The organism is Zoogloea sp. GDB6 (assembly GCF_056724105.1).
Genome location: NZ_CM161497.1, coordinates 3,457,644 through 3,570,176, shown reverse-complemented (window position 1 = coordinate 3,570,176; position 112,533 = coordinate 3,457,644). Strand labels below are relative to the sequence as shown.

The 112,533-nt window shown below is 66.5% G+C and carries 104 protein-coding genes, 1 tRNA gene, 1 other RNA gene, 1 pseudogene and 1 riboswitch (2 of these 108 running past the window's edge); of the genes and pseudogenes, 79 read left to right on the top strand and 28 right to left on the bottom strand.

Annotated elements, in window-relative coordinates; genetic code table 11:
* Nucleotides 1–611, top strand: partial view of an ABC transporter permease gene (locus AC1PQG_RS16265; RefSeq protein ID WP_481118859.1) — the 3' portion only. 136 nt of this gene lie to the left of the window's left edge; 611 of the gene's 747 nt are visible here — the last part of the coding sequence; the start codon falls outside the window, past its left edge; it ends in the stop codon at nt 609–611.
* 104 nt (nt 612–715) lie between these two features.
* On the opposite strand, the gene AC1PQG_RS16260 is transcribed toward AC1PQG_RS16265, so the two are convergent.
* From AC1PQG_RS16260 to AC1PQG_RS16225, 8 genes are all read right to left on the bottom strand, one after another.
* Entirely contained in the window at nt 716–1,540 is an 825-nt protein-coding gene (locus tag AC1PQG_RS16260; RefSeq protein ID WP_481118858.1) for an EAL domain-containing protein, read from the bottom strand.
* A 144-nt stretch (nt 1,541–1,684) separates the two neighbouring features.
* Entirely contained in the window at nt 1,685–3,775 is a 2,091-nt protein-coding gene (locus tag AC1PQG_RS16255) for a flagellar biosynthesis protein FlhA (RefSeq protein ID WP_481118857.1), read from the bottom strand.
* 54 nt (nt 3,776–3,829) lie between these two features.
* The gene (locus AC1PQG_RS16250; protein WP_481118856.1) at nt 3,830–4,972 is read right to left on the bottom strand and encodes an EscU/YscU/HrcU family type III secretion system export apparatus switch protein; all 1,143 of its coding nucleotides are present in this window, start codon (nt 4,970–4,972) and stop codon (nt 3,830–3,832) included.
* A 3-nt stretch (nt 4,973–4,975) separates the two neighbouring features.
* Nucleotides 4,976–5,746 (bottom strand): flagellar biosynthetic protein FliR, encoded by a 771-nt coding sequence (gene fliR, locus AC1PQG_RS16245; RefSeq protein WP_481118855.1) that lies wholly within the window; start codon nt 5,744–5,746, stop codon nt 4,976–4,978.
* Nucleotides 5,747–5,762: 16 nt separating this feature from the next.
* Nucleotides 5,763–6,035, bottom strand: coding sequence for a flagellar biosynthesis protein FliQ (gene fliQ, locus AC1PQG_RS16240; protein WP_481118854.1), 273 nt, complete (start codon nt 6,033–6,035; stop codon nt 5,763–5,765).
* A gap of 13 nt (nt 6,036–6,048) precedes the next feature.
* Nucleotides 6,049–6,816: a flagellar type III secretion system pore protein FliP gene (fliP, locus tag AC1PQG_RS16235; protein ID WP_481118853.1), complete on the bottom strand. Its 768-nt coding sequence runs from the start codon at nt 6,814–6,816 to the stop codon at nt 6,049–6,051.
* 10 nt (nt 6,817–6,826) lie between these two features.
* Complete coding sequence (locus AC1PQG_RS16230; protein ID WP_481118852.1) at nt 6,827–7,189, bottom strand: FliM/FliN family flagellar motor switch protein; 363 nt, start codon at nt 7,187–7,189, stop codon at nt 6,827–6,829.
* Between the two features lie 5 nt (nt 7,190–7,194).
* Nucleotides 7,195–8,049, bottom strand: a complete 855-nt coding sequence (locus tag AC1PQG_RS16225) for a FliM/FliN family flagellar motor switch protein (protein ID WP_481118851.1) — start codon at nt 8,047–8,049, stop codon at nt 7,195–7,197.
* A gap of 261 nt (nt 8,050–8,310) precedes the next feature.
* Nucleotides 8,311–8,398: riboswitch (cyclic di-GMP riboswitch) on the top strand.
* 504 nt (nt 8,399–8,902) lie between these two features.
* Between AC1PQG_RS16225 and fliE the strand changes: the two genes are divergently transcribed.
* The 17 genes from fliE (at nt 8,903) to AC1PQG_RS16140 (ending at nt 22,850) form a co-directional block, all read left to right on the top strand.
* Nucleotides 8,903–9,229, top strand: coding sequence for a flagellar hook-basal body complex protein FliE (gene fliE, locus AC1PQG_RS16220; protein WP_481123023.1), 327 nt, complete (start codon nt 8,903–8,905; stop codon nt 9,227–9,229).
* 21 nt (nt 9,230–9,250) lie between these two features.
* Entirely contained in the window at nt 9,251–10,906 is a 1,656-nt protein-coding gene (gene fliF / locus AC1PQG_RS16215; RefSeq protein ID WP_481118850.1) for a flagellar basal-body MS-ring/collar protein FliF, read from the top strand.
* Nucleotides 10,890–11,921, top strand: a complete 1,032-nt coding sequence (locus AC1PQG_RS16210; protein WP_481118849.1) for a flagellar motor switch protein FliG — start codon at nt 10,890–10,892, stop codon at nt 11,919–11,921. Before fliF ends, AC1PQG_RS16210 begins: the two co-directional genes overlap by 17 nt.
* A complete protein-coding gene (fliH, locus tag AC1PQG_RS16205; RefSeq protein ID WP_481118848.1) occupies nt 11,918–12,592 on the top strand; it encodes a flagellar assembly protein FliH in 675 nt (224 codons plus the stop codon). Before AC1PQG_RS16210 ends, fliH begins: the two co-directional genes overlap by 4 nt.
* Nucleotides 12,589–13,899 carry a flagellar protein export ATPase FliI gene (gene fliI, locus AC1PQG_RS16200; protein ID WP_481118847.1) on the top strand — a complete coding sequence of 437 codons (1,311 nt, stop codon included), beginning with the start codon at nt 12,589–12,591 and terminating at the stop codon, nt 13,897–13,899. The genes fliH and fliI overlap by 4 nt, the downstream gene beginning before the upstream one ends.
* Nucleotides 13,896–14,345, top strand: coding sequence for a flagellar FliJ family protein (locus tag AC1PQG_RS16195; protein WP_481118846.1), 450 nt, complete (start codon nt 13,896–13,898; stop codon nt 14,343–14,345). Before fliI ends, AC1PQG_RS16195 begins: the two co-directional genes overlap by 4 nt.
* A 96-nt stretch (nt 14,346–14,441) precedes the next feature.
* The gene (fliD, locus tag AC1PQG_RS16190) at nt 14,442–15,836 is read left to right on the top strand and encodes a flagellar filament capping protein FliD (RefSeq protein ID WP_481118845.1); all 1,395 of its coding nucleotides are present in this window, start codon (nt 14,442–14,444) and stop codon (nt 15,834–15,836) included.
* A gap of 31 nt (nt 15,837–15,867) precedes the next feature.
* Nucleotides 15,868–16,254, top strand: coding sequence for a flagellar export chaperone FliS (fliS, locus tag AC1PQG_RS16185; RefSeq protein WP_481118844.1), 387 nt, complete (start codon nt 15,868–15,870; stop codon nt 16,252–16,254).
* Complete coding sequence (locus tag AC1PQG_RS16180; RefSeq protein WP_481118843.1) at nt 16,247–16,564, top strand: hypothetical protein; 318 nt, start codon at nt 16,247–16,249, stop codon at nt 16,562–16,564. Before fliS ends, AC1PQG_RS16180 begins: the two co-directional genes overlap by 8 nt.
* Complete coding sequence (locus AC1PQG_RS16175; RefSeq protein WP_481118842.1) at nt 16,561–18,261, top strand: flagellar hook-length control protein FliK; 1,701 nt, start codon at nt 16,561–16,563, stop codon at nt 18,259–18,261. The genes AC1PQG_RS16180 and AC1PQG_RS16175 overlap by 4 nt, the downstream gene beginning before the upstream one ends.
* Before the next feature lie 5 nt (nt 18,262–18,266).
* Nucleotides 18,267–18,725: a flagellar basal body-associated FliL family protein gene (locus tag AC1PQG_RS16170; protein WP_481118841.1), complete on the top strand. Its 459-nt coding sequence runs from the start codon at nt 18,267–18,269 to the stop codon at nt 18,723–18,725.
* 6 nt (nt 18,726–18,731) lie between these two features.
* On the top strand, nt 18,732–19,427 hold the full coding sequence (gene fliA, locus AC1PQG_RS16165) for an RNA polymerase sigma factor FliA (RefSeq protein ID WP_481118840.1): 696 nt from the start codon (nt 18,732–18,734) through the stop codon (nt 19,425–19,427).
* A 25-nt stretch (nt 19,428–19,452) separates the two neighbouring features.
* The gene (motA, locus tag AC1PQG_RS16160; RefSeq protein WP_481118839.1) at nt 19,453–20,361 is read left to right on the top strand and encodes a flagellar motor stator protein MotA; all 909 of its coding nucleotides are present in this window, start codon (nt 19,453–19,455) and stop codon (nt 20,359–20,361) included.
* Nucleotides 20,354–21,349, top strand: a complete 996-nt coding sequence (locus AC1PQG_RS16155) for a flagellar motor protein MotB (protein WP_481118838.1) — start codon at nt 20,354–20,356, stop codon at nt 21,347–21,349. Before motA ends, AC1PQG_RS16155 begins: the two co-directional genes overlap by 8 nt.
* A 31-nt stretch (nt 21,350–21,380) precedes the next feature.
* The gene (flgM, locus tag AC1PQG_RS16150) at nt 21,381–21,665 is read left to right on the top strand and encodes a flagellar biosynthesis anti-sigma factor FlgM (RefSeq protein ID WP_481118837.1); all 285 of its coding nucleotides are present in this window, start codon (nt 21,381–21,383) and stop codon (nt 21,663–21,665) included.
* Nucleotides 21,662–22,120 carry a flagellar export chaperone FlgN gene (gene flgN, locus AC1PQG_RS16145; protein ID WP_481118836.1) on the top strand — a complete coding sequence of 153 codons (459 nt, stop codon included), beginning with the start codon at nt 21,662–21,664 and terminating at the stop codon, nt 22,118–22,120. Before flgM ends, flgN begins: the two co-directional genes overlap by 4 nt.
* On the top strand, nt 22,107–22,850 hold the full coding sequence (locus AC1PQG_RS16140; RefSeq protein ID WP_481118835.1) for a glycoside hydrolase family 73 protein: 744 nt from the start codon (nt 22,107–22,109) through the stop codon (nt 22,848–22,850). Before flgN ends, AC1PQG_RS16140 begins: the two co-directional genes overlap by 14 nt.
* Here AC1PQG_RS16140 and flgA read toward each other — a convergent pair.
* Nucleotides 22,835–23,557 (bottom strand): flagellar basal body P-ring formation chaperone FlgA, encoded by a 723-nt coding sequence (gene flgA, locus AC1PQG_RS16135; protein ID WP_481118834.1) that lies wholly within the window; start codon nt 23,555–23,557, stop codon nt 22,835–22,837. The genes AC1PQG_RS16140 and flgA overlap by 16 nt on opposite strands.
* On the opposite strand from flgA, the gene AC1PQG_RS16130 reads away from it, so the two are divergent.
* The 14 genes from AC1PQG_RS16130 to AC1PQG_RS16065 all read left to right on the top strand — a co-directional run bounded on the left by AC1PQG_RS16130 (nt 23,556) and on the right by AC1PQG_RS16065 (nt 34,994).
* Entirely contained in the window at nt 23,556–23,915 is a 360-nt protein-coding gene (locus AC1PQG_RS16130) for a flagellar basal body protein (protein ID WP_481118833.1), read from the top strand. The two genes, flgA and AC1PQG_RS16130, sit on opposite strands and share 2 nt — an antisense overlap.
* A 3-nt stretch (nt 23,916–23,918) precedes the next feature.
* Entirely contained in the window at nt 23,919–24,338 is a 420-nt protein-coding gene (gene flgC / locus AC1PQG_RS16125; protein ID WP_481118832.1) for a flagellar basal body rod protein FlgC, read from the top strand.
* A gap of 1 nt (nt 24,339) precedes the next feature.
* Nucleotides 24,340–24,999 carry a flagellar hook capping FlgD N-terminal domain-containing protein gene (locus AC1PQG_RS16120; RefSeq protein ID WP_481118831.1) on the top strand — a complete coding sequence of 220 codons (660 nt, stop codon included), beginning with the start codon at nt 24,340–24,342 and terminating at the stop codon, nt 24,997–24,999.
* Between the two features lie 47 nt (nt 25,000–25,046).
* Complete coding sequence (locus tag AC1PQG_RS16115; protein ID WP_481118830.1) at nt 25,047–26,237, top strand: flagellar hook protein FlgE; 1,191 nt, start codon at nt 25,047–25,049, stop codon at nt 26,235–26,237.
* Nucleotides 26,238–26,240: 3 nt separating this feature from the next.
* Nucleotides 26,241–26,966, top strand: a complete 726-nt coding sequence (locus AC1PQG_RS16110; protein ID WP_481118829.1) for a flagellar basal body rod protein FlgF — start codon at nt 26,241–26,243, stop codon at nt 26,964–26,966.
* A 12-nt stretch (nt 26,967–26,978) separates the two neighbouring features.
* Nucleotides 26,979–27,770, top strand: coding sequence for a flagellar basal-body rod protein FlgG (flgG, locus tag AC1PQG_RS16105; protein WP_481118828.1), 792 nt, complete (start codon nt 26,979–26,981; stop codon nt 27,768–27,770).
* Between the two features lies 1 nt (nt 27,771).
* Complete coding sequence (flgH, locus tag AC1PQG_RS16100) at nt 27,772–28,461, top strand: flagellar basal body L-ring protein FlgH (protein WP_481118827.1); 690 nt, start codon at nt 27,772–27,774, stop codon at nt 28,459–28,461.
* Between the two features lie 10 nt (nt 28,462–28,471).
* Nucleotides 28,472–29,578, top strand: a complete 1,107-nt coding sequence (locus AC1PQG_RS16095) for a flagellar basal body P-ring protein FlgI (RefSeq protein ID WP_481118826.1) — start codon at nt 28,472–28,474, stop codon at nt 29,576–29,578.
* Nucleotides 29,579–29,587: 9 nt separating this feature from the next.
* Complete coding sequence (locus AC1PQG_RS16090) at nt 29,588–30,001, top strand: hypothetical protein (protein WP_481118825.1); 414 nt, start codon at nt 29,588–29,590, stop codon at nt 29,999–30,001.
* A gap of 67 nt (nt 30,002–30,068) precedes the next feature.
* Nucleotides 30,069–31,445: a flagellar hook-associated protein FlgK gene (gene flgK / locus AC1PQG_RS16085; RefSeq protein ID WP_481118824.1), complete on the top strand. Its 1,377-nt coding sequence runs from the start codon at nt 30,069–30,071 to the stop codon at nt 31,443–31,445.
* 21 nt (nt 31,446–31,466) lie between these two features.
* Nucleotides 31,467–31,919 (top strand): PilZ domain-containing protein, encoded by a 453-nt coding sequence (locus tag AC1PQG_RS16080; RefSeq protein WP_481118823.1) that lies wholly within the window; start codon nt 31,467–31,469, stop codon nt 31,917–31,919.
* Nucleotides 31,920–31,927: 8 nt separating this feature from the next.
* Nucleotides 31,928–32,839 carry a flagellar hook-associated protein FlgL gene (gene flgL / locus AC1PQG_RS16075; protein WP_481118822.1) on the top strand — a complete coding sequence of 304 codons (912 nt, stop codon included), beginning with the start codon at nt 31,928–31,930 and terminating at the stop codon, nt 32,837–32,839.
* Nucleotides 32,840–32,854: 15 nt separating this feature from the next.
* Entirely contained in the window at nt 32,855–33,871 is a 1,017-nt protein-coding gene (locus AC1PQG_RS16070) for a hypothetical protein (RefSeq protein ID WP_481118821.1), read from the top strand.
* A gap of 262 nt (nt 33,872–34,133) precedes the next feature.
* Nucleotides 34,134–34,994, top strand: coding sequence for a flagellin N-terminal helical domain-containing protein (locus AC1PQG_RS16065; RefSeq protein WP_481118820.1), 861 nt, complete (start codon nt 34,134–34,136; stop codon nt 34,992–34,994).
* A 102-nt stretch (nt 34,995–35,096) separates the two neighbouring features.
* Here the strand turns inward: AC1PQG_RS16065 and AC1PQG_RS16060 are convergent, their stop codons facing one another.
* Nucleotides 35,097–35,591 carry a hypothetical protein gene (locus tag AC1PQG_RS16060; protein WP_481118819.1) on the bottom strand — a complete coding sequence of 165 codons (495 nt, stop codon included), beginning with the start codon at nt 35,589–35,591 and terminating at the stop codon, nt 35,097–35,099.
* A 174-nt stretch (nt 35,592–35,765) separates the two neighbouring features.
* Between AC1PQG_RS16060 and AC1PQG_RS16055 the strand changes: the two genes are divergently transcribed.
* Nucleotides 35,766–36,179 (top strand): hypothetical protein, encoded by a 414-nt coding sequence (locus AC1PQG_RS16055; RefSeq protein ID WP_481118818.1) that lies wholly within the window; start codon nt 35,766–35,768, stop codon nt 36,177–36,179.
* Nucleotides 36,180–36,284: 105 nt separating this feature from the next.
* On the opposite strand, the gene AC1PQG_RS16050 is transcribed toward AC1PQG_RS16055, so the two are convergent.
* From AC1PQG_RS16050 to AC1PQG_RS16025, 6 genes are all read right to left on the bottom strand, one after another.
* On the bottom strand, nt 36,285–36,926 hold the full coding sequence (locus AC1PQG_RS16050; protein WP_481118817.1) for a redoxin domain-containing protein: 642 nt from the start codon (nt 36,924–36,926) through the stop codon (nt 36,285–36,287).
* Between the two features lie 5 nt (nt 36,927–36,931).
* Complete coding sequence (locus AC1PQG_RS16045; RefSeq protein ID WP_481118816.1) at nt 36,932–39,112, bottom strand: protein-disulfide reductase DsbD family protein; 2,181 nt, start codon at nt 39,110–39,112, stop codon at nt 36,932–36,934.
* Nucleotides 39,113–39,174: 62 nt separating this feature from the next.
* Nucleotides 39,175–39,861: a lectin gene (locus tag AC1PQG_RS16040; RefSeq protein ID WP_481118815.1), complete on the bottom strand. Its 687-nt coding sequence runs from the start codon at nt 39,859–39,861 to the stop codon at nt 39,175–39,177.
* Nucleotides 39,862–39,895: 34 nt separating this feature from the next.
* Nucleotides 39,896–41,476 carry a PepSY domain-containing protein gene (locus AC1PQG_RS16035; protein ID WP_481118814.1) on the bottom strand — a complete coding sequence of 527 codons (1,581 nt, stop codon included), beginning with the start codon at nt 41,474–41,476 and terminating at the stop codon, nt 39,896–39,898.
* Between the two features lie 261 nt (nt 41,477–41,737).
* Entirely contained in the window at nt 41,738–44,518 is a 2,781-nt protein-coding gene (locus tag AC1PQG_RS16030; protein WP_481118813.1) for a TonB-dependent receptor, read from the bottom strand.
* Nucleotides 44,519–44,827: 309 nt separating this feature from the next.
* Nucleotides 44,828–47,692: a TonB-dependent receptor gene (locus AC1PQG_RS16025; protein ID WP_481118812.1), complete on the bottom strand. Its 2,865-nt coding sequence runs from the start codon at nt 47,690–47,692 to the stop codon at nt 44,828–44,830.
* A gap of 672 nt (nt 47,693–48,364) precedes the next feature.
* Here AC1PQG_RS16025 and AC1PQG_RS16020 point away from each other — a divergent pair.
* The 14 genes from AC1PQG_RS16020 to AC1PQG_RS15955 all read left to right on the top strand — a co-directional run bounded on the left by AC1PQG_RS16020 (nt 48,365) and on the right by AC1PQG_RS15955 (nt 63,291).
* The gene (locus AC1PQG_RS16020; RefSeq protein ID WP_481118811.1) at nt 48,365–50,713 is read left to right on the top strand and encodes a DUF1549 and DUF1553 domain-containing protein; all 2,349 of its coding nucleotides are present in this window, start codon (nt 48,365–48,367) and stop codon (nt 50,711–50,713) included.
* Nucleotides 50,714–50,747: 34 nt separating this feature from the next.
* Complete coding sequence (locus AC1PQG_RS16015) at nt 50,748–52,199, top strand: DUF1501 domain-containing protein (RefSeq protein WP_481118810.1); 1,452 nt, start codon at nt 50,748–50,750, stop codon at nt 52,197–52,199.
* Between the two features lie 107 nt (nt 52,200–52,306).
* Nucleotides 52,307–52,891 carry a peroxiredoxin gene (locus tag AC1PQG_RS16010; protein ID WP_481118809.1) on the top strand — a complete coding sequence of 195 codons (585 nt, stop codon included), beginning with the start codon at nt 52,307–52,309 and terminating at the stop codon, nt 52,889–52,891.
* Between the two features lie 16 nt (nt 52,892–52,907).
* Entirely contained in the window at nt 52,908–53,639 is a 732-nt protein-coding gene (locus tag AC1PQG_RS16005) for a c-type cytochrome (protein WP_481123022.1), read from the top strand.
* 214 nt (nt 53,640–53,853) lie between these two features.
* Nucleotides 53,854–54,033: a hypothetical protein gene (locus AC1PQG_RS16000; protein WP_481118808.1), complete on the top strand. Its 180-nt coding sequence runs from the start codon at nt 53,854–53,856 to the stop codon at nt 54,031–54,033.
* Nucleotides 54,034–54,064: 31 nt separating this feature from the next.
* Nucleotides 54,065–56,542 (top strand): DUF1549 and DUF1553 domain-containing protein, encoded by a 2,478-nt coding sequence (locus tag AC1PQG_RS15995; RefSeq protein ID WP_481118807.1) that lies wholly within the window; start codon nt 54,065–54,067, stop codon nt 56,540–56,542.
* A gap of 36 nt (nt 56,543–56,578) precedes the next feature.
* Entirely contained in the window at nt 56,579–58,024 is a 1,446-nt protein-coding gene (locus AC1PQG_RS15990) for a DUF1501 domain-containing protein (protein WP_481118806.1), read from the top strand.
* 67 nt (nt 58,025–58,091) lie between these two features.
* Nucleotides 58,092–58,475, top strand: a complete 384-nt coding sequence (locus AC1PQG_RS15985) for a hypothetical protein (RefSeq protein ID WP_481118805.1) — start codon at nt 58,092–58,094, stop codon at nt 58,473–58,475.
* Nucleotides 58,476–58,479: 4 nt separating this feature from the next.
* Complete coding sequence (locus AC1PQG_RS15980) at nt 58,480–59,061, top strand: peroxiredoxin (RefSeq protein ID WP_481118804.1); 582 nt, start codon at nt 58,480–58,482, stop codon at nt 59,059–59,061.
* Nucleotides 59,058–59,468, top strand: coding sequence for a hypothetical protein (locus AC1PQG_RS15975; protein WP_481118803.1), 411 nt, complete (start codon nt 59,058–59,060; stop codon nt 59,466–59,468). The genes AC1PQG_RS15980 and AC1PQG_RS15975 overlap by 4 nt, the downstream gene beginning before the upstream one ends.
* 14 nt (nt 59,469–59,482) lie before the next feature.
* Nucleotides 59,483–60,100, top strand: coding sequence for a c-type cytochrome (locus AC1PQG_RS15970; protein WP_481118802.1), 618 nt, complete (start codon nt 59,483–59,485; stop codon nt 60,098–60,100).
* A 34-nt stretch (nt 60,101–60,134) separates the two neighbouring features.
* Nucleotides 60,135–60,617 (top strand): (2Fe-2S)-binding protein, encoded by a 483-nt coding sequence (locus AC1PQG_RS15965; protein WP_481118801.1) that lies wholly within the window; start codon nt 60,135–60,137, stop codon nt 60,615–60,617.
* Nucleotides 60,618–60,625: 8 nt separating this feature from the next.
* The gene (locus AC1PQG_RS15960) at nt 60,626–62,872 is read left to right on the top strand and encodes a xanthine dehydrogenase family protein molybdopterin-binding subunit (protein ID WP_481118800.1); all 2,247 of its coding nucleotides are present in this window, start codon (nt 60,626–60,628) and stop codon (nt 62,870–62,872) included.
* A 35-nt stretch (nt 62,873–62,907) separates the two neighbouring features.
* Nucleotides 62,908–63,291 carry a DUF6491 family protein gene (locus tag AC1PQG_RS15955; RefSeq protein ID WP_481118799.1) on the top strand — a complete coding sequence of 128 codons (384 nt, stop codon included), beginning with the start codon at nt 62,908–62,910 and terminating at the stop codon, nt 63,289–63,291.
* Between the two features lie 69 nt (nt 63,292–63,360).
* On the opposite strand, the gene AC1PQG_RS15950 is transcribed toward AC1PQG_RS15955, so the two are convergent.
* Together AC1PQG_RS15950 and AC1PQG_RS15945 are read right to left on the bottom strand one after the other, a co-directional pair.
* Entirely contained in the window at nt 63,361–64,062 is a 702-nt protein-coding gene (locus tag AC1PQG_RS15950) for a hypothetical protein (protein WP_481118798.1), read from the bottom strand.
* 12 nt (nt 64,063–64,074) lie between these two features.
* Complete coding sequence (locus AC1PQG_RS15945) at nt 64,075–67,125, bottom strand: ExeM/NucH family extracellular endonuclease (RefSeq protein ID WP_481118797.1); 3,051 nt, start codon at nt 67,123–67,125, stop codon at nt 64,075–64,077.
* Between the two features lie 221 nt (nt 67,126–67,346).
* On the opposite strand from AC1PQG_RS15945, the gene gspG reads away from it, so the two are divergent.
* The 12 genes from gspG to AC1PQG_RS15885 are packed head-to-tail and all read left to right on the top strand — an operon-like array spanning nt 67,347 to nt 77,084.
* Entirely contained in the window at nt 67,347–67,793 is a 447-nt protein-coding gene (gene gspG / locus AC1PQG_RS15940; RefSeq protein ID WP_481118796.1) for a type II secretion system major pseudopilin GspG, read from the top strand.
* A gap of 3 nt (nt 67,794–67,796) precedes the next feature.
* Nucleotides 67,797–68,972 (top strand): type II secretion system F family protein, encoded by a 1,176-nt coding sequence (locus AC1PQG_RS15935; protein WP_481118795.1) that lies wholly within the window; start codon nt 67,797–67,799, stop codon nt 68,970–68,972.
* Nucleotides 68,969–70,495: a GspE/PulE family protein gene (locus tag AC1PQG_RS15930; RefSeq protein ID WP_481118794.1), complete on the top strand. Its 1,527-nt coding sequence runs from the start codon at nt 68,969–68,971 to the stop codon at nt 70,493–70,495. The genes AC1PQG_RS15935 and AC1PQG_RS15930 overlap by 4 nt, the downstream gene beginning before the upstream one ends.
* Nucleotides 70,476–71,183: a hypothetical protein gene (locus tag AC1PQG_RS15925; RefSeq protein ID WP_481118793.1), complete on the top strand. Its 708-nt coding sequence runs from the start codon at nt 70,476–70,478 to the stop codon at nt 71,181–71,183. The genes AC1PQG_RS15930 and AC1PQG_RS15925 overlap by 20 nt, the downstream gene beginning before the upstream one ends.
* A complete protein-coding gene (locus AC1PQG_RS15920; protein WP_481118792.1) occupies nt 71,180–71,725 on the top strand; it encodes a PilN domain-containing protein in 546 nt (181 codons plus the stop codon). The genes AC1PQG_RS15925 and AC1PQG_RS15920 overlap by 4 nt, the downstream gene beginning before the upstream one ends.
* Nucleotides 71,722–72,288, top strand: a complete 567-nt coding sequence (locus AC1PQG_RS15915; RefSeq protein ID WP_481118791.1) for a hypothetical protein — start codon at nt 71,722–71,724, stop codon at nt 72,286–72,288. The genes AC1PQG_RS15920 and AC1PQG_RS15915 overlap by 4 nt, the downstream gene beginning before the upstream one ends.
* The gene (locus AC1PQG_RS15910) at nt 72,285–72,758 is read left to right on the top strand and encodes a hypothetical protein (RefSeq protein ID WP_481118790.1); all 474 of its coding nucleotides are present in this window, start codon (nt 72,285–72,287) and stop codon (nt 72,756–72,758) included. Before AC1PQG_RS15915 ends, AC1PQG_RS15910 begins: the two co-directional genes overlap by 4 nt.
* Nucleotides 72,755–74,992: a secretin N-terminal domain-containing protein gene (locus AC1PQG_RS15905; protein ID WP_481118789.1), complete on the top strand. Its 2,238-nt coding sequence runs from the start codon at nt 72,755–72,757 to the stop codon at nt 74,990–74,992. Before AC1PQG_RS15910 ends, AC1PQG_RS15905 begins: the two co-directional genes overlap by 4 nt.
* An 11-nt stretch (nt 74,993–75,003) precedes the next feature.
* Nucleotides 75,004–75,471, top strand: a complete 468-nt coding sequence (locus AC1PQG_RS15900; RefSeq protein ID WP_481118788.1) for a prepilin-type N-terminal cleavage/methylation domain-containing protein — start codon at nt 75,004–75,006, stop codon at nt 75,469–75,471.
* A gap of 5 nt (nt 75,472–75,476) precedes the next feature.
* Complete coding sequence (locus AC1PQG_RS15895) at nt 75,477–75,851, top strand: type II secretion system protein (protein WP_481118787.1); 375 nt, start codon at nt 75,477–75,479, stop codon at nt 75,849–75,851.
* A complete protein-coding gene (locus tag AC1PQG_RS15890; RefSeq protein ID WP_481118786.1) occupies nt 75,848–76,357 on the top strand; it encodes a type II secretion system protein in 510 nt (169 codons plus the stop codon). The genes AC1PQG_RS15895 and AC1PQG_RS15890 overlap by 4 nt, the downstream gene beginning before the upstream one ends.
* 10 nt (nt 76,358–76,367) lie before the next feature.
* The gene (locus AC1PQG_RS15885; protein WP_481118785.1) at nt 76,368–77,084 is read left to right on the top strand and encodes a LuxR C-terminal-related transcriptional regulator; all 717 of its coding nucleotides are present in this window, start codon (nt 76,368–76,370) and stop codon (nt 77,082–77,084) included.
* Nucleotides 77,085–77,104: 20 nt separating this feature from the next.
* Here the strand turns inward: AC1PQG_RS15885 and AC1PQG_RS15880 are convergent, their stop codons facing one another.
* The 10 genes from AC1PQG_RS15880 to AC1PQG_RS15835 all read right to left on the bottom strand — a co-directional run bounded on the left by AC1PQG_RS15880 (nt 77,105) and on the right by AC1PQG_RS15835 (nt 90,144).
* Nucleotides 77,105–78,289, bottom strand: a complete 1,185-nt coding sequence (locus AC1PQG_RS15880; protein ID WP_481118784.1) for a DUF3322 domain-containing protein — start codon at nt 78,287–78,289, stop codon at nt 77,105–77,107.
* Nucleotides 78,286–81,663, bottom strand: coding sequence for an ATP-binding protein (locus tag AC1PQG_RS15875; RefSeq protein ID WP_481118783.1), 3,378 nt, complete (start codon nt 81,661–81,663; stop codon nt 78,286–78,288). The genes AC1PQG_RS15880 and AC1PQG_RS15875 overlap by 4 nt, the downstream gene beginning before the upstream one ends.
* Nucleotides 81,656–82,348, bottom strand: coding sequence for a DUF4194 domain-containing protein (locus tag AC1PQG_RS15870; protein ID WP_481118782.1), 693 nt, complete (start codon nt 82,346–82,348; stop codon nt 81,656–81,658). Before AC1PQG_RS15870 ends, AC1PQG_RS15875 begins: the two co-directional genes overlap by 8 nt.
* 22 nt (nt 82,349–82,370) lie before the next feature.
* Entirely contained in the window at nt 82,371–83,843 is a 1,473-nt protein-coding gene (locus AC1PQG_RS15865; RefSeq protein WP_481118781.1) for a DUF3375 domain-containing protein, read from the bottom strand.
* 30 nt (nt 83,844–83,873) lie between these two features.
* Nucleotides 83,874–85,625, bottom strand: coding sequence for an SWIM zinc finger family protein (locus tag AC1PQG_RS15860; protein ID WP_481118780.1), 1,752 nt, complete (start codon nt 85,623–85,625; stop codon nt 83,874–83,876).
* A gap of 473 nt (nt 85,626–86,098) precedes the next feature.
* Nucleotides 86,099–86,462, bottom strand: a transfer-messenger RNA (tmRNA) gene (gene ssrA / locus AC1PQG_RS15855).
* A gap of 60 nt (nt 86,463–86,522) precedes the next feature.
* Nucleotides 86,523–87,179 (bottom strand): HAD-IA family hydrolase, encoded by a 657-nt coding sequence (locus tag AC1PQG_RS15850; RefSeq protein WP_481118779.1) that lies wholly within the window; start codon nt 87,177–87,179, stop codon nt 86,523–86,525.
* The gene (gene ubiG / locus AC1PQG_RS15845) at nt 87,172–87,879 is read right to left on the bottom strand and encodes a bifunctional 2-polyprenyl-6-hydroxyphenol methylase/3-demethylubiquinol 3-O-methyltransferase UbiG (RefSeq protein ID WP_481118778.1); all 708 of its coding nucleotides are present in this window, start codon (nt 87,877–87,879) and stop codon (nt 87,172–87,174) included. The genes AC1PQG_RS15850 and ubiG overlap by 8 nt, the downstream gene beginning before the upstream one ends.
* Before the next feature lie 117 nt (nt 87,880–87,996).
* Nucleotides 87,997–88,731, bottom strand: coding sequence for an OmpA family protein (locus AC1PQG_RS15840; protein WP_481118777.1), 735 nt, complete (start codon nt 88,729–88,731; stop codon nt 87,997–87,999).
* Between the two features lie 93 nt (nt 88,732–88,824).
* The gene (locus tag AC1PQG_RS15835) at nt 88,825–90,144 is read right to left on the bottom strand and encodes a TRZ/ATZ family hydrolase (protein WP_481118776.1); all 1,320 of its coding nucleotides are present in this window, start codon (nt 90,142–90,144) and stop codon (nt 88,825–88,827) included.
* 205 nt (nt 90,145–90,349) lie between these two features.
* Here AC1PQG_RS15835 and gyrA point away from each other — a divergent pair, with 205 nt between their 5' ends.
* The 20 genes and pseudogenes from gyrA to pheT form a co-directional block, all read left to right on the top strand.
* Nucleotides 90,350–92,941 (top strand): DNA gyrase subunit A, encoded by a 2,592-nt coding sequence (gyrA, locus tag AC1PQG_RS15830; RefSeq protein WP_481118775.1) that lies wholly within the window; start codon nt 90,350–90,352, stop codon nt 92,939–92,941.
* Nucleotides 92,942–92,965: 24 nt separating this feature from the next.
* Nucleotides 92,966–94,048, top strand: coding sequence for a 3-phosphoserine/phosphohydroxythreonine transaminase (serC, locus tag AC1PQG_RS15825; protein ID WP_481118774.1), 1,083 nt, complete (start codon nt 92,966–92,968; stop codon nt 94,046–94,048).
* A gap of 22 nt (nt 94,049–94,070) precedes the next feature.
* Complete coding sequence (pheA, locus tag AC1PQG_RS15820; protein WP_481118773.1) at nt 94,071–95,162, top strand: prephenate dehydratase; 1,092 nt, start codon at nt 94,071–94,073, stop codon at nt 95,160–95,162.
* Nucleotides 95,163–95,178: 16 nt separating this feature from the next.
* Nucleotides 95,179–96,276, top strand: coding sequence for a histidinol-phosphate transaminase (hisC, locus tag AC1PQG_RS15815; RefSeq protein WP_481118772.1), 1,098 nt, complete (start codon nt 95,179–95,181; stop codon nt 96,274–96,276).
* A gap of 12 nt (nt 96,277–96,288) precedes the next feature.
* Entirely contained in the window at nt 96,289–97,182 is an 894-nt protein-coding gene (locus AC1PQG_RS15810) for a prephenate dehydrogenase (protein WP_481118771.1), read from the top strand.
* Between the two features lie 15 nt (nt 97,183–97,197).
* Complete coding sequence (locus AC1PQG_RS15805) at nt 97,198–99,156, top strand: bifunctional 3-phosphoshikimate 1-carboxyvinyltransferase/cytidylate kinase (RefSeq protein ID WP_481118770.1); 1,959 nt, start codon at nt 97,198–97,200, stop codon at nt 99,154–99,156.
* A gap of 98 nt (nt 99,157–99,254) precedes the next feature.
* Nucleotides 99,255–100,961 carry a 30S ribosomal protein S1 gene (rpsA, locus tag AC1PQG_RS15800; protein WP_481118769.1) on the top strand — a complete coding sequence of 569 codons (1,707 nt, stop codon included), beginning with the start codon at nt 99,255–99,257 and terminating at the stop codon, nt 100,959–100,961.
* A gap of 11 nt (nt 100,962–100,972) precedes the next feature.
* The gene (locus AC1PQG_RS15795; RefSeq protein ID WP_079434022.1) at nt 100,973–101,257 is read left to right on the top strand and encodes an integration host factor subunit beta; all 285 of its coding nucleotides are present in this window, start codon (nt 100,973–100,975) and stop codon (nt 101,255–101,257) included.
* Between the two features lie 100 nt (nt 101,258–101,357).
* A pseudogene (locus AC1PQG_RS15790) lies at nt 101,358–101,573 on the top strand (lipopolysaccharide assembly protein LapA domain-containing protein); the annotation flags it as partial.
* Nucleotides 101,574–101,667: 94 nt separating this feature from the next.
* Nucleotides 101,668–102,843 (top strand): lipopolysaccharide assembly protein LapB, encoded by a 1,176-nt coding sequence (gene lapB / locus AC1PQG_RS15785; protein ID WP_481118768.1) that lies wholly within the window; start codon nt 101,668–101,670, stop codon nt 102,841–102,843.
* Between the two features lie 57 nt (nt 102,844–102,900).
* Nucleotides 102,901–104,223 carry a UDP-glucose dehydrogenase family protein gene (locus AC1PQG_RS15780; RefSeq protein WP_481118767.1) on the top strand — a complete coding sequence of 441 codons (1,323 nt, stop codon included), beginning with the start codon at nt 102,901–102,903 and terminating at the stop codon, nt 104,221–104,223.
* A 169-nt stretch (nt 104,224–104,392) separates the two neighbouring features.
* A complete protein-coding gene (gene cysM, locus AC1PQG_RS15775; protein ID WP_481118766.1) occupies nt 104,393–105,283 on the top strand; it encodes a cysteine synthase CysM in 891 nt (296 codons plus the stop codon).
* Between the two features lie 8 nt (nt 105,284–105,291).
* Nucleotides 105,292–106,095, top strand: a complete 804-nt coding sequence (locus tag AC1PQG_RS15770) for a 3'-5' exonuclease (protein ID WP_481118765.1) — start codon at nt 105,292–105,294, stop codon at nt 106,093–106,095.
* A gap of 47 nt (nt 106,096–106,142) precedes the next feature.
* Nucleotides 106,143–106,219: transfer RNA gene (locus AC1PQG_RS15765), tRNA-Val, on the top strand.
* A gap of 151 nt (nt 106,220–106,370) precedes the next feature.
* A complete protein-coding gene (thrS, locus tag AC1PQG_RS15760; RefSeq protein WP_481118764.1) occupies nt 106,371–108,287 on the top strand; it encodes a threonine--tRNA ligase in 1,917 nt (638 codons plus the stop codon).
* Between the two features lie 28 nt (nt 108,288–108,315).
* Nucleotides 108,316–108,837 carry a translation initiation factor IF-3 gene (infC, locus tag AC1PQG_RS15755; RefSeq protein WP_374483031.1) on the top strand — a complete coding sequence of 174 codons (522 nt, stop codon included), beginning with the start codon at nt 108,316–108,318 and terminating at the stop codon, nt 108,835–108,837.
* Nucleotides 108,838–108,967: 130 nt separating this feature from the next.
* Nucleotides 108,968–109,165: a 50S ribosomal protein L35 gene (gene rpmI, locus AC1PQG_RS15750; RefSeq protein ID WP_481113480.1), complete on the top strand. Its 198-nt coding sequence runs from the start codon at nt 108,968–108,970 to the stop codon at nt 109,163–109,165.
* A 14-nt stretch (nt 109,166–109,179) separates the two neighbouring features.
* Entirely contained in the window at nt 109,180–109,539 is a 360-nt protein-coding gene (gene rplT / locus AC1PQG_RS15745; protein WP_079434014.1) for a 50S ribosomal protein L20, read from the top strand.
* A gap of 71 nt (nt 109,540–109,610) precedes the next feature.
* On the top strand, nt 109,611–110,642 hold the full coding sequence (gene pheS, locus AC1PQG_RS15740) for a phenylalanine--tRNA ligase subunit alpha (RefSeq protein ID WP_481118763.1): 1,032 nt from the start codon (nt 109,611–109,613) through the stop codon (nt 110,640–110,642).
* A gap of 3 nt (nt 110,643–110,645) precedes the next feature.
* Nucleotides 110,646–112,533, top strand: the 5' portion of a protein-coding gene (gene pheT, locus AC1PQG_RS15735; RefSeq protein ID WP_481118762.1) for a phenylalanine--tRNA ligase subunit beta. The gene runs 491 nt beyond the window's last position; only the first 1,888 of its 2,379 coding nucleotides appear in the window; its start codon is at nt 110,646–110,648; its stop codon lies off the right edge, out of view.

Genomic DNA, 112,533 nt, shown 5'->3' with positions numbered 1-112,533 from the left:
TGCAACTGCTGCAGGGGCGCGACCTGTGGACCCACGTGGGCATCAGCCTGCAGCGGGTCGGCATCGGCCTCGCCATCGCGCTGGTGCTGGGCATTCCCCTCGGTGTGCTGACCGGGCTGTCGAAGTGGTTCTCGCGCAGCACCACGCCGCTGTTCCAGTTTGCGCGGATGATCTCGCCGCTGTCGTGGATGCCGCTGGCGGTGATGGTGCTGGGCGTTGGCGATGCGCCGGTGTACTTCCTGCTGGCCTTCGCGGCGGTGTGGCCGATCCTGCTCAACACCGCGTCGGGCGTGGCCCAGCTCGACCCCAACTGGCTGCTGCTGGCGCGCAGCCTGTCGGCCACACGTAGCGAGACGATCCTGCGGGTGATCCTGCCGGGCATCACCGCCCACATCCTGACCGGCGTGCGGCTGGCCATCGGCATCATCTGGATCGTGCTGGTGCCGGCGGAGATGCTCGGCGTGTCGGCAGGGCTGGGTTACTTCATTCTCGATTCCCGCGACCGCCTGGCCTACTCGGACCTGATGGCGGCGATCCTGGTGATCGGCTTCCTCGGCTACCTGCTCGACCACGCCGCCCGCAGCCTGCACCGGCGCTGGCTGCACGCCTGAGGCGAGGAGTCTGTCCCGGGGCGGGGCGAGGTTTGGGCCTCGCCGTCCGAGCCTGACGAGGACGCGCCGCGCCCCAACGGTAGGCCTCCCAAGGATTCGCCAGATCAGCCGTTGCTCGCCTGCTGTTCCTGCGCGAATGCCGTAGCTCCCACCGGATGGCCGTAGGCGTAGCCCTGCAGCAGCACATGCTCGGTGGCCAGTTCAGGTGCGGGCTCTTCCACGTGGGTGACGATGATGTGGGCGTCCTCGCGCAGGGCGGCCAGCCACTTCAGGCGCTCGTGGGCTTCGACGCCGTAACCGAGCTTGCGCCGGTCCACCTTTACGAACTGCGGCCACACGGTGTTGGCGATGGCTTGCCACTGGGCCGCGGACTCCACGTTGACGGCCACGCGGAAGCCGTTGTTGCGGTAGTTGCGCAGCACGAAGGCCAGCAGGTCGGGCTGCGCGCTGGCTTCCGGCGGCGTCTCGATGACGATGCTGTCCGGACGTACGCCGAGGGCATCCACCACGCGGCGGAAGGCGCGACCGTGGTCGTCGCCGACGGCGGCCAGCAGGCGGCCGTGCACGTTGAGGAAGAGGGGCGCATCGTTGCCGGCGGCCAGCGCGTTGAGCAGATGCACGGTGCGCGCCAGGCGGTCGAGGGCGATCAGGCGGGCATCTTCGGCAGCGGCGGAGAACAGCGTCCACGGCGACAGCCCGTCATCGTCCGGGCCGTGGCTGCGCAGGAAGGCCTCGCGGCCGGCGACGGCGCCGGTGGTGGCATCGACGATGGGCTGGAAGGCGCTCGACAGCTCGAAGCCGAACCAGTCGCCGACCACCGTGCCGTTCTCCGTGCGGTGCAACTGCTTGCCGGGGACGGGTTCCTGCGGCAGGCGGGCGAGAAAATCCCGCGCCAGCGGGTTGAGGTGGGATGCGGTGGCTGCGGCCATGGGGAGACTCCTTGGTGGATCGGGTGCGGCCGCGCAGGGGCGGTCCGGCTGCCAAATCTATTTCCACCCGGCCGTGGGCGGAACCAAGAAATTCTGCAAAACATATGCGGACGCCCGGCCGGGCCGCCCGCGGTGGGGCAGGGCTCAGCCCAGCGAGCCGACGATGCTGACCTCGCGCTGCTCCGGGATCTCGTTGTAGGACAGCACGGACAGGCCGGGCGCGAACAGGCGCGCGTAGCGGGCAAGCAGCGGGCGGATCTGCGGCATCACCAGCAGGATCGGCGGAACGTTCTGCTGCTTCATCTGTTCGCGCACCTGGGGCATGTTGGACTGCAGCTGGGCCAGCAGGTTGGGGTCGATCGGGTAGTTGTCGAGGGCCGCCTTGCCGCCCTGGCGGGCCTGGTTCAGGGAGCCGAGCAGCATGTTCTCCAGCTCGCCACCCAGGTTGAAGACCTTCATCTCGCCGCTCGGGCCGGCCAGCGCGGCGACGAGCTGGCGGCGCAGCGTGCAGCGCACCTCGGCGGCGAGCAGGATCGGGTCACGGGTGGCTTCGGCGTTCTCGAGCAGCGTGGTGGCGATCGGCACGATGTCCTTCAGGGACACGTTCTCGGCCAGCAGCACGCGGAAGATCTTCAGCAGCAGGCTGTGGCTGTAGGCCTTTTCGAGGGCTGCGGCGAGCTTGGGGGCCACCGCGCTCAGGCGCTCCAGCAGCGCGGGCACGTCCTCGTGGGCGATCAATTCGGGCAGGTGGTCGCGCATCAGCTTGGCGACGTGGGTGGCGATCATGCTGGCCACGTCGACGACCTGGTAGCCGAGGCCCAGCGCGTGGGCCTTCTGTTCCGGCGCGATCCAGATGACCGGCATGCCGTAGGCGGGCTCGACGCCCGGTGTGCCGTCCAGCTCGCCGTAGATCTGCGGCGACGGGATGGCCATCAGCTGGTCGGGGTAGGTCAGCACCTGGGCGATCGGCGTGCCGTTGAGGAGCACCGAGTACTGGGCCGGCTTCAGCGTCAGGTCGTCGCGCACGCGGATCTTCGGCAGCAGCAGGCCCAGGCTCTCGCTGAGCCCTTGGCGCATGCCGGCCAGGCGCTTGCTGAGCGGCGCGCCCTGGGCGTTGTCGATGAGGCCGACCAGCTTGTAGCCGACGGCGATGCCGAGCGGCTCGACGAAGGGCAGGCCGGTCCAGTCCAGCTCGGGGGCGCTCTCGGTAAGCAGCGCGGCCTGGATGGCGGCGTTGTCCGCCTCGGCTGGTGCGGCGGGGCGGCGACCCAGGCGCCAGGCGACGAAGCCGAGCACGCCGGCGAAAGCCAGGAAGACCAGCCACGGCATGCCGGGGATGGCCGCCAGCGTCAGCATCAGCCCGGCGGCGCCGTACAGCACGGCCGGCGAGGCCAGCATCTGCGCCGCCACCTGCTGCTCGAAGTCCTTGCCGTCGTTGCCGACGCGGGTCACCACGATGGCCGCCGCGGAGGACAGCAGCAGCGCCGGGATCTGCGCCACCAGGCCGTCGCCGATGGTCAGCAGCGCGTACAGGCGGAAGGCGTCGGCGAGGCTCAGGTCGTGCATCAGCGCGCCGATGGCGACGCCGCCGAGCATGTTGATCAGCAGGATCAGGATGCCGGCGATGGCGTCGCCGCGCACGAACTTGGACGCGCCGTCCATCGCCCCGTAGAAGTCCGACTCGGCGGCCACTTCGCGGCGCCGCTGCTGGGCCTTCTCCTGGTTGATCAGGCCGGCATTGAGGTCGGCGTCGATGGCCATCTGCTTGCCGGGCAGGGCATCCAGCGTGAAGCGCGCCGACACCTCGGAGATCCGTTCGGCGCCCTTGGTGACCACGATGAAGTTGATGATCATCAGGATCACGAACACCACCAGGCCGACCACGAAGTTGCCGCCGATGACCACGTGGCCGAAGGCCTCGATGACCTGGCCGGCGGCGCTGGTGCCCTCGTGGCCGCGCAGCAGCACGACCCGTGTGGACGCCACGTTGAGGGTCAGGCGCAGCAGCGTGGTGGCCAGGATGATGGTCGGGAAGATCGAGAAGTCCAGCGGCCGCCGCGCATTGACGCTGACCAGGATGACGATCAGCGCCAGCACGATGTTGAAGGTGAACAACACGTCGAGCAGTACCGGCGGCAGCGGCAGGATGACCATCGACAGGATGGTCAGCACGAACAGCGGCGCGGCGACGCGGTGGCGGCTGAGGTCGGAGAGGAGTTGGCGCAGGGTGTTCATGGGCGGGGTCCGTGGTCCGTCAGGGGCGGGCTGGAATGGATTGCCGGCAGCGGCTCAGGTATCGGTTTCGGTGTCGAGGAACTGCCGCGGCACCGGTGGCGGGTCCGGCAGGTCCGGGCGTTGCGGGCGCTGGCCGTTGCGGAAGGCCTTCAGCTGCAGCACGTAGCCGAGCACCTGGGCCACCGCGCGGTACAGCGGGGCCGGGATCTGCTGGTTGACCTGGCTGGTGTTGTAGATGGCGCGGGCCAGCGGCGGCAGCGGCACGATTTCGACCTTGTGCTCGGTGGCCACCTCGCGGATGTACAAGGCCATCTCGTCCACGCCCTTGGCCACCACGAAGGGTGCCTCGGCGCGGTTTGCGTCGTACTTGAGGGCGACCGCGTAGTGCTGCGGGTTGACGATCACCACGTCGGCGCCGGGCACCGTCTTGCGCACGCCGCGGCGGGCGAGCTGCTGCTGGATCTGGCGGATGCGCTGGCGCACTTCCGGACGGCCTTCGGTGGATTTATGCTCCTCCTTCATCTCCCTCCGGCCCATGCGCTGGCCGCGCAGGTAGATGAAGTGCTGCACCGGCACATCGACCAGCGCGAAGACGACGAAGACCGCGCACAGGGCCATGACGCCGTCCACCATCAGGCCGGCGCCGCCGGCCAGGGCCTGGTCGAGGGGCAGGGCCTGCAGCTGCATGAAGGCCTCGCGGCCGCTGCTGACCACATGCCATAGCACCAGGCCGAGCGCGGTGGCCTTGACGATGGTGCTCGCCAGCTCGACCAGGTGTTTGGGCTGGGTCAGGCGTTGGGCGTAGGAGAGCGGGTTGAGGCGGTCCAGCTTGGGCTTCAGGTTTTCGCCGCTGAGCACCCAGCCGCCCGGCACCAGGGAGCCGATGGAGACGATCAGCGGCACCGCGAACAGCGGGGCGAGCATCTTGGCGAGCAGCAGCATGGTGGTCGTGAAGGCGATGGACCACAGGTTGTCCAGCGTGCCGTCGCCGTCCAGCGCTGCGAAGCCGATGCCGAACAGGGCGCGGAAGTCGGCCAGGTAGCCCGGCATCAGCAGGAGCAGCAGCTTGAGGCTGACGAGCAGGCCGAGGGCGGTGGCCCAGTCCCGTGAGCGGGCGGTCTGCCCCTGTTCGCGGGCCTTGCGCAGTTTCTGTGCGGAGGCCTTTTCGCTCTTGTCTTCGGTCGAGGTGTCGGCCATCGCTCATAGCCCCATGTCGTGGTGGAGCAGGCGCAGCACCTGGCTGGTCATGCGCACGTAGTGTTCCGGCACGAAGCCGACGATGCGCACCAGCATGTAGAGGCCGAACAGGGTGATCAGCGAGAAGCCGAGGGCATACAGGTTGAGGGCCGGTGCCACGCGGTTGAGGAAGCCGAGCCCGACCTGCACCACCAGCGTCGAGAAGATGATCGGGATGGCCAGCAGCAGCGCCGCGGCGAACACCCAGGCGATGTTGAGGGCCAGGGTCTGCAGGGCCAGGAAGTCGAAGCCGTGACCAACCGGCCAGGCGTGGAAGCTCTCGGCGAGCACGCCGGTCAGCACCAGATGGCCGTCGATGGAGAAGAACACGATGATGCCGAGCATGTACAGCAGGCTCGAGACCACGTCCGACGAGGTGCCGTTCATCGGGTCGTTCATGACCGCCATGCTGAGGCCCATCTGGGACGACACCAGGAAACCGAGGATGGCCAGGATGGCCATCAGCTGGTGAAAGGCCAGGCCGATCACGAAGCCGATCAGCACCTGCTCGCCGGTGGCCAGCAGGCCGGCCATCGAGAAGGGATCGATGTGCGCGGAAGTGCCGACGACCGGTAGCATGACCACCGCGACGAGCAGTGACAGCAGTACGCGGATCGGCACCGGCAGCATGTTCTCGCCGATCACCGGCGCCGCGCTGAACAGCGCCAGGCTGCGGCAGAAGGGCCACCACAGGGTGTGCAGCAGGGCGAGCAGCTGGCCGAAGAGTGCTTCCATGATGCGGCGGGGGGGCTCAGCCCACCAGCGTGGCGGCGCGCCGGAACACGGCGACGCAGAAGTCCATCACGTAGGACGTCATCCAGCGCCCGGCGAGGGTGATCGCCAGCAGCGTGACGACCAGGCGCGGCAGGAAGCTGAGGGTCTGCTCGTTGATCTGGGTGGCGGCCTGGAACAGCGCGACCAGCAGGCCGACCACCAGGCCGGGCACGACCAGCACGGCGACCAGCACCATGACCATCTGCAGGGCTTCGCCGACCAGGTCGGCGGCGATCTCGGGGGTCAGCATCGCGCGTCCTTCCTCACAGGCCGCGCACGCTGGTCACCAGCGTCTCGACGGTCAGGGTCCAGCCGTCCACCAGCACGAACAGCAGCAACTTGAGGGGCAGCGAGATGACCAGCGGCGACAGCATCATCATGCCCATCGCCATCAGCACCGACGACACCACCAGGTCGATGACCAGAAAGGGGATGAACAGCATGCAGCCGATCTGGAAGGCGGTCTTCAGCTCGCTGAGCACGAAGGCCGCCAGCTTGACGGTGAAGGCGTGCTGTTCGGGCTTGTCGACGGCCTTCTCGCCGGCCAGCCGGGAAACCTGGGCCAGTGCGCTCTTGCTGGTCTGGGCGAGCATGAAGCGGGACAGGGGCTGCTCGGCGATGGAGAGGGCCTCCTGCAGGCCGATCTTCTCCTGGTCGTAGGGCTGCAGCGCCTTCTCCCAGATGGTGTCGCCGACCGGACGCATGACCAGCAGCGTGAGGATCAGCGCCACGCCGGTGATGATGCGGTTCGGCAGGCCCTGCTGCAGGCCGAGGGCCTGGCGCAGCAGCGACAGTACGATGACGAAGCGCGTGAAGCTGGTCATCATCAGCACCAGCACGGGCAGGAGCCCGAGCAGGGTCATGATGATCAGCACCTGGGTCTTGACCGTCAGCTCGGTCTTGGCGCCCTGGGTGGAGCTGGTGAACAGCCCGATCTGGTCGGCCACCGCGAGGTCGGGCAGGACTAGCAGCGCAAGGGCCAGCAGGCCGAGCAGGGCCGGCGGCCCCAGGCGCGTGTGCAACAACTTCATGCGGACAGCCTCATGACGCCAGCGAGCCCAGGTCCAGGTCGCACAGCTCGACGACCTTCAGCCCGTAGTTCTCGCCGGCCAGCACGACTTCGGCGCGGCCGATGGCGGTGCCGTTCACCTTGATCAGCAGCGGCTCGCCGGCCAGCGTGTCGAGTTCGATGACGCTGTCCCGGTCGATGTTCATCAGGTCTTGCAGAGAAATGCTCGTCGATCCGACTTCCAGCGTCAGCCGGACCGGGATCTTGCGCAGCATCTGGGCCAGCGGCCGGGCAGGGCGGGGGGGCGGGGTAGGTTCGGCTGTGTCACCGAAGCCGCTGGCTTCGTCATCGAAATCACCCAGCATGTCGTCGAGGCTCGAGTTGATCGGGTCCATCCCACTCACTCCACATCTTCAAAAGCGGTTAAACAAAGCTTGCCCCGGTATTCCACGACCTGGGCCGTGAACACGCGGGAATCGTCGATCAGTACGTCGGACGGCCCCATATTCACCGGGATCACGTCGCCGACCCGCAGGTCGAGCAGGCGCCCCAGCGGGATGTCCTTTTCCAGCAGGCGCGCCGTCAGCGCGAGCTGCAGGCGGCGCGGGAAGGGTTGAGCTGCGGATGGTTCGCCGGGGCGGTCGCGCGTGGGCGCCAGTTGCTGGAGGAGGTGGCGCTGCCAGGCCTCCTCCAGCAGGAAGTACATGCCGCCGTCGATACCGTGGGCCCGTTCGCGCACGCCGACGCGCAAGGCCCACGCGCCCTGGCGGCGCAGTACCGTCGTTGCGTCGCCGAGCAGGCGCCCGGTGTGGGCGCTGCCGTCGTGGGATGGGGCACGTCCTTCCAGGCGATCCACCAGTACCCCGGCGAAGCGCCGCCCGAGCAGCGCGGCGAGGCGTTCTTCCGTTGCCGTCACGGGTGCCTCGTCCCGCGGACCGGCCTTGCTTACCGGGTGGGCTCCGTAGCGGTAGTCGAGGGCGCACAGCAGGAGTTGGCGGTCCAGCGCGAAATCGATACGGCCCCGCTCGTGCGCATAGCCGTTCCAGCGGCGGTGTTCGGGGAGGCGGTCGACGGGTACGACGCGGACGTCGTCGACTTCGAACTGCGCGCGGTAACGGCGGTTCAGGCTGCCGCGCAAGGCCTCGTCGAGATCGTCCCGCGCGAGCACGGTGAAGCGCTCCAGCAGGTGGAGCGGGCGCCCCAGCGAGAGAGGATCGAGCGTCATTCCACCGCGCGGCGCTGCGGATTTCTGCATGTCTGGATTACCAATGATTGTCCGGCAATTCGAGCCGAATGCCGGTCGCGTTTCGCCCGCGAATGGCGTTTCCGGAGTTCTTAATCCGGAAAGGATTGGGTCTAATTGTTTTTTAGTTTGCGGACTAATTCGATTTGACGCAACAGGAATTGATCGCGTGCTTGTCGATTAATTCAGTCTGGATTTGAATTGAAAAAAATGATTGCCTGGCGGGAAGCTTCTGGGCATAATCACTCCAACTCGCGACCAAAACCGCGAAAACTTAAATTTGGGCACACCCGTTCGAAAGACGGGGTCGCAAAGCCTCCGGTCTAAAGCTCTCACGGGCTACGATAGCGGGGTTGCCAGACTGGAACTGCTGACTCGGTTCCACCGGCTGTTGTCCGTGCAGGCTTTGTCTGCGCGCCGCGCCGGGTCTGTGTTGTCGCCCTTCTGGCGGCTGCGCCTCGTCTTTCCCATGTGTGTGCTCCGAGCATATCGATAAGGGAAAGCGCATGAACCGTCACCTCCTCGTCTGAATACGCACCAGGGCCGTCCGGGCATGGTGTTGTTCGCCTGCCCTCCGTGCGCCTGGATCCGGATCAGGGTTTTTCTCCTGATCCTATTCGCCCGATTCAATTCGGCGCGAGGTCATTTCGCGTTCGGTTTCAATTCCGGCCTTATTGCCTGTTCAATTCATTTCGTCGATTGATTCGTCCGTTTTTCAAATTGCCGCGTTGTGCGTGCGACGGGCTTTTCTTGCCCGAAAAAACGTAGCGCCAATTGGCTTTCGAATTCCGCTCTGCCGGCTGATGGGGGTGGGGCGGGGTTCCGGTGCATCCTGTTTCTGAAGGAGAGTGTGGTGGTGACTGAAATGCTGGCGTCGATCGGCGCCGACCTGGTGAAACTGCAGGGCAGCCTGCCGGCCACCGACCTGGCCGTGCCGACGCCTAACCCGCTGGATGCGGCCAGCCCGGAGGCCGACGGCTTCGGCGAGCACCTCAAGCAGGCCGTGCTGGGCGTCAATGAGAAGGACCGCGTCGCCGGCGAGCGCATGGCCGACGTGGATAGCGGCCGCAGCGACGACCTTGTCGGCGCGATGTTGTCCAGCCAGGAGGCCAGCCTGTCGTTCTCGATGCTGATGCAGGTCCGCAACAAGATGGTCGGCGCGATGGACGATCTCATCAAGCTGCCGCTCTAAGCGCACCCCGGGACGCCACTCGTGAATCTCTCCCTCTCTCCCGCCCTGGCCCGCCTGCGCGCCCCCGGCGGCCTGCCGAAGCTGCCGCCGGGCTTCGTCAAGGGCCTGCTGCCCATCGTGCTGCTGGCGCTGGCGATCACCGCGCTGGTGCTGATGTTCGCGTGGAACGACCAGGCCGGCTACAAGCCGGTGTTCGGCAGCCGCGAGAAGGTGGCGTCGGCCGAGATGATCGCCCTGCTGGATGCCCAGGGCATTCCCTATCGTCTGCATCCGGATTCCGGCCAGGTGCTGGTGCCGGCCAAGCGCCTCGGTGAGGTCCGCATGCTGCTGGCGGCCAAGGGCGTCGTCGCCAAGCTGCCGCAGGGGTTGGAGCTGATGGACCGCAACGACCCGCTGGGGGTCAGCCAGTTCGTGCAGGACGTGCGTTTCCGCCGCGGCCTGGAGGGGGAACTGGTGCAGAGCATCATGACCCTCGACGCGGTTGATTCGGCGCGGGTGCATCTGTCCATCGCACGCTCCTCGTCCTTCGTCGTCAATGACGGCGAGAAGAGCACCGCGTCGGTGGTGCTGGCCCTGAAGGCCGGCCGCAACCTCAGCCCCGAGCAGATCGCGGCGATCATCAACATGGTCGCCAACAGCGTCGCCAGCCTCGACCCGCAGCGGGTCAGCGTGGTCGATCAGGCCGGCAACCTGCTGTCGGCCCGCGTCGATCTCAGCGAAGGCTTTGAGGGCGCCCAGCTCAACGATGCCTCCCATCGATTCCGCGACGAGACCCAGCGCAATGCCGAGGATCTGCTGCTGCCGATGCTCGGCACGGGCAACTTCAAGGTCAGCGTCACCGCCGAGGTGGACAACGACCGCATCCAGGAAACCACCGAACGCTACGGCGAGGCGCCGAAGATCACCAACGAGGCGATGCGCACCGAGAACGGCCGCGACCCGCTGGCGGTCGGCGTGCCGGGCTCCCTCAGCAACCGCCCGGTGGCCGTCAAGGCCGATGAGGAGCCGGAGGCGGCGACCACCAAGAAGAACGCCACCACCCGCCAGTACGCCTACGACCGCAGTGTGACCCAGGTGAAGCGCAGCCGCGGCCGCCTGAAGAAGCTCTCCGTGGCGGTGGTGATGAACAACGCCGCCGCTCCCGACGGCAAGACCTGGACGCCGGAGGCGCTGGCCAATGTGGACAAGGTGCTGCGCAGCGGCCTCGGCATCGATGCAGCGCGCGGCGACAGCCTGGTCGTCACCGCCAGCGGCTTCCGCAAGCCGGTGGACGACAGCGTGGCCTGGTGGCAGCAGCGCGACAACGTCATCGAGATGGGCAGCTGGCTGGCCTATGCGGTCAGCCTGCTGCTGGCCTTCCTGTTCGTCGTCCGTCCGCTGATGAAGCTGGCCCAGCAGCGCCTGGCGCTGCCGGCCGTCGAGACCGTCGAAGAACTGGCGGAAGCACAGGCGCCCGCCAGTCCGGAACTTGCCGCGCCGGCCGCTCACGCCGCCCTGGCCGCACCCGATGCCCAGCGCATGCCGGTTGCCGGCTTGCTCGAAAACTACGACCTGCCGGCGCCGGGTTCGCCGGTGGATGTGATGGTCGAACACCTGAAGGTGCTGTCGGCGAAGGAGCCGGAGCGCGTTGCCGAAGTGGTCCGCCAATGGATGCAGAAAAATGGCCGAAGCGAATAATCTGCCCGACATGATCGTCCCCGGTGCCACACCGACGCCGGTGGAGCAGGCCGCCATCGTGCTGCTGTCGATGGGCGAGGAGCCCGCCGCCGCGGTGCTGCGCTGCCTGTCCCGCGACGAGCTGCTGGAAGTCACCCAGGTGATGTCGCGGATGAGCGGCATCAAGGTGGAGGTGGTGAAGAGCTCGTTGCAGCGCTTCTTCGACGACTACCGGGAGCAGAGCGGCGTGCATGGCGCGTCGCGCACCTACCTGCGGCGCTCCCTCGACCTGGCGCTCGGCACCGACATCGCCGGCAGCGTGCTCAACAAGATCTACGGCGACGAGATCCGCCCGAAGATGGCGCGCCTGCAGTGGGCCTCGCCGAAGTGGCTGGCCGAGCAGCTGATCAACGAACACGTGCGCATGCAGGCGGTGTTCCTGGCCTTCCTGCCGGCCGCGCTGGCCAGCGAGATCGTCGATGCGCTGCCGTCCGACAACCGCGACCAGGTGCTGCTCAATGTGGCGCGCCTCACCGAGATCGACCGCGAACTGCTGATCGAGCTGGAGGAAATGGTGCTCCGCTGCCTGGACAGCCTGGGCCTGCAGAGCGCCAGCGTGGAGGGTGTGCGCCATGCTGCCGAGATCCTCAACCGGCTGCCCGGCAATCGCCAGCAGATGGTCGAGATGCTGCGCGCCCACGATCCCGAGATGGTGTCGGAGATCGAGGTCAGCATGTATGACTTCTACATTCTGTCCCGTCAGAACGACGAGATCATCACCCGCCTCATCGAGGAAGTGGCCCTCGACCAGTGGGCCATCGCCCTCAAGGGCGTCGAGCCGGCAGTGCGCGATGCGATCCTGCGCTCGATGCCACGCCGTCAGGCGCAGAGCTTCGAGGAGCTCATCCGGCGCAGCGGCCCGGTGCCGCGCAGCCGTGTGGAGCAGGTGCGCGCCGAGATCATGGCCCAGGTCAAGGAGCTCGTCGATGCCGGCGAGATCGAGATCCAGCTGTTCGCCGAGGCGACGGTCGAATGAAAAATTTCCGGCCTTACCGTTTCCCCCCTTTGTCCCTGGTGGCTGGCGCGTCTGCCCCCAGCGCGGCGGAGGCTCAGGCTTCCCTGGCCGATGGTTTCCACCAGGGCATGGAGCGGGGTTACCGGGAAGGGCATGAACTGGGCCTGGCCCAGGGGCGTGGGGACGGACTGGCGGAGGGCCGCCGCGAAGGGCTGCGCACCGGCCGCGACGAGGCCCGCCAGGAGGTGCTGGCGCAGTTCGACACGCTGAGCGCACCGATCGACGCGTTGATCGCCGGCCTGCGTCAGCTGCAGGCCGACTACCAGGGGGCGCTGCGCCGGGAGGTGGTGGACCTGGTCGCCAAGGTGGCCCGCCAGGTCATCCGCAGCGAACTGGCCCTGCAGCCGGTGCAACTGCTCGCGCTGGTGGATGAAACCCTGGCGACGATGCCGCCGGCCCGCGAAGGGGTCGAGGTGTTCCTGAATCCGGAAGAGCGGGAACGCATCCTCGAACTGGCGCCGGACCGCGCCGCGCGCTGGACGCTGATCGCCGATCCGCGCCTGGAGCCCGGCGAGTGCCGCGTCCGCGCCGACGGGCGGGAGGCCGACGCGGGCTGCCGCCAGCGCCTCGCCGCCTGCATCGAACAGCTGGAAACCCATCTCGCCGAGGACGGCGAGGAGGTGCGTCCGTGATCGCCGCTGCGCTGCGCCAGCTCGAATTCGCCGACATCCCGGTGGCCACGCTGACCGGCCGCCTGGTGGGCGCTTCAGGTCTGCTGCTGGAGAGCACCGGCTGCGCCTTCCAGACCGGCCAGTGCTGCCGCATCGAAACTGCCAGCGGCGAGTGGATCGCCGCCCAGGTGGTCGGTTTCCGCAACGAGGTCTCCTACCTGATGCCCTTCAAGCGCCCGGAAGGCCTGGCCACCGGCGCCCGCGTGCTGCCGGCCGTCGAGCAGGGCGGGCTGACGATCGGGCCGTCGTGGCTGGGGCGCATCGTCAATGGCCTCGGCGAGCCGGTGGACGGCCGCGGCCGCCTCGGCGGCGAGCATCCGCTGGCGGCGCGGCCGCCGCATGTGCATCCGCTGCGCAGGAAACCGGTGGAGGGCGTGCTCGATGTCGGCGTGCGCTCGATCAACGGCCTGCTGACCCTCGGGCGCGGCCAGCGTGTCGGCCTGATGGCCGGCAGCGGCGTCGGCAAGAGCGTGCTGCTCGGCCTGATCACCCGCCAGACCGTCGCCGACGTGGTGGTGGTCGGCCTGATCGGCGAGCGCGGCCGCGAGGTGCGCGAGTTCATCGACATGTCCCTCGGGCCAGCCGGGCTGGCCCGCGCGGTGGTCGTCATCGCGCCGGCCGACGAATCTCCGTTGATGCGCCTGCGCGCCACCGAGCTGTGCCACGCCATCGCCGCCCATTACCGGGACCAGGGGCAGAACGTGCTGCTGCTGGTCGACTCCCTGACCCGTTACGCGATGGCCCGCCGCGAAGTGGCGCTGGCCCTCGGCGAGCCGCCGGCCACCCGCGGCTATCCGCCATCGGTGTTCGGCCTGCTGCCGCAGCTGGTGGAGAGCGCCGGCAACGGTGAGCACGAGGCGGGCAGCATGAGCGCCATCTACACCGTGCTGGCCGAAGGCGACGACCAGCAGGACCCGGTGGTGGACACCGCACGGGCCATCCTCGACGGCCACATCGTGCTGTCCCGCGAGCTGGCCGACCGCGGCCATTACCCGGCCATCGACATCGCCCAGTCCATCAGCCGCTGCATGGCGCAGGTGACGACCCCCGCCCAGCAGGCGGCGGCGCGGGAGATCAAGGCCTTGTATTCCCGCTACGTCCGCGTGCGCGACCTGCTGCCGCTGGGCGCCTATGTCGCCGGCGCCGATCCGGCCACCGACCGGGCGGTGGCCCTGTATCCGCGGATAGAGGCCTTCCTGCACCAGGGGACGCGGGAGGCGGCGCCCTTCGGCGACACCCTGGCCCGACTGGAGAGCCTGCTGGCATGAGCGCCCATCCCAAGACCCTGCGCGGCCTCGCCGCCGTCGTCGACCAGCGCCGCCGCGAGAAGGACAGCCTGGTCGGAGAACTGGCCGCCCGCCGTACCCAGCTGGAGCGCCATCGCGCCACGCTGGCGCGCCTGGAGCAGCTGTGTGCCAGCGCCACCGTCAGCGGCGAACGTCCGGCGACCCACGTCGCCGCGTTGTCCCTGAACTGTGGCGACTACAAGCAGGCGGTACTGCATCTCGCCGACAGCCAGCGCGGCGAAGTCGAGCGCCATGACGCCGACCTGCAACTGGCCCAATTGGCGCTGACCCGCGCAGTGCAGCGCCACGAGGCTGTGAGCCAGGTGCTGGACGGCAAACTGCAGGCCCTGCAACGGGAGCAGCGACAGGGCGAGCAGAAGTGCCAGGACGAGCTGGCCACCCAGAGCTGGTGGCGGGGGCGGGCATGAAGGCCGGAATGTGCACGGAATTTCAGACGGGAGCGGATCCGGTCGCCTTTAACGAAGGCGAATTCCGACTCACTTCTTGCCCCGTAGGAGAGCTCCATGGCTAGCACGAGCATCAATCCGACCTCGATGGCCAATACCCTGGCCACGGCCTACACCCAGCCCGCTCAGGACCAACTGACCACCCAGACCAGCAAGGCCCAGGCCACAGCCACTGCGCTGAATTCCCTGCGCTCCGCACTCAACACGTTCAACAACGCGGTGACGAGCCTCAGCGCCAAGAAGGGGCTGAGCCAGAACACCGCGACCTTCAGCAATCCGGCGATCGGCAGCGCGAGCGCCACGTCCACCGCGCAGGCCGGCTCCTACTCCTTCTTCGTCGAAAAGCTGGCCACCGGCAGCCAGGTCGCCTACCAGGATCTGCCGGCCGCGGCGGCCTCCGAGGGCGGTCCGATCGTCGTGCAGATGCCTGACGGCACGACGATCAACGTCACGCTGGCCGATGCCGACAACGACGGTACGATCTCCCAGTCGGAAGTTGCACGCGCCATCAACCTGGCCCCGACCAACCAGGGCAAGGTGACGGCCACCACGGTGAGCGCCAACGGCAAGACCCAGCTGCTGCTGACGGCGGCCCAGACCGGCGGCGCTGCCGACCCGCTGACGGGCGTCGTCCCCAACATCACCATCGACGCCAGCGGCCTGCCGTCCGGCAATCTCAAGACGGCCCTGGCTGGCGGCCCCAACGTACTGGCCGCCGCCCAGAACGCGCTGGTCTGGCTGGGGGCGCAGGGCACCGGTATCAAGCTGGAACAGGCCAGCAACACCTTCACGTCGATCCCCGGCGTCAGCATCAGTTTCAACCAGGCCATGACGGCCGGCGCCGCGCCGGTGACGCTGACGGTGGCCAGCGATGCCAGCGGCACCGCGGCCAACGTGCAGACCTTCGTCGACGCCTACAACGCGCTGAACAAGACGCTCGACAGCCTCACCGCCGCGGGCAGCGCCGACGGCAAGACGAGCGCCGGCGCCTTCGCGTCCGACGCTGGCATCCGTGCGCTGCGGGGCAAGCTGAGCAGCATCCTGCGCCAGAATTTCGGTGGCCTGAGCGTGATCGATCTCGGTGTGACGAGCGACCGCAGCGGCGTGCTGAGCCTCGACAGCAGCAAGCTGAGCAAGGCCCTGGCGGCCCATCCGGATGGCTTGTCGCAGGTCTTCGGCGGCACGTCCACCACCGGCGGCAGCGGTCTGCTCGGGGCGCTCAACGACTACGCCGGGGTGTGGCTGAACAGCGCCAACGGCCTCCTCAAGAACCGCCAGGACTCGGTGCAGCGCACGCAGACCGAACTGACCGACAAGCAGACCCGCCTCGACGCCACCTTCAAGCTGTACTACGAGCGCTACCTGCAGCAATTCACGGCCCTGCAGACCCTGCAGGACCAGATGAGCCAGACCACCGACATGTTCAGCAGCCTGAGCACCAGCGGCAACTGACCGACTTCATCGAACCACCGGGACCACCACCGTGCATCACTCCGCTTATCAGAGCTATCACAGCGACAACCTGGCGGCGCAGACCGCCCAGGCCTCGCCGGTCCAACTCGTGCTGATCCTGACGGACGGCCTGATCGAGGAGCTGTTCCGCGCCCGCGCCCACATCGAGGGCGGGCGCTTCGAGCAGAAGGCCCACAGCCTCGACCGGGCCCTGGGCATGCTCAACGGGCTGGCCAGCGCCCTCGACCTCGACTCGGGCAGCGAAGTGGTGACCAGCCTGGACCAGCTCTACGCCTACTGCGGGCAGCGCCTGTACCAGGCGGGCGTGGCGCTGGATGTCGGCATCATCGACGAGGTGGTCGGGTTGTTGAACACGCTGCGCAGCGGCTGGGAAGGCATGCAGGCCCGTCATGGCTAAACGGCTGGATGCTCTGGCCTCGGCGGCAACCCGTCTGCGGGCTGCGACGGCGGCCCGCCAGTGGGTGGCCGTGGCGCGCATCGACGCCGAGATCGCCGCGCTGCTGGCCAGCTTCCGCAGCGGCTGTCCGCTCAGCAGTGCCGAGCGGCAGGCCGTGGAGGCGCTGGCCGCCGTGCATGGCCTGGCCCGCGAAGCCTGTGCCGACGAGGCGGCCCGCATCGGCCGGCGGCTGGCGGAGATGTGCACCCATCGGGACGGCTGGATGGCTTACGCATTGACCGACTACGACTTGCCGGAGCCACGCACATGAGTATCGCGATGTCTGCCGATGGTCAGCCCGTCCTGCTGCCGATGGTAGCGGTCGTAGCGGCCAATGCGGGGCTGCCAGCGACGGCCGCAATCGTTGGTGATGTCGGAAATGACACCCCTTTCGACGCTGTACTGCAAGCCTGTCTGGCCGATCGGCCGGATGCCGTCCGTGTGCCTGCGGACGACCGGGTGGAGAGCGAGGACGCCGGCCTTGATCCGTCCGCGGATGAAACCCGGTCGTCTGTGGCCCAGGGCACGCCTGCCGTGCTGATGGCGCCTATGTCGCCGTCGCAGGCCGCGCCGCTGGCGGTGCTGTCCCTGGCCACAGCGGACGCGGCTGTATCTGCGTCGACCGGAATTACGGCGACGGTCGTCGCCGTCCAGCCAATGGCACTGACGCTCGCGGTGGGGCAGGGGACGCCGCGTCCTCTCCCGTCGATGTTCCGGACCGAGTCCGCGCAAGCCGCCGCGCCGGCGGAAGCCGTCATGCCCCCGGTGCAGCCCGCACCCGAACGGTCCGGTGTCGCCACAGCACGGATTGCCGTGCCGGGGGCTGTCCTGGAGGAGACCGCGAGCCTGGCGCCGGCGGAGGGGCTGGATGGACTGCTTTCGAGTACCGCCCAGCCGGTGGTTGCAGTTGGCACGTCCGGTATCGGGCAGCCCCTACCCGCGCTGCCGGGGGGCGCCCAGGTGCGGGTTGCCAGGCCGGATGTTGCTCCAGGAGAGCCCCCGCGTTCGGTGTCGCCGGACGGACGATCGTTCATGAGCATCGCACTGCCTGCGCTTGCGCCCGGGGCATCCGGCGCGGGGCTGCCCGCGGGGGCGGATGTCGATGTGGCCGCAATGCCGGTTGCCGTCCTTGGGGCGATCGGGCGTTCGCCATCGACGGACGGGCTGGATGGATTGCGTTCGGGCATCGCACGGCCAGCGGCTGTGGCCGGCGCATCCCTCTTCGTGCAGCCCGTGCCCGAGCGGCCCGTTGCCGTGCAGGCTGTGGTGCCGGGCCTCGTTCAGGAGGAGATCGGGCATCCGTCGCGGACGGATGAGCCGGATTGGATGTCCTCGAGTCGCGCTTTGCCAGCGGCTGTGGCCGGAACGTCCTCCGATGCTACGGCGCCGGCTGCAATGCCTGGGCGAAGCGCTGCGGAGAGCGGGCGTCCGACCCTGGCGGACGGGGTGGATCGACCGCTGCCGGCTGTCATGCCGCCGATCGGCAGCGCCGACCCGGGCTCCGCGCGCAGCCCGGACGCAACGCTGCGCCTTCCCAATGGCGACGCGAACCAATGGCGCCAGCCCCTCATGCAAGCCCTTGGCGAGCGTCTGCAGTTCGTGTCCGAGCGGGGTATCGACAGTGCGGTGATCCGCCTGGAGCCGCCGCGCATGGGCAGCATCGAGATCGCCATCCGCCACCAGGACGGCGCCTTGCAGATCAATCTCAGCGCCACCCACAACGAGGTGCTGCGCCAGTTGCAGGACATCAGCGACAACCTGCGCCACAACCTCGGCCAGCGCCATGCCGGCGACGTGACGGTGCAAGTGGCCGACGCGAGCGCCTCCCGTACGGGGCAGGGCCAGGGCGACGGCGAACGCCAGCGGCAGCGTCAGGCGCAGGCCGAGCAGAACCCGGGCCGTGCCCTTGGCGATGCCGAGGCCGAGGCCGGACGTCAGTCCTTCCGTCTGGCCCGGAATGAGGAATGAATGAGATGAACAAACTGAACCGAACCCTCCTGGTGGTGGGCGCCTTGGTGCTGACCGCCGGCGTCGGCGCCGGCGCGGCCTGGTGGATGCTGCGGCCGCAGGATGGTGGCGCCAAGGCCGAAGCCGCGCCGGCCATCGATCCGCAGGAGTACCGCTACATCAACCTGGAGAAGGTGATCGTCATGCTGCGCGGGCGGCCCGGCGAGTCGATGAGCCACTACCTGGCGATGGACCTGGTCTTCAAGACCCCGTTGAAGAGCGAGAAGACCACCAAGGAGCACCTGCCGCTGCTGCGTAGCGTGGCGGTCATGGAGTTGTCCCGCTACTCCCAGGAGAAGGCCGCGGCGATGACTCTCGAGGAGTTCGCCGCCAACATCAACCGCGCCTTCAACGACCGCTATGCCCGCGAACACGGCGAAAAGCCCTTCGTCGAGGCGATGGTCAGCAAGCTGATCATCGAGTAAGCGGCCATGGACATGTATGCGGGTTACGCCGAACTGCAGGGTGGTGCCGTCGAACAGCGCTACCTGCTGCAGTACGTGCCGTTGGTGAAGCGCATCGTGCGCCAGCTGCGCTCCCAGATCGGCGCGGCGATGGAGCGCGAGGACATGGAGCAGATCGGCCTGCTCGGCCTGCTCGACTGCCTGCGCCGCTACGGCACGCCCGACGAGAAGTTCGGCGCCTACGCGTCGATGCGCGTGCGTGGCGCGGTGCTCGACGAGCTGCGCCGCCAGGACTGGCGGCCGCGCAGCGTGCGCCAGGAAAGCCATCGCCTGCGTGACGGCATCCGCGCCCTCAGCCGCCGCATCGGCCGCGAGCCGAGCGAGGCGGAGGTGATGCAGGCTCTCGGCCTGAGCCCGGATGGCTACCAGGAGTTTCTGCTCGCCGAGAACGCCGAAGTGCTGGTCAGCTTCGACGAGGTGCTGCAGGAGATGGGCAGCCTGTCCGCCGACGGTCCGTCGCCGGAAGCGCAGCTGGTGCGTCGGCGCAGCATCGAGCAGGCCCTGCGGGTCCTCGACGAGCGCGAGCAGCGGGTGATCCAGCTGTATTACGAATTCGACCTGAGCCTGAAGGAGATCGCGGCGGTGCTCGACCTCACCGAAGCGCGGGTCTGCCAGATCAACAAAGGGGCGCTGCGCAAGATGCGGGCGTGCCTGCAACACTGAGCGCCGGTCCGGCGGAGCAACGCATATGCAACAACTCATCGGCATCGCCATTGTTCTCGGCACCGTCTTCGGCGGCTTCGTACTCGGTGGCGGCATCCTGAAGGTCATCTGGCAACCGGTCGAGTTGCTGATCATCGGCGGCGCGGCCGTCGGTGCGCTGGTGCTCGGCAATCCGCGCCACGTGCTGGCCGAGACCTGGCTGCAGATCCGCCAGATCGTCACCAGCCGCAAGCAGGGGCGGGAATTCCAGCGCCAGCTCCTGCTGCTGATGTACGAGCTGCTGCAGACGGCGGCCGGCGGCCTGAAGGCCCTCGACGCCCACGTGGAGGAGCCCCACAACAGCCCCTTGTTCAGCAACTATCCGCTGATCCTCGACGAGCCCAAGCTGCTGGCCTTCATCGTGGACAACTTCCGCCTGATGGCGATGGGCAAGATCAACGCCCACGAGCTGGAAGGCGTGCTGGAGCAGGAACTGGAGTCCATCCACGACGAGCTGAATCAGCCCGCCAAGTCCCTGTCGAAGGTGGCCGAGGCGATGCCGGGCTTCGGCATCCTGGCGGCGGTGCTGGGCATCGTGATGGCCATGAACACGGTCGGCGAAGGCGCCAACTCGGCCGAGATCGCCGAGCGGGTGGCGGCGGCGATGGTCGGTACCTTCATCGGTATCTTCTTCTGCTATGGCCTGCTCGACCCCATCGCCAACATGATGAAGCAGGTCGTCACGCGGGAGCTGTCGGCCCTGGAATGCGTCAAGGTGGTGCTGGTCACCCACGTGTCGGGCAAGCCGGCGCTGCTGGCCATCGACGCCGGCCGGCGCCTGGTGCAACTCAACATCAAGCCGAGCTTTGCCGAACTGGAAAGCTGGATCAACGCCCTCAGCGGCGATCCGGATGCGGTGATGCAGCGGCGTGGCGGAGCGCGCGCGAATGCCTAGCCTGGCCGACAAGAAGCACGGCGAGGCCGTCGTCAAGCGGGTCTCCCGCAAGCACGACGAAGAGGCCCATGGCAGCGCCTGGAAAGTCGCCTTTGCCGACTTTTGCCTGGCGCTGATGTGCCTGTTCCTGGTGCTGTGGGTGATGGCCGCCCGCAATGCCGAGCAACTGGCCGACATCACCCGCACGGCCAGCGGCGAGTTCATGGAAGACGGTGCCGGCCGCAGCCCGGAGGCGGTGGGCGGGCCGCGCGGCAGTCTGATCGACCGCCTGCCGGTGCCGGATCGCGGCGACGATCCCAAAGGCAAGTTGCGCTCCAATGGCGATGGCAATGCCGGGCGTGAGCCGCAATTGTCGAAGACACGTTTGGAGAGTGCCTCCGACATGCAGGAGCTGGCCGAGGTGGTGAAGCGTCTGAGCGCCGACACCGGCCTGGCCGGCAACCTGCTCACCGAGGTGAGCGCCCAGGGCCTGCGCGTGATGCTGCACGACACCGACCAGCGCGGCATGTTCGCCCGCGGCTCGGCGCTGCCCAGCGAGCCCTTCCGCGCGTTGTTGCGCAAGATGGGGCCGCTGTTCGCGCGCATCGAGAACCAGATGCTGATCCTCGGCCACACGGACGCCATGCCGTATGCCGACGTGGGGCCGTCGGCCTATTCCAACTGGACCCTGTCCAACGAGCGCGCCATGCGCGCGCGCCTCAACCTGCTGGCCGGCGGCATGCGTCCGGACAGCGTGCTGCAGGTGGTCGGCATGGCCGACCGGGCACCCCTCGACCCGAAGAATCCCCGTGCGGCGGTGAATCGCCGCATCGAACTGCTGATCCTGAGCAGCGAGCAGGCCCGCAGCCTGTCCGCCACCTTCGGCATGCCCGCCGCGGTGGCACCGCTGATCGACGGTGTGAATGTCGGTCTGCCCCGTGCCGGCGACGCCGGCGCTGTCCGTCAGGGTGCCGACGTGCGCGGCCTGCTGGAGGGCGCCGCCCGCTAAGCCCATGCGAACCAAACCCAGAGAGTCCCGAATGAAGATTTCCGGTCCTTCCATCCCGATGACTTCCGCCGCCGCGACTTCCGAGGTCGCGCCGGTCGCCAATGTGCCCGCCATCGCCCCTGCCGCCAGCGCCGCCGAGCAGGCGCCGCTGCAGTCGGCGGCGTTGCAGCAGGCCAAGGAAGCCCTGCAGGCCATGCCCGAGATCGATCGGGCCAAGGTGGACGCCCTGCGCGACGCCCTGGCCAAGGGCGAGCTGCCCTTCGACGCCAGCAAGCTGGCCGGCCTGATCGACCGCTACCACGGCAGCCGCTCATGACTCAGCCGATGCCGCCCGCCACGCCTGCCCAGGCGCTGCTCCGCCTCGCTGCCGGTGTGCGCGCAGACGTCGCCGACTACGCGCGGTTGCAGGAACAGCTCGACGCGCAGTTCGACGCGGCCCTGCACCATGACAGCGGACGGTTGATCGGACTCGCGGAGGCGATCACCGGGCTGTGCAACACCCTCGACGCGCGGCGCCAGGAGCGCAACGGCTTGTTGCGCGTGTTCGCCGCCGCGCTGCAGGGGATGCCGCCGGCCGAGGCCGTCACCGCGCTGCTGGCCCGCCTGCCCGAGAGTCAGCGCAGCACGGCCCAGGCGGACTGGGCACAGCTGAGTACGCTGGTGCGTGAGTGCAAGGCCCTCAATGTGCGCAACGGCCGGCTGCTGATGGACCGGCACGAGATCATGCAGCGCGTGCTCAAGGACGGAGACGATGTCTATGCTCCGGCCTGATGCCGCCTTCCGTGCCGGCGCGGCCGCCTTCGACGCCGTCGCCGACGACATCGCGCTGCCCACCGGTGGCACCGGCAAGGGCGATTTCGCGGCGCTGATGCGCGACGTGAAGCAGGAAGTGACGGACTTCATCGAGAACGGCGGCGGCGACAGCGACGCCGTCATGGGCCTGGATGCGGCGGCGCGTGCCTATCTGGCCCGCCAGGGCATGGCACCGGCGGCGGCCGTCGAAGCGGCCGGCGCGGGTGTTCCCGAGGACGGGCTGCCGGCGGACGGGCGTGCCTTCCTCGACGCCATCGCCCCGCTGGCCGCCGAAACCGGGCGCCGCCTCGGCGTGTCGCCGGACATCCTGGCCGCCCAGGCGGCGCTGGAGTCGGGCTGGGGCCAGCGGCCGATCCGCCAGTCGGATGGCCGTGACACCCACAACCTGTTCGGCATCAAGGCCGGCGGGGCCTGGCAGGGCGACAGCGCGAGCATCGCCACCACCGAATACGAAGGCGGCGCGAAGCTGACCCGCAGCGAGCGCTTCCGCAGCTACGCCAATCCCGGCGAGGCTTTCCGCGACTTCGGCCGCCTGCTGCTCGACAACCCCCGATACCAGGGCGCCCTCAACACCGGCAGCGACGTCGCCGCCTATGCCCGCGGCCTGGCCCGGGGCGGCTATGCGACCGATCCCCAGTACGGGGCCAAGCTGGCGCGCATCGCCGCCCGGCTTCAGTCGGGGGAGTGAACGATGCCGACCGGCTCCACCTCGTTCGCGCCCGTCACCCGCGCCCGGATCACCCGGCCGGTGGCGCTGTTGCGCACGCCGATGACGTCGTCGCGGTGCCCGGCCTCGGTGGCTTCGCCGGTCGAGCTGACCAGGATGCCCTGGTTGCGCGCCACGATGGTCACGCTGGAGCCGCGGCGCACCAGCACCGCCGGGGCCAGCGCGCGGCGGTCCACCAGCTGCCCCGCCCGCAGCGCTCTCCGGCTGGCCATGCCGACGAGCGCCGCCGGATCGGACAGCGCGTCCTGCAGGCTCACCAGCGTGCGCCGCTCCAGCCGCAGGTCGTCGGCGACCATGGGCTGGCCGCTGTTGAGCTGGCTGGCGGCGACCACCACCTGGGCGCTGACCTCGGCGCGCACCGTGTATGTCTCGCTCCAGCCGGCCGCCGTGCAGTTTGCGACGAAGCGCATGCGCGACGGGAACTGGGTGTCGGCGGGTTCGACGCTGACGGGTCTGGCGCAGGGCTGCGCCTTTGGCGGGCTGCCGACCACCTCGACGGCGAACTGTGGCTCGACGAGCCCCAGGCGCGCCGCTTCGGCGCTGAGGAACTGGCGCGCCGCCCGCGCCACCTCGCCGGCGGTGTCGGCCCGGGCCGGCAGGGTGCCGGCGGCCAGCACGGCGGCGAGCAGGGCATTGATTACGGATCTAGTTGTGGGGGGAAAACGCATGAGTATCGATTTCGACAAGGCTCTCGGAGTCCATGCCGACACGCTGAAGCTGCGTGCCGAGCGGACGAGGATTCTGGCATCCAACATCGCCAATGAAAACACGCCGGGCTACCAGGCGCGCGACGTGGACTTCGCGGCCAGTCTCCGCGAGGCCGTCGCCGGGCAGGGGGGCGCTGTGGGTAACGACGCCGCCGAGCTGCGCTACCGGGTGCCCAACCAGGCCAGCGCCGACGGCAACACCGTCGAGCTGGGTGTCGAGCAGGCGGCGTTCTCCCAGAACGCGTCGGATTTCCAGACCAGCCTGAGCTTTATCAACATGAAACTCAAGGGCCTGGCCCGAGTCATCGAGGGGCAATAAGACATGTCGTTCAGAAGCATCGCGCAGATCGCCGGGGCGGCCATGACCGCCCAGAGCCTGCGCCTCAACACCGTGGCCAGCAACCTGGCCAATGCCCAGACCGCCGCGCCCAGCGAGGACAAGACCTACCACGCCCGCAAGCCGGTCTTCGCGACCTACTACCAGGGCAGCGCGGACGGCCAGCCGGCAGCGGCCGGCGTGCGCGTGCTCGATGTGGTGCAGAGCAGCGAGCCGGTGCGCAAAGTCTACGAGCCCGGCAACCCCCAGGCCAACGAGGACGGCATGGTGTTCTATCCCAACGTCAACTCGGTGGCCGAGATGACCGACATGATGGAAGCCTCCCGCGCCTTCGAGACCAACGTGGAAGTGCTCGGCCGCGTGAAGGGCATGCAGCAGGCGCTGCTGCGCATGGGGGAGAGCTGAGATGAGTGCCGTCTTCAACTCCTCCACCAGCGCGACCAGCACCGCCAGCGACAGCGCGGCCGTCAAGAGCAACGGCCTCGGCGTCAGCGACGACATGTTCATGACGCTGCTGGTGGCCCAGATCAAGAACCAGGATCCGCTCAATCCCCAGGACCCGTCCCAGTTCGTGACCCAGCTGAGCCAGCTCAGCCAGACCTCGGCGCTGCAGTCCCTGGTCAGCCAGGGCAAGAGCGCCGCGACGCAGATGGACGGCCTGCAGACCCTGCTGCTCGGCGCGCGCATCGGCAGCGACGTGGCGGTGCGCAGCGACAGCGTGGAACTCGGCAGCGAGGCCCTCAACGGCCGCTTCGAGCTGGCCAGCGGCAGCGGAGCGACGAGTCTCGTGCTCACCGACGCGCTGGGCCAGGCCCATAGCGTGGCCCTCGGCAGCCGCGGCGTGGGCGTGAACACCTTCAGCCTCGATCCGGCCAGCCTGGGTCTGGCGCCCGGCCGTTATAGCATTGCCGTCAAGACCGACAGCGGCGCGACGCCGGCGGTGGACATCACCGGCAAGCTGGAGAGCGTCCGTGTCTCCGGTACGTCGGGCGTGCTCCTGAAGGTCACCCATGTCGGTGAGGTCGCGTCGTCGGCGATCACCGGTTTCAACAGTCCCGCAGGTTGAGTTTTCCGACCGTGCCCAACGCATAGCCCCGTCACAAGGAATCCATCATGAGCTTCGAAATCGCCCTGTCCGGCATCAACGCAGTCAACACCCAGCTCGATACCATCAGTAACAACATTGCAAACACAGGTACTTACGGCTTCAAGTCGAGCCGTGCCGATTTTGCGTCGGAGTACGCCGGCTCTCAAGCCACGGGGGCAACCGTTGCGTCCCAGACCCAGAGCATCGCTGTCGGTGGCGGTGTGCAGAGCACCGGACGCGGCATGGACGCGGCGATCCTCGGGCGCGGCTTCTTCGTCAGCAAGGATATGTCCGGCCAGTCCCTCTACAGCCGCGTGGGGATCTTCTCGGTCAATAAGGACGGATATGTGGTCGATGGCTCCGGGCGCCACGTGCAAGGTTATGCGGCGCTGCCGGGGAGTGCCAGCCTCGGCGCGATGGGGGATCTGAAGGTGCCGGCGAGCCAGATGGCAGCCAACGCCACCGATCAATTGCAGTACGTCGCCAACATGTCGGCCGACTGGAGCACGCCGACGGTGACGCCCTTCGACGCCGCCGATCCGCAGACCTTCAACGGCTCGATGGTTTCGATGGTGTACGACTCCCTCGGCACCCAGCACAGCGTGACCCAGTATTTCGTCAAGTCGGCTACCAGTGAAGTGACCGTCCATTACAGCTTCGACGGTGCAGTGCTGCCGGCCACGACGACCACGCTGCATTTTGACGCCAATGGCCAGCTCACCACGCCGGCTGCGCCGGTCGCGTTGGCCCTGGGTACCCCCACCGGCGCTGACGCGCTGACGGTGAACATCAACTACGCCGGCTCCACCCAGTTTGCCGGCGAAGCCACCACCAGCGCCAACGCCGCCAACGGCTACGCGTCCGGCTCCCTGAGCAGCGTCCAGATCTCCGAGGACGGTGGTGTCATGGTCCAGTACAGCAATGGTCAGAAGCAGCGGGCCGGCACCATCGCGCTGGCGACCTTTCCGGACGAAGGCTCGCTGACGCCGGCCGGCGGTACCAGCTGGATCATGTCCAGCGAGTCCGGGACGCCGCTGTTCTTCACGCCAGGCAGCGGCCTGGCCGGCAAGCTGAGTGCCGGTGCGCTGGAGCAGTCCAACGTCGAGCTCACCGGCGAGCTGGTCAGCCTGATGACCGCCCAACGCAACTACCAGGCCAACACCAAGGTGATCTCGGCACAAAGCCAGATGATGCAGAACCTGATGCAGGCCATCTAAACCATGGACGCGCTGATCTACACCATCATGAGCGGCGCCGAGCGCGCGCTGCACGCCCAGCAGGTGCGTGCCAACAACCTGGCCAACGCCGACACCAGCGGCTTCCGGGCCGACCTGGAGCTGGCCACCAGCCAGGCGGTGCCCGGCTACGGCTACGACAGTCGGCACTTCAGCCAGCTGCAGGCCAACAGCCTCACCATGCGCGGTGGCGGTGTGCGCGAGACCGGCCGCGACCTGGATGTGGCGATCGGCGGCGAGGGCATGCTGGCGGTGCGCTGGCAGGGCGGCGAGGCCTACACCCGGGCCGGCAACCTGGCCGTCGACGGCGAAGGTGCGCTGACCGCCAACGGCCACCCGGTGCTCGGCGACGACGGCCCGATCGTGCTGCCGCCGCACAGCCAGGTGGAAATCGCCACCGACGGCACGATTTCCGTGCTGTCTCCCGGCCAGCGCGACATGCAGCCGGTGGACCGCCTGAAGCTGGTGCGCGCCGACGCCGCCCAGCTCACCAAGAACGAAGCCGGCCTGATCGTCGCCCGCAACGGCGCCGCCCTGCCGACCGATGAAACGGTGACGGTCAGCAGCAAGCACCTGGAAAGCAGCAACGTCTCGGCGGTGGAGGAAATGGTCGCGACCATGAGCCTCAACCGCGAATTCGAAATCCAGATGCGCCTGCTCAAGTCGGCCGACTCGATGGCCGCCAGCGGCAATCACCTGATCTCCGAATAAAGGAAAAAGACCATGAATCCCGCCATGTGGATCAGCAAGACCGGCGTGCAGGCCCAGGATGCCAAGCTGCAGGCCATCGCCAACAACATCGCCAACGTAAACACCGTCGGCTTCAAGCGCGACCGGGTGGTCATGGAAGACATGTTCTACCAGGTGGACCGCCAGCCCGGCACCCAGGGCAACAACGCTGCGGCGAGCTCGCCGGTGGGCGTGCAGCTGGGCAACGGCACGCGCCTGGTCGGCACCCAGAAGGTATTCACCACCGGCAACCTGCAGACCACCAGCCAGCCGCTGGACGTGGCCATCCTCGGCAAGGGCTTCTTCCGTGTGCTGCAGCCCAGCGGCGAGATCGGCTACACCCGCGCCGGCCAGCTGCAGGTCAATGCCGAAGGCCTGCTGGTGAATGCCCAGGGCCGTCCGCTGCAGCCGGAGATCACCATCCCCGCCGACGCCACCTCGGTGACCATCGGCGAGACCGGCGCTGTGTCGATCACCCAGTCCGGCACTTCCGCGACCAAGGAAGTCGGGCAGATCAGCCTGGCCAACTTCGTCAATCCGGCCGGCCTGCTGGCCCTCGGCGAGAACCTCTACCAGGAGACCACCGCCAGCGGCGCACCGACCGATGCCAACCCCGGCGACGATGGGCTCGGCAAGCTCAAGCAGGGTTCGCTGGAAGGCTCCAACGTGCAGGTCGTCGAGGAGATGGTGGACATGATCGCCGCCCAGCGGACCTACGAGATGAACACCAAGGTGTTGTCCGCCGCTGACAACATGATGCAGAACCTGGCCCAGGCGACCCGCTGAGATGCCCGCCGCACGCGTCCTGCCTGGTTTCCGGAGCGGCTTGGTGGCCTGCGCGGCCGGCCTGCTGGCTGCGTGCGCGGCGATCCAGCCCGCCCAGATCCCGCCCCTCGACGACGGCAGCCGTCCGAACATCCCCGTGCCGGCGACGCGCAAGGCGCGGGCCGGCGGTGTCTTCTCCGGCGAGCAGCCGTGGGCCAGCACCGCCGACAGCCGCGCCTTCCGTCCCGGCGATGTGCTGACCGTGCAGCTGGAAGAGACCACCCAGGCCAGCAAGTCGGCGGACACCGCCATCGACAAGAAGAGCGGGGCGACGCTGGCGCCGGTCACGCTGTTCGGCAAGGCGGTGAAGAGCACCGGCCTCGGCTTCGACGCCAACAGAAACTTTGCCGGCAACGCGTCGAGTCGCCAGCAGAACACCCTGCAGGGGGCGATCACCGTCATCGTGCAGGAGGTGCTGCCCAACGGCCTCCTGCGTGTCAGCGGCGAGAAGAGCCTGTACCTGAACCAGGGCGAGGAGCTGCTGCGCCTGGCCGGCTACGTGCGTGCGTCGGACATCGACACCGAGAACCGCGTCTCATCCCTGCGCATCGCCAACGCACGCATCGCCTATTCCGGGCGCGGCACGCTGGCCGACGCCAACGAGCCGGGCTGGCTGAACCGCTTCTTCAACAGCCCCTGGAGCCCTTTCTGAAAGTCCGTCCATGAACGCCTGTCTGCGCCTGCTCGGCCTTGCTGCCGCGCTGCTCCTTCCCGTCTCCGCGGTGCATGCCGCCCAGGCCCTCGGCCAGCTGGTCAGCGTCGAGGGCGTGCGCGAGAACCAGCTGCTCGGTTACGGCCTCGTCGTCGGCCTGCAGGGCAGCGGCGACAGTACCCAGGTCAAGTTCTCCAGCCAGTCGGTGAGCAACATGCTCAAGCAGTTCGGCATCAAGCCGCCGGAGGGCAACGCCTCGCGTCTGAAGAACGTGGCGACGGTGATGGTCAGTGCGGTCTTCCCACCGGGCTACCGGCGCGGCCAGCAGCTCGACATCACGGTGTCGTCGATGGGCGACGCCAAGAGCCTGCGCGGCGGCATGCTGCTGCTAACGCCGCTGCGCGCCGCCGACGGGGAGATCTATGCGCTGGCCCAGGGCCAGCTGGTGGTCGGCGGCGTCGCGGCGCAGGGGGCCAGCGGCTCCAGCGTGACGGTCAATAGCCCGACCTCGGGGCGGATTCCCAACGGCGCCACCGTCGAGCGGGAGATCGAGAGCGACTTCGACACCCAGCCGACGATCCGCCTGAGCCTCAAGCGCCCCCATTTCCGCACCGCGACCAACATCGTCGAGGCGATCAACCGCCGCTACGGCCAGCTCGCCAGCACCCGCGACGCGACCAGCGTGGACGTCATCGCGCCGCCCGACCCGACCCGCCGGGTGGCCTTCGTCGCCGACCTGGAGACGCTGCCGGTGGACATCGGCGAGAGCCGCCCGAAGGTCATCTTCAACTCGCGCACCGGCACCGTGGTGATTTCGGAAGGGGTGCGGGTGCGCGCCGCGGCGATCTCCCACGGGTCGCTGAAGGTTGTCATCTCCGAGATGCCGCAGGTCAGCCAGCCAGGCCCCTTCGGCCGCGGCCAGACGACGGTGGTGCCCCAGTCCCAGGTGAAGGTGGAGCAGAGCGGTGGACGCATGTTCAAGTGGCCGTCCGGGGTCAGCCTGCAGGCCATCATCGACACCGTGAACAGCATCGGCGCCAATCCCGACGACGTGATGGCGATCCTGCAGGCCCTCGACCAGGCCGGCGCCATCGACGGCGAACTGATCGTCATTTAGGAGAGGCCCGTGAAACTGAATCCAGCCCTGTCATCATCGGTGGCCCCGACGGCTGCCGAGCAGACCCTCGACCTGCCGCGCGGCGCCGGGGGGGACGACGCCGAGCGCGCCCGCGTGGTGGCCGCCGCCGAGAAGTTCGAGTCCTTCTTCATCGCCGACATGCTCAAGCAGATGCGCAGCGTGACGCGGGAGATGGCCGACGAGGACAGCATGTTCCAGAGCCACATCAACCAGGACATGCTGGAGCTCGCCGACGGCAAGCTGGCCGACGTGCTCGCCGGGCAGCGCGCCTTCGGCGTGGCCGACGCGATCCTCGCCCAGCTGTTGCCCGACGCACGCAGCCCGGCAGCCGGCGGTAATGCGGCGCAGCCAGCCTCCGCCGGCCCGGTTCCGGCCGCCATCCCGTTTAAGCCGCGGCCCTGAAAGGTCGCCTTTCCGCGAGAAAGGGGCTGTCGCATTCCCGCCGCCCCGACACAGGAACCGCCTGCCCATGAGCATCATCAACAACGCACTGTCCGGCAGCCTGGCCGCCCAGGTCGCCCTCAACGCGACCAGCCAGAACACCGCCAACATCATGACGCCCGGCTACACCCGGCAGGGCGTGCTGCTGACCGCCCTCAAGCCGGCCAACAGCGGCCTGTCCGCCGGCAGTGGCGTCGAGGTGTCGGCGCTGACGCGCTTTGCCGACAGCTACAAGAGCCAGCAGATGTGGCGGGCCGCGACCAGCCTCGGCCAGTACACCGTCACCCAGCCCTACCTGACCCAGCTGGAGCAGGTGATGGGCGACTCGACCGCCGGCCTCAACAGCGGCCTGGACGCCTTCTTCAGCGCGCTCAATGCGGCCAGCGTGGACCCCACGTCGAGCCCGCTGCGCCAGCAGGTGATCACCACCGGCGAGGCGATGGCCCAGCGCTTCAACAGCCTCAACCAGGTGCTGTCCAACCAGCGTGCGTCGGTGCAGCAGCAGCGCACCGCGGCGGTCAGCCAGGTCAATACGCTGTCGACGGACGTCGCGACGCTGAACAAGCAGATCTCCGCCGCCATGGCCAGTGGGGTCAATGCCTCGGGCCTGATCGACGAGCGGGATCAGAAGGTCGATTCGCTGGCCAGCCTGGTCGGCGTGCAGGTGGTGGACCAGAACGACGGCACGCGCAGCGTGTCCCTGCGTTCCGGCCAGCCGCTGGTCGTCGGCGGTATTGCCGCCACGCTGGGGGTGAGTACCAAGGTGGATGGCTCGCAGATTCTCAGCGTGAATTTCGCGAAGGAGAGCTTCAAGCTGCCGGTCAGTGGCCTGGGCGGCCAGCTCGGCGGCTTGGACGAACTGGAGCACGGCGTGCTGGTGCCGACCATGCAGTCGATCACCGATATGGCGAGCCAGATGTCGTCGGCCTTCAACACCCAGCTGCAAGCCGGCTACGGCATGGACGGCAGCCCCGGCAAGCCCTTGTTCATCTTCGATGCGAGCAGCGTGACCGGCATGCTGCGGGTCGATTCGTCCATCTCTGCCCAGGCGCTCGGCTTTTCGTCCGATCCCACCCTGCCCGGCGACAGCGCCAACCTGAAGCAGGTGATCGCCATTCAGCAGGCGCCGCTGGCCTTGGCATCGCTGGGGACGGTGAGCCTCGGCGACGCGGTGACGCAACTGGTCGGCAAGCTGGGCATGAGCAGCCAGCAGAACCAGACTTCCCTCAAGACGGCCCAGACGGTGCGCAGCCAGAGCGAGGACAGCTGGGCCTCCACCAGCGGCGTCAACCAGGATGAAGAGGCGATGAACCTGGTTCAGTACCAGCAGATGTACAAGTCGAACATGAAGGTCATCGCGGTGGCCAACGACCTGTTCGACGCCACGCTGTCGATGCTGGGCTGACGGATGCCCGGCCCATCGTCCTTGCCCATCGCCCCGGATGGCAGCCCGGAGAACGTCGAGCCGGCCTTCGTCCAGCGGCGGCGCTACACGCGGGTGCCGGCGCCGGTCGGCCTGCCCTTCATGGCCGAGTTCACCCTGGGTGGGCGGATCCGTGTGTTGGGCGTGGACGATCTCGCCCGTGGTGGCATCGGACTGCGCGCATCGCCGACGCAGGCCACGCTGCTCTACGTCGGGCGGCGTCTGCCGCGCGTATGGGTCGAACTCGGGTCGGGGCGCAGCTTCCAGACCGAACTCGAAGTCCGCTCGCGGCGGCTTCTGCAAACCTTTCTGCTCGGCCAGCAGTACGTGGTCGGGTGCCGCTTTACCGACCTGTCGGCGTCGGCGGAGACCATCGTCGAACATGCCGTGGCCGAGCTGGAACGGCACCAGAACGTAGTGGCGGCGGCACCGACCGAGTCCCTTGAAAACCAGTGAGGCCAGCGATGCGCATATCCACGACCCAGTACCACAGCACGATGAGCAGCACGCTGCAGACGGCTTCATCCCGGCTCGAGACGGTCATGCAGCAGATGTCCACGGGGCAGAAGCTGCTGCTTCCGTCCGACGATCCGATCACCGATGTGCGTCTTTCCCGCTTGAACCGGGAAGAGTCCGCGGTCAAGCAGTATCGCGACAATATCGGTGCGCTGAAGGTCCGTCTGAGCCAGAACGAGGTCAGCCTGGACAGCATGAACTCGGACATGATGAGCGCCCGCGACCTGATGGTGTGGGCCCTCGACGGGGGCAACTCGGCGGAAGACGTGGCTGCCATGACGTCGTCCCTCAAGGCGATCGGCGACAGCCTGTTCTACGGTGCCAACGCCAGGGATCAGGAAGGGCGCTACCTCTTCTCCGGCACCAAGACGTCGACGCAACCCATCGTTTATGACCCGACGCAGCCTGCCGGCTCCCGTTACAGCTACCAGGGCAATCTGGGGCAGCAGCAGGTGGCCGTCGGCAACGGCGTGACGCAGAGCGCCAACGTGACCGTCGAAGAGATGGCCGCGATGCTCAACCAGCTGGAAGCTACGGGCAGCGCACTGAGCGCCCCGGGGGCGAGCGCCAACGTGCCGGCGACGCGGGCGCAACTGACCGCCACCCTCGACACCATCGATACGACGATGGGCCAGTTCAGCAGCAAGATCGCCCATCTGGGCGGCATGCAGAACATTCTCGAAACCCTGGACGGCAATTTCGCCAACGTCAGCCTGTCCAACCAGCAGGCCTTGATCGACCTCGGACAGCTCGACTATGGCGACGCGGTGATCAAGCTCAATGGCTACACCCAGGCGGCGCAGGCCACGCAGAAGGCTTATGCGCGGGTCAGCCAGCTGTCCCTGTTCGACGTGATCTGATCGATGGCGGCATCGATGCAGATCTCCGCCATCCAGGCCCGCGGCGCGACGGCGGCCGGCGCTTCCGTCGCCGCTGCACGTGGGCCCGGTTCGGCCGCGGCAGGGCGGGAGGCGCTGGCGCAACGCGCCGCGCAGTTCGCCATGCCGGCGGGGGGCGGACTGTCCCTGAAGGAAGGCTTCAACCGGCAGACCTCGGCGCTGCAGCAGACCCGGGTCTTCACCGGCCGCGCGCAAGCGCTGCTGGTCGATCTCAAGAAGGGGCTCGGCGACGCGCTGGCCGGGCAGCCGGCGGCCGATGCACGGGCAGCGCAGCAGGTGCGGCGCTTCGCTGATCTGTGGCAGGCCCGCCCGGTGGCTACCGACGGCAGCGTGGATGGGGCGCTGCGCCTGGTGGATGCCGGTACGGCCCGTCAGGGTTTCAGGCTGCGCGGCCTCGATACGCCCAATGTCGCCGCGGGTGATGCGGAGAAACTACAGTTTTCGGTGCGTGGTCAGGCATCGGCTCCGGTGTCCGTAGAGCCGGGCCTGTCGCCGGTCACTCTCGGTCGGCGCCTTGATCTGGCTTTGGCGCCGCTCGGCGTGCGCGTGGCGGCGGATGCCGACGGCGTGCTGCAGTTCAGCGCGGCAGAAACCGACTGGCCGGCGGTGCGCGACAGCCTGCAGATCAAGGGGGAGGGCCGGCGCTACCCGACTGGTCAGTTCAGCCGCGTGCGCATCGATGCCAATGCGGCGGCAATCCGTCCCGATACCTGGCAAGCCGACAGCCCGGCGGCCCAGCGCCAGACGCTGCGTGCCGTGGTGCTGGCTGGGCAGGCGCTGGATACCCTGCAAAGCACCACCGACAGCGCGCTGGCCCACCTGGCGGCGGATGTGGGTGCGCCGGATGCCGAGGAGGCACAGCGCGCCCAAGGTCTGGCGACCCAATTCGAGACTCAGGCCCGTACGGCTTCTTTCGCCGCGCTGGCCGACGTGTTGCCGGCCACCCACGGCCTCACCCGCGAACGGGTCTCGGCCCTGCTGGGGCGGGCCTAGTCCCCGCCGCCTCAGCTCCTCCGCGTCGTCCTTCTCCCCGGTCCGTTCTCGCGTCGATGCGCTGGGAACGCGCGCATTCCTCGTCTGCTTTCCATGTCGTGCCCGGCGGGCGGCAGACCTGTCGCGCGAATGGCGGTTCACCACTCCTGGTCGGCAAATCTTCTCGAAATGATTTAAGGATTTTCGGCGGGCAGTCGCCTTTGACTGATGAGGGCGCAGGAACGGGTGCCCTGAATGAACAACCTAGATTAGGAGTCTTGCCATGCTGAGCCTCAACACCAACATCGCCTCCCTGACCTCGCAGAACTCTCTCGCTGCGACCCAGAAGAATCTGTCCACCTCGATGGCCCGTCTGGGCACCGGCTTCCGCGTGAACTCCGCGATGGACGATGCGGCCGGCCTGCAGATCGCCACCCGTCTGGACTCCCAGACCCGCGGCATGGCGGTGGCCCAGCGCAATGCGCAGAACGGCATCTCGATGATGCAGACCGCCGAAGGCTCCTTCAAGGAAGTCACCGACATCCTGCAGCGCATGAAGGATCTGGCGACCCAGTCCGCCAACGGAACCTCCTCCTCGGCCGACCAGACTTCGATGCAGGCGGAATACGATTCGCTGGGCGACGAACTGACCAACATCATGAACAACACGACCTTCGGTGGTACCAAGCTGCTGAAAGGCGGCACCATCGCCGGTTCGGTGACGTTCCAGATCGGCGCCAGCGCCAGTGAGACGATGATCGTCGACCAGACCTCCAATATGACTGCTCTGGACACCGCTCTGGGCGCCGCATCGGGTACCTACACGACCCCCGGTACCCCCGGCACCGACATCACCAGCGTTGCAGGCGCAAACGGTACGATCACCAAGCTGGAAACCGCCATTGCGGCGGTCAGCACCGTGCGCTCCGCCCTCGGTGCCGCGGCCAACCGCCTCGACCACGTCTACAACAACCTGGCCAACATGAGCACCAATACGGCTGCCGCCAAGGGCCGGATCATGGACGTGGATTACGCTTCCGAAACCGCCAACATGACCTCCAAGCAGATGCTGATGCAAGCCGGCACCTCCATGCTGAAGCAGTCCAACAGCATGTCCCAGATGGTCATGTCGCTGATGCAGTAATCATCCTCAACAGGATGACGGTTGCTCCCGCCCGGCGGGGGCAGCGTACGACCCGATGCCGCCCCCCGCGCCATCGGGTTTTTCGTTTACGGGCCGCGTTCGTCAGTCGGCCGCGGACTGCCAGCCAGGGTGCTGGAAGTAGGTGCCGTAGTCCTGCAGCGCCCGGTGCAGGCGGGCGGCGCCGGCGTGGCGCTGGGCGGGGAGCTTGCTCCGCATCATCTCCGCGCCCCCCAGCATGTCGGCGATGACGAGGTGCAGCACTTCGTCGGCCTCCGGTGCCAGCCGGCAGTGTTCGACGGCATAAGCGACCTTCCGGTTGACGGTGGCGGCGAGGGCCGCGTAGTCGCGCCTGCCGAACCGCTCGCCGTGGATGGCTGGCAGCGCACGGGCCAGCGCCCGGTTGATGTCGTCCATCACCTGGCGCAGCGGGGCGTCGGTTTCCCACTGGGCGCCGGCGTTCAGATGCAGCCCGGCGGCCGGCGCGGTGCCGTGGTGCTCGTGATGAGGGTGATGGGCGTCGGCGGCGAAGGACGCCTGGGGAGCGGCCAGCAGCGTGAATGCGCTGATCGCCAGGGTGAGCCACGGTCTGGTCTGCATGTCTTCTGTGCCATCTGTTCGGATTCCGGTCGCGCATTCTGGGCCCGGCGGCTGGAGGAGGGCTTTAACCGGGATCAAAGGGGGATGGATTCAGGGGGCGGATCCGGCCGCGCCGAGGGGGCCCGGCATTGCTATAGTTCGGGCCCGAACACGCATCAATCAGTGAGAAGACAAATGGCCAAGCAGGTGAGCAAGGTTTTCCAACACATCGACTTCGCGATCTGGCACGTGCCCCAGGCAGGCGGCTATGTGTATGAAGCGGCCGGCGTGGAACTCGACGACGACACCTACCAGGACAGTCCTTTCGAGGACAGCTATGAAGCCGCGCTAGAGGCGGCTTGCGAACTCTACGACGTGGAGATCGGCAGCCTGGCGGCCGAGCTGCCGGTGGTGTACGCCAACAGCCTGTTCAGCGTGTATGCGACGCCGGATGGGGAGTTCCTGTTCCATTTTCCCAGCGACGACAGTGACGCGCCGACGCTGGCCAGCTATGCCGGCTTGCCGGGGCCGCTGTTCGACACGCGGGAAGAGGCCATCATCGCCGCCTTCGAGCAGGATCTGGAGCGCCGCAGCGAGCGGAGGGACTGATCGTCCCGCGATCTGATTCCCACTGTGGCGGGATGATGGATTGAATGAGAGAGGGGCGGGGCGCCGTATGGTCGGCGGCCCGCCCCTTTGTCATGGTCGCGTGCTTCAGTCCGCGTACTTCACCGAGCATCCGTAGGGCTTGGTACTGGCGTGGGCTACCGGGCGGTTGGCGGCGAGGTCGGCGAGAGCCAGCTTGACGTAGTTGTCGGCCTTGGCGATGTCGTCCTTGCGGGTGGACGGGATGCTGTCGATGCCGCCCTTGTACACCAGCTTGCCGGCCGGATCGACGATGAACAGGTGCGGCGTGGTCTGCGCGCCGTAGAGCCTGCCGAGCTTGCCGTCCGGGTCGAGCACCACGCCGCTCGGCGCGGCATTGCGGAAGCCGTTGATCTTGATCGCCGAGGCGCCTTCCACGTGGCCCTGCTTGCCGGGGGCCGAGGAGATCACCTGCAGCCACACCACGCCCTTGGCGGTGGCGTCCTTCTGCAGTTGCGGGATGTTGCCGCTCTCGTAGTGCTTCACGACGAAGGGACATTCGTGGTTGGTCCATTCGAGCACCACCGTCTTGCCCTTGTAGGCGGCCAGGCTGACCGGTTTGCCGTCGGCGCCCTGGGCGGTGAAGGCCGGGGCCGGCTGGCCGATCTCGGCGTTGGCGTGGGCATTGCCGACGGCGGCCAGCGGCAGCGCGGCGACGGCAAGCTGGAGCAGGCTGCGGCGGGAGAGCTTGCGGGCGAGGGCGAAGGGCATCGTGATTACTCCTTGGCGAGTTTGGGGGAAGCGGTGGCCGGCCCGGCCGCGGCGATGGCGGACAGGACCGTGGCGGGGGTGAGCAGCTGGGGCAGCACCTGCGGCGTGGAATTGGCGCCGGCCGGGTAGAGCAGGTACAGCGGTACGCCACTGCGCCCGAATTCGGCCAGGTGCGCGGAGATCTGCGGGTCCTGGTTGGTCCAGTCGCCCTTCAGGTAGGTGATGCCGGCCTGGCGGAAGGCGTCGGCCACGCCGGCGTCGCTGAGGGCGACCTTCTCGTTGGCCAGGCAGGTGATGCACCAGGCGGCGGTGAAATTGACGAACACCGGTTTGCCGGCGGCGCGCAGTTCGTCGAAGCGGACCTTGCTGTAGGGCTCCCAGGCGTGCTTGGCGGCGCCGGCGGTGGCCGGCGTGGCAGCGTTGGCCTGCACGCCGGCGTAGCCGCCGAGCAGCGCCGTGAGCAGCGTCAGCACGGCCAGGCCGGTGCTGCCGTGGCGGGCGAACACGTGGGCGTTGCGGCTGCTGTTATACAGCCACGCGGCGAAGGCGATGGCCAGCATGCCACCCAGTGCGATGGCGATGGCGTTGGGGCCGGCCTGCTGGGCCAGCACCCACACCAGCCAAACGGCGGCGCCGTACATCGGGAAGGCCAGCGCCTGCTTGACCCGTTCCATCCACACGCCGGGGCGCGGCAGCGCGCGCTGCAGCGCCGGCCAGAAGCACAGCAGCAGATAGGGCAGGGCGAGGCCCAGGCCGAGGCTGAGGAACACCGCCAGCAGCACCGGCGCCGGCTGGCCCAGCGCGAAGCCGAGGGCGGCGCCCATGAAGGGGGCGGTACACGGTGTGGCGACCACAGTGGCCAGCACGCCGGTGAAGAAGCTGCCGGCATAACCCGGCTTGTCGGCCAGCGAGGCGCCGATGCCGGCCGCCGAAGCGCCCAGCGTGAACACGCCGGACAGGCTGAGGCCAACCGCGAACATCAGGTAGGCGACCGCCAGCACGAAGGGCGGCGACTGGAACTGGAAGCCCCAGCCGACCTGGGCGCCGCCGGCCTTGAGGGCGATCAGCACGGCGCCGAGGGCGGTGAAGCTGGCCAGCACGCCGCCGGTGTAGGCGAGGCCCTGCAGGCGTACCAGCCGGCGGTCGTGGCCAGCGTGGCGCAGCAGCGACAAGGCCTTGATCGACAGCACCGGGAAGACGCAGGGCATCAGGTTGAGGATCAGCCCGCCGGCGAGGGCCAGCAGCACCGCCATGCCGACGGAGAGATCGGAGCTTCCGGCGTTGTCGCCGGTTGGCGGCGCCACGGCGCTGGCCCCGGCGGCGACGGATACCGGCGCCGCGATGCGGTAGCCGCGGGTCTGGCCATCATCGTCGCGGATGCTCAACACGCCGGCGAGGGTTTCGCCATCCTTCGGCGGCTCGTCGCCGGGCTTGATGCGGATCTCCAGGCTGTCGCCGACGACGGTGACCGGCTGCGGCGCGTCGTGGGCGGTCTTGCCCCACTGCTCGGCGTAGAACCACAGCTCGCCCGGGGCTTGGCTGGCGAAACGGGCGGCCAGCCGCGCATCGGCGATGCGCAGCGTCAGGGCGTCTTTGCTGGCGTGAGCCTCGACGGGCCACGGGGTGCTTGCCGGGAGCTGGGCGCGGGCCGCTTCGATCAGCGGACTGCCGGGGCCGACGGCGCTGCCGGCGGCCTGCACGGGCAGCGTCAGTTCCAGCTCGACCTGCTGCGGGATGCAGGTTTCCTGGCAGACCAGCCAGTCCACCGTGGCCCTCACCGGAAAGCGTCCGCCGGCTGGCAGGGTGGCCGGCGCCGTGACGGTGGTGAGCAGCGTGACCTCGTTTTCGTAACCGTAGTTGACCACCGGGCCGAGCTTGAAGCGGCCGGGCGTCGGCCACTGGATGTCGCCGGCGCGGGCGCCGTCGGGCAACCTCCACGCGATCTGCGTGGCGAGGCCGGAGTCGCCGGGATTGACCCAGTAGGTGTGCCAGTGGGGAATGATCTTCTGGCGCACGCCGAGCTGGATCTTGTCGCCGGGGCGGATGGCGGCGGCGGAGGCGACGAGTTCGGCCTCGACCTGCGGCGTGCTGGCGCGGGACGACGCGGCGAAGCCGGCGTCTGCAGCCAGGCTCAAGGCCAGAAGGGCCAGGCCGGAGGCAATGCGTGCGGAGGAGAAGGTAGGCATGGCGGACGTTGGGTGGGGAGCTGCCCCGTGCGGGTGCCCCGGCCAAGCCGGGGCGGGGTGGATCAGTTGGTGGCGAAGCAGTAGAAGTAGCCGGCGCCGCCGGTGGCGATCAGCGCGTCCTGGCTGCAGCCGCGGCTCGGGTGCGTGGAGTTCCACGACACGTTGCCGCCGGTGGCGCCGCGGTTGGTGCGGTCGGAGTGGCCCAGCTGCACGCTGCCTTCGCCGCTGCTCGTGTAGTTCTTGCAGGTGTGGTCGGCGGCGTCGGCGTAGGCGCGGCCGTCGGGCTTGGAGCCGGTGATGATGTCGTGCTGGTTCGGGGTGTCGCCGACGCCCTTGATCGGCTCGCCCTTCTCGGTCAGCGCGGTGGTGCGGTGCAGGTTGCTGCCGAGCTGGCCGAGCTCGACGGTGTCGCCGTGCAGGTGGGCCACGTCGTTGGCGACGATGGCGTTCTTGGCGTTGGCCCACGGGCCCTTGCCGATGCGGTCGCGGGCGTTGACGGCCGGCTGGCCGTCGGTGGCCTGGGTGCTCAGGTAGGCGTGCCAAGTCCGGTTGCCGGCGCCGACGGCGGCGGCCAGCTTCTGGCAGTGGGCATCGGCGCCGGCCAGGCCACCCAGGTCGGCACCCTTGCCGACACCGACGCTGGTGACGAAGAAGCCGAGGGGCAGCTTGGGCGCCTCGGTGGCCTGCTGGGCGATGGCGGCGCCGGCGGCGAGGACGAGGCTGGCGGCGATGAGGGTGGTGCGCTTCATGCGGTGTTTCCTAGGTCGGTTGTAAAAGCGGTGTTCAGCTTGCCGGGCTGTCGGCGGCCAGGCGCGGCTGGCCGGCGCCCTGGGGCTTGCCGGGCTTGGCCTTGGGCTTCGGCTTGTCGGTTTCGAAGGTACGGCGCAGGCGCTTCCAGCCGATCACCAGGCTGCTGGCGCCGAGCACCACGCCGAGCAGCACCCACACCAGCATCCAGGCATCCCACACGGGGCGCTGGTAGAGCACGCCGAAGTCCCAGTGGTGCAGCGCGGAGTACAGCCAGCGATAGACGCGGCGGCTGTCGTCCTGGCGCAGGAGCAGGCGACCGTCCTGCGGGTCGATGTAGAGCCGGGTGGCGGCCTTGTCGTCCAGGTCCACGCGGACCACCGGCAGCGGGCGCTCGACGGCGCCCTGGTGGTGGCGCGGGTAGTAGTAGCTGTCGTAGTCGGTGAGAACGGTCTGGGCGGCGACCTTGCTGCCCGGGGCCAGGCGTTCGGCGGCCTGGGCCAGCGCGGCAGCGCCGAAGCCGCTCACGCTGGCCTCCACGTTGTGCGGCTGGCGGCTGCCGTCTGCGGACTGGGCGACCAGCACGGCCTGGTCGCCGAGACGGCGCCAGGCGAGTTCGACGACGCGGCGGCTCTCGTCGGCGGTGACGAAGGCGGACGGATGCCAGTCGCGCATCACGGCCGGCATTTCGGCGCCCTGGTAGCGGGCCAGTTCCTCCTTGCTGGGCGTTGCGGGGGAGAAGAACTGGAACGGGTTGTTGCTCAGGTAGCCGCTGAGAGCCCACAGCAGCGCGGCGCTGCCGCCGAGCAGGCCGGCCCAGAAGTGGTACTTGAACCAGAACTCCCGGTAGGGCTGCTTGCGCCCCTGGCTGTAGGTGGGGCGGCCGCCCCAGCCCGGCCGCCAGCGCTGCCAGCCGATGATGAGGCCGGTGAGGCAGGCCGCGAAGGCGATGAAGCCGAGCCAGGCCAGCACCGTGCGGCGGGTGTCGGCGCTGAGGCCGGCGGTTTCGAGGGGGCGCAGCAGGTGGATCCAGTTGCCTGTCCAGTAAAGCGCGCGGTCGAGGCGGGTCGAGTCGCGCACCACTTCGCCGGTGCGCGCGGAGATCAGCAGCTCGCGCCCGCTGTCGCCGACCGTGAAGCGGTGGAAGGGGCGCAGCGCTTCGTGGTTGCGTACGGCGCTGTCCTGGATGCCGGTGTCCAGGTAGGTCGGCACGGTGGCGACCGGCTCGCTGTCGGTGGCCAGCCACTGGGCCGCGATCTGCGTGGCCTCGTCGGCGGAGGTCTCGTGTACGCGGCCGTCCGTGGCGGACAGCGCGAAACGTCCGCCGCGGCTGTCTTCCACCAGCCACAGGGGCTGGTTGGCCTGGCGGACCAGACGCGCGTCGGTGACGACGGCCTTGCCCTGCGGGCGCCCGGCGGCGCTGCGTGTCCACGCTTCGCCGAGGCTCAGCCAGCCGAACTCGGGGTTCAGCCGCTCGCGGTGGGCCAGTTGTTCGGCCTTGCCCAGCGCCGACGGGGCGGCGTACATGATGACCAGGCCGGACAGGAACCAGACGAACATGAACAAGGCCAGGCCAATGCCGGCCCAGCGATGGATCTGATACAGGAGACGTTTCACCGGGATGCCTTTCTTGTGGCGGACGACAGGGGCCGGAAACGGGGTTCCGGAATGACGCCGGAGTGGCGATCCCGGTGAATAGGCAAGCTTGATGCCATTCCCTTTGTGCTGGAGGGGTCTTTGTTATCAAGGGCTTGGAATTCAGCAGCAAAGAGCCTGCTGGAATCGGCGCAGGGCGCTGCTGAATTCAAAGCACTCGTAGCCGAAAAAGAACCCCCGGGTTGCCCCGGGGGGAATCTCGAGAGACGAGGAGGTTCTTGCTTACAGCTTGCCGGTGAACATCACGCCGACCCAGCGGGGTACTGCGGGCACATAGCTGTTCCAGGTGGCGGACAGCGGGGTGCTGTCGTTGAAGGCGTTCTTCACCAGCAGGCTTACGTCGTAGGAGCGGTCGGCCTTGCCGATGCCCACCGACAGGTCGGTGACGCTGTAGTCCGGAATCCACGAATAGCTGGACAGGGAGACGTCGGAGTTGAAGCGGCTGTAATAGGCCGTGTTGAAGCTGGCGTGGAACAGCTTGTCGCCAAACACCGGGCGGTTGTAGTCGGCGCCGACGTTGAAGGTCCACTTCGAGGCGCCCGGCAGCGTCTGGCCGGAGACGTCCTGGTACGGCGCCGCGCCGGTGTAGCCGTTCTCGTTGGGTTGTGCCGAGTTCTTGAAGTCCTTGTAGCGGGCATCCGTGTAGGCGCCGGAGAAGCGGATCGTGGTGTTCTTGATGCCGGCATACACGCCGTCGAACTCGACGCCCTTGGACTGCACCTTCGGCACGTTGCCGGTGGCGTTGGTGTAGTAGACCGTGCCGTCGGACTTCAGGTTGGTGGTGTAGGCATCAACGATCCGCGTGGTCTGCTGGTAGTCGCGGATGTTGGTGACGTAGACGTCGGCGTTGAGGATCAGCGTCTTGTCGAGCAGCGCCGACTTGAAGCCGATCTCGAAGGAGTCGTTCTTCTCGGGCTTGACCTGGTTGGAGATGCCGTTGGTGAGCTGGGCGATACCGGCCTTCTCGCCGTGCTGCCACGAGGTGTAGGTGGTCAGGTTGTTGTTGAACTTGTAGCTCGGGCTGATCACGAAGGCCGGCAGCACCGCGCGATAGGGCTCGGCCTCGGTGCTGTTGAAGACCACGCCGATGTTGGAGGCGCGGATGTTCTTGGCATCGGCCACCTGCTGCTTCTGGGCGGCGGAGAGGGCCGAGTAGGACGCGAGGTTGAAGTACTTCTGGGCGACCAGGTCGGCGACGGCCAGTTGCGCTGCATTGTTGGTGCCCAGCACGCCCTTGGCGTCGGAGTTGAAGCCGCCGAGTTGTACGCCATTGACGGAGACCGGGTTCAGCTCACCGCCGTTGCCGTTGTCCTTGATGTAGCTGCTGCCGGTGTTGGTACGGTCTTCCTGGGTCAGGCGCAGGCCGGTGGTGATGGTGAAGGGCTCGGAAATGTGCCAGTTGGCCTGGCCGAAGATCGCCGTGCTCTTGTTGTTGATGGCCTGGTAGCCGGTCGGGCTGTTGTAGGACATGGACAGCCGGCCGAGGGAGTTCTGCATCAGCGAGCGGCCGGCGGCGTCAGCATCCAGGCGGTTGTACTGGGCCGTGCTGGCGAACCACGCGCCGGCATCGTTCCCCCACGAACGGCGGTAATCGTTGCTGTTATGAACGTTGATGAAATAGAGGCCGGTCTGGTAGTCCACGAAACCGCCCGGCTTGGAAGTCAGGCGGATTTCCTGGCTGACCTGCCGGTAGTCGTTCCAGAAGCCGCCGGAGTTGGTGTTGATGTCGAAGGGCGTGCCTTCGTCATTGACTGCATTGAAGTGATAGTCCTTGTAGGCGGAGATGGAGGTCAGCGTGTGGCTGCCCAGGTCCCAGTTGAGCTCGGCGGAAGAGCCACGGCTGCCGGTGACCAGGCCGCGGGCTGCATCCACATTGACGGCGTTCTGGCCGCCGCCATAGAGATAGTCGTTGGCATAGCTGTAGCTGCCCTGGGTGAACCAGCGGCGCCCGAGGCGGGTGGAGGCGTCGGTGCTGAGCGGGTTCTTGGAACCGTCGGCGTAGGTAGCCGGCGTCGGCGTGTAGATGGTGCGGCCGTTGGTGGTTTCGGACGAGCGGGGCTGCAACTCCAGCGCGACGCGGGCGTTGAAGTCGGAGCTCGGCGTGAGCAGGAACTGGACGCGGCCGGAGACACGCTCGATGTTCTGGTAGGTGAGGTCGGGGTTGTTCTGGTTGTAGATGTCGCCGCGGCCCTTTTCGACGACGAAGCTGCCGCGCCAGGCGAGCAGGTCGTCGATCAGCGGGCCGCCGGCGGCCAGCTTGCCGATCAGGCGGTCGCGCTGGCCGAAGGTCAGGGAGTAGTCGGCGCTGGGCGTGAACGAGGGTTTGCGGGTGACGATGTTGACTGCGCCCAGGCTGGCGTTCTTGCCGAGCAGCGTGCCTTGAGGGCCGCGGGTGACTTCCACCGCTTCCACGTCGTGGAAGTTGAAGCTGGAGGTCAGCGCGTTGTAGGCGTAGCTGACGCCGTCCACGATCACGCCGACCGGCGGGTCCTGGGCCTCGGTCTGGCCCTGCTTGCCGATGCCGCGAATCGACAGGCTGGAGGTGCGCTGGTTGCCCTGGTTCCAGGAGATGTTGCCGGCGCGCTTGGTGATCTCGGCGATGTCGCCGGCGCCGAGGCGGTCGAGCTCCTTGCCGGTGACGACGGAGACCGACAGCGGCACGTCCTGCAGGCGCTCGATGCGGTTACGGGAGCGGATCACCACGGCGTCGAGGGCGGTGGGTTCCTCCTTGGCAGGTGCGGTGGCTTCGGCGGCTGCCGGGGCGGAGGCGGCGGGCGCGCTGCTGCCTTCCTTCTTCTGCAGTTCCTGCTGGGCTTTTTCGAGGGCCTGCTTCAGGCGGGTGATTTCCGATTGCAGCTCGGCGCTGGATTTTTCCTGGGCGTGGACGGCGCCGCTGGCAAGCACTGAAACGGCGGCGATGGCGGCGGCCACGGGGGACAGGCGGAAACGGACGGCGTTGCGACGGGCGATGGAGCGCGGTCGAACCTGGGTGTGGCTGGTCATGACGGGAGTGTTCCTCTTGGAAATATTCGAGGACACATTTCGCAATAGCTATGCCACGCCTGCTAATCGGACTTATAAGAAATTAGGAAATCCATATTCCATCCAATAAGTCGTGGAAATAAAGTGATTTTTTTACCGGCTTTGGTGTGATTGATGTAATGACGGATAAGAATTGTGAAAAAGACGTAAGCAAATGAAAAACGATGGGGGTGCTGATTAGGCAGCAGTCGCGCATTCAGATTGTTTGTTGCGATGCAGCTGCGCCCGCCCGGTAGCGGGGCGGGCGCATTTCAGATCAGTCCATCCGGATCAGAGCTTGCCGCTGAACACGATGCCGTACCAGCGGGGGTAGGGGTAGGGCGTGTAGCTGGCCCAGCCCTGCTCGTGGGCGGTGTCATTGAAGGCGTTCTTGGCGATGAAGGTCACGTCGTAGTTGCCCCTGACGTGGCCGAGGCCGATGGCCAGGTCGGTGGTGGCGTGGTCGGGTACCCACGCGTAGTCGGAGATGAGCTCGTCGGTGTTGGCCTTGCCGGTGTAGGCGGTGGTGAAGCTGGCGTGGAAGACCTTGTCGCCGAACACCGGCCGGCGGTACTCGCCGCTCAGGTTGGCCTGCCAGTACGGGGCTTCGCCCAGCCGCGTGCCGCTGCGGTCGATGAAGGGGTTGGACAGGTAGGCCAGTTCGGACGGCTTGCCGGCGTTCTTGAAGTCCTTGTAGCGGGCGTCGTTGTAGGACGCCGCCAGGCGGAAGCTCGTGAAGGGAATGCCGTTGTAGGTCGCGTCCACCTCGACGCCGGAGACCTGCACCTTGTTCACATTGCCCTGCACGCTGGCATAGGCGGTCGGATTGGCGATGCCGTTCTTGATGTTGTCCTGGGTGGCAAAGTCATCCACCGCGACGACGGTCTGCTGGTAATCCTTGATGTCCATCAGGAAGACGTCGGCATTGAGCGTGAGCGTCTTGTTGAGCAGGAAGGTCTTGACGCCCAGCTCGTAGGCGTTGGTCTTCTCCGGTTTGACGGTGGTCGGGATACCGTTCACCACCAGCGCCGAGCCGGACTTCTCGCCGTACTGCCAGCTCGCGTAGGCGGTGATGTCGTCGTTGATCTTGTACTTCGGGCTCAGCACTGCGGAGTGGAGCTGGTCCTTGTAGTCGCTGCGCACGTTGTTGACCAGTGTGGCGATCTGCGAGGCGCGGATCGCCTTGGCAGCGGCCACCTGGGCCTTCTGGGCGACGCTCAGCTCGGCATAGCTGGAAACGCCGAAGTACTTCTGCGCGACGGCGTTGGCCTGGGCCAGCTGGGCCGCGCTGTTGGTGCCGGTCAGGTTGCCGGCGGTGCCGTTGGCGACGCTCGCCGTGGTGTAGGCCACCGAGCTGAAGCCGCCGAGGGACTGGGTGTTGCCGGCCCCGTCGATGCGGACGGAGACCGGGTTCAGCGCGGTGCCGTAGCCGAAGTTGTTGAGGGCGTTGAACTGCGTCGTGGAGCGGGCTTCGGTACCGATGCGCAGGCCGGCGGTGATGGTCAGCTCGTCGGTCAGGTGGATGTTGGCCTGGCCGTAGATGGCCTTGCTGAAGCTCTTGATGTACTGCTCGCCCCACTTATAGAGCCCATTCAGGGAGTCGGTGGCCAGCGATCGACCTGCGCCAACGTTGGTGCCGGCGCTGGTGATGAGGGTGCCGTACTGGGCGTTGTTGGCGAACCAGGCGCCGGCGTCGGCGCCGTAGCCGGAGCGGGATTCGACCTCGTCCTCGGTGCGCAGCAGGAAGATGCCGGTCTGGTAGTCGATGAGCTTGTTCGGCTTGCCGGTCAGGCGGAATTCCTGGCTGGTCTGGTTGTAGAACACGCTGCCGCCGCCCAGCTTGCTGATGTCGAAGGGCGTGCCTTCGTCGTTGCGGGCCTGGAAGGTGTATTGGCGGTAGCCGGTGATCGACGTGAGGGTATGGGTGTCGTTGAGGTTGTAGTTGAGTTCCGCAACGGCGCCGTTGCTGGAGGCGATCTGGCCCTGGGTTTCGTTCTGGTAGACCTTGCCTTCGCGGGTGACGCTGTTGATGAAGGTGTTGTAGTCGAAACTGCGGCCGGCGAACCAGCTGCGGTTGAGGCGCGTGCGGTTGCCGGTGCCGCTGGGATCCACCAGCGTGCCGTTGGCGTAGTTGAGCGGCGTGTCCACGAAGTTGGTCAGGCCGTTCTGCAACTGCGGCGCGCGCGGCTGGATGTCCACGCTCAGTTTGGCATTGAAGTCTGGCGATGGGGTCAGCAGGAACTGGGTGCGGGCGCTGACCCGGTTGCGGTTGTACATGGTGTCGAGCTGCTTGTTCGAGTCCTCCGCGACGGTGTAATAGCCGCGCTGGTTGTCCACGATGAAGGAGCCGCGCCAGGCCAGCAGGTCGTCGATGATCGGGCCGCCGAGGGAGCCTTTCAGCATCACGGTTTCCCTCTGGCCGTAGGTGATCTCCAGGTCGGAGCTGGGCGTGAAGGATGGTGCCTTGCTGGTGATCGTGAGTGCGCCGGCGCTGGCGCCCTTGCCCTGCAGCGTGCCTTGCGGGCCGCGCGCCACTTCCACCGACTGGATGTCGTAGAAGTCGAAGTTGCCGAGCTGAGAGAGGCCGTAGGGCACGCCGTCGACGATGATGCCGACGCTGGGGTCCTGGGTCTCGGTGAAGCCGCGCCGGCCGAGGCCGCGGATCGACAGGGACGAGCCGCGGGTGTTGTTCTGGTTGAAGGTGATGTTGCCGAGGCGCTTGGTGATGGCCTCGAAGTCGGAGGCCTGCTCGCGAGCCAACTCGCCGCCGGATACCACGGAAACCGATACCGGCACGTCGTGGAGTTTTTCCAGCTGGCGGCGGCTGCGGATCACCACCGAATCGAGGGACTGGGGTTTGACGGCTTCGGCGGCCTCCTCGGGCGTCGGCGGCACTGCCACTGCAGGCGTGGCCGCCGGCGCGGCGGCGGTGGGCGTACTGCGCGATTTTTCGAGTTCCTTCCTGAGCTGCTGGATCTCTGCATTGGCCCGGTTCAGTTCGCCCTGCAATTCAGTCGCGGTCTTCTCGTCGGCGGCGTGGAGGGAGTTTGACGAAATGGCCAGACCGGCAATCAGCAGCGCGGCAATCGGCTTGCGGCGAAAGGCGGGCGGAAACGCTGAATAGGGATCAGGTGTTCGGCGGGATCGGTCGGTCATGGTGGCAGCTTTCGTTTTCTATTGAGATGTAAATGGACGAAATGCCCTCAGCAACCGATGTGCCAATCCAAATGTTCTGTTTGACGACTTGTCGATCGGTAGCTATGTGCGACCCTTGTGCTTGTTTTAAATTGAAAAATTAAAGTCGATGTGCGTATTCATGAATATGTTTTTGCTTATTCATAAAAAATATGCTGTTTGTCTCTGTGCAATTTTGGATTTATCAATGTGATTATTTGAACAGCCCTTGTCCGGATATGAATGTGCGGTTCTTATTGGACACGTCCTATTTTTCAGGCGGATTCCCTGCCTGGCTGTGGACAGGGGCTGTGCGCTGGGCAGCAGTGCGCTGGCGGGACGTGTTGCTGCTTCAACATCGTCCGCCGCAGGGGTTTTCCGAAGCCCGCCGTCCGGGGCTTCTCCGCTATTGAAAGATCCTTATTGAACATCGACTTACCGTGGTGTGCGACGCTTTTGCAACGCTTTCCGGGCATTGGCACGCTTGATGCGACTGAAAAGGTCGCTGCGTGCGGAGCGTCCTTCGAGGTGTTGCCTTTCACCGGACTTCCGTGACGCCCTGTCTATTTCCAGGAATTGCATCGGGTGGTGGCCGGCGTGTTCGCCAGTCCGACGCTTTTCGGTTGTCGTTAAATGGCCTTTGGGAGTTGGTTGATGTCAAAAAGAAAAGGGATCTATATTGCGGTTGCCCTGGCAGTCGGCGCGTCCGCCATTCACGCGGAAGGGGATGGCAAGGCTGCGGCGGCGCCCGCGACGGTAGCTGCCAAGGCGGTACCGAATGGCTGGGCCTATCAGCCGGTGAAGGAGCAGCAGGCGCCCGCGGTGAAGCAGCAGAAGTGGGTGCGCACGCCGATCGATGCGTTCGTGCTGGCCCGTCTCGAGGAAAACGGCATCAAGCCCTCGTCGGAAGCCGACCGCGCCACCTTCATCCGCCGCGCAACGCTCGATGCCTGGGGTTTGCTGCCCACGCCGGAGGAGGTCAAGGCCTTCGTCAATGACAAGTCGCCGAACGCCTACGAAAAGCTCGTCGACCGCCTGCTGGCCTCCCATCACTTCGGCGAGCGCCAAGCCCGCCGCTGGCTCGACCTGGCCCGCTACGCCGACAGCTCCGGCTTCCAGAACGATGCGACTCGCCCGAACAACTGGCGCTATCGCGATTACGTGATCAAGGCCTTCAACGACGACAAGCCTTTCGACCGCTTCATCCGCGAACAGGTGGCCGGCGACGAGCTGTGGCCGGACAGCCAGGAGGCCAAGATCGCGACCGGCTTCATCGCCGGTTATCCGGACAACGCCAACTCCCGCGACCTGGTGCAGCGCAAGTACCAGATCACCACCGACATCACCGACACCATCGGCGAGACCTTCCTGGCGTCCACGATCGGCTGCGCCCGCTGCCACAACCACAAGTCCGACAAGGTCAGCCAGAAGGAGTACTTCCAGCTGCAGGCCTTCCTCGCCAATACGTCCTTCGACCAGCGCACGCCGCTGGCCAAAGGCACCGAAACCCCCTGGGACAAGAAGTTCGCCGAGCAGCAGGCCAAGTACCGCGAGGCCACCAAGGAGATCCGCGACAAGCAGGCAGCGATCCTCAAGCCTTACCGTGAAGCAGCCATCAAGTACCAGAAGGAGCGTTACCTCACCGACAGCCGCGAATCGATCTTCAAGCCCGAGAGCGAATGGAATGCCCTCGACCGCTGGGTGAATTTCCGCCACAAGACCGTCTTCAACCCGGATACCGATACCGCCGGCTACCTGCGCCTGACCGCCGAGAACAAGGATCACCAGGATTACTCGCCCGATCGCGTGGCGGCCTGGAAGGAGTATCAGAAGCTGCAGGCGGAGCTGCGCAAGTTCGACAACCTGCGCCCGATCAGCGGTTCGGTGAACCTCACCGCCGCGACGGAGCTGGGCCATTCCGACTCGCCGCCGACCTTCGTGCGCTTCGGTGGCATCCATGAGCGTCCGACCGAGGAAGTGCAGCCCGGCATCCCGACCCTGTGGGGCGGCGACAAGCTCGACATCAAGCCGACCGCCACCTCGTCCGGCCGCCGCACCGCCTACGCCAACTGGCTGGCCAGCCCCAACAACCCGCTGACGCCGCGGGTCTACGCGAACCGCGTGTGGAGCCAGTATTTCGACAAGGGCATCGTGCCGACCGTCGCCGACTTCGGCCGTGCCGGCGAGAAGCCGACCAATCCGGAACTGCTCGACTACCTGGCCAGCACCTTCGTGAAGAACGGCTGGAGCGTCAAGAAGCTGCACAAGGAGATCCTGCTGTCGGCGGTCTATCGCCAGTCGTCCGAAGAGCGCGCGGACGTCGCCAAGCTCGATCCGAAGAACCAGCTGCTGGCGGTCTATCCGCGCAAGCGCCTGGAAGCCGAGGAAATCCGCGATGCGCTGCTGTACGCGTCCGGCCAGCTGACCGACGTGGTCGGTGGTCCGTCCGTCTTCCCGCCGATCGCCAAGGTGCTGGAAGGCGGCCAGGCCGACTTCGACGGCAACCGCCAATGGACCGTGTCCAAGGACAAGGCCGACTGGAACCGCCGCAGCATCTACATCTTCAGCCGCCGCAGCCTGCCGTACCCGCTGCTGCAGAACTTCGACCCGGCCAACCCGTCGCAGGCCCACCACAAGCGTGACGTGACCACCACTCCGCTGCAGGCGCTGACCCTGTTCAACAGCGACATCGTGGTGAATTGGTCGCAGGCGCTGGCTGGCCGGATCATCAACGAAGCGGGCAAGGAGCAGTCCGCCCAGCTCAGCCGCCTGTACCAGATCCTGTTCTCCCGCGAGCCGAACAAGACCGAGCTGGCGGCGCTGAAGGAGTTCCTGAACAAGGAAGAGGCGATCGTCCAGAAGAAGGTCGCTGACGGCAAGTTCGAGGCCGCGGTGCCCATCGGCCTGAAGGACCCGGGTGCCATCAACCCGGTGCGCGGCGCGGCCTTCGTGGATCTGGTGCACACCGTCGCCAACTCCAACGACTTCGCCTACCGCTTCTGATCGACCCCAACATCTGACGACAAGGAAAACAACCATGAGCATCAACCGTCGCGATTTCCTGCTCAAGAGCGGCCTCGGACTGGGCGCAGCTGCTGCGACCGGCTTCATCCCCGGTATCGGCTACATCAACGCGGCCACCGCCGCCGAACTGATCGACCCGCTGGCAGCCAAGCAGCCGCACTTCCCGGGCAAGATCAAGTCGGTGATCTGGCTGCATCAGAACGGGGCGCCTTCCACCCTTGACCTCTATGACTACAAGCCTGAGCTGGAGCGCCTGGCCGGTACGCCGGTGCCGGCGTCCTTCCTGAAGGGCATCAAAACCTCCACCCAGGGTGGTGTCAGCAAGCTGTTTGCCTCCAAGGAACGGACGTGGAAGCAGTACGGCCAGAGCGGTGCGTGGTTCTCCAACCTGCTGCCCAACCTGGCCCAGCACGCCGACACGCTGACCTTCATCAAATCCAGCGTGACCGTCGGCGCTACTCACGACATCTCCATCCTCAAGCTCAACACCGGCGACCTGAATCCGGGCCGTCCGTCGCTGGGCGCATGGATCACCTACGCGCTGGGCTCCCTGAACCCGGATCTGCCGCCCTACGTGGTGCTCTACAACGGCGAGCAGGAACCCAGCGCCGGCTCGGTGAACTGGAGCTCCGGCTTCCTGCCGGCGGTCTATCAGGGCACCGCCTTCCGTCCGGGCGAGTCCCCCATCCTGTACCTGGAGCGCCCGGACCTGCGCTCCGCCGCACAGCAGCGCGCGTCGCTGGACCTGCTGAAGCAACTCAACCGCTTCGGTGGCGATCGTCGCCCGTCCGACACCGAGCTGCGCGCCCGTCTGGAGTCTTACGAGCTGGCCGACCGCATGCAGGCAGCCGCGCCGGCGGCGGTGGATCTCTCCAAGGAGTCCGAAGCCACCCTCAAGCTGTACGGCATCGACGACCCGACCAGCGAGAGCTACGGCAAGGTGCTGCTGCGTGCCCGCCGCCTGGTGGAGCGCGGTGTGCGCTTCGTGCAGGTGGTGTCCGGCTACCCCAGCAACATCTCCGACCAGGAGCGCCGCAGCTGGGACGCCCACAGCGACCTGGACGGCAACCACGCCACCCAGGCGCGCATGGTGGACAAGCCCATCGCCGGCCTGCTGACCGACCTGAAGGCCCTCGGCTTCCTCGACACCACGCTGGTGGTGTGGGCCTCCGAGTTCTCCCGCACCTCGTGGGGCGAGAGCGGCACCGGCCGCGACCACAACCCGTGGGGCTACACCCAGTGGCTGGCCGGCGGCGGCCTGAAGGCCGGCTTCACCTACGGTGAGACCGACGAGATCGGCCTGCAGGTGGCGGACAAGGAAAAGGGCGTGGATACCTACGACCTGCACGCCACCGTGCTGCACCTGATGGGCCTCGACCACCTCAAGACCACCTTCCTGAACAACGGCCGCTCCGAGCGTCCGACGGTGGTCTACGGCAAGGTCGTCAAGGAAGTGCTGGCCTAAGCGCTGGCGCTGCCGGGCGGGTGCCGGGACAACCGGCGCCCGCCATTCCTGCAGGGTGGCGCAGTGCGCCATCCGACGAACAACATAATTCCCCAATTGGATCCCGCATGAAGCGATCTCTACTGTCCGGCCTGCTGCTCGCCGGCGTGCTCGCGGCGCCCGCGTTCGCGGCCCTCAACGAGGGCGACAAGGCACCGGAATTCAGCGCCCAGGCTTCGCTGGCAGGCAAGGCCTTCAACTACTCCTTCCGCGACGCGCTCAAGAAGGGGCCGGTGGTGGTCTATTTCTACCCGTCGGCCTTCACCGGCGGCTGCAACCTGCAGGCCCACACCTTCGCCGAGAACATCGACAAGTTCAGCGCCGCCGGTGCGACGGTGATCGGCGTGTCCCTCGACAGCATCAAGCGGCTCAACGCCTTCTCGGCAGACCCGCAATATTGCGCCAGCAAGGTTGCGGTGGCATCCGATCCGGACGGCAAGATCGCCAAGTCCTTCAATCTGGCCGTGGCCGACGTGCCGGCCGGGCGCAAGGACACCCGCGGCGAGGACATCGACCACGGCCGCGTGGACCGCGTGACCTTCGTCGTTGGGTCGGATGGCCAGGTCGCCGCGACGATCGGCGGCGTGGCACCGGTGGAGAACGTCGAGAAGGCGCTCGAGACGGTGACGCGGCTGGCGTCCGCAAGGCGCTGAGGGTCATCGTTTGAGTGTGAAAGTTCGCAAGGCTCCGGGCCTGGCCTGGGGCGCGGGAGGCTGCGCCGCCGTGTTGCTGGCAGCCTTCCTGTCCGGGCCGGTGGCGGCCCAGGCAATGAAGAGCAAGGGGAAGCCGGTAACGGGGGCGGCGCCTGTCGTGGCCGCCTCCGCACCGCGTGGCGGCGATCCGCTTGCCGGCGCCCGCAAGTCGGACGACGAGCGCTGCCAGGAGTGCCACGGAGTCGACGGGCATGGCTTCGACCAGAGTGCCAGCTCCGAGGGCCGGCACCCCAAGCTCGGCGGCCTGCCTGCCGACTACATCGTCAAGCAGATTGCGGATTTCCGCAGCGGCGCGCGCAAGCACGATGTGATGACGGTGATGGCGCGGACCGTCGATCCGGCCGACATCGCGGACATCGCCGCGTACTTCGCCAGCCAGAAGGCGATGGCGGGTGACGGCAAGGGCGACGATCCGCTGGGGCGGAAGCTCTTCGAGGGGGGTGACCCGGCCCGCGGCGTGGATGCTTGCGTGGCCTGCCACGGACCGGCCGGGAAGGGCATCGCCGGCCTGGGTGCCGCCTCGCCGCCGATCGGCGGGCAGGAGTGGCGCTACCTGGAGAAGCAGCTGCTCGACTGGCGTAGCGGCGACCGCAGCAACAGCCGCGACGGGGTGATGAACCGCATCGCCAAGTCCCTCAGCGACGAGGAGGTGAGGGCGCTGGCGAACTACCTGTCCGCGCAGCGCTGACGCGACACTGCGTGGGGCGATGCAGCGCCTGTTGGCGGTGCAGCATTTGCGCTGCGCGCGGTGCTGGCCGCGCAGCAGGCCGGCGGTTCAGCCGTCGTCGCGGAGGCCGTCGGGAGGGATTTCCCCCGGGTTTTGGAGATTTTGTAAGCGATTGAAAAATTGAATTCTTGATTGCCATTCAATGACCATGGAATCCATGCCGGTATGAAGCGGCATGGATTCTGCTGAAAGCCTGCATGCCGATGCGCACGCGTCGGCTCATCCAATCTGTCATTGGAAGGTTCACGGCAATGAAGAGCCCGCACTTGGCCATGTCGCCGACGCCGGCATCGATGGCGGCCGCTCCGGCTGCCCGCTGAACCGAATGCAGGTTTTCTATGCGTCGGTTCGGTGAAGAGTTGACGCAGGCACATGGAGTTGAAACGATGAAGAGAAAAGCCGCATCCCTGGCGGTGGCCTGGAGCCTGGTCGGGGTCATGAGTCTGGAGTCGGTGGCCGTGCTGGCCGCCGACGCCGCGCCCGACGCATCCGCCGAGCCGGCACGTCCTGCCCGCTCGGCCCAGAGCCAGCAGCACTGGGCCTACCAGGCCGTCGCGCGTCCAGCCACGCCGGCCGTGAAGGACGCCAAATGGGTGCGCAGCCCGATCGACGCCCACATCCTGGCCCAACTCGAAGCCAAGGGCATCAAGCCGTCCCCCGATGCGGACCGGGCCACGCTGATCCGCCGCGTCACGCTGGATACGTGGGGCATCATCCCGACCCCCGAGGAGGTCAAGGCCTTCGTCAACGACAAGTCGCCCAACGCCTACGAGAAGCTGGTGGACCGCCTGCTCGCGTCGCCGCGCTACGGCGAGCGCTGGGGCCGCCGCTGGCTCGACCTGACCCGCCACGCCGACAGTGACGGCTACAACACCGACGGCACCCGGCCCAACATGTGGCGTTACCGGGACTACGTCATCAAGGCCTTCAACGACGACAAGCCCTACGACGTCTTCATCAAGGAGCAACTGGCCGGCGACGAGCTGTGGCCTGACCGGAAGGACGCCCTGGTGGCGACCGGCTTCCTGCGCAACTTCCCGGACGAGATCAACGCCCGCGACCTCAACCTGAAGAAGCAGGAGATCGCCAACGACCTGACCGACACGGTCAGCTCGGTGTTCCTGGCCACCACCGCCAACTGCGCCCAGTGCCACAACCACAAGTTCGACAAGTTCAGCCAGAAGGAGTACTACCAGCTTCAGGCCTACTTCGTTAACACCAGCTTCCGCGACGACGTCACGCCGCTGTCCGGCAAGGAGCTGGCCGACTACTCGGCCAAGCTCGCCAAGTGGGAAGCGGCCACCAAGGACGTCCGCGCCAAGCAGGAAACCCTGCTCAAGCCCTACATCGACAAGCTGGAGGCGGACCGCCTGCTCGGCTTCGTGCCGGAGACCCGCGAGTCCATCACCAAGCCGGAAAACGAGCGCAACGCCTACGACCGCTGGATCTACCACCGCAACCTGTGGACCATGTCCGGCCGCACCCGCAACGCGGCCAACCAGATGAAGGAGAAGGACAAGACCCAATACGCGGAGTACGAGAAGGTAGTGGCCGAGCTGAAGAAGTTCGACGAGCTCAAGCCGAAGGACCCGGGCAACATCTCTACCGCCACCGAGCTCGGCCACAGCGATTCGCCGTCCACCTTCGTGCTCTTCAAGGGCATCTACGACCGCAAGCTGGAAGAAGTCCAGCCGGCGTTGCCGGCGGCCCTGTCCGGCGGCCAGAACCCGCAGATCGTGCCGACCGGCACTTCGTCCGGCCGGCGCACCGCGCTCGCCAACTGGATCGCCAGCCCATCCAACCCGCTCACCGCACGGGTGCTGGTGAATCGGGTGTGGAACACCTACTTCGGCCGCGGCCTGGTGGATACCGTCAACGACTTCGGCAAGATGGGCCAGAAGCCGGTCAATCCGGCGCTGCTCGATTACCTGGCCGACAGCTTCGTGAAGAACGGCTGGAGCGTGAAGAAGCTGCAGAAGGAAATCCTGCTGTCCAGCGTCTATCGCCAGTCGTCCGACCACCGCGAGGAGCTGGTCAGCATCGATCCGGAGGACAGGCTGCTCGCCTACTTCCCGCGCCAGCGCCTGGACGCGGAGCAGGTGCGCGACTCCCTGCTGTACGCCGCCGGCCTGCTCGAAGAGAAGATCGGTGGTCCGTCGGTGTTCCCGCCGGTGCCGGTCAATTTCGATAACCGCAATGCGTGGAAAGTCTCTGACAGCCTGGCCGACCAGCACCGCCGCAGCGCCTACATCTTCGTGCGCCGCAATACGCCGTATCCGCTGCTCGACACCTTCGACTGGGCCAACCCGCAGCTGGTCCATGGCCGCCGCGAGGTGACCACCACCGCGCCGCAGGCGCTGGCCCTGGTCAATAGCGACCTGGTCTTCGAATGGTCGAAGGCACTGGCCGGCCGTGTGATCCGCGAAGCGGGCGAGAACGACAACGCGCGCCTCGACCGTCTGTACCAGATCGCCTTCGGCCGCAACCCGGACAAGACCGAGAAGGACTCCCTGCTGGCCTTCCTGGACAAGGAAGAGAAGGTCGTCGCCGGTCAGATCTCCGGCGGAAAGAAGGTGGTTGCCCCGGTTGGCGCCAAGGATGCCGGCGTCGTGCGCGAGAAGGTGGACGGTCTCTTCAAGACGCTGTACGGCCGCAGCCCGGACAAGTTCGAGCGCGCCACGCTGCTGTCTTACCTGGACACCCAGCAGGCCAAGCTGGCAAAGGCGTCCGATGAGGACGGCGAAAGCAGCGCCGGCGGTGCCAAGGCAACGACCAAGGACAAGGCCAGCCCGGCCCGTAGCGCCGCCTTCGTGGAGCTGGTCCACGCCGTGGTGAACTCCAACGAATTCCTCTACCGCCTGTAAGCGCCGTACCGAGAACAAGGCAGGAACACATACATCATGACTCACGATCACAACGCCCGTCGTCGCTTCCTCGTCAATGCCGGCTATGGCATCGGCGCCTTCGCCTTCAGCGGCGTGCTGCCCGGCGGCGGCCTCATCTCCTCCGTGCAGGCTGCGGAATACCTCGACCCGCTGGCCCCCAAGCAGCCCCACCACACGCCCAAGGCCAAGGCGGTGATCTGGCTGCACATGGCCGGCGCCCCGTCTACCCTCGACCTGTTCGACTACAAGCCGGAGCTGGTCAAGCTGCACGGCCAGCCGCTGCCCGATTCCTTCTCCAAGAACCTCAAGACGGCCACCGACGGCGGCGTCGGCGCCCTCTACGCCACCAAGCGCACCTGGAAGCAGTACGGCGAGAGCGGCGCCTGGTTCTCCGACCTGGTGCCCAACCTGGCCCAGCACGCCGACAAGATCTGCTTCCTGAAGGGTAGCAAGACCGAAGGTTCGACCCACGTCATCGCGTCCCTCAAGCTGCACACCAGCGGCCTGGTGCCGGGCCGTCCGGCCCTCGGCTCGTGGATCCAGTACGGCCTGGGCACCAACAACCCCGACCTGCCGGCCTTCGTCGTGCTCGCCAACGGGCGCAGCACCGGCGGCGGCGGGCGCGGCCAGGTGATCTGGAGCTCCGGCTTCCTGCCGGCGGTGTACCAGGGCACGGCCTTCCGCCAGGGCGATTCGCCGATCATGTACCTGGACCGCCCGGCCGGCGTGTCCGACGCGGAACAGCGCAACACGCTGGAGCTGCTGAAGACCCTCAACCAGCGCACCACCGCGCGCTTCCCGGCGGATACCGAGCTGGAGGCCCGCTTGCGCTCCTACGACCTGGCTTACCGCATGCAGAAATCGGCGCCGGAGGCAGTTGACCTGTCCAAGGAGACCGACGCCACCAAGAAGCTCTACGGCCTCGACGACAAGGGCACGGTGGAATATGGCACCAACCTGCTGCGGGCCCGCCGCCTGGTGGAGAAGGGCGTGCGCTTCGTGCATGTGATCTCCGGCTCGCCGGACGACAGCCTGCCGGACTGGGACGCCCACAACAACATCGAGAAGAACCACGGCACGATGGCCAAGCTGGTGGACAAGCCGATCGCCGGCCTGCTTGCCGACCTGGAGGCCCGCGGCCTGCTGAAGGACACGCTGGTGGTGTGGACCTCCGAGTTCGGCCGCACGCCTTACGGCCAGACCGGCGACGGGCGCGACCACAACCCGTGGGGCTTCACCTCGTGGATTGCCGGCGGCGGCATCAAGGCCGGCTACACCCACGGGGCCACCGATGAGATCGGCCTGCGCGCCACGTCCGGCATCGTCGACACCTACGACCTGCAGGCCACGCTGCTGCACCAGCTGGGCCTCGACCACCGCAAGCTGACCTTCCAGTACCAGGGCCGCCAGGAGAAGGCGACGACCGTCTTCGGCGACGTGGTGCCGGAAATCATCACCTGACCGGCAACGGGGGGCGAGGGCAGGGGCCCTCGCCATGCCCGCCGGCATTCACCCTGAGCTTGACCCCATGTACAAGAAAAAACTGTTCCGCCTTGCCCTGACCAGCCTGCTTGCCACGACTGCGCTCACCGCCTCCGGGGCGGTGGACGAAGACTTCATGCGCAACGTGGAAGACACCTTCAAGAGCGCCGATGCCGCCATCGGCATCAAGGACGCCAAGACCGCCACCGCGGATGCCAAGGAGCTGGAGAAGCTCTTCAAGGAAGTGGCGGACCACTACGTGAAGAAAGGCGATGCCGAGGACGGCGTGAAGATGTCCCAGAAGAGCATCGACCTGTCCACCCGCATCGTGACCACCGTCGCCGCCAAGGATTTCGACAGCGCCGCCGCCGCGTCCGCCGAGCTCGGCCGGACCTGCAAGGCCTGCCACAACGTCTACAAGCAGGACTGACCCCATGAAGAAGACCCTCGTGATCGGCGCCTTGCTCGCCGCCCTGGCCGTGCCCGCCACCGCCGCCCTCAAGGAAGGTGACGCCGCCCCGGACTTCAAGGCCCAGGCTTCGCTGGCCGGCAAGGCCTTTTCCTATTCCCTGAAGGACGCCCTCAGGAAGGGGCCGGTGGTGGTGTACTTCTATCCGTCGGCCTATACCAACGGTTGCAACCTGCAGGCCCACACCTTCGCCGAGAACATGGACAAGTTCAATGCGGCAGGCGCCACCGTGGTCGGCGTGTCCCTGGACAGCATCGGCCGCCTCAACGAGTTCTCCGCCGATCCGGAGTTCTGCGCCGGCAAGCTGCCGGTCGCCTCGGATGCCGACGGCCGCATCGCAAAGTCCTTCGACATCGCGGTGCGCGAGGCGCGCAGCGGCGCCAAGGACACCCGTGGCAAGGACATCGACCACGCCTTCTCCGAGCGCACCACCTTCGTGATCCGGCCGGACGGCCGCGTCGCCGCCACGGTGGCCGGCCTCCAGCCTGTAGCCAACGTGGACAAGGCCCTCGAAGTGGTACAGACGTTGGTGGGCAGGGCACGTTGAAGCGCGTCTTTCCCCGCCTGCTGGCGGTTGCTGCCTTGAGTGCCGGTGTGCTCTGCGTCGGCACTGCGGCGGCTGACAGCATCCTCGAGTTCGACGTGTGGATGCAGAAGATCGACCGCCACAGCCAGTCGGTGCTGCTCGCCCTCAAGCGCCAGGACGCCGCGTCGGCCACCGCCGAGGCCCGCGAGCTGGAGCACCTGTACGGTTTGATGGAGCGCTTCTACGAGGCCCGCGGCGAGCACGACGATCCGTTGCTGCTGTCCTGGGACGGGCGTCAGCGGGCAGCCCGGGCGGCGAGCCTGGCGGAGCGCGGGGATTTCGCCGCGGCCTACGAGTCGGCGCTGGGTATCGCCCGCGATTGCCGGGCCTGCCACGATCGCTTCAAGCCGATCCGGCCGCTGGGGTGAGCGCGATGCGGCTTGTGTTTTCACTTCGTCTGCTGCTGCTCGGCGCCTTGTGCGCGGCCGGTAGCGCTGCCGCCGCAGACCGTCTTGGCGATCCGCAGGCCGGCAAGGCCTGGTCCGACGAGAACGTCTGCAAGGAATGCCACAACCCGGACGGCAACAGCACGGTGGCCGAATACCCGCGCCTGGGCGGCCAGCAGGCCGCCTATCTGTACAAGCAGCTGCGCGACTTTCGCGACGGCCGGCGCCGCAACGTGATCATGCAGGCGCTGACCCAAGAACTGGGCGACGCCGAGCTCGCCAACGTGTCCGCCCATTTCGCCGCCCAGCCGGTGATGAAGGGCGCCGTGCCGAGTACCAACGTGCTGGGGCGCAGCCTCTTTGAGCAGGGCGACGGCGCCCGCGGCATCCCGGCCTGCAGTGCCTGCCACGGTGCCGACGGCAAAGGGCGGGTGGCCGGCGGCCTGGCCTATCCGGCCATCGGCGGCCAGCACCGCTTCTACCTGCGCGGGCAGTTGCAGGACTGGCGCAGCGACACCCGCCACAACAGCCCGGACGGCGTCATGAACCACATCGCCAGGTCGCTCGGCGACAAGGACATCGAAGCACTGGCCGACTATCTTTCAGGCTTGTAGGGCGCGCCTTCAACCATCCGGACCGACCCATTCCATGAGCAAATACACCTTGTCCATCAACGGCCACAGCCGCAGCGTTGAAGCGGCGCCGGAAACGCCGCTGCTGTGGGTCCTGCGCGACAGCCTGTCGCTGCTCGGCACCAAGTACGGCTGCGGCATCGGTCAGTGCGGCGCGTGTACGATCCACTTGAACGGCGTGCCGGCCCGCGCCTGCATGACGCCGGTGTCCACTGTCGGCCGCAAGCAGGTCACCACCATCGAAGGGCTCGATCCGCAGGGCGAACACCCGCTGCAGCGGGCCTGGAAAGAGCTCGACGTGCCCCAGTGCGGCTACTGCCAGGCTGGCCAGATCATGACTGCCGCAGTGTTGCTGAAGGAGAACCCCCGCCCGAGCGACGAGGACATCGACGGCGCGATGGCGGGCAATCTGTGCCGCTGTGGCACCTATCTGCGCATCCGCAAGGGCATCCACCGGGCCGCCGAACTGGCCGCCGCCGACAAGAAGGGACGCAAATGAGGTCGCCAATGAACGCCCCCGATCTCGCCAGCGCCGGCCGCCGCAACTTCCTCCGCCAGTCCGCCGCGGCCGGTGGCGGGCTGGTGCTCGGCTTCTACCTGAACGGCACGACCCAGGCCGTCGAGCGGCTTGAAAAGCCCGCCGCCGGTGGTGCCGGGTTCAAGCCCAACGCCTTCATCCGCATCGGCCACGACGGCATCGTGACGCTGGTTTCCAAGCAACCGGAGATCGGCCAGGGCATCAAGACCTCGCTGCCGACGGTGATCGCCGAGGAGCTGGAGGTCAGCTGGAAGGACGTGCGCATCGTGCAGGGTGACCTGGACCCGGCCTACGGCCGCCAGAGCGCTGGTGGTTCCACGTCCACGCCGACCAACTACGAGGACTTCCGCCGCCTCGGCGCCGCGGCCCGGCTGATGCTGGTGGAAGCGGCTGCGCGCAGCTGGAAGGTGCCGGTCGGCGAGTGCTTCGCGGCGGATTCGGCCGTGCACCACCGCCCGACCAAGCGCAAGCTGGGCTACGGCCAATTGGTGGACGTGGCGGCGGCGCTGCCGGTGCCCGATCCGAAGAACGTGCAGGTCAAGGACCCGAAGGACTTCAAGCTGCTCGGCAAGCGCATCGGCGGCGTGGACAACCACCAGGTGGTCACCGGCCAGCCGCTGTTCGGCATCGACACCCAGCTGCCGGGCATGCTCTACGCGGTCTTCGAGAAAAGCCCGGTGTTCGGTGGCAAGATCCGCTCGGCCAACCTGGACGCGATCAAGGCGCTGCCCGGCGTGAAGGACGCCTTCGTGATCGCCGGCACGGACGACCTGCGCGGCCTGCTGCCCGGCGTGGCGATCGTCGCCGAGTCCACCTGGGCGGCGTGGAGCGCCCGCAAGCAACTGCAGGTGGACTGGGACGAAGGGCGCTTCGCCGACCAGAGCTGGTCCGGTTTCGTCGCCGAGGCCCAGCGTCTGTCCAAACGGGCTGGTGCCAGCGTGCTGCGCCAGGACGGCGACGTGGGCGCCGCGCTGGCCGGCGCCGCCAAGACCGTCGAGGCCGCCTACAGCTACCCCTTCATCTCCCACGCCAGCTTCGAGCCGCAGAACTGCACGGCCCACTACAAGGACGGCACGCTCGAACTGTGGGCGCCGACCCAGAACCCGGCCGCCGGCCAGGAGCTGGTCACCGCCACGCTGGGTATTCCGAAGGACAAGGTTGTCCTGCACATCACGCGCAGCGGTGGTGGTTTCGGCCGGCGCCTGTCGGCGGACTACATCGTCGAGGCGGCGGCCATCGCCCAGCGCGTGAAGGCGCCGGTCAAGCTGACGTGGACGCGGGAGGACGACCTGCGCCACGACCATTTCCGCCCGGCCGGCTTTCACTTCCTGCGCGGTGGCGTCGATGCCAAGGGTAGGCTGATCGCCTGGCACAACCATTTCGTGACCTTCGCCAACCCGGTGAGCCGTGACGGCAAGACCAGCCTGGTGCCGGGCAGCGGCGGCAGCCTGTCGGGCGACGAATTCCCCGGCCGCTGGGTGGACAACTGTCTGCTGGAGCAATCCGCCATCGAGTGCGGCGTGCCGATGGGCCCTTGGCGCGCGCCGGGCAGCTGTGTCTTCGCGTGGGTCTTCCACAGCTTCATCGACGAACTGGCCCACGCCGCCGGGCGTGACCCGCTGGAGTTCCGCCTCGACATCCTCGGCGACAAGGCCATCGTCGCCGGCAGCGGCGAGCGCGGCACGCCCTACGACGTCAGCCGCATGCGCCGCGTGCTGCTGCACGTGGCGGACAAGGCCGGCTGGGGCAGGAAGAAATTTCCGAAAGGGCAGGGCCAGGGCATCGCCTTCCATTTCAGCCACCGGGGCTACATCGCCCACGTCGCCGAGGTGACGGTGGCGAAGGACGGTAGCCTGAAGGTGGACCGGGTGGTGGTGGCCACCGACATCGGCGCGCAGATCGTCAACCTGTCCGGCGCCGAGAACCAGGTCGAAGGCTCGGTGGTGGATGGTCTCGGCACGCTGATGTTCCCGGAGCTCACCATCGAGCGCGGGCGCATCGTGCAGGGCAATTTCAACGACTACCCGCTGATCCGCATTGCCGATGCGCCGCCGAAGATCGAGGTGCATTTCGTGAAGACCGACTACCCTGTCACCGGCCTCGGCGAGCCGGCCCTGCCGCCGCTGGCCCCAGCGGTCTGCAACGCGATCTTCGCCGCCACCGGCAAGCGCGTCCGCCAGTTCCCGCTGTCGCGGACCGACCTGCGCTGGGGTTGAACGCTTTGCGCAACATGTCCTGAAGGAGGCTTCCGATGCGCTATGTGATCCTGCTGGTGTGGCTGGCCGTCATTGGCGTGGTCATCGGCTGGCTGGGCCTTGCCGCAGCGGAAGACGAGGCCGGTAAGAGCGAGCCGACCAACCCGCCGGAGCTCTCCATCCCGGCGGTCAACGGCCGCGGCATCCGCGACTGGGTGGCCGAGGATGACAGCACGCTGCTGGTCCAGGACAACTTCCGCAAGTGGTACAAGGTCCGCCTGATGGCGCCCTCGCGGCACCTGCTCCACGCCGAGAGCATTGGCTTCGTCACTGGGCCGTCGGGCATCCTCGACAACACAGGTGCGGTGGTGGTGCGCGGGCAGAAGACGCCGGTGGTGTCGATCACCGCCAGTGAAGGGCCGAAGCGCCAGCGGCGCTGAAGGGCGCTGCCTTGAGGTGGTTCGGCCATGCCGACGGGAAATGTCGGCATGGCCGTGCCGTGAGGCGTCTTACTTCTGCAGCTTGCGGCGGGCCAGCAGCGCCAGGCCACCGAGGCCCAGCGCCAGGCTGCCGGGCTCGGGCACCGGGTTGCTACCATCCAGGCGGATGTTGGCGAGGCTCAGGGACGAGGTGCCGACGTAGTCGTTCACATCGACGATGCCGAAGGCCAGGTCCACGTTGCCGTCGGCGGCGAAGGTGGTGCTGAAGTGGCTGCCGGTGGCGCCGCCGAGCACGTCGGCCAGCGTGATCAGGGTTTGGCCGATCAGCACGAAGGCGTAGTCGTTCATGCCGGTGAGCGGGTCTTCGTGGCTGGAGAACAGCCAGTCGAAGCTCAGCGTGTCGCCGGCCTTGACCGCCAGGGTCTGCTTCAGCGCCGAACCTTCGAAGGCCCAGATACCGTTGGCTGCGTCCGGATCGAGGCCGCCCAAGGGCAGGCCGACGAAGCTCTCCACGCCACCGGGCACGCCGACCGGTGCGGCGGCGGTGCCGGAGACGTTGAAGGCCCCAGCGCCGGCCGGCACGTCATCCACGTCCAGCGATGCGGTGGTAAGGGTGGCGCCGTTGACCGCCGCCACGTCGCCGAGGGGGGCCCAGCCGGTCAGGCCGGCGCCGAAGTTGCCATTGATCACCGCGGCATGGGCGGGGGCTGCCAGCACGCCGGCGGCCAGCAGGGCGGTAGCGCAGCGGGAAATCAGGGAGTGCAGTTTCATTGACGGTTTTCCTTATTGGGGAAGCTGTTGGACGATGAAGTCGCGGCGCAGGTCGATGGCGCTGACCGGCACGCCCTTCAGCAGCACCAGCGGGCGGGGTAGGGCGCTGCCGGCATCGCCATCGCTGTCGAACTGCACGCTGGTGCCGGCGGCGGTCTGGGCCAGTTTGAGCACGCCGCGGCCCAGGTTGTCGGAGGTGACGCCGAGCTGGCTGACGTCGATGCGGTCGCTGCCCGGCGTGAAGTCGGTAATGGTGTCGCCGGCTTCGCGCAGGCTGCGATACACGAAGATGTCGGCACCGCCGCCGCCGGTCAGCGTGTCGGCGCCGTCGCCACCGACGATGATGTCGTCGCCGGGCGTCCCGACCAGGGTGTCACGGCCGGCCGTGCCGTCGAGCTTCTTCCGCAGCTGCAGGCCGATCACCACCGGGTCGTGGTCCGACGAGCGGTAGGGCGTGGCGGAGTACAGGTCCGGCTCGCAGGCCGGGCAGGCGGGCTGCTTGAACTCCAGGTTGTAGTCGAGGAAGGAGGGTTCGTCGGCATTGATGTGCCAGTGGCCCACGCCGCCCATCTGGGTAGTCAGGGACGCGGTGGTCAGCGCGTGGTCGATGTAGCCCAGCTCGCCGTCGAAGACATAGGAATACGCGTTGCTCTCGTAGGCGGCGATCTGGTTCACCAGGCCGCCGGTGGTGAGGGCGTTGATCGGGTCTTCCTTGCCGTAGGCGTTCATGTCGCCGATCAGCACCACATCATCGTCGCCGGCGTTGCTCTTGACCTGCTCGACGAAGGACAGCAGGCGCGCGGCCTGCTGCAGGCGGCGGGCGTTGTAGCAGCCCTGGCCGTCGCCCTGGTCGAGGTCGGCGCCGCTGGCGTCGGTACAGCCCTTCGACTTGAGGTGGTTGACGATCACCGAGAACTTCTCGCCGTTGAGGGCGGCGAAGGTCTGGGCCAGGGGCGGGCGGCTATTGACCGCGTCCGGATCGGACAGCGATGCGCCGACGCGGGCGACGCTGGCCGGCTTGTAGATCAGCGCGACCTTGATCTCGTCCGTGCCGGTGCCGGTGGAAGGATCGGGCACCGCCGCGTAGGTGCCGGCGCCCATCGCCGCGTTGAGGCCGTTCACCAGGTCCTGGATGGCGCTGGTGCTGCCGTAGCCGTCGTTCTCGATCTCCATCAGGCCGACCACGTCGGCGTTGATGGCCTTGATCGCGCCGATGATCTTGGTGCGCTGGCGCTCGAACTCGGCGGCGGTCGTGGCGCCGCGAGCGGTCGGGAAGCCGCCGCCGGTGCCATTGCCGTTGAAGTAGTTGAGTACGTTGAAGCTGGCCACCTTCACGTTGCCGCCGACGCTGGCCGGCGTGGTGGTGCGCGGGTTGGCGCGGGTAAAGTTCACTGCCTCGGTGGGGTGCAGGCGGTAGTCGATGGCGGCCGGGCTGCTGGCGTTGATCGGGCCCTGGTCGAGCACGCCGACCAGCGGGCCGTTCACCGCGTCGCCGGCGCGCACGGTGTTGCCGGCGCCGATGTAGGGCGTCGGGCTGGGGTTCTGCAGGGACGAGCCGTCGTCCAGCACCAGCAGGCGGCGCTGGTTCTCGTCGGCCAGCGCGATGGCTTCCGGCGTGCCGGCGGCGTAGCGGTTGGTGGCCTTCTCGATGCGGCCGTTGGCCGCCAGGGTGAGCTGGCCGTAGCGGCCGAGGAAGTAGTTCTGGGCGACGCTCAGCGGGCTGACGATGCGCACCAGCATGCCTTCGTAGCGCTCCAGGTCGCCATTCACGGCTTCCGGCAGGCTGACATCCACCGGCTGGATGCTGTTGCCGGTGGAGAGCACGGTGACTGCGCTCGGGGCCGTCAGCTCGGTCAGGCCGTTGAATTCGGCCACCGTGCCCTTGACGGTGATGCGGTTGCCTACCGCCACGCCGGCCGGCATGGTGGCGCTGTTCACATAGACGAAGATGCCGTCGGAGGTGGCCGGGTTGCCGTCGCCGCTCGGGTCCTGCAGGTAGAAGCCCTTCAGGTTGGGGAACACCGCAGTGATCACGCCACCGGTGGTGAGGGTCTCGCCGGCGCGCGGGCTGGTCGGGCCGCTGCCCTGGATCTCATAGACCGGGGTGACGGCCGGCGCGGCGCCGACGCTCACGTCCACCGTGCAGCTGGCGCTCTGGGATTCGTTGTTGCTGAACTGCACCAGCACCGGGTAGTTGCCCACGGCGAGGCCGGCAGCCGCCTGCAGGCTCACGCTGGCGGTGCCGCCATCGGCCTCCGCCGGGGTGACCGGGCCGAGGCTGATGCCGGCGACCGGTGTGCCGACGATGGCGGCGCCGGTGACGATGCTGTCCGGATCGGTGGCGGTGAGCGTCACGCTGCCGGCGCTACCGACCTGCACGGCGAGCGGGCTGCAGCTCGTCACGATGGCGGCGTTCACCGGGGCGGACACGCACTGGTTGAGGGGCGAGCTGCTGTTGCGCGGCGAGGGTGCGCCGGTCGCGAAGTCGGTGCCGTTCTGGTCGGTGTCGCTGCAACCGCCGTTGGCGCGGAACAGGGCGGTGGTGCCGTTGGCGGCCGGCGCGGCGGCCGAGCCTTCCTTGAAGTTGGCGCTGCCGTAGCCCACCAGATCGACGATCTGGGCGCTTTGCTCGGCGGAGCACGGTGTGCTGCTGCCGTTACAGGCCAGGCCGGTGCCCACGTTGGCGAGGATCACCTTGCCGGCGCTGGCCGACAGGTTGAGGCTGCCGGTGGCATCCGGTGTCGGTACGGCGGTGCCGGTGGTGGCGGTGGCAAGGCGCACCAGCAGGTACTGGCCGGGCTGCAGCGTGCCGTTCACGGCGGCGACGCCGTTGCCGCTGAAGTTACCGGTGCCGGTGGCGCTGGCGTACTGCACCGACCAGTTGGACAGGTTGACCGCCGTGGCGCCGCGGTTGAACAGCTCCACGTAGTCGGCGTTGTAGGTGTTGCCGTTGCCGCCGTAGATCTGGCTGATGACGACGTCGGACGCGGCGGCGGCCAGGCTGCTGGCGGACAGCAGGCCGACGGCGCACAGGGCCGTGGCGAGACGATGGGGTGTGGGCATGGGGGCTCCGTGTTCTTTCTTGAGAGAGCCCGCCACTTTAGGCACCGCAGGCTACAGGGGGCGCCTTGTCAAAACGGCCAAAACTGGGCTGACCGGACCAGGCCGGGCGAATGATCGTGTAATGAAAATGGTGTATGCCATAAGACAGTGCGTAGGCGAAATGGAAGCTGTCGTCCGCCTTTCAAATTCCTGTCATGGAGCGCCGCTAGCCTTCGCCGGCTATGCATACGCCCGCTTTCCGTCCTGATCGTCCCCACCGTTCCCATCGCCCGCGGGGCTTCACGCTGCTCGAACTGCTGGTGGTGATGACCATCATCGGCCTGCTGGCCGGCTACGTCGGGCCCAAGTTCTTCGCCCACATCGGCAAGTCGGAGGTGAAGGCGGCGCGGGCGCAGATCGACGGGCTGGAGAAGGCGCTCGACCAGTACCGCCTCGACGTGGGCCGCTACCCGACGACCGAGGAAGGCCTGCGCGCCCTCACCGAGAAGCCGGCCGACGCCGCCCGCTGGGCCGGGCCCTACCTTAAGAAGGCGGTGCCCGACGACCCCTGGGGCAAGCCCTACCAGTACCAGCAGCCGGGCGAGCACGGTGAGTTCGACCTGTATTCCTTCGGCCGCGACGGCCAGCCCGGCGGCAGCGGCGAGGCCGCCGACGTCGTCAACTGGTGAGCCATGCGTTTCCGTGTTCGTGCCCTCGGGGCGGCATCGTCCGTGGTGGACATCGAGGTCGATGCCGCCGATGAAGCTGCCGCCCGCGCCCTGGCTGCCGAGCGTCGCCTGGCGGTGCTGTCGGTCGCGCCGCTGGGGCGGCCGGCCCGCGGCGCGCGCTTCCCGCTGATGCTCTTCAATCAGGAGCTGGTGGCCTTGCTGCGGGCCGGCATTCCGCTGGCCGACGCGCTCGGCGCCCTCGCCGAGAAGGAAGCCCGCCCGGCCCTGCGCGCGGTGGTGGACGCCCTCGGCCACGGGCTGCGCGAAGGCCGGACGCTGTCCGCTGCGCTGGAGGCCCAGCCGGCTGCCTTCCCGCCGCTCTACGTAGCGACCGTGCGCGCCGCCGAGCACACCAGCGACCTGGAGCCAGCCCTGTCCCGCTACGTGGCTTACCTGCGCCAACTCGACGCGATCCGCGGCACGCTGGTCGCCGCAGCGGTGTACCCGGCCCTGCTGCTGGTGGTGGGCGGCGCGGTCATGCTGTTCCTGTTGCTCTTCGTGGTGCCGCGCTTCGCGCAGGTTTTCGAGAGCGTCGGCGGCGAGCTGCCGTGGATGTCGCGCCTGCTGCTCGACTGGGGGCAACTGATGGAAGCCCACGGTGGGCTGATCGGCGGCGGTGTCGTGGCCGCGCTCGGCGGACTGGCCATGCTGGCCCTCCGCGCCGACAGCCGCGCCACGCTCCTACGCCTGGCCTGGCGTCTGCCGCGGCTTGGCGAGCGGCTGCGCGTCTTCGAGCTGGCGCGCCTGTACCGCACGCTGGGCATGCTGTTGCGCGGCGGTATCCCCGCGGTGGCGGCGATGGGCATGGTCGAAGGGCTGCTATCGCCGGTGCTGCGCCCCGGTCTGCTGGCCAGCCGCGCGGCGGTGCGCGAAGGGCAGGGCTTCACCGCCACGCTGCAGGCCCACGGCCTCGCCACGCCGGTGGCGCTGCGCATGCTGGCGGTGGGGGAGAAGGCCGGCAACCTGGGCGACATGCTGGAGTGCGCCGCCGACTTCCACGACCAGGACAACGCCCGCTGGCTCGAACTGGTAGCCCGCCTGGCCGGACCGCTGCTGATGCTGGTGATCGCGGTGGGCGTCGGCGTGGTGCTGGTGATGCTCTACCTGCCGATCTTCCAGGTGGCGGAGAGCATCCAGTGATCGCCGCCATCGGCCATGCCGAACTGTTCTCGCTGCAGCCCGACTTTGCCGCGCTGCCCTTCGACGACGCGCTGCGCCGCGACGCCTTCGCCGGCCGCGGGGACGACGGGCGGCTGCTGATCGCGCTCGCCGACCCGCAGGACGCCGACCTGCTCGACGGCCTCGGCGGCCGCCTCGCCGAGCCCTTCGCGCTGCGCCTGGCCCGCCGCGATGATCTGGCCGCCTGCCTGGCCCGCCACGCGGAATCCGGCCGCGTCGTCGCCGGCGTGCTCGGGGATGCCGCCGCCGCCCGCGTGGACGACGGCGAGGACCTGTCCCTGCGGCGCATCGCCAGCGACGCCAGCCCGGTGGTCAAGCTGGTCAACTCCACCCTCTACGACGCCATCCAGCAGGGCGCGAGCGACATCCACCTGGAGAGCGTGCCCGGCGGGCTGGTCGTCAAGTACCGGGTGGACGGCGTGCTGACCCGCGCCGGCGGCGCCCAGGGCAGCGAGCTGGCCGAGCAGGTGCTGTCGCGCCTCAAGGTGCTGGCCGAGCTGGATATCGCCGAGCGGCGCGTGCCCCAGGACGGACGCTTCAAGGTCCACGCCGCCGGCCGCCCGATCGACTTCCGGGTTTCCATCATGCCCAGCATCCACGGCGAGGATGCCGTGCTGCGCCTGCTCGACAAGGAACACCTGACCCGCGAGATGGCGGCGCTGACCCTCGAAACCCTCGGTTTCGACGCCGCTACCCGCGCCACGCTGCGCCGCCTCGCCATGGAGCCCTACGGCATGCTGCTGGTCACCGGGCCGACCGGCTCGGGCAAGACCACCAGCCTCTACGCCGTGCTGTCGGAAACCCACTCGGGGCAGGAGAAGGTCGTCACCATCGAAGACCCGGTGGAGTACCAGCTGCCCGGCGTGCTGCAGATCCCGGTGAACGAGAAGAAGGGCCTGGGCTTTGCCCGCGGCCTGCGCTCCATCCTGCGCCACGACCCGGACAAGATCATGGTCGGCGAGATCCGCGACCCGGAGACCGCCGAGATCGCCGTGCAGGCTGCGCTGACCGGCCACCTGGTGTTCACCACCGTGCACGCCAACAGCGTCTTCGACGTGATCGGCCGCTTCATGCACATGGGCATCGACCCCTACAACCTGGTGGCGGCCTTGAACGGTGTGGTGGCCCAGCGCCTGATCCGCGTGAACTGCCCGGCCTGCAGCGCCGATTGCACGCCCGACGCCGCGCTGCTCGCCGACTCCGGCCTGGGAGAGAACGGGGCGGTGAGCGGCTACCGCTTCCGCACCGGCAGCGGCTGCGGCGCCTGCCGCGGCACCGGCTACCGGGGCCGGCGGGCCATTGCCGAGGTGCTGATCCTCGACGACGAGCTGCGCGACCTGATCATCGCCCGCGCGCCGCTGCGCGAGCTGAAGACGGCCGCCCGTCGGCGCGGCTTTGCCAGCCTGCGCGATGCTGGCCTGGCCCTGGTCCGCGAGGGCCTCACTACCTTGCAGGAGCTGAACCGTGTCACTTTCGTGGCCTGAGCGCGCGACGCTGCACATCGGGCCGGACGCGCTGCGCCTGGAGCGGCGGGCCGGCGTGATCGAGCGGCCCCTCGTCGACGCCGACTGGGGCGCGGCGCTGGCCGCCTTGCCGGCCTTGCCGCGCTTCTCGCGCGTGCACGTCACCGTTGCCGATCGCCACGTGCGCTATTTGCGGGTGGCCTGGCCGCCTGGTCTGTCGGCGGACGAGCGACGGGGTTTTGTCGAACATCGCTTCGTCGAGGTTTTTGGTGCCGGCCCGTGGGCGGTGATCACCGACCGCAACGCTGCCGGGCCGCAGTGCATCGCTGCGGCGCTGCCTCTATGCCTGCGCGACGCGCTGCGGGACTGGGCGCGGGAGCGCCGAGTGAACCTATGTGCGGTCGAGCCAGCTTTCCTGGCCGATTTCAACCAGAGCCGTTGCCGGTTCCGTGGCGACGGGGCGTTTGCGCGGCAGGAACGCGGGCGCGTCACCATCGGGCTGTGGGTCGCCGGCGCGTGGCGGGCCTTGCGTAGCCTGCCGGTGGGCGAGGCCGATGGCCGCGCTGCGGTGGACGGCCTGATCGCGCTGCTCGCCACGCTGCCGGACGCACCGGCCGCCGGCACCTTCTACGTGGCCGCTGTGCTGCCGACGGACGCGCCGCTGCCGGCCGGCTGGACCCACGCCGGTTGCGCGGAGGACCGTCCGTGAGTCGCGCGGTGCCGGCGGCTGTAGACCTGGACTTCAGCGGCCGCCGCCGTCCGCCCGGTGCGCTCGGCTGGTTGATGTTGGCCTGCGGGGCGCTCGCCGCGCTCGGCGTGCTGCATGAGTTCGACATGGCTGAGACCCGTCTCGCCGAGGCGCGCCATGCCGATGAACGGGCGCGCCGGCAGAGCGCCGTGGCCCATCCGGTCCGACCACCGGTGGCGCCACTCACGGACCCCGAACGCCGCGCGGCCCTCGGCGTGGTGGCCGGCCTCGGTCGCGACTGGAACGCCTTGCTGGCGGCCCTCGAGAGCGCTGCCGACGATCCGGGCCTGGCCTTGCTGGCGCTGGATCAGGACGGCGCCAAGGGGCGCCTCAAGCTCAGCGGCGAGGCCCGCAACCTGCCCGAGGTCTTCGCCTTCGTGAAGCGCCTCGAAGCCATCCCGGCGCTGCGCGACGTGCGCCTGGCGGGCTACGCCTTCCGCCAGAACGGGCCGATCCAGGTTGTCGGTTTCGACCTGCAGGCCCGCTGGGAGGCGCAGCCGTGACGGCGCCGCGCCTCGCCGCCGGTCTGGCCACGGTACGGGCGGAAGCCCAGCGGATGCTGCGCGGCGCTGGCTGGGCCGGCGTGCTCGGCGTGGCGCTGACCGTCTTCGCGCTGGCCTTCGACATCAGCGGCAACCGGCCCCTCGCCGACGAAGCCGATACGCTGGAGCGCCAGACCCGCAGCCTGCTGCGCCAGCAGCGCCACACGGCGCCGCCACCGCCGACGGAGAGGGAGCGTCTCGACGCCTACTACCGCGCCTTCCCGGCCGGCGACGGCCTGCCCGACCTGCTGGTGCGCATCCATGGCTACGCGCTGGCCCGCGGCCTCGCCGCCGACAAGGCTGACTACCGCTCCACGCCGGTCGCCGGCACGCCGCTGGAGCAGGTGGCGCTGGAGCTGCCGCTGCACGGCCGCTACGCCGCGCTGCGCCTGTGGCTCGGCGACTTGCTGGCCGAACTGCCGGAGGTCGCCATCGATGGGCTGCTGCTGAAGCGCGCCGACATCGGCGCCGAGGAACTGGACGCGCGGGTCCGGCTGGTGATCTTCCTGCGGGGACGCTCGTGAAGCGCGCCCATGGGCTGGTCCTCGCGCTGGGCGCAGTCCTCGCCGCCGCCTGGTGGGCCGCCGGGCTGGACGACGCGGGCGAGGGCGACGCACGACCTGCGCGCAAGGCCGGTCGGGCACGTCCGGCCGCCATCCCGGCCACGCCGCTCGGCGAACTGCGCCTCGGCGCGCGTCTGCCGGCCGACGGACCACCGGGCGAACTCTTCCCCGCACGCAGCTTCCTGCCGCCGCCCCCGCCGCTGGTCGAAACCAAGCCCACTGCACCGCCGCTGCCCTACCGCTACGGCGGCGCGCTGGAGGACGGTGGCCCGCTGGCGGCCTTCCTGCTCGAGCGGGACGAAGTCCGCGCAGTGCGCCCCGGCGACGTGCTCGACGGCCGTTACCGGGTGACGGCGGTGAGCCGCCAGCGCATCGACTTCCTGTACCTGCCCCTCAACGAAACCCAGAGCCTGAGCACCGGCAATCCATGAAGCCACGACGTCCGTTCCTCCGCATCCTGTTTGCCGGGGTGCTCCTTGTGTTGTTGACCGCCTGCGCCGCCAATCCGGCCCTGGAGGCGAGCCGCCAGGCCTTTGCCAGCGGAGCCCCAGACGCGGCCCTGCGCGAGCTGCAGCAGAAGATCGCTGCCGACCCCGCCAACCTGGCGCTGCGCAGCTACTACCTGCGCCAGCGCGACCGCCTGACCCTGCGCCAACTGGCGGTGGCCGAGGAGGCGCGGGCCGGCGGCCGTTTCGAGGACGCCGAGGCGGCCCTGGTGCTGGCGCGCCAGTACGACCCGAATCACCCGCGGGTGGTCGCCGGGCTGGAGACGATCGCAGCCCAGCGCCAGCGCAACCGGATGGCGGCCGAGGCCGCCAAGCGCCTCGACGCGCAGGACTTCATCGGTGCCGAGCAGGCCGCCCGCAGCGTGCTTGCCGCCGAGCCCGGCCATGCGGTGGCGCGCGGCGTGATGCGCCGGCTCGACGAGCGTACTGCCGCCCGCGATCCGCTGCCGGTGGCGCTGAAGGGACCGCTCGCCAAGCCGATCACCCTCGAATTTCGCGATGCTCCGCTGCGCGGCGTGCTGGAGGTGCTGTCGCGGGAGTCCGGCCTCAACTTCGTGCTCGACAAGGACGTGCGGCCCGACACCAAGGTGTCGATCTTCGTGCGCCGCAGCAGCATCGACGATGTGCTCAAGCTGCTGGCGGCGACCCAGCAGCTCGAACGCAAGCTCCTCAACGACAACTCGATCCTGATCTACCCCAACACGCCGGCCAAGCAGAAGGACTACCAAGAGCTGGTGACGCGCAGCTTCTACCTCGCCAACGCCTCGCCCAAGCAGGCCATGGAGCTGGTCAAGCAGATGGTCAAGACCAAGGACGTCTTTGTGGAGGAGCGTTTGAACCTGCTGGTGATGAAGGACACCCCGGACGCGGTGCGTCTCGCCGAGCGGCTGATCGCCGGCCTCGACCTGGCCGAGCCGGAGGTGATGCTGGAAGTGGAGGTGCTGGAGGTCAGCCGCAACAAGCTGCTCGAACTGGGCCTGCGCTTCCCCGACCAGATCGGCTACGGCCTGCTGCAGCCCAACACCACCAGCGCGGTGACCACCACCACCGGCACCACCATCACCGAGAACCTGGGCGGCCAGCTGCTCAGCGGCAATGTGAACCTGCGCAACACCGGCGCGATGGTGCCCTACGTGGCCAACCCCGGCTTGCTGCTCAACCTGAAGGACCAGGACGGAGACTCCAACATCCTCGCCAACCCGCGCATCCGCGTGAAGAACCGGGACAAGGCGCGCATCCACATCGGCGAGAAGCTGCCGGTGTTCACCACCACCTCGACCGCCAACGTGGGCGTGTCGGCGTCGGTGAATTACCTGGACGTGGGCCTCAAGCTGGAGGTGGAGCCGTCGGTGCACCTGGACGAGGAGGTGGCGATCAAGGTGAATCTGGAGGTCAGCAGCGTGGTCAAGGAAGTCCTCGGCCCGTCCAACTCCCTGGCCTACCAGGTCGGCACGCGCAGCGCCGCCACGTCCCTGCGCCTGAAGGACGGCGAGACCCAGGTGCTGGCCGGCCTCATCAGCGACGAGGAGCGCAGTGCCGCCAACCGCCTGCCGGGCCTCGGCGATCTGCCCGGGCTCGGGCGGCTGTTCAGCAGCCAGCGTGACGTGGCCAACAAGACCGAGATCGTGCTGCTGATCACCCCGCGGGTGCTGCGCAACCTCAACCAGCCGGCGCTGGCCAGTGCCACCTTTGGCGCGGGGACGGAGTCGGCGGTCGGCGCCGCGCCGCTGCTGCTCGCGTCCGTGGCCGGGCCGGTCGGCGGAGCCCGGCGGGTCGAAGCCGCGCCTGCGCCGGCGGCGCTGCCGGTGGTGGCGACGCCGGCAGCCGTGTCGGCGGGCGAACTGCTGCTGGATGCTCCGGAGCAGGTCCGTCCTGGCGAGACCTTCGCGGTGCGCGTCAGCGGTGCGGTCGGGGAAGGGCGCCCGCTGTTGCTGGCCTACGACACGACACTGGTCGAACCCCTCGACCAGCCTGGCGAGGGCGGCGACGCGCTGGCCCTGCGCCTGCCGGCCAGCGGCAGCGTGGATGCGCGTTTCCGCGCCCGCGCCAAGGCCGTCGGCAATACCGTCTTCAGTCTGCTGGCGACCGACGCGCGCAGCGGCGGATCGGTCCAGCCGCTGAGCAGCCCCGCGCCGGCGCGAGTGCGCATCGCGCCCTGAGCCTTATATTTATGAGCAGCCGCGGCTTCACGCTGATCGAGATGGTCGTCACCGTGGCGGTGGTGGCGGTGCTGGCCGCCATCGCGGTGCCGGTCGCCCAGCTTACCGCCCAGCGTGCCAAGGAAAGCGAACTGCGCCTGGCCCTGCGCCAGCTCCGCGAAGGCATCGACACCTACAAGCGTTACAGCGACGAAGGGCGCATCGCCCGCGCCGCCGACGGCAGCGGCTACCCCGGGACGCTGGAGGATCTGGTGCGCGGCATGCCCGACGCCCGCGCCCCCGGCCAGGCGCGCATCTACATCCTGCGGCGGATCCCGCGGGACCCTTTCGACGCCAGCGGCCAGGATGCCGCGGCCGGCTGGGGCCTGCGCAGCTATGCCAGCCCGCCCGACGCGCCGCGGGAAGGGCGCGATGTGTACGACGTCTATTCCCGCGCACCGGGCAGCGGGCTCGACGGCGTGCCCTACCGGGAATGGTGACGGACATGCGGAACCGTGGCCGCCGTGGATTCACGTTGATCGAGTTGCTGGTGGTGATGGCCATTGTCGCGCTGCTCATCTCGATCGCCGCGCCGCGCTACTTCGTCCACCTGGATCGGGCGCGGGAGGCGGCTCTGGCCGAGACGCTGGCGGTCACCCGCGACGCCATCGACAAGTTCCGCGGCGACACGGGGCGCTACCCGCAGGATCTGGACGAGCTGGTGGACCGTCGTTACCTGCGCGCTGCGCCGATGGACCCGCTGACCGACCGCCGCGATGGCTGGCTGCTGGTGGCTCCGCCCGGTGGCGCCGGCGTGTGGGACCTGCACAGCAGCGCTCCCGGAACGGCCCGCGACGGTCGCCCGTTCGGCGAGCTATGAGCACACGGGCACGCCAGCGCGGCGTCACTTACCTCCTGATGCTCTTTGCGGTGGCGGCCCTGGGCTTGGGCCTGGCCCGCTTCGGCAGCCTGTGGTCGATCGGCGCCCAGCGGGCGCGGGAGGTCGAGCTGTTGTTCATCGGCGGCGAGTTTGCCCGCGCGTTGGCCAGCTACCAAGCCGCCCAGCCCGATGCGCCGGCGGTCGGTCCGGCGACGCTGGACGATCTGCTCCTCGACCCGCGCGTGCCCTTCGTGCGGCGCCATCTGCGCCGGTTGTACCGCGATCCGATGACTGGCGCGGCGGATTGGATCGTAGAGCGTCAGGAAGGACGGATCGTCGGGCTGCGCAGCCGCTCCGAGCGCGAGGCGCTGCGCAGCGACGGTCTGCCGGAGTGGGTCAGTGTCGGTGCCACGCTAGCCGGTGGCGCGCGCTACCGCGACTGGCTGTTCCGCCCCACGGACACGACGATCCCGCGACGTCCGCCACCGCAGGCCGCAGGGCGATGAGGGCGCGGCGATGATGCTCCTCACCGACCGCGACCGGGAACGCCTCCCGCTGGTGCTCGACGAGGCCATCCGCATCCGGCGCAGCCACCAGTTCTATCTGTGGGCGCAGGGTGGGTTGCAGAGCTTCCTGCCCCACGAAACCCTGATCTGCCTGAGCCGCTGGCCGGGCGGTGGGCGTGCCGAGGTGTTTTCCCGTCTGCCCTTGCCGGCGGGCGCGGAGGAGGGCGTGCGGGAGGGCTGTGAGGCCCTGTGCCAGGCGCTGTCCCTGCACTGGCATGCCGAGGATCGGCAGCCCTGCAGCATCGCCCCCGCGGCCGACTGCCTGCTCTTGAAGATGCTGGGGCCGCTGGCGGACGGCGCCGGGCTGCTCCACGCCTGCGACCAGGCCGTGGAGAGCAGGGCGAGCATCTTTGTGTTCCTGGGGCTTCCGGGCGCGGCGGGTGAACGGGAATCCTATTTTGCCCGGCTGCTGCTGCCCTATCTCACCAACGCCCTCGCCAACCTACCGCCATCCACCCCGTCGAGATCCATCGAGTCCGACTTGTCCCCACGTCAGCGCCAGGTGCTGGCCGGCATCCGCAGCGGCTTGTCCAACCGGGAAATTGCAGCGGAGCTGGGTTTGAGCCCACAGACCGTCAAGAACCATGTTCAGCAGCTGCTCGACAAACTGAAGGTGTCGAATCGCACCGAGGCTGCGCTGTGCTCGGTCATTACCAGGCCGGAATGAAGTGCAGACGGGCTGGCGCGCTACGTTGAGGTTATGTGCGTGAGTTTGTCGCTGAGCCACCGGTAGCTGACGTGCTCCTGTTCCAGGCGCAGTCCGGGTTGGAGATGATCGAAGCGGAGCGCGTCGTAGAGTGTGGCCTCCTCAGCCGTGAGGCGTGGAAGCTCGCGCTGCGTGGGGGCGGGTTCCTTGCCCCAGTGCGGGCGGTGGGCCAGCAGGGTCTCGCGGTTCATCAGGAACGAGGCCGCATGGGGAAGGTATTGGCGCAACTGATCGAGGATGGCGAAGCCGTGGGTGTCGACGTCACCCCAGTAGTACACGTTGCAGTCCTGCAGCCAGGTGGCGGGAGCTAGCGCGTCCCAGCCATAACCGGCACCGAAGACGACGATCGCCTTCGCCGCGGGTGGGAAGGCCAGAAAGTTGGTCTCGTTCTCGGTGATGAATACCCGCGCGACGGGGAGGGCGAGGCGGGCGAAGCTCGCCGCGTCCAGCGTGATGTCGGGCAAGCCATTGCAACCGGGCAGGCTCGGCAGGGCGGGGTCGAGCAGCCGGAAGCGCAGGCGCAGAGGCTTGTCCAGAAAGCCGTAACGGCGGGCGAATTGTGCCACGCCGCTTGCCGTGGCATCGATGGCCTCCGGCGGCAGCGCCAGATCCAGCCATTCGGTCAGTATCCCCCGGTGGGCTTCGATGAACTTGCTGTCCACCCCGGGGGCGTCCACCTGGCGCAGATACACACCCGGGCGAGGGTGGGCTTGCAGCCATGCGACGACGGTAAGCAGGCGCTCCCAGTCGTCAGCCAGTTCCAGCACCTGCAGCGGGCGCTTGATCAGCCATGGGAGCAGCGTCGGCTGCGCGACGGCGGTTTGCTGCCAGAGTGCCAGGTAATGCTGTGCTGCGCGGGCCTGACCGATGAAGGCCAGTGCATCCGGCGATGAGTTGACCCACACGGCGGTCGGTAGCCGCTGTCTGCCTTGCACGCGGTGCGTCCATTCGCGCCATTCGATGCGTACGTGGGGCGTGTCGGCCACTGCGCGCGCCCACTCGCGTACGGCTTCGAAGCGCTCCGTCAGGTCGGATGCCACGGGGGTTTTCAGGCTCAGGCGCCGCGGCCATTCGATGGCGCCGGATACCGATGCGCGCAACAGCTCGCCACGATCCCACAAGCGCTGGACCTGGGCGCGCAGGTCCGTGGAGGTGGTCCAGTTCATCGTGCGACCTGAACCATGCCGGCTTTCTGCGCCCGGTATTCCTCGATGCTCAGGCAGCGCAGTCGTGAATCTTGCCCACCCTCATTGTGTACAAAGCCCACGCTGGCCACGAAGGGCTCGATGATGTGGATCTTCTGCAGCGGCGTCACGATCAGCAACTGCAGGTTGAGCTGCTGGAACAGGCGCAGTCCGTACTGCGCCGATTCGTCCGATCCGCGCCCGAAGGCTTCGTCGATGACCACGAAACGGAACGAGCGGGAGCGCACCGCCCCCCATTCCAGGCCGAACTGGTAGGCCAGGCTGGCGGCGAGCACCGTGTAGGCCAGTTTTTCCTTCTGGCCACCCGACTTGCCGCCGGAGTCGGAGTAGTGCTCGTGCTCGGCGCCATCGATTCGCCAACGCTCGCTGGCCGAGAACAGGAACCAGTTGCGCACATCGGTGACTTTCGCCGTCCACCGCCGGTCCGCCTCCGACAGGCCTTCGCGGCCCCGGAAGCGGTCGATGATGGCCTTGACCTGCAGGAATTTGGCTTCGGAGTACTGTTCATCCGCTGAGCCTGTCAATGTGTCCTCGGTGCAGGCGCGAAGGTCTTGCTGGAGGTCGCGGATCTCCGCATCCGGGCTGGGCTGGGCCACCAGCTTGATGAAGCGTCCGGGGTTGTAATCGATGCCCTGCAGGGACTGGTTGATGCGGCCGACGCGCTCGGCGATCGTCTCCCGCTCACGGGCGAGCTGGCCGTTGAAGTTGGCGATCTCGCGGATGGTGTTCTCGTTGAGCAGCTCCTTGAAGCGAGCCTCGAAGCGGGGCAGGTCGTCACGCTGCAGGCCGTCGAGCAGGCGGGCGTATTCGGCCGTCGCCGCCAGGCTCGCGTCCATGTCGACGGTCTCGGCCTTGAATTCTTCCTTGAAGCCGCGCATGGCATTGACGATGCGTTCCGTCAGGCGGGAGAGGCGTTTGTCCTCCGCATCGATACGATCCTGCAGCCACTTGCGCAGCTCCTGCTCGCGGTTGTCGCAGGACTCGACCGAGAGCTGGTGCTCGCCCAGAGCCTCGGTGCGCCAGTTGTTCAGGCGCGCGAGCTGGGCATCGACGAGCGGTGCCGCTTCGCACACGGTCCTGGCCTGTTCCCGCAGATCCTGGGCCGCTTCGCGCTTGCTCCTGTTTTCGCCGCGCTTGCCCAGCACGTCGCTCAGCCTGGTTTCGGTCTCGGCCAGCCGGTCGCGTGCGGTCTGCAATTGCCGGCCGAGTTCCTGCAGGGTATCGGATGCGGACTCCAGGCGTCTGAGCTCCCCGGTGAGCAAAGCGATCTCGCGTGCCAGGCTCTGCCAGTCGATGTCCGCATAGCGTGTGAACTCCTCCAGTCTTGCCAGCGCTTCCAGCCGGCCCTCCAATTGCTTGCGTGACTGCTGGATTTCGGCGATGCGCTGGCCCACCGTGACCAGCAGTGCCTCCAGACGATCGCGCTGGTCCCGTAAGGCGCGCAGCTTGTCTGCATTGCTCCAGCCGAGTACGTAGCGGCTGCGGTCGTCGATGCGGCTGCGGTCATCCTTCTCGTGACGCCCGCTCGGGTCCTTGATCTGGCCGCTGCGTGTAATGGCGCGGGGCTCGCGACGGAATTGTTCGGCGCTGTTGCAACAGACTACGTCGAAGCGGTTGCGAAGCTCCTGCTCCAGCCATTCGTAATGCGGCGAGTCCGGCTTGATGGCGAGCTTGCGCACGAGCGACTGCGGATGCAGGCTGGCTGTTTGCGTGCTTTTCTTCGCTCGGACATGGAAGTAGACCAGGCGTGCGCCGAGATGCTGGCGGTCCACCCATTCGGCGACGTCCTTGTAGTGTGTTTCGGGTACCAACAGTGCAAGGCCAAAGCCACGTAGCAGGCGTTCGGCCGCGCCTTGCCAGTCGCGTTCGTCTTCGCGCACCTGAATGAGTTCGCCGGCGAAGGGGAGGTCGTCCTCGGGGATGGTGAGTGCTGCGCAGAGCGCTTCGCGGATGCGGATCTGAGCGGCCTCGATATTGCTCTTGCGGCGCTTCAGACTATCGATTTCATCGCTCAGTGCTGCGTGTTCTTCCCGGCCTTTGCGGAAGGCGAAGTCTTCCTCACGCTCGCGGTTGATGAGGTCGGCGATACGCTCGCGCAGGGATTCGGCACGGGCGCCGATGGAATGCCGTTGAGTCAGAAAGGCGGCTTCGTCGGCGGGCGGCACCTCTTCGACAAGAGCCAGCAAGGCGGTGTGGCGTCCAGCTTTCTGCTGGCGTCCCGCTTGCTCTGTTTCCTTGCGTCGGATCTCGCTGGCAAGCTGCTCCAGGCGGTCGCCGCCGTTGTCGCGCAAGGCATGTTCCAGGTTGCTTACCGAGGCGCGCTCACTGTCGCGCTGAGCGCCCAGGTGTTCGATCTGGGCGTCGAGCCGCGCGGCATCCTCCTCCAGCAGCGCGAGGCGGCGGTCCAGCAATTGGCCTTTGAGCCCGGCGAAGTATGGCCGCAGTGCATCACGCCCTTCGCGAAAGCCCTGAATCTCCGCCGCCAGAGTGGCGTGACGTTGGCCGTCGGCGATCAGCGGTGTGAGCAGCTCGACCTGCCGTTTGGCTCTGAGGACGGCCTGGTGGGCCCGGTCCAGGTCGTCGAAATGACGGATCAGCGCATCGATGCGGCTGACCACATCGAAAGGTTCCAGCATGTGGCTGCGCACGAAATCGGTGAGGTTGCCGACCGATTTCATCGACACCGTCTGGTGGAACAGCTCCAGTGCTTGTTCGTGCTCGATGCCGAAGCGTCGGCGGAACCAGGCGGAGTAGGGCGGAAAACTGTCGAACAGCTCGCTGCCCGCGTTGCGCAGCTTCTTGCGCAGGGACGCAATGTCGCTGCCGAAACCGGCAAAGTCTTCGGTTATCGTCATGGCACGTTCCGCTGCGACGAACAGCCGTGCCGGCTGGCCCTGGGGGTCCTTCAGCCAGAATACCTGCGCCAGGGTGACCGCCTGGTCGTAGCCCTCGTTGCGGAACACGCCGAGAATCACCGAGTAGCTCGATGCGTCGCGCAGCGCCACAGCCCGTGCACTGCCGGTCACTTCGTTGCGTTCGCTCTTGTAGTGGCCGAGCACGTATGAACGCAAGGTCCGCTCGCGCGCATCCGCGCCGGCGGCCTTGTTGTAGGCGACGCGATGGGCCGGGACCAGCAGGGTCGTGATAGCGTCCACCAGCGTGGACTTGCCGGACCCGATGTCGCCGGTGAGCAGTCCGTTGCGGCCGTCGAGCTCGTAGCGCCAGACCCGTTTGTCGAAAGTGCCCCAGTTGAGCACCTCCAGTTTTTGCAGGCGGAAGCCCACGCGGCTGTCGTCGGCCACAAAATCCAGGCCGAGAGTCGGTGCTTCAAGCATCTTTGGCCTCCGGGCCGGCGTCTCCACCGGACAATGCCTGGCGGTAGCCCTCCAGTCGCGTGTCGAACTCCGCCAGCCACTGGGCATCGATGAAGGCTTTGAGGATGCGCCGTAGCTCGTAGTGCCCGCGCTCGGGTCCGGTTGGGGGGCTGCTGCCCGCAGAGGGTTTGAGGCGGCGCAGGAAACCCAGCTCGACAACTTTCGAAATCGTGGCGTCGACGTGATCGATGAGACGGGTTTCGTTCGTGCCGTCGGGCAGGAATACCCGTATCAGTTCGGCGATCTCGTCGCGGGTGAGGATCAGGCGGGTGTCGCCGCCACCGGCATCGAACTCCGCCATGCGCTTGCGCAGCAGTGCGAGCATCAGGCTGACCGGGTAGGACAGCGGCCGGCGGGCGACGAGCCGTGGCAGGCGGGGGGCTGCTTCGGATTCGTCCGGGTCCGGGCGACTCTTGAGGAAGGCGTAGCCTTCCGCCTCGTCCATCAGCAGGTCGAGCAGCAGGATTGCCGCGTGCTCCCTCACCCGGGCCTGCAGGCGCAGCAGGCTTGCCCACTGCTGCTCGTCGTCGTCACGGTAGAGTACGCCCTTGAGCAGTTGAACCATCAGCAGGGACAGTTCGGGTACCGCCAGCGGGGCGCTGGGCGGGTATTCATCGAGGGGGGTGTCGAGTACGGTGTCGTCCATCGTCTTCCTGTTACTGCGATGTTCAGCGCGTGAAGATCACTCGGGGCAGGCATGCTTCACGCGTGACGGGCTCGCCTTGTGCATCGTTGGCCCGCCAGCGGATCGGTTCTTCCACGGTTTCGTCCACGACCGCATGCAGGCTGCCCAAGGCGTCGCTACCGGCCTCGGCGTGGGCCAGTTCCAGATAGGCCACCAGTTCGGCCAGGCCGTGCTGCAAGGGTTCGGCCTCCAACAGGTCGTGCAGGGTGATCTGCCGCGCGTGGCGTAGTGCGCGCTGTATCGCCGCACGCAGACGCGCCTTGTCCACAATGATCTGCCCGAACAGGCGTGCGGTGTCGATGTCGTCCTCTCCCGTGTCGAGCGTGAGCCCGGCGAGGCGTGGCTTGGCCTTGGGGGCGAACAGCGGCCGCTCCAGCGGCAGCTCGATGTCCGCGCCCATGGCATCGATGGTCATCGGGCTTTCGGTGGGTGGGGATTCACGGAGTGCCAGGGCCTTGCTCTCGATGCCGTGCAGGAGGTCGAGGATGCGGCGGTTTTCGAGGAAGGTGCGGTCGTCCAGGAAGCGGCGCAGTTGCTGTGATAGTTGAGCGACGGTGCGCTGCGTGTGTTCGCCGGCTTCCAGCCAGTCGTAATGGACGCGACGGGTGCGTGGTTCGGGCTGGAGCGCGGCCACTGCCGGCAAGGCCAGAACCTGGTCGAGCCGTGCGGAGAGTTCCTCCTGCCGGCGGCTGGACATGAGGAAATCCCAGAAGGCGCGGAAGCTGCGGCCCTGGTCCGAGTCGCCAATGGCATCACGCTCGCCCATGATCTCATCGAGCAGCGCGCCCTTGGCGCCTTCCCACAGGGCGATCTTCTCGCGCACCTTGCGGTCGAGTCGGCGGAAGTTGTGCTCCACTTCACGGAAGTCGGCCAGGAGCTCGCGGGCCAGTTGCTGGAACTGCTGGAAGCGGTCCTTGACGGCCGTGTCGTCCAGAAGCGGCACATCACCTGCCAGTATGCGGGCGATTTCAGCATCTATGTCGTCGCGTTTCTGGCGTAGGTCTTCGATCCGCCTGGCAGGGTCGGCTTCTGTTCCGGCGCTGATCTGTTCCAGGAGCGAGAACAGCGTCAGCAGTCGCGACTCGGTGCCGACGAAGGGTCTTTCCGTCAGTGACACGAGCCACGCGATGGCCTTCTCGGTGGCAGGCGTCAGATCGAACTGGGCCTCATCCGTGTCCGGCTTGTAGAACTTGCGCAGCCAGCCCTTGTCGGGGGCGATCCAGTCGTTCAGGTATTCCCGTGCATTCCTGGGGTAAGCATCCGGGCCGAGTTGCTCGCGCAGCGCGAAGAGTTCGTCCTCCAGCGCTTCGGCAAGATCCGCCTCGCTCATCACACGCATATTGGGTGTGACGAACACCCGGTGCAGGAAGCTCGCCACCAGCGCTGCATGGGGCGAAGCGAGCAGACGCCACGCGGGATGACGGTCGCGAAGGGTGCTGAGGGTGGCGTGGTCCATTGCTGTTCAGTCTGTCGGCAGCTCGATGGCCTACTTGAACTCGGCAAGCAGTTTCATGAAATTCCGTTTGGCCTTGTATTGCTGGCGAATGCGTTCGAGTTCTGTGTCGAACACGTCGTGTTGGCCGGCGGCAAGGCGCAGCTTGCGGATGGCCGCCACCACCGCGAAGGCGTCCTCATACTTCGCTCCGCGGCTGCCGTCCTCCACGGCATGGGGCAGCAGGCGGCCGTAGAGGGCGATGGCGTCCTCGGGATGGCTGCCGGCCCGCAGCGCTGCGACCTTGTCCCACAGCTTGATGGCGACTGCTCCGCCCTGGAAGGTGCGCCATACGGCCTCCGCATCCCGTTCGGCCATATGGATTGCCACCAGTTCGCTGCGGGTGGACCGCAGCCAGGCTGGGCTTTGTTTTCCGGTGTGCGCCTCTTCTTTGGCAACCTGTTCCCATAGGTATTGAAGCGCTCGCGCACGCAGGCTATCGCGGCGTCCGATGGTGTCGGCTTCCTGCAACAGGATTGCGTAGGACGCCTGGTCTGAACGCTGCTGGAAGCGGTTCCAGGCGAGCGCTTCGACCTGGTCGAAGGCGCCGCGTCGCCGGTATTCGTGGATGCAGAACGCGACCAGATCCCCGTCGTGCCAGCCCGGGAAGGCCGCCAGCCCTTCCTCTGCCCAGGCCAGTGCGTCGTCGAAGCGGCCATGTTCAGCCAGATAGGTCGCCAGGCGATGGAAGCGGTGGCTGCTGGAGAGGTTGTGGCGCAGCACCTGGACCATCTCGTTGACGTTGCCTGCGGCCCGCGTCAATTCTTCCATGGTGCTCTCGAGGCGGTCGCGTTTCGGGTCGAAATGGGGCGAACGATTGTTCTGCGGGGGGAGCGCGGGCAGTTGCGCCCACCGCATCAGGATCTGCGTACGGTAGCGCGCCAGGCCCACCTCACCCAGCGCATGCTCGTAGTCCGGCAGAATGGTCGAGAAGGTCTCCCATTGGCTTTCCATCTGGTAACGCACGAGACGCTCGGCCAGGGCCGCAGCATCGGGCCGGAGCCGCTCGCAGGCCCGCAGATGGACCTGCTGGAAGCGTTCAAGGCTGCCATAGACCCGTCCTTCGCCATCGTCCATGTCCCCCAGCCCGTTCTGGATCTGGCCGATGGCTTCCTCGATGAGTTCCACCAGTCTTGCATCGCCGTCGGCGATCCGGTTTTCCAGCAGCCCTGCCAGATCGTGAAGGCGGTTGGCGTAGGCTTCCGTCTCGTCGTAGTCGAGGAAGCCGCTGATCCGGGTGGCCTGGTGGATTGCGGATCGCAGGCCGGGCAGATCGTGGGCGGCCTCGGCCGCGGCGGCAAAGAGCAGCCGATCCCGCAGGTCATGGTCCTGTTCCGCGGCTTGCAGGAGCCACTGCCGCAGTTCGTCGGGAGACAGTCCACCCACGTAATCGTGGAGCCGGATGTGCTTCGAGCGGCGGGGCTTCGATTGCGGGGAGGATTCCCCTGGCTCTGCGCGGTCTTGCGCGGCCATCCAGGCCAGGCCGACCGCGACTGCATGTTTGCAGAAGATGCCGTCCTCGCCGACCGGGCAGTCGCACTCGAATTCCAGTTCTCCATCCACCCCGGCCAAGAGCACGACTTCGTAGCGTTGGGTCCCGAGAACGTCGGCAGAGACGGTGCTCTCGTCGGACTCCAGCGTCTGTACGGCGCCACGGTTGAAGTAGTCCCGCCCGCGCATGAAGGTCTTGTCGCCGGCGTACAGCTGCAAATTGTCGAGGGTAAGGGCGTCGCAGAGGAGCGTCATGCTGTTCGCGGTCTGGGCAGGGGGCGACAGATTCTACTGCGCTTGCCGACCCTGCGCGGCCATGAAAATGAGATGGCGCGGCAGTCCTGGCTGCGATGTCTTCTGAGTGGCCAATGTCCTTCCGGCTTGAACATCCGTAACCGGGACTTGAACTTGCGGGCCTCCGATCCGAGCGCTCGCCCCCCGGACTTGAACTCACTCCGCTCGGACTTAAACCATCGATGCCGCGACTTGAACGGGTTCAAACCAGAGTTAAACCGGTTCAAGTCCACGCTGAACCCGGTCAGCTCAAACTTGAACCCACGCACCTCGGAGCTTCAAAAGTTCACCTTGAGGGGGAAGCAGTTCAACCGGGAGGTGAACTCGCAATCCAACTGCCTGACGAGTAGACCAACCGGCCCCAAACAGCCCAAAAAAAAGGCCTACAAATCCGCTGATTGGATATGTAAGCCTTTGTTTTTAAAGCAATTTCTTGGTGGAGCCGGGGGGAATCGAACCCCCGTCCGCAAGCCCTCTACAGTCAGTTCTACATACTTAGCCGACTAATTTGAATTTAACCCGGAGTTTAGCCAATCGGCGGGCCGACTACAGGCGAGTCACCTAGAGTTTCGCGCGGGACCAAGTAACCCGATCCGTTGCTAGTTCCTGTAAATGACGCTGCACTGGGTTTGACCCCATCTGATCCAGGAACGAATCAGTACAGCGGCTTAGGCCTTAAGCGGCCAGAGCGAAACGCTCGTCGTTGGCGTTTGTAGTTTTCCAGTTGATTTACGAGGTGACTGGTCCTCGGTATGCACTGATCTGCTTTGCAACCCACGTCGAAGCCAGGTCGGCCCCATGTTCGTTACATGCATTGGTCCCGGCCTGAACCGGGAAGTTCCGCATCCTATCACAAACTCAAGTCGTTCCGAGCAGTTCGAGAATTTCCAGTGGGTGCTGGATGATCACATCCGCCTCCCAGGCCTGGATTGCGGTGCCGTTGCCGAGATAGCCGTAGGCGGCCGCTACGGTCTTCATGCCGGCGGCGCGGCCTGCGGTGATGTCGCGGATGTCGTCGCCGACATAAAGACAGGCGAGTGGGTTGGTGCCGGAGAGCTGGCAGGCGTGCAGTAGCGGATCGGGGTGGGGCTTGGCGCGGGCGGCAGTGTCTCCACCGACGATGCAGCGGCTGCGTTCGGCGAGGCCGAGGGTTTCGATGATGGGGCGGGCGAAGCGCTCGGCCTTGTTTGTGACGACGCCCCAGGGGATGCCGCTGGCGTCCAGCGCATCGAGGAGTTCGGCCATGCCCGCGAAGAGCTGGGTTTCGACGCAGAGGGCGTCGGCGTACAGGTCGAGAAAGCGTTTGGCCATCGGCGGGTAGTCGGCCATGTCGGGCGTCAGGCCGAAGCCGACGCCAAGCAGGCCGCGCACGCCGTTGGAGACCATCGGTCGCAACTGCTCGAAGGCCGTTCCGGGAAGCCCGTGTTCGGCCTGGAGGCGATGCAGCGTGCCGATGAGGTCCGGCGCCGTGTCGGCGAGGGTGCCGTCCAGGTCGAAAAAGACGGCTTCAGCCACGCTTGGAGGTCTGCATCAGGTAGTTGACGTCAGTGTTGGGACCGAGGGAATAGACCTGACTCAATGGGCTGTAATGCATCCCGGTCAGATCTTCCAAGTCCAGCCCGGCTTCGCGCACGTAGCGGGCGAGTTCGGAAGGTTTGATGAACTTGGCGTACTCGTGGGTGCCCTTGGGCAGCAGTTTGAGGATGTACTCCGCACCGACAACCGCCATCAGGTAGGACTTGAGGTTGCGGTTGAGGGTGGAGAAGAACACATGTCCGCCGGGCTTGACCAGGGTGGCGCAGGCCCGGATGGTGCTGGCCGGGTCTGGAACGTGCTCGAGCATTTCCATGCAGGTTACGACGTCGAAGCCTTCTGGATTTTCGCGGGCCATTTCTTCGGCGGAAATGAGCCGGTAATCGACGGTCTGGCCGCTCTCGTAGAGGTGCAGGCGGGCGACGCCGAGGGCTTTTTCCGAGAGATCCACTCCGGTGACCTGGGCGCCGCGGGCCGCCATGGATTCGGCAAGGATACCGCCGCCGCAGCCGATGTCGACGACGCGCTTGCCTGCCAGGCCGGCGGCCGCGTCGATCCAGTCGAGGCGCAGGGGGTTGATCTGGTGGAGGGGCTTGAATTCGGACTCCGGGTCCCACCAGCGGTGGGCGAGGTCACTGAATTTCTGCAGTTCGGCGGGATCGGCGTTCATGGAGTCGGACATCAGCAGTGGTCGGTAATCAGGTTGGGATTGTATGCGAGAGGCCGACCTGGGCTCAAAAACAAAAAGCCCTGCAGTGCAGGGCTTTTTGCGAACTGGCGCGGAACCAGCGATCGGCGATTACTTGGTGCCGATGACTTCGATTTCCACGCGACGGTCCGGCTGCAGGCAGTCGACCAGCTTCTTGTTCTTGCCGGATTCCTTGCCGAGGTTATGGCAGGCGTTGCCGGTAACCGGCTGCTTCTTGCCCTTGCCTTCGGTGTACACGCGGTTGGCTTCGACGCCCTTGCTGACCAGGTAGCTCTTCACAGCGGCAGCGCGCTTTTCGGAGAGCTTCTGGTTGTAGGCGTCGCCACCGATACGGTCGGTGTGGCCAACAGCCAAGATGACTTCCAGCTTGACTTCCTTGGACTTGGCGGCCAGATCGTCGAGCTTGGTCTTGCCGGCGGGCAGCAGGACAGCCTTGTCGAATTCGAAGAGGGCGTCGGCAGCCAGCTTGATCTTTTCAGCAACGGGGGCCGGGGCGGCAACCGGAGCCGGAGCGCTCTTGGCACCAGCAGCGGGGGCAGCAGCGGTCTTCACGCACTTGTCCTGGGGTACGACATCCTTGTCGCACTCGCAGCCCACCGGGAATTCGCCGGCCAGGGTGGTGGAGGCGGCAGCAGGGGTCCAGTAGCCAGTGCGCCAGCAGAGGTCGGCGCCGCTACGGGCAACAACGGAACGGGCGTCGATCACGTAGGGGACTTCGCCTTTCGTATCCACGACGACATCTTTGGCGAAGCTGGCGGAGGCGGACAGGCCGAGAGCGGCCATTGCGGCGGCAATCAGCAGTTGTTTTTTGGCTTGTTTGATCATCGTTTTCCTCGTCGCAAGGCAAAGGGGTAGAACCGGAAGTTACTTGCTCGCTGCAATCGAGTTGCCACAGGGCACTCAGGCAGCATATCCAATTCATTGGCGGAACTTATTTTGCCATAGCCGGACGGCGCTCAATAGCTCTGTGTTGGTTATTTGCAACAGTTTTCCGCTGGTCACACGCCGTTCGCCAGCAACCCATACATCCGATACGGCGCGCCGCCCGAGTACGTAGATCAGGTGCGAGATGGGGTCGAAGCAGGGAAGGTCGTCCACGTCGTCTACCCTCAGGGCGCATAAGTCGGCGGCTTTGCCGGGAAGAAGGGAGCCAATGGTCGACTCCAGCCCAAGTGCTTGGGCTCCACATAGCGTTGCCATGCGCAGGGCCTGGTGGGCGGGGAGGGTGGTGGCGTCGCCGCTGCTCAGCTTGGCGAGCAGGCTGGCCTGATGCATTTCTCGGAAAAGATCGAGCCGGTTGTTGCTGGCGGCGCCATCGCTACCCAATCCGACCGTGATGTGTCTATTCAGCAGGGCGGAGATTGGAGCCGCACCGCTGGCCAGTTTCATGTTGGACGTCGGGCAGTGGGCGACGGAGCAGTTGTGCAGGATCAAGCGTTCGACGTCTTCGTTGTCGAGGTGAACGGCGTGCACGCCAATCAGGTTGGGGCCCAGCAGCCCGAGGTCGTCAAGGCGGGCGAGGGGACGTCGCCCGTGGTCGCGCAGGCTGTCGGAGATCTCCGCGGCGGTTTCGTGGACATGAATGTGAATCGGAAGGTCGAGTTCGTCCGCCAGTGCGCCCACCCGTTCGAATGTGCGGTTGGATACGGTGTAAGGGGCGTGGGGGGCCAAGGTAAAGTGTATGCGGGGATGGTTTCGCCACTGGTCGTGGGCGGCGAGCCCCTTGTGCAGATAATCATCTGCGTCTGCTGCGTATTGTGACGGGAACTCCAGGACGGTGATGCCCAGCACGGCACGCATGCCAAGACGGTCAAATGCTTCGGCGGCCGCCTCGGGAAAGAAGTACATGTCGTTGCAGGTGGTGATGCCGCCACGCAGCATCTCCGCCCCAGCCAGCAGGCTGCCATCTCTTACGAAGGCGGGGGAGACGTGACGTGCTTCGGCGGGCCAGATGGCTTCCTGCAACCAGCGCATCAGCGGAAGGTCGTCGGCCAGGCCGCGCATCAGCGTCATGGCGGCGTGACAGTGCAGATTGACGAGGCCCGGGATCAGGATGTGCTCGGGTAGCTGAACGTATTCTCGCGCCAAGAATTTTGCTCGGGCCTCGTTGGTTGGCAGTATTTCAACAATCCTGCCGTCGCGGATGGCGACGGTGTGGCGGTCCAGCGTGGTGTCGTCGGGCTCGACCGGGATGACCCAGCGCGCTTCGATGAGCAGGTCGACCTCGATGGGCGTCATGGCTGTTCTCGTTGTATGTGTTGGGCGAAGGAGTGTCCCGCATTGCGTCTGGTCGGGGCTGATCGATTAGAGCATATGCGCTGCGGCTGTCACAATTGGCCGAGACTGCCGCTTAGCGGGCAGTTCCGGCCGGAATCGACCCCCTGCGGCGTGCTAAACTCGCGTCTTTTCGTCTTTTCGACGGACTGTCGATTCCCGCGGTGCCATGATCCCGTTCGCCAAAGAAACTCTCCCCATCAGCCTCGAAGACGAGATGCGTCACGCCTACCTGGATTACGCGATGAGCGTGATCGTAGGGCGGGCCCTGCCGGATGTGCGTGACGGCCTCAAGCCCGTGCATCGGCGCGTACTGTTCGCGATGCACGAACTGGGTAACGACTGGAACAAGGCTTACAAGAAGTCTGCCCGTATCGTCGGTGACGTGATCGGTAAGTATCACCCCCACGGCGACCAGTCCGTCTATGACACCATCGTCCGCATGGCTCAGGATTTCTCCCTGCGCTACATGCTGGTGGATGGCCAGGGCAACTTCGGTTCGGTGGATGGCGACAGCGCGGCGGCCATGCGTTACACCGAAATCCGCATGGCCAAGATCGGCCACGAGCTGCTGGCCGACATCGACAAGGAAACGGTCGACTTCGGGCCGAACTACGACGGCTCGGAGAAGGAGCCGCTGGTGCTGCCGGCGCGCATCCCGAACCTGCTGATCAACGGTTCCGGCGGTATTGCCGTCGGTATGGCGACCAACATTCCGCCGCACAACCTCAGCGAAGTCGTCGATGCCTGTCTGCGCCTGCTGCAGGAGCCGGACGTGTCGATCGAGGAGCTGATCAAGATCGTACCGGCGCCGGACTTCCCGACCGCGGGCCTGATCTACGGCCTGTCCGGCGTGCATGAAGGCTATCGCACCGGCCGTGGTCGCGTGGTGATGCGTGCACGCACCCACTTCGAAGACATCGGCAAGGGCGATCGCCAGGCGATCATCGTCGACGAGATTCCTTACCAGGTTAACAAGAAGACCCTGCTCGAGAAGATCGCCGAGCTGGTGAACGAGAAGAGGATCGAGGGCATCAGCGAGATCCGCGACGAGTCGGACAAGTCCGGCATGCGCGTGGTCATCGAGCTGAAGCGCAACGAAGTGCCTGACGTGGTGCTGAACAACCTGTTCAAGCAGACCCAGTTGCAGGACACCTTCGGCATGAACATGGTGGCGCTGGTGGACGGCAAGCCACGCCTGCTGAACCTGCGCCAGATGGTGGAGTGCTTCCTGGCGCACCGTCGCGAGGTGGTCACCCGCCGCACGATCTTCGAACTGCGCAAGGCGCGCGAACGTGGTCACATCCTCGAAGGTCTGGCTGTTGCGCTGTCCAACGTGGACGAGATCATCGCGCTGATCAAGGCTGCGCCGACGCCGCCGGAAGCCAAGAAGTCGTTGATGGGGCGCGAGTGGCGCTCGGCGCTGGTGGAGGAAATGCTGGCCCGCGCGACCTCCGACAGTTTCCGTCCCGAGGGCCTCGCGCCGGAGTTCGGTCTGTCCGCCCAGGGCTACCGCCTGTCCGACGCCCAGGCCCAGGCCATCCTCGAGCTGCGCTTGCAGCGCCTGACCGGCCTGGAGCAGGACAAGATCGTTGCCGAGTACAAGGAAGTGATGGCCAACATCGCCGACCTGCTCGACATCCTGGCCCGCCCGGAGCGGATCACCGCAATCATCGGCGACGAGCTGACGCTCATCAAGCAGCAGTTCGGCGACCCGCGGCGTTCCGAGGTGGTGATGAATACCGCCGACATCAACATCGAAGACTTGATCGCCCCGCAGGACATGGTGGTGACCCTGTCCCATACCGGCTACTTCAAGCGTCAGCCGCTCACCGACTACCGGGCCCAGAAGCGTGGCGGTCGTGGCAAGCAGGCGGCGGCGGTGAAGGATGACGATTTCGTCGACCAGCTCTTCGTCGCCAATACCCACGACCACATCCTGTGCTTCTCCAACCGCGGCCGCCTGTACTGGCTCAAGGTGTACGAAGTGCCGGAAGGCACCCGGAACTCCCGCGGCAAGCCGATCGTCAACCTTTTCCCGCTGCTCGACGGCGAGAAGATCACCGCCGTGCTGCCGGTCAAGGAGTTCGACGAAGGGCATTTCATCTTCATGGCCACCGCCGAGGGCACGGTCAAGAAGACGCCGCTCACCGACTTCTCCAACCCGCGCAAGGCCGGCATCATTGCCGTGGGCCTGGACGAGGGCGACTACCTGGTCGGGGTAGCGATCACCGACGGCAAGCATGATGTGATGCTCTTCTCCGATGCCGGCAAGGCGGTGCGCTTCAGCGAGAACGACGTGCGTCCGATGGGCCGCCAGGCCCGCGGTGTGCGCGGCATGACGCTGGAAGACGGCCAGACCGTGATCGCCATGCTGGTGGCCGAGAACGAAGAGCAGAGCGTGCTGACCGCTACCGAGAACGGTTTCGGCAAGCGGACACCGATCGGCGAGTACACCCGCCATGGCCGCGGCACCAAGGGCATGATCGCCATCCAGACCTCCGACCGTAACGGCAAGGTGGTGGCGGCAACCCTGGTGACCGAGAAGGACCAGATCATGCTGATCACCACCGGCGGCGTGCTGGTGCGGACCCGCGTGGCCGAGATCCGCGAGATGGGCCGCGCCACGCAGGGCGTCACGCTGATTTCGGTGGATGAGGGCAGCAAGCTGTCCGGTGTGCAGAAGATTCTTGAAGGCGATGAAGAAGAACAGGACGCGACGGGTGAGGCCGGGGCCGAAGGCGCCGCGCCGGAAGCCTGAGCGAACTGAGGAAGGATTCAGACGATGCGGATTTTCAATTTCTCGGCCGGGCCGGCCGTTTTGCCGACCAAGGTGCTCGAACAGGTGCGCGACGAACTGCTCGACTGGCGGGGTACCGGCATGAGCGTCATGGAGGTGAGCCACCGGGGCAAGGATTTCACCGGGGTGATCGAGTCGGCCGAGGCCGACCTGCGCACGCTGATGGGTATCCCGTCCAACTACAAGGTGCTCTTCCTGCAGGGCGGCGCGACGCAGCAGTTCGCGCAGATCCCGATGAACCTCCTGGATGGGCGTTCCGCCGACTACATCGTCACCGGCTCGTGGTCCAAGAAGGCCTACAAGGAGGCCCAGCGCTTCGGCGCCGTACGCCTGGCCGGCTCGAGCGAAGCCGACAGCTTCACGCGGGTGCCGAACGCCGACGAGCTGAAGCTCGATCCGCAGGCGGCCTACCTGCACATCTGCACCAACGAGACCATCCATGGCGTCGAGATGTTCGACCTGCCGACCGCGCCGGCGGGCGTGCCGCTGGTGGCAGACATGAGCTCGCACATCCTGTCGCGCCCGATGGACGTGTCCCGCTACGGCCTGATCTACGCCGGTGCGCAGAAGAACATCGGCCCGGCCGGGCTGGTCATCGTGATCGTTCGCGAAGACCTGCTCGGCAAGGCCTCCGCGATCACGCCGAGCGTCATGGACTACGCGACGATGGCGGAAAACGGCTCCATGCTCAACACGCCGCCCACCTTCGGCATCTACCTGGCCGGCTTGATCTTCAAGGATCTGCTTGCCCAAGGCGGCCTGGAGGCGGTGGAGCAGAGGAATATCGCCAAGGCACGGCTCGTCTACGATGCCATCGCATCCAGCGACGGCTTTTACCGTAACCCGGTTCAGGAGGCCTTCCGCTCGCGCATGAACGTGCCGTTCACGCTGGCCAATCCGGCGCTGGATGCCGCCTTCCTGGCCGAGGCCGCCGAGCGGCAGCTGTCCGGCCTGAAGGGGCACAAGTCGGTGGGCGGCATGCGTGCATCCATCTACAACGCGATGACGCTGGACGGTGTGCGGGCGCTGGTGGACCTGATGCAGGATTTCGCCGCGCGCAAGGCGTGAGCGTTACGGACGAGGAGAAGGCATGAACGACGAGATGCTGCGTGAGCTCGGCGTGGTGCGCGAGCAGATCGACACCATCGACGCGCAGATGCTGGCGTTGCTGAACCAGCGCGCCAAGTGTGCCCAGCACGTGGGCGAGATCAAGGCCAAGTATGGCGATGCCGGCTACATCTACCGGCCGGAGCGGGAGGCGCAGGTGCTGCGGCGCATCCAGTCCCTGAACGACGGGCCGCTGCCGAACGAAAGCGTGACCTTCTTCTTCCGGGAGGTGATGTCGGCCTGTCTGTCGCTGGAGAATCCGCTGGGCGTCGCCTTCCTGGGGCCGCTCGGGACGTTCTCCGAGAGCGCTGCGGTCAAGCAGTTCGGGCACGCCGCCCGCCTGGCCCCGCAGACGACCATCGACGATGTGTTCCGTGAAGTCGAAGCCGGGCATGCGGACTACGGCGTGGCGCCGGTGGAGAACTCCACCGAAGGTGCGGTCGGCCGGACCCTTGATCTGTTGCTGGGCTCACCGCTGAAGATCTGCGGCGAGGTCGTGCTGCGCATCCACCAGAACCTGCTGACCCGCGAGACGGAGCTGTCGGCGATCCGCAAGGTGTATTCCCACGCCCAGTCCCTGGCCCAGTGCCACGAGTGGCTGAATGGCAACCTGCCGGGCGTGCCGCGCATCTCAGTCGGCAGCAATGCGGAGGCCGCGCGCCTGGCTTCCCTCGAGCCCGGTGTGGCGGCGATTGCCGGCGAGGCTGCGTCCGAGCGCTACGACCTGCCACGGCTGGTCGAGAGCATCGAGGACGAGCCCAACAACACCACGCGCTTCCTGGTCCTCGGTCGCCATGACGCGGGGCGGACTGGTTCCGACAAGACTTCACTGATCATGTCGGCCACCAACCGTCCGGGTGCGGTGCACGAACTCCTCGCACCGCTGGCTGATGCCGGGGTTTCGATGACCCGTCTCGAATCGCGTCCGGCCCGTGCGGCCTTGTGGGAGTACGTGTTCTACGTGGACATCGACGGCCATCGCGATGATCCGGCAGTGAAGGCCGCCCTCGATGACCTGGCACGCAACGCCGCCTATCTGAAGATCCTGGGCTCCTACCCCCAGGCCGTGTACTGATTCCCAGGAGTTGTTCATGTCTTTGTGCGATCTGGCGCCCGCTCATATCCGGGCCATTTCTCCCTATCAGCCCGGCAAGCCGATTTCCGAGCTGGCGCGGGAAATGGGCCTGGCCGAAGAGTCCATCGTCAAACTGGCCTCCAATGAGAACCCGCTGGGTGTTGGCGAAAGGGCCCGCGAGGCCATGCTCAAGGTGGTGACGGACATCGCCCGCTATCCGGATGGCAACGGTTTCGAGTTGAAGGATGCGCTGCATCGCCGCTACGGCGTGGGCCACGACCAGATCGTGCTGGGCAACGGCTCCAACGATGTGCTCGAACTGGCGGCCCGTGCATTCTTGGGGCCGGGCGTCGATGCCGTGTATTCCCAGCACGCATTCGCAGTCTATCCGCTGGCGACGCAGGAGGCGGGCGCGCGGGGTATCGAAGTGCCGGCCAAGCACTTCGGGCATGACCTCGATGCCATGCTGGCAGCCATTACGCCGGCGACGCGGGTGCTGTTCATCGCCAACCCCAACAATCCGACCGGCACTTTCCTGCCCGGCGCGGAGCTCGAGGCCTTCCTCGCCCGTGTGCCCGAGCATGTGCTGGTGGTCCTCGACGAGGCCTATACCGAATACCTGTCGCCGGAGCAGCGTTACGACGCGATCGCGTGGCTCAAGCGCTTCCCGAACCTGCTGATCAGCCGCACCTTCTCCAAGGCCTATGGCCTGGCCGGGCTGCGCGTCGGCTACGGCCTGGCCAGTCCGGCTGTCATCGATCTGTTGAACCGGGTGCGCCAGCCTTTCAATGTGTGCAGCCTCGGTCTGGCTGCCGCGGCCGCGGCCTTGTTCGACGACGAATTCCTGGCGCGCAGCTATGAGCTCAACCGCGCCGGCATGGCTCAGCTGACCGCCGGTTTCGTAGCGCTCGGCCTCGACTGGATCCCGTCCGCCGGCAATTTCGTGACCTTCAAGGTCGGCAACGGGGCGGCGGTCAATCAGGCGCTGCTCAAGCAGGGCGTCATCGTCCGCCCGATCGGCGCCTATGGCATGCCGGAATGGCTGCGGGTTTCCATCGGCCTGGAGAGCGAGAACGCGCGCTTCCTTGAGGCCCTGCCGGTAGCGCTGGGCTAGATGGGGCCGGCTGTGAAGACGATCGACAAGCTGGTGGTTTGCGGCGTCGGTCTGATCGGCGGCTCGGTGGCCCTGGCCCTGCGCCAGGCGCGGCTGGTCAATCGCATCGTCGGCGTCGGCCGGCGGCCGGAGCCGCTGGCTGTGGCGCGCCAGTTGGGCGTGATCGACGAGATTTCCACCGATTGGGCCGAGGCCCTCGACGGTGCCGACATTGTGTTGCTGGCCATGCCGGTCGGCCAGATGGATGCGGTTGCGGCGGCAATGGCACCGCACTTGTCCGCCGGAACCATCGTGACGGATGCGGGCAGCACCAAGCGTGACGTGATCGAGGCGATCTACCGTCATCTTGGCGCCCATCTGGCCAACGTGGTGCCGGCCCATCCCATCGCCGGCGCGGAAAAGAGCGGGCCGGCGGCGGCCCGTGCGGAGCTGTATCGCGGCCGCAAGGTCGTCGTAACGCCGCTGCCGGAGAATGCCCCCGAAGCCGTGGCACGGGTCCGTGAGCTGTGGGCCGCCTGCGGCGCGGTGCTGCACGAGATGAGTCCGCAGGAGCACGACCGGGTCTTTGCGGCGGTCAGTCATCTGCCGCATCTGCTGGCCTTTGGTCTTGTGCACGATCTGGCCGGTCGGGCCAATGCCGAGCAGCTGTTCAGCTACGCGGCGAGCGGCTTCCGGGATTTCACCCGCGTGGCGGGTAGCCATCCGGAGATGTGGCGGGACATCTGTGTGGCCAACCGGCATTCGCTGCTGGCCGAACTGGATGCCTACCTGTCCGAACTGGCCTATCTGCGTGCGCTGCTGGTGGCTGGTGACGGGCCCGCTCTCGAAAAGGTTTTCGACGAGTCCAGCCGCGCCCGTAATGCATGGGCGGACAAGGCATTTCCCGCGACGCCTTCGGGCGAGTAATCAAAAGGAGTTTTCATGGAATTCATCGACCTGCCTCCGATGCAGAAGGCCGCGGGCACGGTGCGCCTGCCGGGCTCCAAGAGCATTTCCAATCGCGTGTTGTTGCTGGCGGCGCTCGCCGAAGGTGACACGCTGGTCGAAGACCTGCTGGACTCCGACGACACGCGGGTAATGCGTAATGCGATCGTTGCCCTCGGCGTCAATGTGACGGAGGAGGGGGAGGCGCTGCGCGTGCAGGGCTGTGGTGGCCGTTTCAGCAACCTGCAGGCAGACATCTTTGTCGGCAACTCGGGGCTGAGCATACGGACGCTGGTACCGGCTATCGTGACGAGCCTGTCCGGCTGCGCCGATGAGGCCGCCGAGGTGCGTCTGTCCGGCGTGCCGCGCATGCATGAGCGGCCGATCGGCGACCTCGTGGATGGTCTCAAGCAGTTGGGTGCGCAGGTCGAGTGGCTGGGGCAGGAAGGCTATCCGCCGTTGGCGCTGAAGCCTGCGGATCTTGCCGCGGAGCGGGTCAGCGTGCGCGGCAACGTGTCGAGCCAGTTCTTGACCGGTCTGCTGCAGGCCGCGCCGCTGGTGGCAAGGGACAAGCCGCTGGTCATCGAGGTTGAGGGCGAGCTGATCAGCCGTCCCTACGTGGAGATCACCCTCAACCTGATGGAGCGCTTCGGCGTCTTCGTGCAGCGCGAGGGCTGGAGCCGTTTCATCGTGCCGGCGGGCCAGCGCTATACGTCGCCCGGCCGCATCGCGGTGGAAGGCGACGCGTCTACGGCCAGCTATTTCCTGGCTGCAGGTGCGCTGGGGGCCGGTCCGGTCCGCGTGGTCGGCGCCGGGCGCCGCAGCATCCAGGGGGACGTCAAGTTTGCCGAGGCCCTGGCAAAGATGGGGGCGGAGATCGTCTGGGGTGAGGACTGGATTGAGGCGAGTGCGCCGGCATCTGGCCGCCTGAAAGCTTTCGATCTCGACCTTAATCACATCCCCGATGCGGCCATGACCCTGGCGGTCGCTGCGCTGTTCGCGGATGGGCCCAGCGTGCTGCGCAACATCGGCAGCTGGCGGGTCAAGGAGACTGATCGCATCGCCGCGATGGCTGCCGAGCTGCGCAAGCTCGGCGCCACGGTCGAGGAGTATCCGGAAAGCATCAAGGTCATTCCGCCTGCGCAGCTCAAGCCGGCGGTGATCGATACCTACGACGACCATCGCGTGGCCATGTGCTTCTCGCTGGCGACGTTGGGTGGGCCCTACGTGCGCATCAACGACCCGAAGTGCGTGAACAAGACCTTTCCGGCTTACTTCGCAACCTTCGCGGGTATCGCGACGCCGGTTCCGGTGGTGGCCATCGACGGCCCCTCGGCTTCCGGCAAGGGGACCGTGGCGGCGCGGGTGGCGGAGGCGCTGGGCTTCGATCATCTGGACAGCGGAGCGCTGTACCGTCTGGTCGCGCTGGCTGCTGAGCGACAGGGCGTGGCACTGAATGACGAACTCCGTCTGGAAAGCATCGCGGCGGCGCTGCCGGCCCGTTTCGACGGTGATCGCGTATTGCTCGACGGTGACGACGTGACCGAGGCGATCCGTAGCGAGACATGTTCGGCAGGAGCCTCCAAGGTGGCGGTGCTGCCGGCGGTGCGCAATGCGCTGTTCTGGCGTCAGCGCGCCTACCGCAAGTCGCCTGGCCTGGTGGCGGAAGGGCGTGACATGGGGTCGGTGGTTTTCCCCGACGCGGGCCTGAAGATCTTCCTGACCGCCTCTGCGGAGACGCGTGCGGAGCGGCGCTATAAGCAGTTGATCGATAAAGGAATGGCTGCTAACATGACAGATCTGCTCAAAGACTTGCATGAACGTGACGCGCGGGATTCCCAGCGCGCCGTTGCGCCTTTGACGCGGGGCGAAGACGTGGTGCTGCTCGATACTTCCGGAATGACTGCCCAGCAGGCGGTCGATTTCGTGATTGAGCGGGCCGCGTCTCACAACTGATTTTTTTGCTGTAAAGGATCTTCCCGAACCATGAGGGGCGGGAAGGTATGTTCAACCAGGAGCCGTTTCACGACGGTTGTAAGGTTCTTTTTTCCAATATGTCCACTGCCACCCCTGTTTCCTTCGAGGAAAGCTTTGCCGCCCTGTTTGAGGAATCCCTCAATCGTCAGGAAATGCGTGCCGGCGAGGTGATCACCGCTGAAGTCGTGCGGATCGATCAAAACTTCGTTGTCGTCAATGCTGGCCTCAAGTCCGAGAGCTACATCCCCATCGACGAATTCCGCAGCGATCGCGGCGAAGTGACCGCTCAGGTCGGCGACTATGTTCAAGTCGCCATCGAGCAACTCGAAGACGGCTACGGTGAAACCCGCCTGTCCCGCGACAAGGCCAAGCGTATCGCCGCCTGGAACGACCTCGACAAGGCGCTCAACGACGCCATCCTGGTCAAGGGCGTGATCACGGGCAAGGTCAAGGGTGGTCTGACCGTTATGGTCAATGGCATCCGCGCCTTCCTGCCGGGCTCCCTGGTGGACATGCGTCCTGTCAAGGACACCACGCCGTTCGAAGGCAAGGAATTCGAATTCCGCGTCATCAAGCTCGACCGCAAGCGCAACAACGTCGTTGTTTCCCGCCGCGCCGTGCTGGAAGCCTCCATGGGTGAAGAGCGTCAGAAGCTCCTCGAAACCCTCAAGGAAGGCACCGTCGTCAAGGGTATCGTCAAGAACATCACCGACTACGGCGCATTCGTGGATCTGGGTGGCATCGACGGCCTGCTGCACATTACCGACCTGGCCTGGCGCCGTGTCCGTCACCCGTCGGAAGTCCTGTCCGTCGGCGACGAGCTCGAAGCCAAGGTGCTCAAGTTCGACCAGGAGAAGAACCGCGTCTCCCTGGGCCTCAAGCAGCTGGGCGAAGATCCGTGGGTCGGCATCTCCCGTCGTTACCCGCAGGGCACCCGTCTGTTCGGCAAGGTTACCAACATCACCGACTACGGTGCATTCGTTGAAGTCGAGCAGGGCATCGAAGGCCTGGTGCACGTGTCCGAAATGGACTGGACCAACAAGAACATCCATCCGACCAAGGTTGTCCAGCTGGGCGACGAAGTCGAAGTGATGATCCTGGAAATCGACGAAGACCGTCGTCGTATCTCCCTGGGCATGAAGCAGTGCATGTCCAACCCGTGGGACGATTTCGCCATCAACCACAAGAAGGGCGACAAGGTCCGCGGCCAGATCAAGTCCCTGACCGACTTCGGCGTGTTCATCGGCCTGGAAGGCGGCATCGACGGTCTGGTTCACCTGTCCGACCTGTCCTGGTCCCTGACCGGCGAAGAAGCCGTCCGTCAGTACAAGAAGGGTGACGAAGTCGAGGCCGTGGTGCTGAACATCGACGTCGAGAAGGAGCGTATCTCCCTCGGCATCAAGCAGCTCGATGGGGATCCGTTCACCAACTTCATCGCCACCCACGACAAGAACACCCTCGTGACCGGCTCCGTGAAGTCCGTGGATGCCCGTGGCGCCGTGATCGCCCTGAACAGCGACGTGGAAGGCTACCTGCGTGCATCCGAGTTCTCCCGTGACCGCGTGGACGATCTGTCCCAGCTGCTGAAGGTCGGTGAGTCCGTCGAGGCCCTGATCGTCAACGTCGATCGCAAGACCCGCGGCATCAACCTGTCCATCCGTGCCAAGGATCAGGTCGAGCAGAACGAAGCGATGAGCAAACTGGCTTCTGACAGCGCTTCCGCCGCCAGCGGCACCACCAACCTCGGTGCGCTGCTGAAGGCCAAGCTCAACGAGCAGAAGTAAGCGGTTCGGGCATGACCAAGTCGGAGCTCATCGCCCGGCTGGCGGAGCGTTTTCCCCAGCTGGTTGCGAAGGACGCCGAGTTCGCGGTCAAGATGATTCTCGATGCGATGACCGACGCCTTGTCGCGAGGTGATCGCATCGAGATCCGCGGCTTTGGCAGCTTTGCCTTGAATTACCGCCCCCCGCGCGTTGGGCGCAATCCCAAGTCGGGTGAAAAGGTGCAAGTGCCGGAGAAGTATGTTCCGCATTTCAAGGCAGGCAAGGAGTTGCGGGAGCGCGTTGACATGATGGGTTGATCCCGTCCATGATGCGGTCTCGTCCGGTGGCCAGAAGCTCGAGCAGGAAGGCGGCGTAAGCCGCCTTCTTTTTTTGTCCACGTCGGGGATAATTTCGGCCATGCGTGCTCTCATATGGCTTGTCAGGCTCTTCCTCTTCTTGGTGCTGTTTGGCTTTGCACTGAAGAACGATGAAGTGGTGGTCCTGAATTTCTTCTTTGGCAGACAGTGGCAAGTGCCCTTGGTGCTGGTCATCCTGCTCTTTGTCGTCATTGGCGTGCTGATCGGCGTGAGCGCAACGCTCGCGACCGTGTATCGCCAGCAACGTGAGATCAGTCAACTCCGCGGCAAGGGGGGGAGGGTATGCCGGAGGTGCGTAGCGGCGCCCCAGTGGTTAGTGGCCCTGATCTTCCCGAGAGCTACTAGTCCCTATGGAATTCGAACTCTGGTGGTTGCTGGCCTTTCCCCTGTTTTTCGCGTTGGGGTGGCTGGCGGCCCGCATCGATATCAAACATCTGGTCAGGGAGTCGCGGGCATTGCCGCGGACGTATTTGACCGGGCTCAATTTTTTGCTCAACGAGCAGCCGGACAAGGCGATCGATGCCTTCATCGAGGCGGTGAAGATCGACAATCAGACCGTCGAGTTGCATTTTGCGCTTGGTAGTCTGTTTCGCCGTCGCGGAGAAACAGACCGGGCTATCCGAATGCACCAGAACCTGGTTGATCGCGATGATCTGTCCGAGGATCAGCGCCTCCAGGCTCTTTCGGAACTCGGCCTCGACTTTCTGAAGGCGGGCTTGCTCGACCGTGCCGAGGCCGTTTTCCTGCAGTTGCGTGGCAGCCGAGCCAACGATTTTGCGCTGAAGAACTTGCTGGATATCTACCAGCAGGAGAAGGACTGGCGCAAGGCGATCGATACGGCGAAGGCCTTGCCTGAGCATGAAAGCGTGCTGTGGGAAAAGGAGGTTTCGAACTTCCATTGCGAACTTGCCGCAGCAGACCTTGCCAATTCCCGCTTTGATGACGCGGAAGAGGGCCTGACGCGCGCGCTTGAAATGAGCCGGAAATCGGTGCGTGCGAGCATGTTGCTTGGCGATCTGCATGCTGCACGGGGGGATGACCGGGCGGCGCTTGATGCCTGGAAGCGGGTCGAGAGCCAGAACCCGGTTTATCTCGCGCTGGTTGCGGAGCGGATCATGGATGCCTACCGGCGTCTGGGTGAGCTGGAGCAGGGGATGCAGCTGTTGCGCAGCTACCTCGATCAATATCCATCCCTTGATTTGCTGGATGCCTTGTTTCAATGGGAGTTGCAGCAGGAAGGCCCGCAGGCTGCATATAACCTCGTACGCGATGAGCTGCGCCGTAACCCCACATTGTTGGGGCTCGACAAGTTGCTGGAGGCTGCGCTTCTTACTGCTCCGGTGGCGCAGCGGACCGACATTGAGCTGGTGAAGGGGTTGGTTCATGGTCATACGCGCCGCGTGGCGCGTTATCGCTGCGAAGCCTGCGGCTTCAAGGCCCGGCAGTTTTACTGGCGTTGTCCCGCCTGCGGTGGTTGGGAAACCTATCCTCCGAAGCGGACCGAGGAATTCGATCTGGCCCCATAGCACCACTTAAGGGGCGCAGTTGGCACGTTTTCTGGATTCTTCATTGGAAATAAGCGTATGAAAATCACTGTAGTCGGCACTGGGTACGTGGGCTTGGTGTCAGGGGCCTGTCTGGCAGAGATGGGCAACGACGTGCTGTGCCTCGATCTGGATCCCGAGAAGATCCGGATTCTTGAGGAGGGCGGGATTCCCATTCACGAGCCGGGCCTGGATCAGGTCGTTGCACGTAACGTGGCTGCGGGGCGTCTGCATTTCACGACGGATGTCCAGGCAGCGGTGCAGTTCGGCACCATCCAGTTCATCGCCGTCGGTACGCCGCCGGATGAGGACGGTTCCGCCGACCTGCAGTACGTTTTGTCTGCCGCTCGCGCAATCGGTCGGCACATGACCGACTACAAGGTGATCGTCGACAAGAGTACCGTGCCGGTGGGTACGGCGGACAAGGTCAAGGCAGCGGTGCAGGCCGAGCTCGATGCGCGTGGCGAGGCCATCCCGTACAGCATCGTGTCCAACCCGGAGTTCCTCAAGGAAGGTGCGGCGGTTGAAGATTTCATGCGCCCGGACCGCATTGTCGTCGGCGCGGAGGATGATCAGGCGATTTTCCTGATGAAGGCCTTGTATGCGCCCTTTCAGCGGAACCATGAGAAGCTGCTGATCATGGATCTGCGCAGCGCAGAGCTGACCAAGTACGCCGCCAACGCGATGCTGGCCACCCGTATCAGCTTCATGAACGAACTGGCCTTGCTGGCCGAATCCCTCGGGGCCGACATCGAGCTGGTTCGCCAGGGCATCGGCAGCGATCCGCGTATCGGCTATCACTTCCTGTATGCGGGTTGTGGCTATGGTGGTTCCTGTTTCCCAAAGGACGTCAAGGCGCTCATCCGGACCGGTGCTGACGAGGGGCATGCGCTGCGCGTGCTGAACGCGGTGGAGGATGCCAACGACGCGCAGAAGCTCGTACTGGTGAACAAGATCGTCGCCGAGTTTGGTGAGGATCTGTCAGGGCATAACTTTGCCATCTGGGGCCTGGCCTTCAAGCCGAACACCGACGATATGCGTGAGGCACCCAGCCGGGTGATCATCGCCGAGCTGTTCCGCCGCGGCGCGACGGTGACGGCTTACGATCCGGTTGCGATGCCTGAGACGCGCCGGATTTTCGGCGATGAGCCGCGTCTGCGTTACGCTGAGCGCCCGATGCAGGCCCTCGATGAGGCGGACGCGCTGCTGATCGTGACCGAGTGGAAGGAGTTCCGTAGTCCGGACTTCCAGGTCATCAAGGAAAAGCTGAAGACGCCAATCATCTTCGATGGGCGTAACATCTTCGATCCGAAGCTGCCGCGTCAGGCTGGGCTCACCTACCTGAGCATCGGCCGGCCGTAAGTCTGGCGCAAAACTGACAAATTGTTTCGGGGGCTTCCGTCGGAAGCCCCTTTTTCATCCGGCGGAGCAGGTGTAGGCGGCGCTGACCGGATGGCTCAGGGTTTGCTTGTCTGGCTTGAGGTGGCGTTCGGTATGATCGCTTCAATCCGGCATCCCATTGGACAGAATCATGGAATTCAAAACACTCGAGGACTACGTGGGGCAAACCCCCCTGGTCCGTCTCAAGCGCATCACGGCAGGGCACAACAACGTCATCCTGGCCAAGCTGGAAGGTAACAATCCGGCTGGCTCGGTGAAGGACAGGCCGGCCATGTCGATGATTCTGCGGGCCGAGTTGCGCGGTGACATTCGCCCTGGCGATACGCTGATCGAAGCAACCAGCGGCAACACCGGCATCGCATTGGCGATGGCAGCGGCGATTCGCGGCTACGGCATGGTCCTGGTCATGCCGGAGAACCAGAGCATCGAGCGCCGGCAGACGATGCGTGCCTTTGGTGCCGAACTGGTGCTGACCCCGAAGGAGGGCGGCATGGAGCTCGCCCGCGATGTGGCCGAAAAGATGCGTGACGAGGGGCGGGGCGTGATCCTCGACCAGTTCGCCAACCCGGACAATCCCCAGGCGCACATCGATGGCACCGGACCGGAGATCTGGCAACAGACCGGTGGAACGATCACCCACTTCATCAGCAGCATGGGTACCACTGGTACCATCATGGGGGTTTCCGCCTACCTGAAGGTGCAGAATCCGGCGATCCAGATCATCGGTTGCCAGCCGACCGAAGGCGCGCAGATCCCTGGGATCCGCAAGTGGCCAGAGGCTTATCTGCCGAAGATCTACGACAAGAGCAAAGTTGATCACCTGGAGTACGTGGCCCAGGCCGACGCTGAAGAAATGACCCGTCGCTTGGCGCGGGAGGAGGGCATCTTTGCCGGTATTTCTTCCGGTGGTGCCATGCATGTCGCGCTACGCCTGGCTGAACAGGTCGAGAATGCGGTTATCGTCTCCGTCGTCTGCGACCGGGGAGATCGTTACCTGTCTACCGGGGTGTTTCCTGCCTGATGGCTGCCTTGGCCACCACTCTCGTTTTCGACATCGAGACGATCCCGGATGTCGAAGGGATCCGCGTCCTGCACGGGCTGCCCGCTGAACTCCCGGACGAGGAGGTGGCCGAGTTTGCTTTTCAGCAGCGACGGGCGGCGAACGGCACAGACTTCCTGCCCCATCACCTGCAGCGGGTCGTCACGATTTCCTGCGCGTTGCGGGATGCGAGCCAGTTCCGGGTTTTTTCCCTATCGGAGCCGGAGTGCACGGAAGGGCAACTGATCCAGCGCTTCTTCGATGGCATCGAACGCTTCACGCCGCAGATCGTATCGTGGAACGGCGGCGGCTTTGATCTGCCTGTGTTGCATTATCGCGGCATGCTGCACGGAATCACGGCGCCCCGTTATTGGGACCTTGGAGATGGGGACTTCCACGATTCCCGCGATTTCAAGTGGAACAACTACATCAGCCGCTACCACACCCGCCACCTGGATCTGATGGACCTGCTTGCGCTGTATCAACCGCGTGCCAACGCTCCGCTGGATGATCTGGCCAAGCTGATGGGGTTTCCAGGCAAGCTGGGTATGGATGGTTCGGCGGTGTGGAAAGGGTACTGCGAAGGGCGCATCGGCGAGATTCGCGATTATTGCGAGACCGATGTGGTCAACACCTACCTCGTGTTCCTGCGTTTCCAGTTGATGCGCGGAGCACTCGACAAGACGCAGTACGACGCGGAGATCGCGTTCGTGCGGGAGTCTCTCAGCCGTGTGGCGGCACCCCATTGGCAGCGCTTCCTGGCGGCTTGGCCGCAGGTGGAAACGAGGGAGTGAAAATAGTGTTGACAATTTCTGTAGCTCATCTATAATGCGGGCTTCTTAGGCGCGTAGCTCAGCTGGTTAGAGCACCACCTTGACATGGTGGGGGTCGTTGGTTCGAGTCCAATCGCGCCTACCAAACACCTAAGAGGAAAACGCAATGTTTCGAGCTTGCAGCGCCCTTGACTGAATTGTGTCGAGTCAGCCTGCAAGGCGTTTTTCGGTAGAGAAAAAAGTGCGGCTCGGCCGCACTTTTTTTTTGCCCAGATTTTTCCTTTGAGCGAGCCACCATGCCCAACATCACCCTGCCCGACGGTTCTGTTCGTAGTTTTGAACAGCCTGTAACCATTGCCCAGGTTGCTGCGTCGATTGGTACCGGCCTTGCCAAGGCAGCTCTTGCCGGCAAGATTGAAGGCAATCTGGTCGATACCTCCTATTTGATCGAGTCCGATGTGGCGCTGTCGATCGTTACGGATAAGGACTCTGACGGTCTCGAGGTCATCCGCCACTCGACAGCCCACTTGCTCGCCTATGCGGTCAAAGAGCTGTTTCCGGAGGCGCAGGTGACCATCGGGCCGGTGATCGAAAACGGCTTTTACTACGACTTTTCCTACAAGCGCCCGTTTACGCCGGAAGATCTGGTGGCGATCGAGGCGCGCATGGCCGAGCTCGCCAAGCGTGATATCCCCGTCGAGCGCAGCGTGCTGCCGCGGGACGAGGCGGTGGCGTACTTCAAGTCCATTGGCGAGCACTACAAGGCCGAGATCATTGCGTCGATCCCGGAAGATCAGGATGTCTCCCTGTATCGGGAGGGTGATTTCACCGACCTGTGCCGCGGCCCTCACGTGCCGTCCACCGGCAAGCTGAAAGTCTTCAAGCTGATGAAGGTGGCTGGCGCCTACTGGCGCGGTGACTCCAAGAACGAGATGCTGCAGCGTATCTACGGTACTGCCTGGGCCAAGAAGGAGGATCAGGAGGCTTACCTGCACATGCTGGAAGAGGCTGAGAAGCGGGATCATCGCCGTCTGGGCAAGCAGCTCGATCTCTTTCATCTGCAGGAAGAGGCGCCGGGCTTGGTGTTCTGGCACCCCAATGGGTGGACGGTCTGGCAGGCGGTCGAGCAGTACATGCGTGCCGTCTACCGCGACAATGGCTATCAGGAAGTGCGCTGTCCGCAGATTCTGGATCGCTCGTTGTGGGAGAAGTCTGGCCACTGGGAGCACTACAAGGCAAACATGTTCACCACCGAATCGGAAAGTCGCGATTACGCGGTGAAGCCGATGAATTGCCCGGGGCACATTCAGATCTTCAATTCCGATCTGCGTTCCTATCGCGAACTGCCGCTCCGCTACGGCGAGTTTGGGGCTTGCCACCGCAACGAGCCTTCCGGTGCGCTGCACGGCATCATGCGGGTGCGCGGCTTCACCCAGGATGATGGGCATATCTTCTGTACCGAAGATCAGATCGAGGCCGAAGTCACCGCCTTCAATGCCTTGGTGCGCAAGGTGTATGCGGATTTCGGCTTCAAGGATGTGGCTGTCAAGCTCGCCCTGCGTCCGGATAGCCGGGTGGGTTCGGATGAGGTGTGGGACAAGGCCGAGAGCGGCCTGCGTTCCGCGTTGCGTGCCAGTGGTCTGGAGTGGGAGGAACTGCCGGGCGAGGGTGCCTTCTATGGTCCGAAGATCGAATTCCATATCAAGGACGCGATTGGTCGCTCCTGGCAGTGCGGCACCGTCCAGGTGGACTTTTCCATGCCGACCCGCCTGGGGGCCGAGTACGTGGGTGAGGATAACGGCCGTCATACGCCGGTGATGTTGCACCGCGCCATCCTGGGTTCGCTGGAGCGTTTTATCGGCATCCTGATCGAGAACTACGCAGGAGCCTTGCCCATGTGGCTGGCGCCGGTGCAGGCGGTGGTGCTGAATATCTCCGAATCCCAGGTGGATTACGTCACGGAAGTGGTCAATTCCTTGCGCGCTCGGGGCTTCCGCGTCGAGGCTGATTTGCGCAACGAGAAGATTACTTATAAAATACGCGAACATAGCGTGCGTAAGTTGCCGTACATCCTTGTCGTGGGCGATAAGGAAAAGGCAGCTAATGTAGTGGCCGTGCGCGCCCGAGGAAATCAAGACCTCGGTCAACTGACCCTAGATTCGGTTGTTGAGCGTTGGCAGCACGAGGTTTCCTCGTTTGCTGGCACGGCCTGATTTTTTGTTTTCATAGGAGACTTGAACCATCGCTCAGGAAAAGAAGCTGCGCATCAACGGCGAAATTAGTGTGCCGGAAGTGCGCTTGACGGGTGAGGACGGTGAGCAGATCGGCATCGTTTCTCTGCGTGCTGCACTCGAAGCGGCTGAAGAGGCCGGTGTGGATCTGGTAGAGATCGCGCCGATGGCCAAGCCGCCGGTGTGTCGCTTGATGGACTTCGGCAAGTACAAGTACGAAGAAGCCAAGCGCGCCCATGAGGCCAAGCAGAAGCAGAAGCAGATCCAGGTCAAGGAAGTGAAGTTGCGTCCGGGTACGGACGAGAACGACTACCAGATCAAGCTGCGTAACCTGATCAAGTTCCTGAACGATGGTGACAAGGCCAAGGTGACGCTCCGTTTCCGCGGTCGCGAAATGGCTCACCAGGAGTTCGGCATGCGCCAGCTCGAGCGCATCAAGGCCGATCTGGACGAAATCGCCCAAGTCGAGCAGATGCCGAAGATGGAAGGGCGCCAGATGATCATGGTCATCGCGCCGAAGAAGAAGCACTAAGGATTTTCGGGGCCTCCGGGCTCCGGAGTACGGCGGACAACATAGTCCGCCGGAACAAGTGGTGACGGGTTGTTGAAGCGTTTCCGAAAGTCGGAAGCCACCTGGCACCATGATATAAGTGGAGTACTTCATGCCCAAGATGAAGACCAAGAGCGGCGCCGCCAAGCGGTTCAAGATCCGCGCTTCCGGTAGCATCAAGCGTTCGCAGGCGTTCAAGCGCCACATCCTGACCAAGAAGACCACCAAGAGCAAGCGCCAGCTGCGCGGTATGACTGCCGTGCATGCTTCGGACGAAAAGTCCATCCGCGCAATGATGCCTTACGCTTGATTTAGGAGAACGCAATGCCCCGAGTTAAACGCGGTGTAACCGCTCGCGCCCGCCACAAGAAGGTCCTCGATCAAGCCAAGGGCTATCGCGGCCGTCGCAAGAACGTATATCGGATCGCCAAGCAGGCGGTGATGAAGGCCGGTCAGTACGCTTACCGTGACCGTCGTCAGCGCAAGCGTCAGTTCCGTGCCCTGTGGATCGCCCGTATCAACGCGGCCGCCCGTGAAGTTGGTCTGACCTACAGCCGCTTCATGAACGGTCTGAAGAAGGCCTCCATCGAAGTGGACCGCAAGGTTCTGGCCGACCTGGCCGTGTTCGACAAGCCCGCTTTTGCGGCGCTCGCCGAACAAGCCAAGGCCAAGCTCGCTGCGTAATCTTGCGCAGCACGAAAAAAGGAGGCCTAGCCTCCTTTTTTTTGTCCTGAACCCGGGATAAGACAGGAAAAATGGATCAACTCGATCAACTCGTCGCGCAAGCAGGCGTGGATTTCGCCGCCGCCGCGGACGGAGCAGCCCTGGAGGCCGCCAAGGCGCGCTACCTGGGCAAGGGCGGTTCCCTCACCGAACTGCTGAAAGGCCTCGGCAAACTCGATCCGGAAGCCCGCAAGACGGCCGGTGCCGAGATCAACAAGGCCAAGGCCGCCATCGAAGCGCAACTCAACGCGCGCCGCGATGCGCTGCAGCAGGCCGCACTCGAAGCGCAATTGGCTGCCGAAGCGCTGGATGTGACACTGCCTGGCCGTGGCGCCGGCATCGGTGGTCTGCACCCGGTGGTGCGTACGCTGGAGCGTGTCGAACAACTGTTCCGCTCCATCGGCTTCGATGTGGCTGAAGGGCCGGAGATCGAGACCGACTTCTACAATTTCACGGCATTGAACACCCCGGCCAACCATCCGGCCCGTTCGATGCACGACACCTTCTATCTGGAGAACGGCGAGGGCGTGCTGCTGCGCACCCATACCAGCCCGGTCCAGATCCGCGCGATGCAGGCCCACGTGGAGGCCTACAAGGATCGCGACACGATGCCCGAGCTGCGCGTGATCGCGCCGGGCCGTGTGTACCGCGTCGATTCGGATGCCACCCACTCCCCGATGTTCCACCAGGTCGAAGGTCTGTGGGTGGGCGAGAGCGTCAGCTTCGCCGACCTGAAGGGCGTGGTCGCCGACTTCCTGCGCAGCTTCTTTGAGAGCGACGATCTGCAGGTGCGTTTCCGTCCGTCCTTCTTCCCGTTCACCGAGCCGTCCGCCGAGATCGACGTGGCTTTCATGAGCGGTGCGCTGAAGGGGCGCTGGCTGGAGATCGCCGGCTGCGGAATGATGCACCCCAACGTATTGCGCTCCGGCGGCATCGACCCCGAGCGTTACACCGGCTTTGCTTTCGGCATGGGGCCCGATCGGCTGACCATGCTGCGGTATGGCGTCAATGACCTTCGCCTGTTCTTCGAAGGCGATCTTCGTTTCCTCGGTCAATTCAGGTAAGCCATGCAATTCTCAGAACTCTGGTTGCGCAGCTTCGTCAGTCCGGACCTCGATTCGGACGCGCTTGGGCATTTGCTCACGATGGCGGGGCTGGAAGTGGAAGAGCAGGACGGCGTGGCCGCCCAGTTTTCCAAGGTGGTGGTCGCGCAGATCGTCGAGGCCGAAAAGCACCCCAACGCTGACAAGCTGCGCGTCTGCAAGGTGGACGCGGGGCAGGGCGAGTTGCTGCAGATCGTCTGCGGCGCGCCGAATGCGGCCGCCGGCATCAAGATCCCGTGTGCGCTGGTGGGCGCCGACTTGGCCGGTTTTGGCATCAAGGCGGCCAAGCTGCGCGGCGTCGAATCCTTCGGCATGCTGTGTTCCGCCAAGGAGCTGGGTATCTCCGAAGAAAGCAACGGCCTGCTGGTGCTGCCGGAAGACGCGCCCGTCGGCACCGACCTGCGCGAATACCTCGATCTCAACGACACCCTGTTCACCATCAAGCTGACGCCGAACCGCGCAGACTGCCTGAGCCTCACCGGCATCGCCCGCGAAGTGGCGGCGCTGACCGGCAAGCCGCTCAGCCTGCCGGCGAGCGAGCCCGTGGCGCCCGCCCACGACGCCGTGCGTGCCATTGTGCTCGACGCGCCGGAAGCCTGCCCGCGTTACGCCGGCCGGATCATCCGCGGTGTCGACGCCAAGGCTGCGACGCCCGACTGGATGAAGCAGCGCCTGGCCCGTAGCGGCATCCGCTCGATCAGCGCGCTGGTGGACGTCACCAACTATGTGATGCTCGAACTGGGTCAGCCGCTGCATGCCTTCGATGAGGCCAAGCTGAACGGCGCCATTCACGTGCGTTTCCCGACGGCGGGCGAGCAGGTGCTGCTGCTCAACGGTCAGACCGTCACGCCGGCGGCCGACACGCTCCTGATCGCCGACGAGTCCCGCGCGCTGGCGCTGGCCGGCATCATGGGCGGCGAGGAAAGCGGTGTCACCCTGGAAACCACCGAGCTGTTCCTGGAGAGCGCGTTCTTCGCTCCCGATGCGATCGCTGGGCGCGCGCGTGCCTATGGTTTCTCGTCGGATGCGTCCTACCGCTTCGAGCGCGGTGTCGACTTCGCACTGGCCGGCCAGGCCATCGAGCGGGCGACTCGCCTGATCCTGGACATCTGCGGCGGTTCCGCCGGTCCGGTGAACGAAGTCGTCGATGCAGCCAAGCTGCCCGTTCGTGCGCCGATCCGCCTGCGCGCAGCTCGTGTGCGCCGCGTGCTGGGCATCCAGCTGACGGCCGACCATGTCGCCGAGATGTTTACCCGCCTGAATCTCCAGGTGGCCCGTGATGGTGAGGATTTTGTCGTCACGCCGCCGTCCTACCGCTTCGACTTGGAGATCGAGGAAGACCTCATCGAGGAGATCGCGCGCCTGCATGGTTACGACAACATCCCGACCGTCGCCCCGAAGGGCCCGATCAGCATGTTGCCGCGCCCTGAGGCCCGCCGCGACACGATGACCGTCCGCCGGCTGATCGCCGGCCGCGAGTACCAGGAGGTCATCAACTTCGCCTTCGTCGAAGAGGCCTGGGAGAAGGACTTCAGTGGCAACGCTGATCCGGTCCGTCTGGCCAACCCGATCGCCAGCCAGATGAGCGTCATGCGCTCCAGTCTGATCGGCGGCCTGGTGTCCAACGTGGTGACCAACCGCAAGCGTCAGACCAACCGCGTCCGCGTCTTCGAGATCGGCCGCTGCTTCGCCAAGGATGCTGCCGGCAAGCCGGTGGAGGGCTACCATCAACCGCTACGTGTGGCCGCGTTGGCTGCTGGCCTGGCAAAGGCTGAGCAATGGGGTGAGTCCAACCGCAATGTGGACTTCTACGACGTCAAGGCGGACCTGGAAGCGCTGCTATTCCCGCGTG

Excerpts from the sequence above, each read along its gene's own strand:
- AC1PQG_RS16260 (WP_481118858.1), bottom strand. The coding sequence starts at position 1,540 with ATGGCCGCAGCCACCGCATCCCACCTCAACCCGCTGGCGCGGGATTTT.
- AC1PQG_RS16255 (WP_481118857.1), bottom strand. The coding sequence starts at position 3,775 with ATGAACACCCTGCGCCAACTCCTCTCCGACCTCAGCCGCCACCGCGTC.
- AC1PQG_RS16250 (WP_481118856.1), bottom strand. The coding sequence starts at position 4,972 with ATGGCCGACACCTCGACCGAAGACAAGAGCGAAAAGGCCTCCGCACAG.
- fliR (WP_481118855.1), bottom strand. The coding sequence starts at position 5,746 with ATGGAAGCACTCTTCGGCCAGCTGCTCGCCCTGCTGCACACCCTGTGG.
- fliQ (WP_481118854.1), bottom strand. The coding sequence starts at position 6,035 with ATGCTGACCCCCGAGATCGCCGCCGACCTGGTCGGCGAAGCCCTGCAG.
- fliP (WP_481118853.1), bottom strand. The coding sequence starts at position 6,816 with ATGAAGTTGTTGCACACGCGCCTGGGGCCGCCGGCCCTGCTCGGCCTG.
- AC1PQG_RS16230 (WP_481118852.1), bottom strand. The coding sequence starts at position 7,189 with ATGGACCCGATCAACTCGAGCCTCGACGACATGCTGGGTGATTTCGAT.
- AC1PQG_RS16225 (WP_481118851.1), bottom strand. The coding sequence starts at position 8,049 with ATGCAGAAATCCGCAGCGCCGCGCGGTGGAATGACGCTCGATCCTCTC.
- fliE (WP_481123023.1), top strand. The coding sequence starts at position 8,903 with ATGCTGGCGTCGATCGGCGCCGACCTGGTGAAACTGCAGGGCAGCCTG.
- AC1PQG_RS16210 (WP_481118849.1), top strand. The coding sequence starts at position 10,890 with ATGGCCGAAGCGAATAATCTGCCCGACATGATCGTCCCCGGTGCCACA.
- fliH (WP_481118848.1), top strand. The coding sequence starts at position 11,918 with ATGAAAAATTTCCGGCCTTACCGTTTCCCCCCTTTGTCCCTGGTGGCT.
- AC1PQG_RS16195 (WP_481118846.1), top strand. The coding sequence starts at position 13,896 with ATGAGCGCCCATCCCAAGACCCTGCGCGGCCTCGCCGCCGTCGTCGAC.
- fliD (WP_481118845.1), top strand. The coding sequence starts at position 14,442 with ATGGCTAGCACGAGCATCAATCCGACCTCGATGGCCAATACCCTGGCC.
- AC1PQG_RS16180 (WP_481118843.1), top strand. The coding sequence starts at position 16,247 with ATGGCTAAACGGCTGGATGCTCTGGCCTCGGCGGCAACCCGTCTGCGG.
- AC1PQG_RS16175 (WP_481118842.1), top strand. The coding sequence starts at position 16,561 with ATGAGTATCGCGATGTCTGCCGATGGTCAGCCCGTCCTGCTGCCGATG.
- AC1PQG_RS16170 (WP_481118841.1), top strand. The coding sequence starts at position 18,267 with ATGAACAAACTGAACCGAACCCTCCTGGTGGTGGGCGCCTTGGTGCTG.
- fliA (WP_481118840.1), top strand. The coding sequence starts at position 18,732 with ATGGACATGTATGCGGGTTACGCCGAACTGCAGGGTGGTGCCGTCGAA.
- motA (WP_481118839.1), top strand. The coding sequence starts at position 19,453 with ATGCAACAACTCATCGGCATCGCCATTGTTCTCGGCACCGTCTTCGGC.
- AC1PQG_RS16155 (WP_481118838.1), top strand. The coding sequence starts at position 20,354 with ATGCCTAGCCTGGCCGACAAGAAGCACGGCGAGGCCGTCGTCAAGCGG.
- flgM (WP_481118837.1), top strand. The coding sequence starts at position 21,381 with ATGAAGATTTCCGGTCCTTCCATCCCGATGACTTCCGCCGCCGCGACT.
- flgN (WP_481118836.1), top strand. The coding sequence starts at position 21,662 with ATGACTCAGCCGATGCCGCCCGCCACGCCTGCCCAGGCGCTGCTCCGC.
- AC1PQG_RS16140 (WP_481118835.1), top strand. The coding sequence starts at position 22,107 with ATGCTCCGGCCTGATGCCGCCTTCCGTGCCGGCGCGGCCGCCTTCGAC.
- AC1PQG_RS16130 (WP_481118833.1), top strand. The coding sequence starts at position 23,556 with ATGAGTATCGATTTCGACAAGGCTCTCGGAGTCCATGCCGACACGCTG.
- flgA (WP_481118834.1), bottom strand. The coding sequence starts at position 23,557 with ATGCGTTTTCCCCCCACAACTAGATCCGTAATCAATGCCCTGCTCGCC.
- flgC (WP_481118832.1), top strand. The coding sequence starts at position 23,919 with ATGTCGTTCAGAAGCATCGCGCAGATCGCCGGGGCGGCCATGACCGCC.
- AC1PQG_RS16120 (WP_481118831.1), top strand. The coding sequence starts at position 24,340 with ATGAGTGCCGTCTTCAACTCCTCCACCAGCGCGACCAGCACCGCCAGC.
- AC1PQG_RS16115 (WP_481118830.1), top strand. The coding sequence starts at position 25,047 with ATGAGCTTCGAAATCGCCCTGTCCGGCATCAACGCAGTCAACACCCAG.
- AC1PQG_RS16110 (WP_481118829.1), top strand. The coding sequence starts at position 26,241 with ATGGACGCGCTGATCTACACCATCATGAGCGGCGCCGAGCGCGCGCTG.
- flgG (WP_481118828.1), top strand. The coding sequence starts at position 26,979 with ATGAATCCCGCCATGTGGATCAGCAAGACCGGCGTGCAGGCCCAGGAT.
- flgH (WP_481118827.1), top strand. The coding sequence starts at position 27,772 with ATGCCCGCCGCACGCGTCCTGCCTGGTTTCCGGAGCGGCTTGGTGGCC.
- AC1PQG_RS16095 (WP_481118826.1), top strand. The coding sequence starts at position 28,472 with ATGAACGCCTGTCTGCGCCTGCTCGGCCTTGCTGCCGCGCTGCTCCTT.
- flgK (WP_481118824.1), top strand. The coding sequence starts at position 30,069 with ATGAGCATCATCAACAACGCACTGTCCGGCAGCCTGGCCGCCCAGGTC.
- flgL (WP_481118822.1), top strand. The coding sequence starts at position 31,928 with ATGCGCATATCCACGACCCAGTACCACAGCACGATGAGCAGCACGCTG.
- AC1PQG_RS16070 (WP_481118821.1), top strand. The coding sequence starts at position 32,855 with ATGCAGATCTCCGCCATCCAGGCCCGCGGCGCGACGGCGGCCGGCGCT.
- AC1PQG_RS16065 (WP_481118820.1), top strand. The coding sequence starts at position 34,134 with ATGCTGAGCCTCAACACCAACATCGCCTCCCTGACCTCGCAGAACTCT.
- AC1PQG_RS16060 (WP_481118819.1), bottom strand. The coding sequence starts at position 35,591 with ATGCAGACCAGACCGTGGCTCACCCTGGCGATCAGCGCATTCACGCTG.
- AC1PQG_RS16055 (WP_481118818.1), top strand. The coding sequence starts at position 35,766 with ATGGCCAAGCAGGTGAGCAAGGTTTTCCAACACATCGACTTCGCGATC.
- AC1PQG_RS16050 (WP_481118817.1), bottom strand. The coding sequence starts at position 36,926 with ATGCCCTTCGCCCTCGCCCGCAAGCTCTCCCGCCGCAGCCTGCTCCAG.
- AC1PQG_RS16045 (WP_481118816.1), bottom strand. The coding sequence starts at position 39,112 with ATGCCTACCTTCTCCTCCGCACGCATTGCCTCCGGCCTGGCCCTTCTG.
- AC1PQG_RS16040 (WP_481118815.1), bottom strand. The coding sequence starts at position 39,861 with ATGAAGCGCACCACCCTCATCGCCGCCAGCCTCGTCCTCGCCGCCGGC.
- AC1PQG_RS16030 (WP_481118813.1), bottom strand. The coding sequence starts at position 44,518 with ATGACCAGCCACACCCAGGTTCGACCGCGCTCCATCGCCCGTCGCAAC.
- AC1PQG_RS16025 (WP_481118812.1), bottom strand. The coding sequence starts at position 47,692 with ATGACCGACCGATCCCGCCGAACACCTGATCCCTATTCAGCGTTTCCG.
- AC1PQG_RS16020 (WP_481118811.1), top strand. The coding sequence starts at position 48,365 with ATGTCAAAAAGAAAAGGGATCTATATTGCGGTTGCCCTGGCAGTCGGC.
- AC1PQG_RS16015 (WP_481118810.1), top strand. The coding sequence starts at position 50,748 with ATGAGCATCAACCGTCGCGATTTCCTGCTCAAGAGCGGCCTCGGACTG.
- AC1PQG_RS16010 (WP_481118809.1), top strand. The coding sequence starts at position 52,307 with ATGAAGCGATCTCTACTGTCCGGCCTGCTGCTCGCCGGCGTGCTCGCG.
- AC1PQG_RS16000 (WP_481118808.1), top strand. The coding sequence starts at position 53,854 with ATGGATTCTGCTGAAAGCCTGCATGCCGATGCGCACGCGTCGGCTCAT.
- AC1PQG_RS15995 (WP_481118807.1), top strand. The coding sequence starts at position 54,065 with ATGAAGAGAAAAGCCGCATCCCTGGCGGTGGCCTGGAGCCTGGTCGGG.
- AC1PQG_RS15990 (WP_481118806.1), top strand. The coding sequence starts at position 56,579 with ATGACTCACGATCACAACGCCCGTCGTCGCTTCCTCGTCAATGCCGGC.
- AC1PQG_RS15985 (WP_481118805.1), top strand. The coding sequence starts at position 58,092 with ATGTACAAGAAAAAACTGTTCCGCCTTGCCCTGACCAGCCTGCTTGCC.
- AC1PQG_RS15980 (WP_481118804.1), top strand. The coding sequence starts at position 58,480 with ATGAAGAAGACCCTCGTGATCGGCGCCTTGCTCGCCGCCCTGGCCGTG.
- AC1PQG_RS15965 (WP_481118801.1), top strand. The coding sequence starts at position 60,135 with ATGAGCAAATACACCTTGTCCATCAACGGCCACAGCCGCAGCGTTGAA.
- AC1PQG_RS15960 (WP_481118800.1), top strand. The coding sequence starts at position 60,626 with ATGAACGCCCCCGATCTCGCCAGCGCCGGCCGCCGCAACTTCCTCCGC.
- AC1PQG_RS15955 (WP_481118799.1), top strand. The coding sequence starts at position 62,908 with ATGCGCTATGTGATCCTGCTGGTGTGGCTGGCCGTCATTGGCGTGGTC.
- AC1PQG_RS15950 (WP_481118798.1), bottom strand. The coding sequence starts at position 64,062 with ATGAAACTGCACTCCCTGATTTCCCGCTGCGCTACCGCCCTGCTGGCC.
- AC1PQG_RS15945 (WP_481118797.1), bottom strand. The coding sequence starts at position 67,125 with ATGCCCACACCCCATCGTCTCGCCACGGCCCTGTGCGCCGTCGGCCTG.
- gspG (WP_481118796.1), top strand. The coding sequence starts at position 67,347 with ATGCATACGCCCGCTTTCCGTCCTGATCGTCCCCACCGTTCCCATCGC.
- AC1PQG_RS15935 (WP_481118795.1), top strand. The coding sequence starts at position 67,797 with ATGCGTTTCCGTGTTCGTGCCCTCGGGGCGGCATCGTCCGTGGTGGAC.
- AC1PQG_RS15905 (WP_481118789.1), top strand. The coding sequence starts at position 72,755 with ATGAAGCCACGACGTCCGTTCCTCCGCATCCTGTTTGCCGGGGTGCTC.
- AC1PQG_RS15900 (WP_481118788.1), top strand. The coding sequence starts at position 75,004 with ATGAGCAGCCGCGGCTTCACGCTGATCGAGATGGTCGTCACCGTGGCG.
- AC1PQG_RS15895 (WP_481118787.1), top strand. The coding sequence starts at position 75,477 with ATGCGGAACCGTGGCCGCCGTGGATTCACGTTGATCGAGTTGCTGGTG.
- AC1PQG_RS15890 (WP_481118786.1), top strand. The coding sequence starts at position 75,848 with ATGAGCACACGGGCACGCCAGCGCGGCGTCACTTACCTCCTGATGCTC.
- AC1PQG_RS15885 (WP_481118785.1), top strand. The coding sequence starts at position 76,368 with ATGATGCTCCTCACCGACCGCGACCGGGAACGCCTCCCGCTGGTGCTC.
- AC1PQG_RS15880 (WP_481118784.1), bottom strand. The coding sequence starts at position 78,289 with ATGAACTGGACCACCTCCACGGACCTGCGCGCCCAGGTCCAGCGCTTG.
- AC1PQG_RS15875 (WP_481118783.1), bottom strand. The coding sequence starts at position 81,663 with ATGCTTGAAGCACCGACTCTCGGCCTGGATTTTGTGGCCGACGACAGC.
- AC1PQG_RS15870 (WP_481118782.1), bottom strand. The coding sequence starts at position 82,348 with ATGGACGACACCGTACTCGACACCCCCCTCGATGAATACCCGCCCAGC.
- AC1PQG_RS15865 (WP_481118781.1), bottom strand. The coding sequence starts at position 83,843 with ATGGACCACGCCACCCTCAGCACCCTTCGCGACCGTCATCCCGCGTGG.
- AC1PQG_RS15860 (WP_481118780.1), bottom strand. The coding sequence starts at position 85,625 with ATGACGCTCCTCTGCGACGCCCTTACCCTCGACAATTTGCAGCTGTAC.
- ubiG (WP_481118778.1), bottom strand. The coding sequence starts at position 87,879 with ATGTCCGACTCCATGAACGCCGATCCCGCCGAACTGCAGAAATTCAGT.
- AC1PQG_RS15840 (WP_481118777.1), bottom strand. The coding sequence starts at position 88,731 with ATGATCAAACAAGCCAAAAAACAACTGCTGATTGCCGCCGCAATGGCC.
- AC1PQG_RS15835 (WP_481118776.1), bottom strand. The coding sequence starts at position 90,144 with ATGACGCCCATCGAGGTCGACCTGCTCATCGAAGCGCGCTGGGTCATC.
- gyrA (WP_481118775.1), top strand. The coding sequence starts at position 90,350 with ATGATCCCGTTCGCCAAAGAAACTCTCCCCATCAGCCTCGAAGACGAG.
- serC (WP_481118774.1), top strand. The coding sequence starts at position 92,966 with ATGCGGATTTTCAATTTCTCGGCCGGGCCGGCCGTTTTGCCGACCAAG.
- pheA (WP_481118773.1), top strand. The coding sequence starts at position 94,071 with ATGAACGACGAGATGCTGCGTGAGCTCGGCGTGGTGCGCGAGCAGATC.
- hisC (WP_481118772.1), top strand. The coding sequence starts at position 95,179 with ATGTCTTTGTGCGATCTGGCGCCCGCTCATATCCGGGCCATTTCTCCC.
- AC1PQG_RS15805 (WP_481118770.1), top strand. The coding sequence starts at position 97,198 with ATGGAATTCATCGACCTGCCTCCGATGCAGAAGGCCGCGGGCACGGTG.
- rpsA (WP_481118769.1), top strand. The coding sequence starts at position 99,255 with ATGTCCACTGCCACCCCTGTTTCCTTCGAGGAAAGCTTTGCCGCCCTG.
- AC1PQG_RS15795 (WP_079434022.1), top strand. The coding sequence starts at position 100,973 with ATGACCAAGTCGGAGCTCATCGCCCGGCTGGCGGAGCGTTTTCCCCAG.
- lapB (WP_481118768.1), top strand. The coding sequence starts at position 101,668 with ATGGAATTCGAACTCTGGTGGTTGCTGGCCTTTCCCCTGTTTTTCGCG.
- AC1PQG_RS15780 (WP_481118767.1), top strand. The coding sequence starts at position 102,901 with ATGAAAATCACTGTAGTCGGCACTGGGTACGTGGGCTTGGTGTCAGGG.
- cysM (WP_481118766.1), top strand. The coding sequence starts at position 104,393 with ATGGAATTCAAAACACTCGAGGACTACGTGGGGCAAACCCCCCTGGTC.
- thrS (WP_481118764.1), top strand. The coding sequence starts at position 106,371 with ATGCCCAACATCACCCTGCCCGACGGTTCTGTTCGTAGTTTTGAACAG.
- rpmI (WP_481113480.1), top strand. The coding sequence starts at position 108,968 with ATGCCCAAGATGAAGACCAAGAGCGGCGCCGCCAAGCGGTTCAAGATC.
- rplT (WP_079434014.1), top strand. The coding sequence starts at position 109,180 with ATGCCCCGAGTTAAACGCGGTGTAACCGCTCGCGCCCGCCACAAGAAG.
- pheS (WP_481118763.1), top strand. The coding sequence starts at position 109,611 with ATGGATCAACTCGATCAACTCGTCGCGCAAGCAGGCGTGGATTTCGCC.